Raw genomic sequence first — 115,343 nt, 5'->3', positions numbered from 1 at the left:
TTCATAGTCCCCTTTATTGTAAAGCAGCATTGCAAGATCGTTCAGGCTGAGGGCCGTGTTCGGGTGATCCGGGCCCAAGGCCTTTTCCCAGATCGCCAGAGCCCTATAGTAAAGCAGTTCCGCTCCACCATAGTCACCTTTATTTTTAAGCAGAGTGGCAAGATTGTTCAGGCTGAGGGCTGTGTCAGGGTGTTCTGACCCCACTTCCTTTTCCTGTATTGACAGAGCTTTGCGGAAAAGTGATTCAGCTCCTTCATATCTTGCATTATCTTGCAGGAAAGAGGCAGTCTGATTTATTAAAAGTGCGAAGTCGGCGGCTGCAGGAGAAGTGTTTTCATGATTTTCGATCATCAGATTGTATGACTGGACCATATCGAATCTGCCGGCAAGAGAAGCCCAGTAACCTGTCAATTCGGATCTTCTTCCCTCCAGCAGGAATTTTTTAAACATAGAGAGATCTGTAATACAATCTTTCAGGCCTGACCAGTTCTCAGCCCGGCACAGCTGCCAGGGCAGTTCGTCAAATTTCCTGTCATCCATTCCCGGATTATTCTCGAAATATCCGGCCAGAACCTGATGCAGCTTCTTTCTATCCTGACCCGAAAGATACATTTCTTTTGCGGCCATGCTGAACTGCCTGTGCAGGAAAGTCAGCAGGTATGATCCACCGATCATGCTTTCTAAAAGATAGGGAGCGAGTTCAAAATGAAGCCGTGCCCAGACCACGAACGGGATCTGTTTTTTCTCTATGGACTTTTGCAGTCTTAAATGCAGCTGGCTGTCAAGATAACCATAAAAATCAGGATCAGCAGCCAGAATCTCCAAAAGCTCTTCTTCGGATAATCCATTGCGGCCTGCGGCAAGATAACCAAGTATGCGGGAGACAATCATTTCTCCGCAGTTCTGGGGCAGAGACAGGCGCTTAAACAGGTCTTTGATGATGCCGGCCAGGTCAGCGCTCAACTTTATTTCTTCAGGCTTTGTAAATGATTTCCAGCGTCTGGCTTCCCCAAAGGCAATTTTCAAATAAAGGGGATTGCCGTTCCTTTTGAAATTATCCAGAATCAGGGAGCGCTGTTCTCCCGTCAATTGGCGGCCGGCTTTTTTTAACCAGCAATCCAGCAGAAGCGAGCCTTCACTGGCTGGCATATTTTGCAGTTCTTTGATGTTTTCCTGAGGGATCTTTTTCTTCAGATGCTCCAGGCAACTTTCTGAATCATCCCTGGACTTGTCGTTTGCCGTGATCGCGCCGGCAGATGTCGAGACCACCAACCTGACGTTTTCCGGAATTTCGGGAGGCAACCATCTCAATTCATGGGCATGGTTATCATTCGGCAGTTGATCCAGAGCGTCCAGAAACAGGAGCAGCGGTTTTCTGGCAGTAGCTGATCTCAGTAATTCCAGGAATTTCATTTCCAGGCCGTCATCATCACAAGGGATCGATTTTTCATCAATGCCATAATGATGGGCTATCTGGCGGCAGAGGCTTTCCAGTAATGAGTGAAGAGTCGATGAATCGGGCGTGTTCCCTAAAAACCTATGGATTACAACAAACGTGCTCTGCTCCGTATTTCTACCATATTTTTCAATCGCATCGGAGATCGACTGAGCCAGTAAAGCGGATTTTCCGCTGCCTGCTTGCCCGTAAATCGCCAGGGGTGCCTTTGGCTCTACATCAGGTTTCAGATAATCCGCGATGAACTTCCGGTATTCCCCCCGCCCGGTAAAGTTTTTTGCTATTTTCAAGCGGAAATTTTCATGGTTAATGATTTCTTTGGCGAGCGGGGTAAGTTTGACGTCATGCGCTATTTTATCCAGGATGACGCAGGACAGCGCCTGATAAACATCCCGGCACATTTTATCGATATGGCCGGTCGTCAGCTTGCCTTTTTCCCATCTGGCATCGTATTCAAAGATGTTTTGAGGCAGGGTCTTGTACAACATGTTCTTGAGTGAATCCGACAGGCCATGGGATTCCTGATCAAAGGCACCTCCCGCATCAGTATCAACAAAATCTTTAACTTGTGATTTCTTTGAGCGCAAGTCTATTTTCAGATCATCCAGATTGGATATTTTCCTGAAAAAGCAGAATACATGCTTTTTGGCGTTTTTGCTGTGTTCCAGGGCACCCTTGACAATTTCCTGCGCAACGGCTGAGACATTATAAAACAGGCGTCGATCCCCCTGGAAATCTCCTGTCGCCTGTCTCAAGATATGAGAAAGCCTCTGTTCAACTTTCTCCCAGCATTTCAATTCTGCATATTCGCCTGTCCGCTGCTGCAATACCCATAAGGTTTCAGAATCCTTTTTTTTGGATAAAGCGTTCAGGTCGCGTTTATACCATGAATCAAGCAGTTTCAGGTCTTCGGCCGTGAATTTACCCATTTTTATTTTCACGCGGAGCTTTTCCGAAATTTTATAATATTCACTTTCCGGTATCTCGGCAGGAAGCGGCCGCCAGCCATAGCGGTCACCGAGAAGAATCATGAAATTAGGCCTGGGGGAGACTGCCTGGCAGCGTTTGATTTCGGATAAACAGATCTTCATCGTCTGCTGGTCTATTGCATCTTCTTCCGTAATCAAAAAGCGCAGGTCGACAGCCTGAAAACGATAGCCATGCTGCCGGCAGAGCTTACTCAACTTCGGGAAAACTTTCGCCTGGAGCGCTTCCCTCTCTTCCCTGAGGTCGCTGAAGGTCGAACTGACATAGATCCGGAACACCCGGCTCGAGCGTTCGGTTTCCGTTTTTATCAGAACTTTTATGCCCTGACTTTCCAGTGTTTTAATGCTGTCGCGTGCTTTTTTCGAGACTTCCGGATGCCCTGACCTTTCAAGTTCGAGCAGAAATTCATAGTAATCCAGATCTTCAAGCTCCATGATGACGTAGATCACGGACAGCTGCATCTCTTTCGTTTCAGATTTGACCATCTCAAGCAGCGAGGCATAGATTCCGGCGTTTTTCTCATCTTTCAAAGCCAGGATCGAGTTCGCCCGGGTCCGGTTGTTCTCATCCTTCAAAAGCGGGATTATTTCCTTTAATTTGTCTTTATCATTGATTAACCTGATTGCCTCAACAGCATTTGCCCGGCAGCGTGCATCTTTTGATTTAAGATATTTTACCAGCACCGGAAGTGCCTTCCGATACTGGAGTTTTCCCAGACCGATAATGATAGTGGCGATTGCCTTGTGATCATTTTCTTTTGAAAGATGCTCCAGCAGTATTGCTCCGCCTGAGCCTTTTTCCACTGTATCCACTATCGCTTTCAGCCGCATCCCCGGGTCTGAACTGTTCAATACGGTCTTCAGCCTGTCCCTTGTCTCGGCAGTGTCCTGCGTTTCATGTTCGATCTCTTCCAGGCTTTCCGCTTTTATTTCTGCCTCTTTGCCCAGCTTTTTCAAGATCTCTTCCGCTTTCCCCACTCCTTTCTTTTTAAAGATCAGCAGGGTTTTAAGCGCATTGTTCCTGACAGTCAGATCGCGGTCATTGAATAATGTCAATACAGTTTCCATGTTTTCCTGAGTGGGGAAATACTGCAGCACATAGGCTGCCGAGGCGCGCATCGCGACACCGGGAGAACCGGCCATGGTGCGCAGTATTTTCAGAGTGTTCACTCCGCCGAGTTCCCTTACGAACCGTACCGCGTTGGCTCGGACTCGGTTGTCGGCATCCTCCAGTTTCGAGATCACAAAAGGATAGGCCCGCTCGCTGCCGATCATTTCCAGCGCGTCGATTGCGTTGGCCCTGACTCTGGGAATTTCGTGGGAGAGAAACGGGGCGATAGTTTTAATTTCGCTCTCTGATCCGAATTTGCCGATTGCAATCAGCAGGGCAGCCAGGATGTTGGAATCTTTTTCCCGGTTCAATACAGTGATCAACTCCGGGAGCTTTTCTTTCAAACCAGTATTGACCAGGTGTTGAATGATCGGTACCGCCTGGCTGCTTTCGGTCTTTCCTTCAAAAAAATTCTCGATTTCAGCAGGACTGAAATAGGCGGTTTTCTTTTCGGACAATTTGGGAGTGATTCTGCTTTTCAGAACATTCAAGGCTTTTTTGGCATAAAACCGCACTTCGACCGATTCATCGAAATCAGCTATTTTCTGCAGCGTCAGGAAATTTTCGCGGCTCGGTTTTTTGGCGAGCTGGATGATCGCCTGCTTGCGTTCAGTCTCATCTTCGGATTGCAGCAGTAAACGTATCTGCTCATTGACGGCATGATGTGGATTTTTATCTAATTCAGTCATCTGAGAGGCTCCGTTGAACAACCAACATAATTTCACGCATGATTGATGATACTAAACTATTGAAATGCAGTCAAATCAAAGCAATCAGGGATTTTCCCCCGTTTGTTTCCACCAGCTGTACAGCGCGAAATAATCAGCCGGCACCGGCACTGAATGCATATATCTTCCCATCATACCATGGTAACAGAAGAAGGGCTCTCCCTTCGAGCCTGACAGCCACCGGAGACGGCCAGAGCGTCCACCCTCTTGTATCATAAGCCCAGAGCCGTTCTCCCATCCGGTATTCCCAGATCCTGCTCCCGTCTGAAGCCCGTACTACATAAAGCGAGTTATCCAGTGATGGGAAAACTACAGCCTGCTCCCCCTTGAAATTGATCAAAAGCGGTGAACTTGCATTGTACTTTCCGGTTTGGAATTTCCATAAAACTGTGCCTTCCCTGGCGTCGAGACAATATAGATTGCGGTCAAAATTCGCGACAAAGAGGCGGACAGTTCCACCCAAACCGGTCAATGCTCCCGGGTAAATGCATTGCATTCCCATTTTGCATGTCCAGATTTCCTCCCCGGAATCCGCGTCAAGTGCATAGTAGACCCCGAATAGGTTTCCCGAGTAAAGCCGCCTTTGCGGAGTCGCTGCAACCATTGGCGAAGACGACATATTGACTGCAGTGGTGTGTTTCCAGAGCAGGCTGCCGTTTTCTGCGTCAAAACAATAGATGTTGCCGTCTTCGGAAGTGATGTACAGGCAGCCGCCGTCACCCTTCTTGATAAAGGCCGGCGAATACAGGGGACTTTTCCCGACAGCCTTCATCCAGACCGTGCTCCCGGTTTCAGGGTCCAGGCAGAAAACGACGCCGGCCTGTTCAGGCCTGACCGGCTTGTTGTCCGCATACCAGGCAGAGAGAAAAATGCGTTCCCGCTTTCCCACTGAACCAGAGATCGGGGAAGGGAAGATGCCGTCGAAAGCCGTGAAAGTCCAGGGATAGATCTCTCTGGACCAGATTTTACTGCCTGTACCTGCATCCAGGCAGTAGGCCACCCTGTCAGTGGAAACCACGAATACTCGGGTCCCATTTTGGGAATCGATCAGCAAGGGGGAGGAGTTGATCGGCAGGCCGGTGGAGAAGCGCCAGACCTTTGCGCCAGTCCGGGCGTCAAGGCAATAGAGATTGTGATCATAGCTGCCGCAGAAAAGCAGGGGCCTGCCTGAGACAGTTCCGGCAACCACTGATTCCGACCAGACGCTCATCCTTTTTCTGTATTCCCAGACATGCAGGCCTGGCGAAAAAGTCCAGAGCAGTTCGAGTGTATCAAAATTCAGATTCGTGCAGTTTTCCTTGCCCGGGCCGCCTCCTGCCATGTACCAGGGTGAATCGTCAGCTGGAATTGCGGCTGCCTGAGCGGTACAGGAAAGGAGCAGAAGCGGTATCAGGAGCCATTTAAACATCCGGTTTTCCGTCTCGCCTTCTGTATTCTGCAGTGCAGTTCTTTATGCAGCGTCCGCATGAGATGCAGAGCAGGGGATCGATTTTTCCCTTGAAAAGAGCGCCTGAAGGACATATTTTCCCGCAGGGCATGCCGCAGTCAATGCAATTGCCGTGGATGGAGTACAAAGAAGTTTTACTGCAGAGGGCCAGGAAAAAACCGGTCGGGCAGACATAGCGGCAGTATGGCATGCCGACAGCCAGGGCGGCCAGAATCACCAGGGGCAGTGAAATGATCGAAGAATAGTCGATTTCAGCTCCATACAGGGTGCACCAGACCTCACTGAAATAGATTCCCAGCACGCTGATGAAGAGGTAGACCGCCAGGATCGGATACTTCGCTTTCAACAGGGCAGGTTCCAGATCAGGCCTGAATTGAACCAGCAGCGCTATCCCCACCATGATAAAGCTCAGGATGGCAATCACGAATTCAAAGGCGAACTCATTGGCAGGCCAGACTTCATAGAGAAGCAGAGATGACAGAATCAGAAGCAGGGAAAGATAGATTTTTTTCGTGAAGCTTTGTTTCAGCGGAGAAAAGCGTCCGGATATTTCCTGCAGAAACCCTACCGGGCAGAGAAAACCGCAGAAAATCCGGCCAAACAGGAAAGTCGCGGAGCCCACGACCGCGATCAGCCAGAGCATGGAAAATGAGATCAGGTCGTCCTTGCCGATCTCGGAAAATCCGAAAGCTGCAAGCTTGACGATGCAGAGGCACTTGAAGAGAAAGAATACGAAAATGAAGGCAGTCATGATCCGGCAGAGATTCCGCAGGATTTCGTGGAAACTGGTTTTCCTGGCTAAGAGGAATGCAGCTAGAAGTAAAATTCCGAACACCAGTAAGAGAGGAAAGGCATCGATCCAGCTGCCTTTGATGGGAAGCAGCGGTTCAGACATGAGTTTTTTGATCGGATAGCTGATGTTCATCTGGGATTTTTCTCCGTCACGGCAGCAGCACCGCCTTCTTCCTGGTCTCATAAAGCCATTTCAAAACTATGAAACCCCAGAGGCAGATGATTATGAACAGCACTGAGAGTGGAGCCGCTTCACGCACTCCGAAGCGGGAAAAGTTGTCGTCGATCAGAATCGGGATTGTGGCCGGCCTGTAGGCGACTATCATCAGGCTGCCGGCTTCGGAGATGGCTCTGGAAAAGCAGAGGATGCAGCCGTTGAAGATACCGGCAGAAGCCAGGGGCAGCGAGACGCGGAGAAATGTGGCCAGGGGTTTCGCACCGAGCGAACGGCTGACATTCTCCAGCCTGCGGTCTACTCCAGAGAAGGCATGGATCGCGGAACGCAGCAGGAAAGGACTGCTCACGAACATCTGGCAGGCGATGATCCCGAGATAGCTCCCGGCAAAAGAGAGACCGAAACATCCGGAAAAGAATTCTCCCAGCGGGGTATTCGGCCCCAGCAGCACCAGGATCGCTATCCCCGCTGCAGTCTGGGGAACCATGATCGGCAGGTCGATCAGCGCGTCGATCACAGGTTTACAGCCGAATTCCTTTCTGGCCATGATGTAAGCGAGCGGTATACCGAATAAAAGGATCAGGATCGTGGAGACCGCGCTGGTCAGGCAACTGGTAAACAGGGCCTCTTTCAGTGCCGGAGAAAAGGATGCGACAAGCGTCTGCGCCTGGAACTGAAAGAGCAGGTTGATCAATGGGAAAAGCAGCAGGAGCAGAAGTAAGATTCCGATGCCCAGGAATATCTTCTCCATGGTATTTTCCACTCTGCCGGCAGTTTCCAGGACAATGTAGTAAAGAAATGAAAATAAGATAAAAGCAGGGATCCAGTAAGCTGATACCAGCAGAACCGAGGCCAGGAACAGGAAAAGGTAGCCCAGCTTGCGCTTGTCATGATACAAGCCTGAGAGCATAAATATCGAAAGCACAAAGAACAGCACTCGCCCGGCCAGGACGAAAATCAGCACGAACAGTAGAAGATAAGTGCACAAAAAGATTTCCCAGCTGAAACCGCGCCTTCCACTCTGCAGGGAACCGGAGAGTAAAAAAAAGAGATTGGCGCAGAATACAACCATCACCAGCGGCCAGTCTGTGGCAGTCTTTCCTCCTGGCAAGGGAATTTTTTCGATCACCTGAGGAAAGACAAGCAGGTGGATCAGTATCAGCACGACTAAAGCGGCTGCGATTCTGTCAATACCAGCTGTGCTTTTCAAAGTAAGCGCTCAACTCCTTCTTCAGATTTATTCTTTGAGATTCCCTCCAGACAAGAAATTCCCTGCAGTGCGCATCGTCGAAATTCTCATAAAGACTATTCAGGTGTTTCCGGAATTCAAGCAATGGTTCAGGGAGGTCCTTGAGAAGGGAGAGATTCGCAGCCACTTTTGCAAGCAGCAATTTATCGCCTGTTTCAGCTGCATATTTTGCCCCGTCCAGGGGATTGCAATGATAAAAAAGCAGGAGTTCTGTTTTGAGTTCGGCTGCTGTTGCCAGCGAAATTTCCAGGCTGCCTGCCGCGATCTGGGTTCTAATGGTCTGGATGTTATCAGAGAATGACTTCAGGGCGTTTTCCCAGTCCTTCCGCCCCAGATCTTCAGGCAGCAGGCGCAGCCAGTTTTCGAGCTTAGTCTGAAACAACATCCAGACAGAGGAAAGCTGATCCCAGTTAGTTCTGAAAACTGACGCTTCCGAAGTTCCGGTCTCATATTTGTTCAGCGAGAAGATCACGCTCCAGTATAGTTTGGCTGAAGCCGCCTTCATGTCATTGTTGGTTGAATCCATCACTGTGTAAGCCGGACAGGCTGAAGCAATTCTCAGCAGAAAAACGGCGCACAGCATGAGAATCCGGCTTTTCATGGCAGCAGTTTCCTCAGTTCACGAGGAAGATTTTCGGGGTGCAGCGAGGCTGCTTCCACTGTCTGATAGAAGTTGTCGGAGATTTCCCTGCTTTTCAGCATGAATTCACCGAATTTGAGGGCCAATTGCGGGTGGGGAGCACTTTCAGGGATCGTGAAGGCATAACAGATCTGTTGCCCAGAGACTGTAAATTCCTTCTCCCCGCCTCCGTTTACTTGGAAATCCACGCTGGAATAAAAAGCGGCTTCTGTGGTGGTACCCAGATTGATTTTATCCGGAAGGTCCACAAACTTCAGATTGAACTGCCTGGCGATCGATTCATAGATGAAAACGTAATCCAAAGCATAGCTCTGCAGGAGTGCCACCAGTTCCAGCTCGAACGGCCGCATGTTTGCCGGAGGGCAGTTCGCTTCAAGTGAGGCGGCGATGCTTTTCCCGGCAAGCTTTTCCTGATAGAAAACGTCTGATAGCTTCCAGCAGAAAAGCGTGCGATAGCCGCAGGGATCAAGGTCAGGATCGGCCCGTCCAAGTTTCACGTCCTTGCGGGAGAGGATTTCAAACCAGTTGTCTGAATTAATTTCTTCGCCGTATTTCGAATGTTCCCCATAGGCTATTCCCATTTTATTTCCTGCGAAAACAAGGGACCAGTCAGAAAACTTCGGATAAAGCAGTCTTTCAATTACCTGAGAATCCGAGACTGCGATGATGTCTGCCTGGCGATGCAGCTCAGAGGTTTTACGGCAGGCAGGGATGCTTCCTGAGGCCTCCAGGATGACTTCCACCCCGGGATTAGCGGCTTCGAATCCGGCTTTCAGATCAGACATCAGCCTGGAAAGGCTGCCGGCATGAAAGACAATCACCTGGGGAGAGTCCCCGCAGCCCTTGCAAAGCAGAGTCCCGGCTAAAATCAAGAGGTAAAAAAATCCGGTTGATTTTCTCATTCCGTTTAAAGTTTAACATTATCTTTTACCCGAGACCACAATATTTGGTAAATAGTTATCTTTGGGCTTAGTTGACAGATAGCAGGATCGCGGATAAAATTACTGATAGTTTCCAGATCCAGGAAATGCCGGGATTTTATTTGGCCTTGATTTATTTACATATCAGGGGGACAAATCACTTCTCCTCCGGAAAGGAAAAATATGAAAAGGCTCTTTCTAGCCGCTGTTTTAACTGCCATCTTTCCAGCCTGCGCTGATTTCGGCAGTGTGGATCTGGCTTTGCTGCTCAGGTTTCACCCTTACAACATTTTCTTCTATCTGCCTGAAAACGATGGATTTATAACAGCCAAATTCTTGAAAAACAACGAGTTCAGTATCCAGAATCTTGTTTATCTTCACTCGGATATGGTTACCGACGTAGAGAGGATGGGAGCACAAGCACTTCAGCAGATCAAAGGACTGGAAAAAGAAAACAAGCTGCTGGAATCCAAGAATCTCGAACTTTTCGAAAGATACCGGCGTGATCAAGCTGCCAGCGGCTCAAAAGCCTCAACTGAAACAGAAAAAGGTTATCTTTTGGAAAGGGAGAAAAATCGAGAACAAATCAGTAAAAACATCGGAAAAATCGATACTTTGACTGTAAAACTCGGTTCCTTTTATCTGGCAGGCAAAGATGAGCAGGATAAATTGAGGAAACAGATCAAGGACGATGTATTGGCTGCTCTTACCCGGTTAAAAAAATCCTGTAAACTGGAAAAACTGATATTTTATCCCGGAGCCCCCTCCAGAGCTGAAAACTGCTATAAATTTCCCATCCTGGAGCTCTGCAATCCTGATAAGGATAATTTCAATGATCAGGAACGGGGAAAATTTAACAATTTCATGAAATACGGGTTTTATTTCAGGCAGAATTTTTTAGCAGGCAGGGAAAATTTTATTCTGTGCGGCGGGGCTGATTATACCTGGGAAGCAGTGAGGATACTTTTTGAAAAATACAAGGTTTCCTCGGAATTGCAGGAAATTCTTATCAATACGTTCAAACAGGAGGAATCACGATGAAATACCTTTCCATCATTTTTTTACTGGCTGCCATCTTTGCTGCCTTGACCGAGCCGGTCGGCACTGTCGATCTTAACCTGGCGTTTTATTATCATCCTCAAGTGCTGCTTTATTATTATCCTGAGTTCCACACTTTCATGCGGCCGATCGAGGGCAGACTCACGGATTCGGTGATAGCGGACACTTTAAAAAACCGGAAACTGGAACAGGAGAGAATCAGAGCCAAAAACAAATCGAAACAGGAAGAAATAAAGAAAAAACTCAATGCTCTGGATGAGGAAAAAAACCGGCTCAGCATCAGAATCCTGGGAGAACAGAGCAGTATCTGGGAGCAGCAGCAGAAAGCTGCCAGCTCCAATCCTTCGGAATTAACCAACACCCTGAAACAGCATGAGGAAATGGAACGGGCCTTGAGCCCTTATCAGAAGAAGCTGGATTCCATTGAAATTCAATCTGATGAACTTAAATCCGAGCAGGAAAAATTGATAAACTCCGAATTTCTGGTGGAGTTTTATTCTCCTGCTGAAACTTCCAGGGAGATCGACCAGATAATGGCCGAAATCAAGGATACTCTGAAAAAAGTTGCAGGGAAGAGCGGAATCCAGCTGATTCTGAACAGCAGTTTTTATGATAATGAATTCAGCTCAGAAAAGACCACATCCCCCGGAAACGCGGGTGGGGATTATGACAGGATGAACATGGTCGTGAGCGGAGAACCGAAGACTCATAAAGACGATAAAGCGGGACCTGACGAAGGAGCAAAAATCTTCATCAAGTCTTTCATCTCCGGTTTCAGCGAAAAAAGATTACCCTTCAAAAGAGAGGATTTAAACGAATTCATTCTGGGTGAGAGCCATGATCTTACTGTTGATGTGGTATCCGCGCTCCTTGATAACAGCGAGATCAGCCCTAAATTCAAGGCTGCTGTAATCCAATACCTGAAGGATAGTTTGAAAGCGAAGTGACACTGCCTGACGAAACAATGGCGACTAAGGAAAGTAATATAATAATAATACTAATAAATTGCACGGATACTCTAGAAGATGAAAAATTATCGATAGGGGGAGCGGAGTAATGAAGAAAATCCTTGTATTGTTTCTCCTGTTTCTAATCGTTTATAGCGGATATTGTGCGCCTTCTTATGCCAACAGCGAGATTTATAAAAGGAACGGCCAGGTTTACATTCTGGTCGGAGACGGGCTAAACAAAGGCGTTTACGGGCCTTTCACTGAAAGCTCAGAGACAGTCATCGTGGACAATGGTTCAGACCCCAAGGCCAAGCGTCTTTTCATGCCCGGAGATTCCGGCAAGGCGATCGCTGTCGACATGTTCAACAATGTCTACCTGCTCTGCAACAAGACAACGGATTTCCAGACTCCGCGCGTCACACCCGCTGAGCTGGCTAGGCTTACTGCAGAAGGTTACGATCCTGCAATTCTGATCGGCAGGAACTTTTACCGTTGTGTGATGCAGCCGAACGGAGAGTGGCTGTATGCCGGCTATGGAGTCAACTGGTGGAATCTTGGTGGAGGCAGTGGCACCCACTTCGGCCATTATTACGATAATTATCAGAACAGATGCCTGCGCTGGCCGCAATGCGGATTTTCGACATACGGAGACTTCTGGGGCGGCGCAGTAGCCCCGCCTCTGTTCATTGCCGCCCATACCTATGGCGGGCCTGTTTTCAAGGACGATTTCGGAAATCTGCTGGTGCCTAACGGCTATGGCTTTGATACAAATAACCATGCGATTCTGCCTAATGGTTACCAGACTGCGATGCATGTCCAGCATTATTATGCTGTTTCCTTCATGTGTTCCCAGTTTGCCAGACTCGATAATTATCTGGAACGGGACCTGACCTTCTGGGATGATTATTATAACGACAGTCACCGGCCGATTACTGTTGCAGGAACATGGGACCCATATTCCGGGCAATTCAGCGCATTTGAACAGGTTTTTCACCTGTTTCAATGTAATTACTCTTATGAGGCATTGGGAGCATCCTGCGGCGATTCCCCTCCGGGAGAAAACTATGACAAACAGCCGATCGTCAGCCCCACAGGCCACATGGACATCGCAGTGAGCTGCACAGGCCGCCGGTATTTCTATACCACGATTCCAGACGAAATCCTGAAGATCGGCCAGATGGAAACAGTGGAAACGGATGCCCAGGGAATTGGCTATATGAAGCCTACTGCCATGACTGCCGCTTTCGTCCAGTGCAACCTTCCTGACAGAACGATCTCCATCGGCGCAGCTACCAAGGACCGCAGCTCTGACTGGTTTTATTATTCGGAATCCCCTCAAATGGCTGTCTGCGACCAGTGGGACGGGCTGGGCGGCATCAAATACGAACTATTGCCTGACCTCCGCTCTTTCAATCGCTCCAAGATGATCGGCGGTTACCAGATCGACCCCAGCGGAGGCCTCTCAGGAAGCCCCACTGAGGACAATACGATGAATTTCTCAATTCCTGCCACAATTCCAGGTACAATCGAAACCATCGCAGCCGACGGGAACGGGAATATTTATTATGGAATCAGGACCCAGGAACAGAAACCTGCAGGCTGGAATCCGGACACTGCCTGGCCTCCTGATCAGATCAAGAACTTGCAGGATTACACCTATGTTCCGCTGCCCGGTGATCCTCCCCCCACACCTGCACAGGCAGCTCTGACAAAAAGATGGGTCTCCGTACTGTCTGACGGCTGGTATTACCGTGTATACAGGGTCAAGGAAAACAATATTGCAGACCATTACCTGATGTTCAAGATTTTCATCGGTGGCAATTTATACCTGCGCCAGGATTATGGCTGGATGGCAGGAAACCAGGTGGTCTGGGATCCTCAGTTCAGTCATGGAGCAGTCTTGGACCTGAGTTCAGGGATCGATGTTAGAAAACTGGATTTGGATATTGCTGTGGTCAATATCGCAGGACCTCCGATCGCAGGCGACGACATATCACATGTGGATTTCGCGCTCACTGACGGAAGCATGAATCCGATCCAGCCCAAGGATCCGACCAAACCCAATGACGACTATGTTCCTGAAGACCAATGGTGCGATTATTACATTGAAAACCCGCCTTCCTTCGCAGGCGACCGGCTGAACAAAAACAACAATTACGGAGAACAGACACTCAAGAACCATCAGCCGGTGAATTTCAACGGATTCACAGGCGGCTACCCGATCGGACTGATCGAGGGCACGAATGCAGGGCCTGGTCTGATTTACTATGTGCGGGTGATCGATGTGCTGCAGAGCAACAATGTGCTTTATGAGTTCTGGATGCCAAATGCCACGAGCGGCAACAAAGTCACAGGTGAGAAAGTAGATCCGACTGTCACTCCTGTGATCGACGGCCAGCCCCAGAATGTGCTGACCAATGCCGGCCAGGGCGTGAAGATTGACATCAAGGTAACCAACGAGCCTGACAACTATTTGTATCTGGTCAGCGGCCAGCCCCAGATCGAGCGCAAGGGATTCAAGATTCTCTTCAGGGACCGCGGCATTTACAAAATCCAGGTGATGGGAGTATATCAGCGCTATAATTATGAAACCATGAAATATCCTTCTTTCATTGATGAGCGCGTTTCCCTCGGTTATGCCATGGCCACCTCCTGTTTTTCCACAATTGACTGGAGAAGCGCTGCCTGCTTCCTGCCCGGAGGTTACACTCCGTCAAATCCTCCGGATGCCTGGAAAAAATCCAATATGAACTTCATCGCAGAACACGTGGTGCATGTTGGCAACGAAAATGCGCCTACCCCGGGTTACATCCATCAGGTCAATATCCATGCCCCGCAGCAGGTGGACGAGGATACCGGAGTCCCTATTTACGCCACATTTTATGTGCAGTGGGGCAAGTATTTCCAGTACCATTTAGGAGACGCATCGATCACATCCAAAGTGGACAGTTATGATGGTGTGGGCATCTGGAACTACGACAAGCCATCGCCAGGCGGAGACGGCCGGAAGCCCAACAATTACAAACCTTCTGTGAACACTGACATCAACGACAAGGCTGCCTGTCTGACCGGCAGCCCGGGCGACCTGGTCGCAGGCGGAAGCGCTGACATCAACAGTGACGGAAAATCCACTCTGGAGGACTATCCCTATAATGGGATTGACGTTCCTGTCAGCAACGATAATGGCACCGGAATCTTCGGCACATCTCAGCTCGACCCTGGCGCAGGTAACTCCCATCTAGACAGGAAAAAGGACTGGGGCGAAATCCAATACCACTGGTATGTGGGTGCCTTCATCTTTGATAACAGTTCAGGTACGCCCATCTATCGCTGGACACAGACCATGATCAAAAAAGGAGATTTGTCAGACGACACAGTGGTGGAATACAGGAACAATACAGATGGGCCGCTGGACGAGACAGTGCCCTGGGACACCTGGAATCCTCCGAACTTCGCGGACAGGCAAGTATTCAAAGTCAAGCTGAATCTCACACCCCAGCAGAAGCTGTTTGAATTTGTGATGCCTCTGTCCGGCGCACCTGATTCCAAATTCGCCTGCTATTATCTCTGGCTGGATTTCGATTACCCGTGCGTGAAATGGGAACCCCGCGACCAGGTTCCTGATGTCGTACCTCCAAAGTATAATTACTATGACCTGACTTGCGATACCAAGAGGCATACCAGCTATCATGACATAGACACAGCCTCCCCGAATTCCAAGGATTTCGGGTATCAGATCGAAGTCGTGGATACAGAGGGCCCGGCTCTATATTATTACGTCACTGATGATTACGCGGACGGCGGCACCACAGCCGACCTCTTCCCAAGGGAAATCCAGTATGTGGTCCTGGACAACAATCCCAATGTGGCACTGAAGCCCAATGATTTCAAGCTCAGGGTCCAGATCGAAAACCCGACCGCCAACTCAGGGAACAGGCGTTTCGACCAGCTGCAGGACCGCACAGTGGACTCGGTTTACACTGATTACCAGAGCCAGCTTGATACCAGCGTCCAGATCCCTGAAGGTTCCCTGGTAGACCTGAGCGGTGACAGCAAGATAGATGATGATTTCGCACTTCTGATCGGGTCAGTGGATACCCCTCCTGATGATTCCAGTTACTACCATGTGAGCCAGCCCGGAAAATTGGGCGGACTCATGAGATACATGCATAGATTCCTCTATCTATACAACCCAAAAGACACCGTGGGTCCGCTGCCTGAAAACTATGCCAGTTACCTTTACTGGTATGTCTACGGCACAGACGGCAAGGGCAATTACCTCAATTCCAACGGCACTCCGATCATACCTCCGGAAGCTGCAGGTGAGGCAGTAGATCCGATTGCCCCATGGAAGTATGCTGCCAAGCTGCTGGTACACGACAATGACCCGCCTGAACTGTCATTCACTGTCGTAATTCCCAAACTGAACAGAGTGATCAAGTATCAGGTGGCGGATGACGACAGGGATGACATCTTCCTGGAACCGAAATATGGATTCGGGGATGAAGGCATGGGCGGCACCAGAATCGACGACTCCACCACTCCAGGCCTGACTGCCCTTGTGGATAATACGGAATGGGGCGGGACCGGACTGAATCCGCTTAACAACGGCACCAGCGAGCGCGGAAAAATCCGGATCATAGTCACAGGCGACGGGAAAAATGAGCCCAGGCTGGTTGATGGGAATGACGAGACTGTCGACAAACCCCTGAACATCTTCGATTACTTTATCGACAAGAATGTATATTCTCTCGATGCAATTGATCAGCCGATGCCGGGTAACAACTACATGAAAGCGGAGTTTTTCGATTTCAGTCAGTACATAGGAGACAAGACTCCTGACAAACCGAATGTGCTAGGCATAGACGAGGACATGAGAGTGGCATTCGAAGTCAAGGCCAGGGATAATGTGGACTGCATCGAGAACCAGCCATTCATCTCCCACAACCTGATCGAGGGACACAATGGAGCGTTCCCTGTGACATTCGCCGGTAATGTGAAGATCGAAGTCAAGAAAACACCTGGCGTTACCGATCCGGACGGGGCCTGGATCAATCTCCCGACTGAGAATATCCCGATCATGACAGACAACACAGGCCATAAGCATGCCATCTTCTTCACGCAGTTCAAGGAAAGCACACGCCTTGATTTCGAGCAACTGCCGCTGGAACCTGAACTGCTCAAGATCTCTGTCACAGACAAATCCAACAATACCAGGGCGATCCTGGTGCCTTTCTGGATCCTGGACACCAAACTGATGGACGAACTGCTGAAGAGACAGAAGACCAGAATCGAATACAATCATGAGTGAACCAAAAGGGCACGGGAAACCGTGCCCTTTTTAAGGATTTTCCCCTGACCGTCTCAGCCAGCTGTGATGTTCGAAATAATCAGCCAGCACTTTTTTCAGAACAATTCTGTGATCTTCTTTCCATTCCAGGAAGGATTTCCTGTGCGGCTCATCAAAATTTTTGTACAGTTCCCCGATTTTCTTTTGAAACAACACAAGTTCAGGCGGCAGTTCATCTTTAAACCAGGATACATCCGAAAAAACTATGATCATAGTACCGCGGTCCCCGGTTTTTGCCGCATCCCTGGATGTATCCAGGGGATTGAAATGAAAAAAAAGCAGCAGATCGATCTTGAGTCCAGTCATCTCGCTGAGCGCTGTTTCCCCGCTTCCTGCTGCAATTTCTCCGTGTATTTTTCCGATAATCCGCTGAAATTCTCCCAACGCGGCATTCCAGTCTTTCACGGAAGTTTCATCAGGGATCAGCCTGAGCCAGTTTTCCACTTTGGTCTGGAAAAGGGTCCAGGATACTGAGACATCGCTCCAGCGGGACTTCAGGGACTCAAGCTCGGCTGTGCCGCATTTTTCGAATCCATTGATGCTGGAAATGATCTTGAAAAACGATTTTGCTGAGGCTCGCTTGATGTCGTTGAAGGTCGAGTTTCTGAAATTATAGGCTGAACATGAATTCGAAGTTCCAGAAAAAAGCAGAAAAAAAAACAGGGTCAGAAATATCTTCATCGTCATGTTGGCCTTGTGAAATCAATTATACAGGAAAACACCTCCAAATTACTACTTGATATGGCAGAGGCTAAAATGTCATACTGATAATGATTTCAAGGGGTAATTATGAACCTTTCGGGAAAACGCCTGCTGCTTCTGCTGACTCTGGCTTTTTTCACTCTCTGCCAGGGATGCGGAGAAAAGAAAAAACTGGTTGTCTTTCATGCCAGCAGCCTGACCGCTCTGATGAAGGACATGAAAGCTGAGTTCGAGGCAGGAGAACCGGGTGTGGAGATAGTGCTTGAGCCTTCAGGCAGTTTTGCCGCCTGCCGGAAGATTACTGAACTGAAACGCAGAGCTGACGTCATCGCAGTGGCGGATTATGTGGTGATTGAACGACTGCTGATCCCTGAATTCACAGACTGGTATGCTGATTTTGCAGGAAGCAGGATGACTGTCGCATACGGAGAGCACTCTCAATATGGAACAGAGCTGACAGCTGACAACTGGTATGAAATCCTTGCCAGGCCGGATGTGAAATTCGGGCGTGTCGATCCCAACCTTGAACCTGCTGGATACCGCACCCTGTTCTGCTGGGAGCTTGCAGACATAGTCTATCGGGAGAAACTGGGAGGCAGAAGCATCGCTGTTATGCTTAAAGCCAATTGCCGACCTGACAATGTCTGCCAGACTGAGTCTCAGCTTGTTCCCAGGCTTCAGAACTATTCGCTGGATTATGCCTTCATCTATGAATCATCCGCCAAGAAGTATCATCTCAAGTTCATCCGGCTGCCTGACAGGATCAATATGGGAAGCACTATGGAGGCCCAGTTCTATTCCCAGGTTACCACTGAAGTGACAGGCAGCGGTAAAAATACGGTCTCCCTGACAGGCGGGCCTATCAGGTATGCGTTCACAATTCCGAATGATGCCCCTGACCGCGGAACAGCATTGAAATTTGGAAGGATGCTCCTGTCACGCTCAGACCTGGTTGAGAAGAATTTCTTTGATCCTGCACCTGGCGGATCAAAAAACGTCCCGCTTGAAATCTTAAAATAGAGCCAGATTTATTACTTGAAAAAACCGTACTTCGAACCGCAGGTTTCCTTGCAGGTTCCACAGCTTATGCAGAGCAGGCAGTCTATACCCTGCTCACTGATCGCGCCTGACGGACAGGCTTGCCTGCATGGTTCGTGTATCGGAGGCAGATGGCCCAGCTTAAGCCTGTAGAAAGCGTCTTTTCCGATAAGAGCCAGAAACAGACCTGTCGGGCACATGAATCTGCACCAGGGAGTGGCCACGATAAACGAGGCTGACAGGACAATGCAGAGCGAGATCAGTGAGGAGGTGTCTGCCTCAAAGCCATAGAGCGAGCACCAGGCGTCACTGAAATAAATACCCAAGAGGCTCAGCGCACTATATACGAACATCGGTACATAACGGAAGTTCATCAGAGCCTGCTCCAGGGCCGGGCTGATCAGGAGCAGGAAAAGGCTGATCATCATCAGAAAGGCGAAGACAGCAGTGACATATTCCACTGCAAATTCATTAGCCGGCAAGGTTCTGAGCATGGTGACCAGGGCTGTGCAGAACAATGCTGTTAGGAGGATCAGTTTAGCAGCTTTTCCTTTCACCGGGGAGATTGAATTCACTATTTCCTGCAGAAATCCAAGCGGGCAGACCCAGCCGCAGAAAATGCGTCCCGCAAAAAACGAGAATCCTCCGACTACGGCAAACAGGCTCAGCTGGGAGAATGAAACCAGGTCGTTTTTTCCGATTTCGCCGAGCCCGAACATGAAAAGCCGCATCAGGCAGAGGCATTGATACACGAAAAGGGCAAAAACCAGCAGGGAGATGGTCTGGACGGCCCGCCTCGCCCGCTGCAGCCATGCATTCCGCAGATTTATCATGAATATCATCCCTGCTATCAGAAGCAGGGAGATCAGGGCTAACGGAAAACCGTCGAACCAGCTTCCCATCACCGGCAGAAACGGTTCGTCGAAGAATTTGTTCAAATTTCCTCCAGTAACATCAAGCTTGTTTCAGCCTTCTCTTCTGGTTTTCATAAAGCCACTTCAGGGAAATGAACCCCCAGAAGCAGATGCCCACAAACACTACTGTGATCGGGGCAGCCTCCCGCATGCCGAACTGATTGAATGTGTCATCGATCATGATCGGGATCGTGCTCGGCCTGTAAGCTACGATCATCAGGCTGCCTGCTTCGGAGAGAGCCCTGGAAAAACTCAGGATGCAGCCGTTGAAAATCCCAGGCGCGGCAAGTGGCAGGGTGATCCGGAAAAAAGTCAGGGCTGCAGATGCACCCAGCGAGCGGCTGGCATTTTCGAATTTCGCGTCCACCGCTTCAAAGGCATTGATCGCAGACCGTACCAGAAATGGGAAACTGACAAAGATCTGGCAGCAGATAATGCCGATGGCTGTTCCGGCAAAAGACATTCCGAATTGCTGAGCTAAAAAGTCTCCCAGAGGTGTTTTAGGGCCGACCAGGACCAGAATGGCGATTCCTGCCGCTGTCTGAGGAACCATGATCGGCAGGTCGATCAAAGCATCGACTGCGGCTTTCAGCCTGAAATCGTTCCTGGCCATGATATAGGCAAGCGGGACACCCAGTACTAGAATGATCAGAGTCGAGATCAATGCTGTGACTGCACTCAGTTGCATGGCATTCCATATTTCCGGACTGCAGGCATTGATCAGGGTCTGGGGCTGATACTGGAAAAGCAGGTTAAGCAGCGGGAAAATCACCAGCAGCAGAATCAGTCCGCCCGACAAGGCCAGCACTTTTTCAAACCCGCTGCTCAGGCGTTCCCATAGCCCGCTTAAAACAGCGTAGATGAAAGATAAGAGCAGACATCCTGAAACCCAGTAAGCGCTGAATGCAATGAGAGAAAACAGGAAAATGAAGAGATAAACTGTCCGATTCCTGTTGTGATACATCCCGGAATAGAGAAAGACCCCCATCAGGAACAACAGAAGTCTTCGATTCAGCAGGAAGAGAAAAACCAGCAGGAGCAGGTAGCCGGAAAGATACAGGCTCCAGCGGAAGTCTTCCTGGTTTTCCTGATACTTCAAGCCGCAGAAAACAAACCAGAGATTTCCGAGAAGCAGGAGCAGCATAGTCGGCCAGTCATAACCGGAAATCCCGCTCAGCAGGGGGACGACATTCATTAGCCAGGAAAACACGATAAAATGCAGAACAGTCACAAAAGTGAGCAGCAGAAAAAGATTTTTGACCTTACCAGGCACTGGAGATCTCCTGCATTTCAAACATAACATTGAAGCCTTTAAATTTTAATTATACCATGACAGAGATCTGAAGGATCTGCCATGATCCTGACTGCCCCCGGAATTGGCAGTAAAACATGCCAGATTTAGTTGACAGATCATAGAATCGCGGATAGAATTTAGTCAGTTTTCTGATACATGAAATGCCGAAATTATTGACGCATTTCAGTTTCTGTATCTTTGTCGGCATGAAATGAGCATGACTCAGTCGGAAAGGGAAAATATGAAAAGGCTCTTTTTCGCCGCTGTTTTGGCTGTCATCTTTCCAGCCTGTGCTGATTTCGGCAGTGTGGATCTGGCTTTGCTTTACAGGCTCCACCCTTACACAGTTTTCTTCTATCTGCCTGACACTGACGGGTTCATTTCGCTCAAATCGCTGAAAAACAACGAATTCAGCCAGGCCAGCCTTGCCTATGTCCGCAGGGATTTCATCGCAAATTCCGAGCAGGGAGACAATGAACTGAAAAAAGAGCTTAATACCCTGATCAAGGAGAAACAGGGGATCGAAATTCAGAGATCAGACCTTGTAAATCAATACAGAAAAACTGAAACAGGAAAACCAAGTTCAGAACAAGAGAAAAAATATCTTGCCCTGCAGAGTGTACTTTTGAAGAAACTGATTGAAGTAGGCGGAAAAATCGATAAAATCATGAAGAGTTTTTCAGCATATTCAGCGACGCAGGAAGAGCAGAAAAAAATCAGAAAACAGATCTGGACGGATATTAATGAAGGGATCAGCAAGGTTAAAAAGGCGCATCAGGTCGAGAGGATCATATTTTATCCCGGAAGTATCAATTCTGCCGCTTCTGTGATTTACCATATCAACGATCTGTGCGCCCTGGACAAAGACAGTTTTACTGAACAGGAAAGGCAGAGATTTTCATATTTCATGAGCCAGGGATTTAAATTCAGGTTAAACAGCTTGACTGACAGGGATAAATTCATCGTCTATGGTGGAGCTGATTATTCCCTGGAGATTTTGCAGGGAATTTTTGAAAAATATAAATTCGCTTCTGAACTGCAGGAAATGCTCGTTAATGCCCTTAATAAGGAGGAAGCAAGATGAAATATTCAGTCCTGACATTGTTGATGGTGTGTTCAACCCTGCTCGCTGAACCTGTCGGAACCATCAATCTGAACCTGGCTTTTTATTATCATCCCATGACAATTCTTTATTATTATCCTGAAGCAGGGACTTTTCTGCGTCCGGTAGAGGGAAAACTGACTGTCAGTGCGATTGAAGAAGCCAGGAAAACCCGCAGCGTCGAAAAAGACAGGCTGAAAGCCAGGAATAAGACGCGGAATGAAGAAATTGCCAAGAGGCTGAATGATCTGGCAGCTGAGAAAAACCAGACCTGCAGCAGGATTCTCGGCATGAAAAGCAGCCTCTTTGAAGAGCAGCAGAAAAAAATGACCGGCAAAGTGGACATTGCCAAGCTGAATCTCCAGTTTCACGACGAGGCTGAGCGTGCCATGAAGCCATATCAGGACAAGCTGGATTCACTGGAACTGGAAACTCTGAAACTGAACAGTGAGCAATTGCAGTTAAAGCAGTCGGAATCTTCAGTGGAATTCTACACCACCGGGGAAGCTGCCCAGTTAACTTCCAGGATTCTTGCTGAAATCAAGACTGCCCTGAAAACAGTTGCAGATAAAAAAGGGATCAAGCTGGTCCTGAACAGCGGGGTTTATGAGAATCTGCTCCCATCCGGATCTTCAGATTCCGGTAAACTCACTGCCAATTACGAGCGGGTGAACATGATGTCTGTGGGAGAGCCTAATTTGGCAGAAGGCCAGAAAATGAGCCCTGAAGACAAGATCAAGACCTTTACCATGTCTTATCTTTCGGAACTGATCGCGAAAAAAAGTTCTCCAATGGCCAGGCCCGACTTTTCCGAATTCATACAGAGCGAAAGCCAGGACCTGACTTACGAAGTTGTTGAATCCCTGATCGGAGCGAGTGAAATAAATCCCAAATTCAAGGCTGCAGTCCTGCAGTACCTGAAGGATAATCTCAAGTCCTGACCGGGCAGCAAATGAAACGATTCCAAAAAATCGGAGTAAACATTGATAGTGCACAAAACGGAAAAAAATCTGACTGTAAATAAAATTCAGGGGGGAGCGGAACAATGAGGAAAATCTTTCTGTTGTTGCTCTTAATGGCAGGCAGTGCGGTTTTTGCAGTAGCGACATATTCCAATAAGGATATCTACAAGCGCAACGGCGATGTCTATGTTCTGGTCGGCGATGGAATCAACAAGGGAGTTTACGGTCCTTTCCATGAGAGCACAGAGACCATTATTGTGGACCAGGGAAATGACCCCAAGGCCAAACGGCTCTTCATGCCGGGCGATTCAGGCAAGGCGATCGCTGTCGACATGTTCAGCAACGTATACCTCCTCTGCAACAAGACTACTGCTTTCGGGCCGCCCCGCGTCACCCCTGCGGAGCTGGCCAGGCTGACCGCTGAAGGATTCGATGTCCCCACTCTGGTCAACCGGACTTTTTTCAGGGTAGTGATGGGTATCAACGGGCAATGGATCTATTGCTCTTATCCCAACAACTGGAACAACCATTTCGGACACGGATTCAATGTCCACGGCTGGAGATGGTGGGTAAGCGGGGGACAATGGGGCTCGGCCTTTGATTTCAACACCAATTTCTGGAAAGACGATTTCGGCAATCTCCTGGTGCCCAATGGCTGCGACATAGACACCAACTGCTTTGCCCAGCTCCCCAACGGTTACTTCACTTTCATGCACTGCAACGATAACATTGGCTGGGGCCATTACGGACGTGGCCAGCATTCCCTGATCAAGAATTACGAGGAGCGGGACCTCACTTTCTGGGACGATTATTACAATGACCCTCACAGGCCGATCGCTGTCGCAGGTTCCTGGGATCCTTATTCCAGTCAGTTCAACGCATTCGAGCAGGTTTTCCATCTGTTCCAGTGCAACTATACCTATCAGGCTCTGGGCGCATCCTGCGGAGACTCTCCTCCTGGTGAAAACTATAATGACCAGCCCAACGTTTCTCCCACAGGCAGGATGGACATAGCAGTGAGCTGCACTGGCCGCAGATATTTCTATACCACTGTTCCGGATGAGATCTTGAAAATCGGACAGATGGAAACTGTGGAAACCGATGTAGACGGCCTGTCATACGCGAAGCCTACTGCCATGGACGGCAGCGCTCAGCAGGTGAATCTGCCTGACCATACTTCCTCCATCGGAGCTGCCACCAAGAACAGCCAGGAAGACTGGTTTTATTACTCTGATGCCATAGACATGTGCGTGGCAGACCAGTGGGACGGCCTGGGCGGCATCAAGTACGAACTGCAGCCTGACCTCAGGTCCTTCAATCGAACCGAGATGATCGGACTGACAGCAGGCACTTCAGTGACTTTTTCCATCCCGAACAATGTGCCGGGTACGATCGAAGCCATCGCTGCAGACGGACAGGGCAATGTTTACTATGGGATAAAAACCCAGGAATTGAAACCCCAGGGATGGGATCCCAATACCTTGTGGCCGCCGGACCAGGTCAAAGACATCAATGATTACACATATGTTCCACAGCCTGGCGAACCGCCTCCCACTCCACAGCAGGCCAAGCTGACCAAAAGATGGACTTCCGTCTTTTCCGACGGCTGGTATTACAGTGTCTGGAGGGTCAAGGAAAACAACATCGCAGACCATTACCTGATGTTCAAGATCTTTCTGGGCGGGAACATCTGGAAGCGCCAGGATTATGGCTGGTACGCGGGAAACACTCTGGTCTGGGACCCGTTTTTCAGTTCTCCCGCAGTGCTCGACATGAGCACAAGCATGGTGGATGTGAGAGCAATAGATACAGACATTGCAGTCGTAAACATAGCCGGCCCTCCGATTGCGGGCGATGACATCTCACATGTGGATTTTGTCTGCATGGATCCTGATTCCAACAACACGAATCCATTGCCTCCCAAAGATCCGGCTAAACCCAATGATGACTATCTGAAAGAAGACCTGGCTTATACATTTTACATTGAAAACCCGCCTTCTTTTGCCGGTGACTACCTGAATAAAAACAACAATTACGGCGAATCAACGCTTTCGACACATCAGCCTTTGAGTTCCAACGGATTCACAGGCGGCTACCCGATCGGACTGATCGAGGGCACGAACGCAGGCCCAGGCCTGATCTATTATATCCGGGTGATCGATGTGCTCCAGAGCAGCAATGTACTGTATGAATTCTGGATGCCCAATGCCACTCTCGGCAATAAAATCACAGGCGAAAAAGTCGATCCGTTTGTCAATCCTCCGATCGACGGGCAGCCCCAGAATGTGCTCACCAGTGCCGGACAGGGCGTCAAGATCGACGTCTCAGCTACCAATGAGCCTGACAATTATCTATACATGGTGAATGGTGCGGCTCAGATCGAGCGCAAGGGATTCAAGATTCTCTTCAGAGACCGCGGCATTTACAAAGTCCAGGTTCTGGCCGTATATCAGCGCTACAATTATGAGACAATGAAATTCCCCTCTTTCATCGACCAGCGCAAATCTCTTGGTTACGCCATGGCCACTTCCAGCTCCTGCCCGTTCGAGTGGAGAGACGCGAAATGCTTCCTCCCGGGCGGATATGCGCCATCAACTCCTCCGGCTGCCTGGAAGAATTCAGACATGAATTTCATCGCAGAGCATGTGATACATGTGGGCAATGAAAACGCTCCTACCCCGGGTTACATCCACCAGGTCAACATCCATGCCCCGCAGCAGGTGGACGAGGATACCGGAGTCCCGATTTACGCCACATTCTATGTGCAGTGGGGCAAGTATTACCAGTTCCATCTGCATGATGCCGGATCCACTTCCCTGGTGGACAGTTATGACGGAGTGGGCGTCTGGAACTACAAAGGCGACGGGCTTAAACCCAACAACTACAAACCTTCTCTGGCCACTGACGTCAATGATAAGGCCGCCTGTCTGACAGGCAACCCGGGCGACCTGGTCCCAGGCGGATCAGTTGACATCAACAGCGACCAGAAGACCACTCTGGAGGACTATCCCTATAACGGGATTGATGTTCCTGTCAGCAATGATAACGGGATCGGGATCTTCGGCACATCGCAGCTCGACCCTGGCGCAGGCAACTCCCATCTCGACAGGAAAAAGGACTGGGGCGAGATCAAGTACCAGTGGTGGGTAGGTGCATTCATCTTCGACAACAGCTCAGGCACCCCCATTTACCGCTGGACACAGACCATGTTCGAAAAAGGAGATTTGTCAGACGACACAGTGGTGGAATACAGGAACAACACTGACGGGCCTCTGGATGAGACAGTGGCCTGGGACACCTGGAATCCTCCGAACTTTGCGGACAGGCATGTGTTCAAAGTCAAGCTGAATCTCACGACGCAGCAGAATCTGTATAAATTTGTGATGCCTCTGTCCGGCGCACCTGATCCCAAATTCGCCTGCTATTACCTCTGGCTGGATTTCGATTACCCATGCGTGAAATGGGAACCCCGCGACCAGGTCCCGGACGTAGTGCCCCCAAAGTTTAATTACTATGACCTGACCTGCGATACGCCAAGGCATACCAGCTATCACGATATTGATACCGGGACCCCGGGTTCCAAGGATTTCGGGTATCAGATCGAAGTCGTGGATAAAGAAGGACCTGCGCTTTATTATTACGTCACTGACGATTACGCGGACGGCGGCACCACAGCCGACCTCTTCCCAAGGGAAATCCAGTATGTGGTCCTGGACAACAATCCCAATGTGGCGCTGAAGCCCGATGATTTCAAGCTCAGAGTCCAGATCGAAAACCCGACCGCCAACTCAGGGAACAGGCGTTTCGATCAGCTGCAGGACCGCACTGTGGACTCGGTTTACACTGATTACCAGAGCCAGTTGGACATGAGCGTCCAGATACCCGAAGGTTCTCTGGTAGACCTGAACGTTGACGGCAAGCTGGATGACGATTTTACCCGTATTATCGGCTCAGTGGATAATCCGCCTGATGATTCCAGTTACTACCATGTAAGTCAGCCTGGGAAAACAGGCGGACTTCAGAAATACATGCACAGATTCCTCTTTCTTTACAATCCAAAGAGAACTGTTGGTCCTTTGCCGGAAAACTATGCCAGTTACCTTTACTGGTATGTTTACGGCACAGACGGCAAGGGCAATTATCTCAATTCCAACGGCACTCCGATCATTCCGCCTGAAACTGCAGGCGACGATGCCAATGCCCCCTGGAAATACGCTGCCAAGCTGATGGTGCACGACAATGACCCGCCTGAACTGTCATTCACTGTCGTGATACCCAAACTGAGCAGGGTGATCAAGTATCAGGTGAATGACGATGACAGGGACGACATCTTTCTGGATCCCAGATATGGATTCGTGGACGAGGGCATGAACGGCATTAAAATCGACAATTCCACCACTCCCAGCCTGACTGCCCTTGTGGATAATACGGAATGGGGCGGAACAGGCCTGAATCCGCTCAACAGCGTCACCAGCGAGCGCGGAAAGATCCGGATCATAGTCACAGGCGACGGGAAAAATGAGCCCAGGCTGGTGGAAGGGAATGACGAGACTGTCGATAAGCCACGTGACATCTTCGACTATTTCATCGACAGGAATGTGTATTCCCTCGATGCCGTGGATCAGCCGATGCCAGGCAACAACTACATGAAAGCGGAGTTTTTCGATTTCGGCCAGTACATTGGCGACCTGACTCCGAATAAGCCGAATGTGCTAGGCATTGACGAGGACATGAGAGTGGCTTTTGAAGTCAAAGCCCGCGACAATGTCGATTGTATTGAAAATGCACCTTTCATCTCCCACAACCTGATCGAGGGACACAATGGAGTATTCCCTGTGACTTTCGCCGGTAATGTGAAGATCGAAGTCAAGAAAACGCCTGGCGTTACCGATCCGGACGGGGCCTGGGTCAATCTCCCGACTGAGAATATCCCGATCATGACAGACAACACAGGCCATAAGCATGCCATCTTCTTCACCCAGTTCAAGGAAAGCACACGCCTTGATTTCGAGCAACTGCCGCTTGAACCTGAACTGCTCAAGATCTCTGTCACAGACAAGTCCAACAATACCAGGGCGATCCTGGTGCCTTTCTGGATCCTGGACACCAAACTGATGGACGAACTGCTGAAGAGACAGAAGACCAGAATCGAATACAATCATGAGTGAACCAAAAGGGCACGGGAAACCGTGCCCTTTTTTTGTGGAAACCATACAATAGAAACTGAATTGGTGGATTGAAGTTTGTAGGCTTGAAGAATCTAATGAAATGAAGCTTAAAATCTACTACACAGGCGATCTGCATTGGAATGTCGGCTCCTTTGCATACATCGCTTCTGTATTGAAATCAGAGCGGGAGAAATTCCTGCTGCTGGATGCCGGAGATTCCGTTTCCACCCAAAATCAGGGCCTTGATTCGATCATCTCGATGAATCTATTGAACTACGACGCCATGGTGCTTGGAAACCATGAGCTGGACATTGCGCCTGCCTCTCTTCCTGGATCGCTCAGGGAAGCGCATTTTACCATTTTCAATTCCAACCTCTCGATCGGCTATGACGGCGGTGCAGTATCCAGGATTTTCAATCTGAACGGATTCAGAATCGCGGTGCTGGGAGTCTGTTTTCCAGGCATTCTCAGCGGCCAGCCTGAATACCCTGAATATACATTTTCAGACCCTGAAGCAACACTGACAGCCAATCTTCCAAAACTGAAGGCTGAGTCTGATTTTCTAGTCCTGCTCTCGCACCTCGGTTTCCCGGCTGACCAGCAGGTCGCTGAAGCACATCCTGAAATTGACCTGATCCTCGGCGGGCATACTCATACGGTGATCAAAGATGATTATTATTCAGGCCATACCATGATCTGTCATTCAGGCGGAGAAGGAAAATATCTGGGATGCGTGGAACTGGAGATCAACGGGAGCGGTAAAGCCGCAGCCAGAAAGCACGGATTGATCGAACTGAGCGCTCAGGTGCCTGATCTGGTGTTCAGGGAAAAGCTTGGGCAGGAGAAAATCCGCCTGGGCATCGAAGGAGTTACTGAAGTGCTCGGTGAATCCCTCAGCGATTTCATCACTGAAAAATATTCAGGCGAGACTGCGTTCGGGGATTTCGTGGCAGACCTGATCAGGTTTTCTCTCGCTGCAGACATCGTGTTCCTGAATGCCTCCTGCATCAACCCGATCCTGGGCAGGGGAACAGTCACGCGCGAGCTGCTGGAAAAAATCATTTACTGGGACAATGAGCTTTATTCAGGCACTCTCCCGGGCGACGAGATCTTCCGGCTGTTTTCCAAAATGATCTCCAACTTCGTGGAAGACCCCTATTTTTTCTGCTACTTTTCCGGTGTCAGGATCGAATACACTGACGATCCCATCTGCCGCAGGGTTTTCCAGAATCTGGAGCGGCTGGAAAAAGCAGCCCCTCAGTCAATTTCAATCAAATGCTCTACCGGCGACCCCGCGGTTCTCTGCGACCTCTGCCAGAAAATGGAAAGCCCGGCCTGCCTTAGAAAGGAACCTTATACAAGCTGCTCAGCAGAGAGGATCGCAATTTTCATCGACGGGAACCCGCTGATGGCCGAGAGCTTCTACTCAATTGTCACCACCAGTTTTCTGATCAAGGGCGGGCTTGCTCATAAATATTCCTCTTTCTTTGAAAGCTATCCTTTCCTCAAGGTGGAAACCGGTATGAAAGAGTTGATATTGAAGTATTTTAATCAAAATGGTCATTTGCGCTATGTAAAGGACTACAGGCTGGTAGTGAAGAAGGCGGTACATGAGGAGTATGGCCGCTAGACCAACATATCCCACTCGGTTCTTCGAACCTCGGGTATAGAGTCTGTTAGGAAATTGAACGCAGTGAAATTTCCGTTACAGAATCTTACCAACATACCAATATACCAATATACCAACATGTAAACCTCAAACGGCTTGAAATAAGGACAAAGTACGCTGTGCCCCTGCGAATCCAAAATTCCCCACGGTTTCCGGTAAAAAAAATCTTTGACAGGCACAGACTGGAATACTAAAATAAGGCACAAACCCAAATAGTATTTAAGGATAAAGTTGATTAATCAGAGGAGGTGATGGCGTAGATCACTAGAGGAATTTTACGGAAACCAGGGAGAAATCCCAACCAAAGATTTTTAGGAGGAAACGAGTGAACAAGAAATTAGTAAGTCTGTTTGTAATCACAGGCATCGTAGCAGCCTTTTTGACTATGACCGGCTGCTTCGGCAGCGGCGGCGACGAAGGCGGCATTGCCACCAAGATCCTGAAGGGAATTGCCAACAACTCATACCTTACCTCAGCCGATGTCACCGGGTTCTACTGCTATGTGCAGGACAAGAACGGCCATAAGCAGAACATCGCGTCCGGACTCCCCACTTTCACAGATACCACAACCGGCCGTTATACTGTGAGAGTCATATCTTCCATTGATTATGACAATCTGCCCCATGTTTACTTTATCAAGTACAAACTCCTCGGCATAGACAAGATGATGCTGAACGTGCAGCCTGACGTCAAGGACGGCCAGGACATGTCCATGACCCCTGCCACCACAATCGCATCCATGGCTCTTCTGAACACAGGCGCAGGCATGACAGGAGCTGATTTAAGCACTTGCACCACTGTCGACGGAATGATCAGCGCAATCGCCACCAAACTGGAAGGTTCGAACTTCAATGCCACCACTATTACAGAAGCGGTTGTTTCACAGGCCCAGGCCACTGTGGCTGCCCGTCTCGGCTTTGCAGACTCCAACCTGGACTGCGCTGCATCAGCCAACACAGCTACAGGCCTTGGCAACCTCTGCACATTGGCCAACATGGTCAAGCCGACTCTGATGGACGAAGTAGCCAAGATCGCCATTCCTACCTCGACTTTTACCATGGCTACAATCACCAGCAATGCCACACTAGAAACGACTACAGCCTCCACTACCCTGACCGGCAACACAGCTGTGATTACAGACTCAGACCTGTATCCGCACCTCACAGTCACAGCCATCAACAGCACTTCAATCAACATGGGTGCACCGAGCAGTGGCATAGTCACAGCTACAGGCTTGCCGACCTTCGACATTCCGCACAGTGCATCTGATGTCACCCCTGTCTTCAATGCCACTCTCAATACCACAGGCAATACCAAGGACTTCTCGACCTCGCTCACAGTCGTGCTTTACACTGCCACCAACAGGGCGACTGTCGAACTTTCCACACTCAGTTACAATCACACCACCAATGCTTTCACAGTGCCTGATAACGCAAAAGTCACGATCAGCTATAAGAATGACGGTGCCACCGGTTCCAGCACTTATACCAATGTTAGCTCGAACCTCTTTACAGTCAGCAGCCACACAGTGAGCCTGAATCTGAGTTCCACCATGGCTGCCGCGCTGTTCAACACCATCAATGGCAAGATCACAAACAATGCTACCTATACCTACAACGTGGTCTTCGGAAGCAACATGTATTCCACAGCCAAATACAACACAATCTGCGGATCAATCAAATATGTGCAAAAGAATCTCTCCAGCATCATGATCGAGCAGATGTTCCAGACCCTCAGCCTGAAGCTTGCTAATGGCACCACAGGTTACGATCTGAGCAATGTAATGGTGTTCGGACTCTACACAGATGATTCCTCAGCCTCAGTCACCCCGACCTGGACCAAGACCTCAGGTGTTGGTACAGTCAGCGGCTCCACCTATACCTGGACCACAATCGGTGACGCAGTGCTGACCGCAACCTATGGCGGCCAGACTGCAACAGTCACAGTCGGCATCACAGCCGGACCGAACGCAGTGTCCACCTTTGTGGCCCTGCCCTGGGATTCCGTTGAAATCGACCTGTACTGCAAGACCCCGACAGACCTCAATGGCGGCACCCAGCTGATGGTCAGAAGATCAACCACTTCCGCACCCGCCAGCGCAACTGCCGGCACCTTTGTCTGGTCCAGGGAAGTCGATGCCAATCTCTGGTATGGCTTTACCGCTGAAACAGGCCTCACCGGCGGAACTACATATTACTATTCCGCTTTCGTGATCAATGCGACCGAATCCTCAGCCGCAGCCAGCGCCACAGCGAAACCCAATGCAATCCAGTCTTCCAACAACAGCACCCAGCAGTTCCTGTCAACCACAGGCAGCAGCGGCGCAGCTGGAAACAGGGTTTATGCATTGAGCGTTGCAGCCGGATCCTCAGCCCTGCTCTGCGGCAGGACCACGATCACTGCAGCCGGTGCAGTACCTCTTTTCAACGTGCTGACAGAAGACCCGGCCGGAACTGGCAACGGCGGAGTGAAGACCACTCCCATCAAGTTCTACATTGCCGGTCATCTCTGCACTTCACCTGCATCTTCAGTTGTATTCAACGGCTCCACGCAGCCGCTGCCCGAGACAGTGACATTCACATACTGATCTCCTGAATCGCAAGTCAAAAGGGGCTGTCCAAAAGACAGTCCCTTTTTCTTTTAACTGAATTTAGTTATAATTACTAAAAAAATTCGGAGCTGTTCAAATGAGATTCCTGCTAATCCTGTTCCTGCTTGAATTTTCCGTCTTGATTTTTGCCGATATTCTGCCTGCTCCACCCAAACCTGACGTTTACCCAGAATTCTACCACAGTGAATTGAGCTCCAGGCGTGCGCCGCTGAGAATTCCTGACCATGCCCCGAAAATGGGAGCCTTCACATCCCAGGACCCGCAGACAGGCGAATGCGTGATCCTGGTGGTGCCTTTCGGATTTACGGACAAACCTATGACAGATACAATCAACCAGGATCTGAATCAGAAAGAAACCAGGTTTGTGGCTTACTATGAAGCTGTTTCTCACGGCAAGCTGCAGGTCACATTTGTGAACGCTCCGATAGTTACTTCATCCCACACGTATGACTGGTATGCTGCGGACAGCGTCAGCAATACCGACGATTATAACGGCAATATCTATGAACTGGCCAGAGAGGCTATCGATAAACTCAAGGCACAAAGTTACAGCTTCAATCAAAGTCTGCTGGATAAAAACAATGACGGGATACTGGACCATCTGATGGTCGTGCATTCAGGCAATGCCCAGGAAGCCACCAGGAATGCCGGCGACATCTGGTCCAACCGCTGGGAAATCCAGAATCCAAGCGGGCCGCATGGGGAGATAATTTCTACGGGTTTCAAAGCCCAGAATTACACCATGCAGGCGCAAAGCTCTCCGGTCGGAATCCTCTGCCATGAATTCGGGCATGACCTGGGCCTGCCTGACCTGTATGACACAGCCAACGGAAATTCAGTTGTCGGCAGATGGTGCCTGATGGACGGAGGATCCTGGAACGGAATAAGTACCAATGACGGCAGCAGTCCGGCCTATCTCAGCGCCTGGTGCAGGTATTTCCTGGGCTGGTGCGACCTGACAGACATCAGCGCTTATGCCGGGAATTTCTCGCTGACTCCGATCGAATCAACGACAGATCCTGTGATCAGGGCAGCGATCAATGGAACTGAATATTTCCTGCTGGAAAACAGGCAGCTGACAGGTTTCGACTCAGGCATCCCTGGAAGCGGAGCGCTTGTCTGGCATGTGGACGAGCAGATCCTGACAACGCAGTGGGAGAGCGGGATCAATAACAACTCAAGCCATTACGGCGTCTCTGTCGTGGAAGCTGACTGGACCAGCGGAAGCCACCTTGGAATGGGCGGGGACGAAGGCACTGCAGCCGACGCATTCCCAGGCAGCCTCAATAAAACAGTTTTCAACACTACGCTGCCCAGCTCCGGTGCCAACAGCTCTTCATTCTACGCCCTCACATCATACGTCTCGCTCAGTTCCATCCAGACGAGCGGTTCAAGCATCAATTTCACCAACAATTACAGCGGTCCCAAAGCCATAGCGCGGATCACTCTGAATCCAGCCAGTGCCAGTGTAAATGCCGGTGCATCCTATAGTCTAGGCTTAGTCACAGTGACAGCCAGATATTCAGACACTACCACAGCCAGTGTGACTGGAACCTGGAGCATCAAATCCGGCAGCGGAAGGCTCTCCGGCAGCACTTATACTGCCGCAGCCACCACTGAAACCGCTCTGCTCACCTGTTCCTACAAGGAAGCAGCAAGCGGATACACGAAAACCGCTGATTTCAGCATTGCTGCTGCTCAGGGGAAACAGCTCTCTTCGATCACTCTCAATCCAGCTTCAGTGACCATCGAATTATCCTGCAATCTTAGCAGCATTGAAGTGACAGCCCATTATTCAGACAGTTCCACCGCCAAAGTCACCAGTGTTTCCTGGACTAAAAAAAGCGACGGCAATGCAGTCACAGGCGGCGCTTACACTCCTTCCTCTCCAGGCACGAGCATGCTGGTCTGCTCTTACACCGAATCCTCGCTGACCAAAACAGCGGAACTCACAGTAGTGGCACTGAAGCATCTTACTGCGGTCACACTTTCTGCGACCCAGATCACTGTGGAAACCGCGACTTTTGACCTTGGCGGGATCACAGTCAATGCCCATTATACGGACAGTTCGACCGCGGCAGTGACAGGGACCTGGACCAGAAAAAGTGGAGACGGCAGCGTGAATGGGGCCGTTTACACTGCTCCGCAGCTTGGCGGGAGCGCAGTGCTTCTCTGCTCTTATTCAGAAGGTTCATTTACTGCGACCGCTGAACTCAGCCTGACTGCTCTTTCATCGCTCGTGCCTGTCTCTATGCAGCTGACCCCGGCAGAGCTGACTTTAAATGAATATACTGAATATTCTCTTAAAAACATCTTGGCTGTGGCAGGCTTCAGCAATGGGAGCACTGCAGAAATCATCCCCACCTGGAGCATCCTGACCGGCACTGGAACACTGGAATCCGGCATTTTCACAGCTCCGGCCTGGAGCGGGGAAACTACGCTCTGTGCTGCATTTAACGGGCACGACGCTTCTGTCACTGCAGAACTTGCGGTCTCTACGGTTTTTACAGGCGGGATCATGAGCAGGCAGTTTTCCATCAGAAACGGCTGGAATCTGATTTCCCTCGGCCTTACTCCCTGCAGAGCTTCGATCGAGGTGATCTTTGATCAGACAGCTCAGATGAAATATGTGATGGCTTTTTTCCGGAATCCGCCGGACCAGGGCAATGAAGGATTCAGGACTTACATGAACATCGAAGGCTTGCGGGATTTTTCCACTCTCATCACCCTGGATGGTTATCATGGCTACTGGGTGTACGCGACTTCAGACTGCAGCCTGACCGCAGACGGCACTGCAATTTCAGAGACAGTGGAATTGCAGCTCGGCACAGGCTGGAATCTGATCGGCTACTGGCTCTCAGCTTCAAACAGCCTGCCTACTGTCGAACTGCAGACAAATACTGTGATCGACTGCGTCTTCAATCAGAATCCGATTTCCGGAAAAAGCAGATACATCATGGGATTTTATCGGGATACAGCTGACGGAGGGAATGAAGGTTTCCGCACTTTCATGAATAATTCAGCGCTCACTTTTTCCACTCTGAAAAACCTCGACCCTTTGATGGGATACTGGTTTTACATGGAGAACGCGGGTAAACTGAATTACGGTTACAGGGCGCCATAGATCGTAGGGGCAGAACCCTGTGTCTGGCCTTGGCACCTTCCTGATTAAATTGATCAAAATGATTTAAATAGACTAATATAATCTTTTAAATACCAATTGAATTACCTGTCACCAAATTGAGCAAAAAAAATTGTGCGGCATATAAATTTGCACTGTCCTCCCTGAACATGCAGAAAATTCGTTGGCACTGAAAACCCATGAAAATACTGAGTTTTGGCCCTGCGACAGCAGACTTGACTTCAAGGCCAGGCCTGGATAAAATTCTTTCAAGCAGTAAAGATATTCTCTATAAATTTCAGGAGGAGGAAGAATGAGATCACTTTTTCTGGCAGTCCTTTTGATTGTCGCACTGTTGGTACCGCAGGCGCAGGCCGCCACTTCATGGAACCCGACCGCGGTCATCAGCACACAGGTTGAAACACCACAAATTCCCCACATGGTAATGAAAATGAATTCTTCAGGTGATTCAGCTGTAGCTTATTATGATAATGTCACCAAAAGCCTGATCTGCAGCCATTGGGATAGAACTTCAGAGACATGGATCAACCAGACTCTTGCCTATGTAAGCGGCAGGGATCTCGGACAATATCCCTCAATGGATCTGGACTACAATGGAATGCCATATGTCAGTTACTTAGACGCTACCAGCGGCGATCTCTGGTACAACTATGTTTCAAAGGATACTTATGAAACTCTCGTATTTCACCCTCAGCTTGTCGACAACGGCGGAAACAGTTCTGTGGGAACAGGCAGTTCCATCTGCCTGGCTTATGACATGCAGACCCAGATCACACAGCCTGCAATCTCTTACCTTGATACAACGTTAAACAATGTAAAACTCGCCCGCACCAACGGTACAACCTGGACTGTGGAAGTCCTGCATCAGGCAGGACAAGCTGTACTTGGCCCTAAAACCGTGCTCCATTATGGTGTGCTGCCCGACATCGGTAAAAGCCAGCTGTTCGTGGCATATGTGGAAGACAACAACCTGAAGCTGCAGTATCAGCAGACAGATGAAGCCAAGACCTGGACACAGCCTGAAACTGTCGTGACAGGAGTAGGTCCGAATTTCGACATGGACGTTGATGAAGGGTATGACTATCTCACTCACCAGCACACTCTGCGGCCGACATTTTCTTACTTTTCCAAGGCAAATCATACTTTGATGCTGGTCAAACGGCGCTGCCACGGCGGCTATGATACTGCAGAGGCAATTGACGACAGTTTCAACGCCACAGACATGACAAACAGCGCTGGCAGCTATTACTGCTCATTGTTTTACAGCGGCGACCACCAGTATCTGGCTTACAATAATTTCCCGAATTCGCTGTATATGGCTGTCCACACTTTTTCAGGCTGGACAAAAGAAGTCATAGCCAATACTACCCAGACTTTTGCGCCAAGCATCGGCTTTGATTACAACCACAATCTGGCTAGGCTGGCCTATATGGATGCTGTTTCGACTCAAGTCAAGGTGCTTTCCCAGACTCCGGTGAATATCAGCTATCTGGAAGTAGTGCCTTACCAGGTCAGCCTGGTTCCTCCTAATATGGGTCCTGGACTCACCTATAATCGCGACTCCCTGGAAGTGATAGCGCATCGCGGCACATCACCCAGCGAGACTACGATGGAGATTTATAATCTGACCTGGAAGATCGTAGAGGGCGAAGGCGCTGGAATGGTCCAGAGAATGTCACCTGATCCAATGCACCCGATGCAGCAGGCTACCTGCTATTATCTGCCTTCAGGCATTCCCATCACCCTGAACAACAAGAATGTCTGCCTGCAGGGTGAGTATAATGAGAATGGTTCCTATTTCCATGCATATTTTAGTATTTATCTCGGTGCAGACACTGATCTTTATTATGTATCGCTGGATGAATATTCGACCATGATTCCTGCAGGCACAGGAGCCTTTGACCTGAAGAGCCTGCATGCCACAGGTTACAACAAGCTGTATCAGCCGATGCAGATTTCAGGCGAAATCACCAACTGGCGCATTACTTCAGGTTTAGGCTATGTTGACGCCAACAGGATTTTCCACGCTCCGATTGATCCAGGCTATACCAGCCTGACCGGTACCTGGATGAATCCGATGCACGGCAGCTATGATCTCTATTTTTCAATCTCTTCCTATGCCGATGTGGTAGGCGGGATCTCATACGTGACACCTGATCCGAGCAGCATTTCACTCCGTGCCGGACAGTCGTACGACCTGTCCTACATTACAGTCACTGCTTTTGATGCAAACAACTCCATCACAGAGACCAACGGCTACATTTCAGGCTGGGCCGTATCATACGGCGGCGGCACTGTGAGCGGTTACTGCTATACTGCTCCAGGCTCTGCAGCCAGCGGCAGCCTGACCGCCGATTATTATGACTATGCGAGCATGAACCATTTCCCGGTTTCGCTTCCTTTCACTGTCACAGCAGGCGACCCGAATCTGATTTCTTACATGAGAGCTGAACAGGAATATCTGACTGTCGGGCCCAACACTTCTTTTAACCTGAACACAGTGCATCTCGTAGGCGTAACGATGAGTGGCAGCACGACTGAAGTGACTGGTGTGAATCAGGGCTGGGATATTTACTCCGCCAGTTATGCCCAAGGCTCTATTGAGAACAACATCTACCATACTCCGGCTCAGGGCTATGTCACGCTGCATTGTACATTTCTGTCCAACAGCGTCTATTACGATATTTACATCAGCCTCGATATCCAGAATCCCAATGCAGTCAGCTATGTGTCGGCTGAACCTGCCAACCTTAACCTGAATCCAGGCGATATCTATCCCATGAACCAGGTGAAAGGCAGAGTCCACAGGATGGACGGCAGTTCCTACACAGTGGAAGTGCAGGGCTGGAGCCTCAGTTACGGAAACGGATTCATTGATTATCAGGGATCATACCATGCACCGATGATGGGCGGATATTCTGAATTGTACACTACATGGTGTGAGCCAGGCACTAGCAATTACTTTAACATCTATCTTTATGTGGATACGACAGCCAGTAATTTTAATGCCCTTAATTACGTAACGATCCGCCCTTACAACCTGCAGACTACTCCAGGGCATAATTTTGATTTATCCACTGTCCAGCCGATCGGTGTGAAGATGAACTACGATACAGTCGAGCTGACCGGAGAAATCACGAACTGGACCAAGGATTACGGAGACGGGTGGATCGACAGTTCAGGCGCGACTCCTGTCTACGTCCCCCCGAATTACGGCGGATCAGCCTCGCTCTCAGCCCAGTATGTTGATCCGACCTATGGAACTTTCTATATCTATACCACGATCACTGTTTTTGATGCCAACCAGATCCAGTGGGTGGCTGTTGAGCCATACCAGATCACTGTCCAGTCTTCCGGAACCTTCCCTCTTTCCAGCCTTTATTATTTTGGCTACCGGATGAACCAGGGTACCTGCATGTACGACACAGTCCCGATTACAGATAATTATACAGTAGCCGACTGGACCATCAGCTGCGGGGAAGGCAGCTGGGTCGACCAGACCAGCAAAGTTTTCCATGCTTCTGCTGTCACAGGCTATCAGAGCCTGCAGTCCACCCTTACATACAATAGTCAAACCTTCTCCATTTATGTTTCTGTATATGTCGGGAATCAGAATGACCTTGACAGCGTATATGCTGTGCCTGGCAACCACACCCTGCCGCAGGGAGGCACCTTTGACCTCGCTACAGTGCAGCTGGTAGGCATGACTCGCACAGGCAGCACAGTCGAGATCAATACGCAGATCCATAACTGGTCGCTGCAGTATGGACAGGGCTGGATCGACCAGAACCAGATCTACCACGGGCCGCTGATGGGCGGATTCGGATGCTGCCGCGGTACCTACTATGACCCGCAGACGAGCACGCCATATGACGTTTATGTAAGCTTTGACTTCGGCGAACCCGGACAAAGCGAAACTCTGACCAGCATTTACCTGGAACCTTCGTATAAGGTCGTTACACCACATACCACCCTTACGCTCAGTTCCCCTGATGTGAAGCTGGTAGGCATGCAGATGAACGGCCAGACCCGCGAAATCACCTCTGATCTTCAGTGGTATATTACGGACGGTACAGGCTACCTCACCACCTCTGAAGGCTGGGCATATGTGGCTGATGCTACGGGCTATGCCGACCTGACCGTAAAACATACTGAGGATCAGCAGGATTTCTATGGTTACCTGCACATCGTAGCCGGAGACCCGGATCAGCTGCAGGGCATCTATGTCACACCATACTCGCTCTTCGTGAATGCAGGAGATTCAATCGAGATCGCCAGTCTGATCACAGTGAACGGCTATACCATGACAGGTGAACAACGCAATCTCACGCCTGAACTGATGGTCTGGAACGTGCAAACCTATGGCACTGAATCAGTCGGTACCATCACAAACGGGATTTACACTGCTCCGGATTTCGATACATATGCCTACCTGAACGGCAAATACCCGTCCGGCGGGCAGACCTTTGAAGCCTATCTTGGAATCACGGTAGGCATGAATACCAATTCCAACCTGATGTACATCAGCATTGACCCCTGCTCCACTGGAGTCCCGCCCAACGGTTCTTTCATGCTGGAACCGTTTGTAGTCAAGGCTCATTACATGAACGGAACTGAAACCACCCTGACCCACGACCAGCTTACCTGGAACGTGACTTACGGACAGGGACAGATCCGCAACAACAACGAGTATAAAGCTCCTCCTGCGGAAGGGTATGCCACCATCACCTGCACATACAGTGAGCAAGGTTCTCAGATGATAGCAGACCTTTATGTGAATATCACCAGAGGCAATCTGATCCAGCTCGACAACATCAGCGTCGAACCAGCGATGTCATATGTGCTGCCCGGTTCCACCAATGAAATCGATGCTGAAGACGGGCTGAGAGTGCATGCCCATTACTCAAACGGCAGCGACGAAATCGTCAATCCGTCCGAAGTCACCTGGACAAAGCTCCAGGGTGATGGTTCACTTGACACGGGAAATGTATTCACAGCACCGACTACTCCCCAGATGGTGACCTTGAGAGCCATGTTTACTAAAGACGGAGTGCCGCAGTTTGCTGACGCTATGGTCCAGGTCATGTGCAGTACAGACAATTTCAACCAGATCGGCCAGTTCCATCGCATGGTCGTAGATGGAGACAATGTCGGCAGAATGGTCGGAATCATTTCCTCGATCAGCCTCGATCTGCAGGGATATCCGCATATCGCCTATTACGACCTCACGAACGGTGATCTCAGATATGCATCCTACAACGGGTTCCAGTGGTTCAACCAGCTCGTGGACAGCACTGGTGACAACGGCATGTACCCGTCGCTCAAGCTCGACAGCTTTGACAGGCCGTGCATATCTTACTATGCCAAGGGCACAGGCGACCTGAAATATGCGACCTACGACGGGCTGCAGTGGAGAATCTCCACAGTGGATTCGAGCGGCGATGTCGGACAATTCTGCTCTATGGCCATCGACGGCAACAACAACCCGCGCATTGCCTATTACGACAAAACAAATCAGGACCTGAAGTACGCCATATTCAACGGCACATCATGGAGCAAACAGGTGATCGACGGTACAGGAGAAGTCGGCACAGGAGCATCACTCGCCATTGACAGCAACAATGTGCCGCACATTTCCTATATTGACGCCACGACGCATCACCTGAAATACGCGGAACTGGTCGGCGGAACCTGGGAAACCAGGACTATAGCGGACATGGGGATTGCACCACCCGAGGTCAACACTTCGCTGGCATTGAACCAGAACGGCCAGCCGGCAGTCACCTATTACAACGCAGACGACCAGGATCTCATGATCGCTATCCGCGACAATGATGTCTGGACCCGTGAAGTGGTGGACAACGGATATGATCCGCTCACCGGCTACGAGGGCGATGTAGGTGGCTACAGCAGCCTGGCGTTCGACTCCAACGGACTGCCGCATGTCTCTTATTACGACTATGGCAATGACATTCTAAGGTACGCTTATCAGAGCGCACCCAAGGAAATGGGCGGAGAATGGATCATAGTGCCTGCCGACGATTTCCAGGGCTCAGGCAGAACCAATTCCCTGGTGCTCGACTCGAACAACATCCCGCATATTTCTTACTCTGACAGCATGTACAACAGCCTGAAGTACTGCACTCTAGTAGAGGGCGGCATTGATGTTGAAGGCGTGACAGGTCTGACGATCGAACCTGCTCAGATCACCATCAACGCCAACACCCAGTTCGACCTCTCTGGAATCATGAGTTTCGCCCAGTACAGTTTCGGCAATCCAATGATGGTTTCAGGTTCAATCACCTGGACAGTGAAGACAGGTGGCGGCAGCTTGAGCGGGAGCATCTATCATGCTCCTGGAGCCGGCGGCTCTGCCATGCTGGAAGCGAGCTATACTGAGAACGGCAGAACCGTGACCGCACAGCTCAGTGTGAACGTGGCAGGCGAAGGCGGATTCTCGGTTTTCGAGAAATTCCAGATCAACCCGGCTGCCGAGGTTTACACTGGCGGAGCCATTGTAATCGATTCCAACGACAGACCGCATTTCGCCTATTTCGACTCAAACAGAGGCTCTCTGAAGCACACTGTCTGGACCGGAAGCACCTGGGAAATTGCGGATGAAATCCAGAACGTCTGCGGCATGGGCAAACCTGCTCTGGCGCTTTCCAGCACTGAAATCCACATCGCTTATGCCAATACTGCCATGAGCGGCGTCTTCCCAGTGGGTGGAGGAAGCGGCATCACGCTTGTAACCATCAACAGAGCAGACCATACCAGGAAACCCACTGAAGAGATCGACACAGTGATGACATACACGGTTAAATTGAAGGTCGACAGGAACGGCAGGCTGCACCTTGCCTATATGGATACAGCCAATCAGGACCTCAAGTATGCGATCAAGACTTCCACAGGCTGGAAACCGGTCACTGTCGACAGCAAAGGGGAGGTCGGCGCAGGACTCTCCCTTGCGGTAGACTCGCAGAACAAGCCTCACATCTCCTATATCGACGCCACCAACTGGGATGTGAAATACGCCTGCTTCAACGGTTCCAACTGGCAGATTTCCGCCGTCACAAGCGGCGATGATTATGCCATGGAAACCAGCATCGCAGTCGACTCCCACGACAGCCCTCACATCTCCTGCTACAACAACAACAAGAAAGACCTGATGCACTGGTACAGGGAAAACGGCCTCTGGAAGAGCGAGACTGTCGACGAGCGCGGCGATGTAGGCTCAGACAGCAGAATCGCGATCGACAAGGACGATCAGGTGCACATCTCCTATTACTACCAGAGTGAAGGAGACCTTAAGTACGCATTCAAGAAGAATCTGAGCGGCGGCGCTACCCAGTGGGATCTGCATGTGGTCCAGAGCGAGGGAATGGTAGGTTTCGGCGCGATGATCGCAGTTGACAGCAGCAAAATGCCTCATATTCTATACAATTACTATAATGCGATGACTGTGAACGGCCTGGGCGGCGGCAATCAGCTGATTTACGCCAGAGTCCCAAGCGGCCCAGTCAACCAGAAGATCCTGACTGCCCTGAGACTCGGCAGGACCACCGGAGAAGTTCAGATCAACCAGACTTTCGGAATCGGAAATGTGCGTGTAGTAGCTGCCTATTCCAATGCAACCACCGCTGAAGTGACCTCCAGCGTCAGATGGGTGAAGAAGAGCGGACAGGGCACTCTGGAAACCACGGTCTACCGCGCTCCATCCGAAAACGGTACTGCGATCCTTACTGCCACTTATTCTGACACCACTGAGACCAAAACCGCCGATTTCTACCTGACAATCCTGGGCGGCATCGTCAAAGGGGCAGACACGTATGACTATGATGCGACACACAAGAACGGCGGCAAGGACAACTCTGCAGCAGCAGCCACTGAGATCGTTTCCGGAACTGTGCAGAGACACTCGATCTACCCGGCCGGAGACGTGGACTGGGTGAAATTCACACTGTCTGCGGTTTCGAATGTGGTCCTCCAGACCAGCGGTGAAGTAGGCGGTGATACCTACTTTGAACTATACAGCTCCACAGCCGAAACAAGCCTGATTCAGGAAGCCGACGACGGAGGGACTGGCCGCTACACCAGAATGGTGCTCGACAACCTGGCCCAGGGTACCTATTACCTGAAGATCAGGGACTACTTCTCCAACTCGGAGATCCTGGATTACGGCATCAGGTACACGGCTGCCGCAACTACAGTCGCTACAGGCGAAGTCAATACAGCTCCTGTGGTCAGTGGAATCTCCTATACTGGTACCAAGGAGAACATCACACTTACATACACGCTCAAAGACAACCAGAACAGTACCTGCACTGCTTCATTCGAATACTCGCTCGACGGCTCCAACTGGTCCGGCTGCACTGCTTCCGGAGGCGGAACATCAGAACTCACCTCCTCTGCCAGCGGCGTTTCCCACAGTTTCAGCTGGGCTTCAGCAGATGACTTCCAGATCCTGGCGAGCAATGTGAAAATCAGAATCAGAGCCAATGACGGGAAGCTCTTGAGCTTCTATGCCAATTACACGATCCCGTCCGTCGACAATCAGCCTGTAGTAAACAAGTACAGCCTGGCCGGATCAGTGAAGACGGGCGCTACTGCGATCAATGGTGCAACTGTCACTCTGTGGAAGAAGAGCAACAAGGTGGCTTCGGCAGCTACTGACCAGGCTGGCAACTACTCCTTCCAGGATGTGGCTGCAACCGCCGGCCCCTATACTCTGATCGCATATAAGAGCAAGTATATGCCGACAACCATTACCAGAGAGGTCAGCAGCAATGTCACAGGTGCCGACATTTCGATGAGCCTCGCGCCTACCACCCAGCTTTCCAACACCACCATGGTGGTCTATGGTTCATGCAAGCTCGACCATGACAAAGACGGTGTCCTGGAGAATGCGATCGCCGGCGATTTTGTCGCTGCCTATACACCGGCAGGCGTGCTCTGCGGCGTGTTCACAGTCAAGGATGCAGGTGCGTATGGCGCGATGTCCATTTACGGTGACAGCAACCTGACTACCGACACTGTGGAAGGCGCTGTGGCAGGTGAAAAGATCAGCTTCCGCCTCAACGGAACGCCGGTCTCGCAATCAACCACCTGGATTGCCTCTGATTTCGTGAAGCTCGACCTGGCTGTTACCGGTTCAAACATCGGCAGCTCAGGCAGCAGATCAGTCAACCTCAAGCTGGGCTGGAACCTGATTTCCCTCGGTGTGCAGCCGTCCAACACCAGGATCGAAGACATTTTCGCCAAGATCCCTGAAATGAAGTATGTAATGGGATTCCTGAGGGGTACTGACAGTGACGGCTTCAAGACCTTCATGAACACGGAGTACAAGGAGTTCTCCACTCTGACCGATATGGACGGCTATCATGGCTACTGGGTCTACATGACTGGAGACAGCATCCTTGACGTGCAGGGAACAGCCATCTCCAACAACTCTGATTATGAACTGTACGTCGGCTGGAATCTCGCCGGCTGCTGGATCAACCAGAGCGCGAACCTGCCCACAGCCACGACGCAGACAGGAACCATCATCGACTCAGTCTTCAACACAGCACCTAAGACTGCCGGTGGAACCGCCAAATACATCATGGGATTCTATCGGACAACTGATGACGGCGGACTTGAAGGCTTCAGGACTTTCATGAACAATCAGAATACGATCGGATTCTCCACCCTGAGTACGATGGATCCGAACATGGGCTACTGGTTATACATGAACGATGCAGGGAGCCTGAATTACAGCTACAGAGTCACTCAGTGACAAATTGCGGAGTTAGTGGTATAATCAAACAAAATAACGTAAGGGCGGGTTTTACACCCGCCCTGAACCTGAAAGGAGAACAAGAATGACTAAGAAGATCTTTACAATCCTGGCGCTGATTGCTGTCACAGCTTATGCGCAGGTGACACCTACCATGATGTGCATGAACGCACTCTGCTATGTCTGGATGAACGGTTCCCCGGCACCTGTCGGAACTGTGGTGAAATTTGTGGATAACAGCGGGAAAGCCTGGGGCCAGGCTGACCTGAAGCGCCTGGGCGCAGCTCTGATCCCGGTTTACGGCCAGGATCCCATGACTCCGGCTGCCCCGAAAAAAGGCGATCTGCTCAAAATCTACATTGGAGACGTCGATACAGGTAAAACTCTTGCCTACGAAGGCGAATTCCAGCTCAAGGAAATCAGCTTCGGACTCGGCGAAAACGATAAGACCGTTCCTTATGTGGTTCAGCAGACCATCACAGGCAACAAAGTCCTGGTCGAGTTTTCCGAACCTGTCATTCTGAAGAAGGAAAACGTGAAGAGCACGAGTCCTGTGGTGAAGGTGGAATATGTCGAACAGATCGGGCAGTACTCGATCGAATTCGAACAGATTCAGAAAGGCGAGAGCATCAAGCTTAAGTTAGCAGACCTTTTTGGCAACCCTGCAGAAATAGTAGTGCAATAACCGATCGTTTTTGGAGTTTACAGTCAATGGCAGAGGCCCGCCATTGTACAGGCGCGCATAGCGCACCTCAACAATGACGGGCCTCTGCTTTTTTTTTGTTTCATTTTAGCGAAAAATAGGTATAATTTGATTAAAACTAAGATCGCATGAGAGGGTAAAAATGCTTAGAAATCGTACACAGGCCTTGTTTTTGCTGATTCTCTTTATCGGTTTTTCTGTCCAGGCTGTGGCAGATAGTATTTCGGTCAGTGGTACTGTCACGCCTGGCGGCGGCAAGGTTGCACTCTGGCAAGCCAGCCAGAAAATAGATGAAACCACAGCTGACGGCAGCGGGAACTACAGTTTTTCACTGTCCGGTCCAGGCACCTATGAAGTGATTGCCTATCAGAGCGGATATTACCCTGCCAGGCATCCCCTTATCTGCACAGGAGCAATAGTCGGATTGGACCTGTCCCTGAATTCGGTACCCCAGGTAGCGCTCACAAACAATGTAATGGTGATCTATGGTTCGCTGGAAGTTGACCACGACGCAGATACAACCATGGAAGCGGCTGTTCCAGGCGATGTGATTACTGCCATTGATCCGCAGGGGATAGTCTGCGGGTCTTTCGAAGTGACGACTGCCGGCCGCTATATAATGAACATCTACGGAGATGATGCAGCCACACTTTTGGCGGACGAAGGGGCCGTGAGCGGCGATCTCATCACTTTCCATGTCAACGGCCTGGAAGCCAAACCCTCCACTACCTGGACTACCGGGCAGCCCGTGCAGCTTAACCTGGCGAGCGGCGCTACAGGAAATACTATTTACCTCAAGAATGGCTGGAACCTGATCAGTCTTGGAGTATCACCGATTTCCAACACAATCGAAACGATTTTTGCCAACGTCACAGGCATGAAATATGTGATGGGATTTTTCAGAAGCCCTGCGGATGTGGGAAATGAAGGCTTCAGGACTTTTATGAACACTTCAGCCAAGGAATTTTCCACCCTCCTGACCATGGACGGCTATCACGGATACTGGGTGTACATGACCCAGGATTCCACCCTGGAAATAGCCGGAAGCATGATTCCCGAAGATCATCAGCACACAGTAAGCAATGGCTGGAACCTGCTCGGATACTGGAGCAGGGAAGATGGATTTCTGCCGACTCTTGAGACCCAGGTCGACACAGTGATCGACTCAGTCTTCAATAACCGTGCCATCAGCGGCATCGCCAAATACATCATGGGATTTTACCGGAATCCCGACGACGGCGGGAATGATGGTTTCCGTACTTTCATGAACAACGCGGCCATGTCGTTTTCCACCCTGCAGAAGCTCAACCGAGGCCATGGTTACTGGTTCTACCTGCAGAATGCAGGTGTACTCAAGTACGGAAAGGACACCTACTGGAGCGATAAAGTGCTGGACCACATCGGAATCAGCCCGTCTTTAATCAGTCTGAATAAAGGCAGCAGCTATAATCTGAATAACATTGCAGTCACCGCTTATTTTACAGGTGATGCACAAGCCACTGCTTTTAATCCGACCTGGACTCTCGGAAGCGGCGTAGGGTCAGTCAGCAGCGGCAGCTACACCTCGCAGAATGCGGGTAACGCTGTCCTGACCTGCACCTACACCAGGGATGGAGTGACCAAGACCGCTCAGATACAGGTGACTGTGAGCGAAACTTCAACTCAGTCCTACACCAATCTGACTACCACCACTCAGGCCGTGCGGAATTACATCACTCTCGCTGAAGCCGGTCTCGCGCTGAACAACCTGGCTGTTGCGCTCAGCAATTACCAGTCAGCAGTCAATACTGATCCGACCAATGTGGAAGCCAACTTCGGCCTGGCGCTCGTGAGCATGGTTTACCTGATCGAAAATTCAAATCTCCAGAATATTGCATATTCTATGATGGGAACAACCGATTACAACACTTTCCCCAAGACAGTGAATGAACTCATTTCCATGTCCGGCGGTTCGCATGCTCCCCTCTTTTCACCGCTGGATGTTGTACCCCGCTTCCTGGCCAATCCCCAGCTGGCTACCTCACTTACCACTGTTTCACAGCTTCAGGATGCAATCAAAGGGATCATCAGCGCACTGGAAGCGATCGATGCCAAGCTTGCTAAAGCCCTGCTTGATCCTAATTTCAGCTATTCTGTAGGCTCGGCGATCACAGGAGGGCAGGGCAGTTTTACTCTGGGCAAGGAAATCCCTTGCGGGCTTCTGATTTACACAAGCATGCTCGAATCCATGTTCAGCTTCCTGGTTTCATACAATCTGGACCAGAATCTGAGCATGAGCCAAGAGCAGGGTTACGATCCGTTTGCTGACAGCAGCTATCCGAATTTCGGAAGATTGAAAACTACTGATGGAGCTGCTTACATGCTCAAGGCAGGCCAGAAAATGTCGGATTCAATCCAGTATCTGACCATGCTAGTGGGATATGCTGATACCAACATGGACAGCCTGATCCAGAAATACCGACTGGATGAAGAAAAAATGAATAAAATGAGCACAACCAATCTGATCAGCATGCTCAATGCTTTCCGCGAATCCTTTGACTATGCGGACAAGCCAGTTACAGCAACCATTAATATCGGAACTACTCTGGAGACAAGCTTCAGCCTGAGTTTCTACAGCTTTTTCCACAATCCGGTTGATCTGAGGAATTATTATCTGTCTCTTCACGATGTCTCAGATCCTATGAATCTGCCGAGCGGCGTGGATTATTCCCTGAACGGCCTGTTCAAGCTCAACGGACTGTCTCCGACTGCAGCAAACATCCTCAAATACAACGGAGGCATGGCTTACTTTAACCTGGCTCAACTGCCTTATACATCTTACAGGACAATCACAGTAGACGGATCGATTACAGACTGGAGCGGAGTGACTCCGATTCTTTCCGATCCCCAGGATCTGCCCTCAAGTCTTGCCGGTTGCGACATCAAGGCAGTGTATCTGGCACAGAACGCCAGTTACTACTATTTCGGCTTCGAATTTTACGGTCCGATCAGCTGGGATGATCTAGACGTCAGCTATTCCTATAAGTTCGTGGGCAGCGATGAAGTCGGTGAAGGCTGGTGGTGGAACCCACAACAAAATCCTGATGTGATCGATGATCACCATGGAACCGCGTTCCCTCAAACCACAGCAAGCAGCGGCAGTTTTGTGGAGACCAGGATGGCCAAGGTTTCAGGCAGCAAACAGCTTGAAAGATTCAATATCTACGCTGTGGAAACCAGGAAAAACGTGACTTCTGGCACACCTGCCGGCCATGATTACTGCGAACTGCCAGTCCTGTTCCAGTTCAATGGACATTCCAACTTTTTCGTGGAAGGGCCTTCCCTCAATCCAGACGGTCCGCCTTTCGAATGGACCAATGAGACTTACACTGGAAAAGGCGTAATGTATGATGTTAGCTCTGAAATGCAGGATTTAGGGTTGCTCACCTGCGAAATCGGGATCCAAGTCCAGTATCATGATACTGCCGAAACCTGGATAAACTGCACAGGAGTGCCCGGACATTCTGAAACCTCGATTGTTTATGACATCGGCGATCCGCACAGGATCAGAATGTTTGTCTGGGACTATGCTGCTGACAGGAAGAACAACTATACTTCGATCAGGTTGCGGGGATCGATGATCGACAACTCCGGGAACAAGATTTACGGACAATGGAGTTATCCTGGAGGAGAAGACAACCAGATCACTGGTTCGACTTATAAGGTTTATGGCGGCCAGGCACCTTTATCAGGTACTGATGGATTCCATCCGGAAAACCATGGCTACACTTTTCTTGGCGCAGCCACTGAAACCATGACTTTCAGCGGGAACTACCCTTACTATTGCATTGTGACTGACCCGCAAAATATGGTCCTGGTTGACAGCATTCAGGATTCAAGCGGTAATTATTTCCCCTACAACTGCAGCACTTATGGTTCGGAAAACTGGGACAATACAATGAGTCCGCCAGATGGGAATTATGCCACTATTGGTAATTACGGACAAGGCGGCTACATCTGCGATCAACCGCAGGGATCCACCACATCAATTACAGTCACGGTAGTCCACTGGTAGGCAGCTTATAAACATGCTATCGAGGCAATCCTGTTGTAGAGACGCACCATGGTGCGTCTCTACTTTTTTTTGTCTGTTATCATTGTTTTTCATGCAGTCAGTGTCATTGGCGCTGCCGGTCACAGACCTTTTCCTGGATGGCTATGGATCTGATGCGCTCAGACTTGATCTGGGACCGGACAGTAATCATGATTTCTCACGTCCGTTTTATATTTACCGGAATCAGGAGGCTTTTTTAGCTTCCGCTTTCCGCAATTCCAATGTTTATAAAGGGCGCGGCGTTAAAATCTCAGATCAAACCGATCACAGCATGCTTGTTTACCCGCTCCCGGAAAAATCCTGCCTGATCTTAGAGAATGCCGGGCACGATTCTGAAGGGAAAGATTCTTATCGCACAGGTTCTTTTGATTATGACTTCAACCACGAACAGGAACATGTGATGTTCGGGATCGAAAGATCCGGCCTGGTTGCTGGTGGAGGGTTGTCTGCAGAGGAACATCTAAGGGATGATTATTCGCTGGGTTTCGGGTTTGTGAAAAAAGGTCTGACTCTTGAGAAATTTAAAAGTTGCTGCTCAAATTCCGTAAGCACAGAAAATCTTTATGGCACAGACAACATTTTGCTGGATAATTCTGAGCTTGACCTGAGGGAAGGCCTGAGAGCCGGAATTAAGGCCTCGAAATTTGCATTCGGCACAGAGCGGATGCGGCAGAGCGTTTATCCGGCAGATGTTTTTTCTTTATCAGGCACTTACTCTGCACCTTTCTATTTTGACCGGAAAAAAGTGGATTATTCAGCTGAATTTCAGCTGGATCATAATTACAGGCTGGAATTCCTGCACGGGACAGAGAAAATTCAATCCAAACTTGAATTCTATCATACAGGCTATTTCGGCTGGCTGGGAATGCCTGAAGCCAGGCATGATTACCGCGGGCTTGGAATCAAAAGAGAGCTTGCGAAGAAAAGCTGGAAATTTTCAGGCCTGAATGGGAAATTCCTGGGCAATGGGAGAGGCAGAATCGACAGCTGGCCTTTTTCCTCGGTGAATGATTACTTCCACAGCGCAGGGATAGTATTTTATGACTTCAAAGTGGGGATTCAGAGGCTGAATCTCGGTTTCAGCAGGGAATTCAGCCGGAAACTGAACCTGGACGCAGGGATTCAGCATCTCAACCTGAAACCGTCAGGGGACCTGCGGACATTTTATTCCACTCTGTTCGGTTTTTTCAGGATTCCACTCGATGATTACAGCCTCAAGTACAGCCTGATCCAGGTGCTGATCCCGAGCGCCACGATGGAATACAAGATCCGGCGGAACTGTGCTTTTTCTCTGTCTATGGCACAGTATCTCCCTTACAGGCAGGTGAAGATCGAAGAGCCTGAAGTTCCATCCCAGCCCCAACCCCAGCCTGGCCAGGTGGCAACTCACGAGAAGCGGAAACAGCAGGGCGGGACAGTGATGGAACTGGCTGTCAAATACTGGTTTTAACTGACCTGATCCCATCACTCAAAATGGGGCTGACGGTTATTTCTTTGGCGACCTAAGCGCAGCGTTCGGGAGCAAAAGGAATAACTGTCAGCCCCGAATCCGGAACCCGAATTTGCCAAACTCGAGTAAGCAGCATAATATTTTGATATGAAAAAATTTTTCAGCATAATTTCGATTTTCATTTTATTAAACTTGAGCCAGGCAGGCAGCGGCAGAATACCTTTGAAGCGATTGCAGGCCGCAAAGACCTCAGTTCCTGATCATTCGATTGCAACCGCTCAGAATCGGCAAAAAACCATACCTGCCCTGGCCAGAAGTCTGTCCCCGGGTATGGACTGGGACTGCGAAACCATTGAAAGCGGCAGTTTTGCTGCACTTGTCCTGGATGCATCAGGCAACCCCAGAATCGCTTTTTCTGACTATCTCAATGAATTTGCTCTTAATTATGCCGCTTATCACAACGGCACATGGGAAGTAGCACTTGTGGCGACAGGCACATTGAAGAACACTGCTCTTGCTCTGGATTCGCAAGGAAACCCCGGGATAGCTTATTTCGACTCCAATAAAAACTATCTGAAATACGTCAAATACAACGGGAACTGGGACAACATTGAAACCATTCCTCAATCATCTGTAAACAGCGCTACCAGGATCTGTCTGGATTTTGACGAAAACGACGTGCCGCACATCGCCTTTTACGATCCGATTCAGCATTCGGTTATTTATGCCAACAAAACAGGCGGTTCCTGGAGCAGCATTTATACGGCCACGGGAGCGGATGCTGCAGGCTTGAATTTCTCATTCAGACTGCAATCCGGGACCAAGGCTTATCTCAGTTATTATGACACTCAAAATAAGGATCTCAAACTGGCGGTTTACAATGGTTCCTCCTGGCTGAGTTCCACAATAAGTTCCAGCGATGATGTCGGTGAATTTTCATCCCTGGCCCTGGATTCCCAGCAGAATCCGGCAGTCGTATTTCTGGACAGCACGAATCACTGCCTGAAATACGGGCTTGGACATTTTGAGGATAGCTGGTCCTGGTCGATCGAAGTAGCCAGCACTACCGGCGGACAATTTCCCTCACTGGCGCTAGCTCCAGGAGACATCCCCTGCTTTATTTGTTATACGACCTCACCGGACAACCTGAAGTTTTTCAGAAAGAGCTGTGATACCTGGGAAACACAAGTTCTGGAAAGTCAGCCGCGCACTTATTACGGGGGGGACGGGATCCTGAAAATCGACGGCCTGGGCAATCGGCACATCGTCTATTCTGATTCTGCCGATTCGTTCAACTGCAGCGTGAAATACACTGTATTCACTGAGAAGATAAAGAATACGATTCCCCTGAAAGCCGGCTGGAATCTGATTTCGCTTGGTGTGACACCTGATTCGGATTCCATTGAAACAATTTTCAATTCAATTTCCGGATTGAAATATGTGATGGGTTTTTTCCGAACTCCTGCAGACGACGGTGCTGAAGGTTTCAGAACCTTCATGAACATCGAGAATCTGAGAGATTATTCGACACTGCTCACCATGGATACCTGGCACGGCTACTGGGTCTATCTGATTTCAGACAGCACACTTGAAGTCACCGGGGTTCCTCCAGAGAAATACAGCCAGAGAACTGTTGCTGCTGGCTGGAACCTTTCAGGCTACTGGCTGTCTGCCGGGAACAGCCTTCCTAAATTGATGACAGATAAAAATACCGTGATTGACAGTATTTTTAATTCCAACCCTGACCAGCTTGCCGGATCTGTGAAGTATATCATGGGCTTCTATCGAACCACCGGCGATGGAGGCAGCGAAGGATTCCGGACATTCATGAACAGCACTTCGATCGGTTTTTCCACATTGGGTAAACTTGATCCTGGCCATGGATACTGGATCTATATGGAAAACAACGGGATTCTTAATTACAGCTATCGTTTACCATAGATAAGCCCAATCAGCAAAAACTGCCAAATTGCTCTCCTCCATGCTATAATTGTCTCATTATGCCAAGGCGAAGAAAAGTCCGCAGACTTCGGAGCATGTTCAAAATTGCAGTGATTCTGCTTCTCTGCATCTCAGTTTTTTTCTGGCAGCAGCCTGCCAGGGGAAAAATGACGCCTGAGGAATTCGTTTCCAGGATTGAGGAAAACATGGGAATAGGCGCTTATTATTCACTTTTCAAGACCTGCCGCGAATTCATCGATACCTATCCCGGAAACGACAACCTCTATCTTGCCTACCTCGGTCTCGGCAACTATTACAGCGCTAAAAACAACTCAAAGAACGCAATCGCGAATTTCAGCACAGCCCTTGAATCAAAGAGCATTCAGGTTGAGCGGAAAAGCCAGGTGTATTTCAGGCTGTCACTCGAATACATCAAGCAGAAGGATTACCAGAAAGCACTGGAATTTACGGGCAGGGACCTGCAGATCGTCAAGAACATTGATGATTTATGCTATCTTTACTACCAGAAAGGCGTACTGGAAAACAGACTGAAAAAATTCCAGGACGCTCTGATCAGCCTGCAGCAGTCCCGGAGATTGAGGTCTGACGACGAACGGATGCTCGTTTCCATCATGCTCGAAGAAGGTTACAGCCAGCAGAATCTGCACGCTTATCCGCTCGCAGAACTGATCTACAGGGAGATTATCGACAAATTCGGGAAGTACGAATACGAAACCGGAATTGCAAAGGAATCACTGGAAAAAATCGCCAAGGTCAGGGTACTGGAAAACCAGAATCAGCAGCGGGCCGGTGATTTCGAAAAAATTCTCCAGGAAGAGAGGCTTTTTTTTAATTGATGGATTTACCGATAATAGTTTGAGAACGTTAGGAGAGGTCATGCCTGAGAAGTTGTTGCGTGATTCATATTGTTCACCTGGTCTGGTTGAGGAACTGATCGAGGAACTGAAGGTTTTGCTGAAATCCAATCCTGAAAACCACGAGATGCATCTGACCATTGCCAACTGTTTTTATAATATCCAGAAATACAATCTGGCACTGGAACATTTTCTGGAATCTCTGAAATACAACACCGAATCCACTAAGGCCAGAATCAATCTCGCCAACACCTACCTGGAAATCAACGAGATCAGCAGGGCCAAAGAGATTTTCGAGGAGCTGCTTCAGAAGGGTAAGGATTATCCTGACGTGCATAAGAGCCTGGGGGATATTTTTATCCAACTGGGAGATCTGGAGAGGGCTCTCGCGGAATACGAACAGGCCATCAAACTTAACCCCCGATATTTTGACGCTATTTTCGCTCTGGGAGAATTGTTCTCGAAAGTCGAGGACTACAAGAAAGCCATGACATATTTCAAGGTAGTAGCTGAGTCTTTCCTGAAAAACCGCAGAGAAGAACTTTTCCTCTCCTCAGTTCATTACGATCTCGCCCAGATTTACCGCAATCAGGAATTGGCTAAAGAGGCCATCAGGCATCTCAGGCGTGTTACCGATCTGTTCCCCCACCATGCCGATGCCCATTACCAGCTGGGAAAGCTCTATCACCACCTGGGAATGATCGATCAGGCAATCGATGAGCTGGAAAGCGCGTTGAGGATAAATCCGAATTATCGCGAAGCTCAGAAAGAATACTGGAGCTGCGTGAAAGAGGCCAAGTAAATGCCCCCGAAAAAAAGACTCGGAGACGCCCTGATCGAACAGGGACTGATCACCCAGGAACAGCTTTCAGAGGCCCTCAAGGTCCAGAAAGTGAAAAAGATGCGCCTGGGCCTTGTGCTGTCCGATCTGGGGTTCTGCAGCGAAGAAGACATCCTCACCGTACTGTCCAAACAGCTTGGTGTGCCCAAAGTCAACCTTACCGAATATCAGGTCACTTTGAAGGTTCTGGAGCTTGTGCCTGCCAAGATCGCCCAGAAGCACGAGATAATCCCACTCTTCATTGAAGGCAATCATCTTACTGTAGCCATGTCCGACCCTCTGGACGTATTTGTGATCGACCAGCTCCAGTATATGACCGGTTATACGATCGACATGGTGATTTCCACCCGTGAGCAGATCCTGGGAGCTATCCAGAAATACTATGGCACGGTCAGGGATATGGACGCGGTTGTGGATGAATTCGATACCAAGGATGATGGGAAATCCGCCGAGATGGAAGAAAGCGTCGGAGTCAACGATGTGGAGCAGGACAACCCGATCGTCAAGTTTGTGGAATTGACAATCAAGGAAGCGGTCAAGGAGAAAGCCAGCGACATCCATGTCGAACCCGAGGAAAAAAACCTGCGCATCCGCTATCGTATCGACGGTGTGCTGCAGCAGGTGAAAAATGTTCCCAACAATGTCAAAAACGCCATCCTGTCGCGCATCAAGATCATCTCTGGCATGGACATCGCAGAGAAGCGCCTCCCCCAGGACGGCAGAATGCACCTCAAATTCGAAGGCAAGGAAATCGACATCCGCGTAAGTTCCCTGCCGACCGCGTGGGGGGAAAAGATCGTGATGAGGCTTCTGGATACATCTTCAGTCATGATCGGCATCGACCAGCTGGGATTTCTGGAGGAGCAGCAGAAACAGTTCCAGCGCTGCCTGAAGGAACCAAACGGCATCATCCTGCTCACCGGCCCCACTGGATCAGGAAAGACTTCCACCCTTTATGCGGGACTGAACTATATCAAGTCGCCAAACATCAATATCACCACAGTTGAAAACCCGATCGAATATAAAATTTCGCTGATAAATCAGGTACAGACCAAGACCGAGATCGGGATGACTTTTGCCAATGCCCTGCGCGCCATACTCCGACAGGACCCGAACGTGATCATGATCGGAGAAATCCGCGACGTGGAGACAGCAGAGATTGCGATCGAATCAGCTCTGACCGGACATCTTGTCTTATCCACTCTCCACACCAACGACGCCCCACAGGCGATCGTCCGTCTCAACGAGATGGGAATCGAACCTTATCTGCTCACTCCGACCCTGCTCCTTGTAATCGCCCAGAGACTTGCCCGGCGCATCTGTACCCGCTGCAAGGAAGAATTCGTGCCTGACAAGGAACTTTTACTGGAGATCGGGCTGAAACCTGAAAAGGAATGGAAATTTTTCCGGGGCAAAGGCTGCTCTTACTGTAACAAAACAGGTTACTCCGGGCGCGCCGGTATCCATGAATCGCTGATCCTGAACGACGATATCCGTAAAATGATCATCGCCAAGGAATCGGCCTCTGAGATCAAGAAAGTCGCAGTCCGTTGCGGGATGGACACATTGAGAGTTTCTGCAATCAAGAAGATGCTGATGGGGATCACTACGGCTGAAGAAGTCCTCAGGGTCACCAAGAGGGAATAAAGATGGCAAGGTTCCAGTATAAAGTGAGGGATCCCAGCGGCAAGCTGATTACCGGATTCATGGAAGGAACAGACATGGATTCCGTGGTCAGCAAGCTGATGGAAAAGAAATACCTGGTTGTGGCTGTAGGCGAGGAAAAGGAAAATGTCTGGAAAATGGATTTCGGACAGTTGCTCGCCAGGATCAGAGCCAAGGACTTGGTATTCCTATACATGCAGATGTCCAACCTGATTAATTCCGGCGTGACCCTGCTGGAGAGCCTCGAGGTGCTCGAAGACCAGTCCACAAACCCGAAACTGAAAAAAATTCTGGCTGAGATCCGCAAGGATGTTCTGGCAGGCAAGTCGCTGTCTGAAGCCATGAAAAAGCATCCCAGAGCTTTCCCCAGGCTGTTCATCAGCCTGATCAAGGCCGGTGAGACAGGAGGAATGCTCGACAAAATCCTGGAAAAGATCGCCGCTTTCACTGAAAAGGAACACAGACTGCGCGGACAGATCCAGTCCGCGATCGCCTATCCGATAGTGATGGTGATAGTAGCGGTTTCAGTCGTCATTTTCCTGTTGACTTTCGTGTTCCCGAAGTTCGTGAAGATCTTCGAACGTGCCGGTGCGAATCTGCCTCTGCCGACTGTGATGCTGATCAAAATGTCCGGATATCTTCAAAACCATTGGCAAAGCCTGATTGTGATACTGGTCGTAACTTTCATCGGCTACAAAATCGTCAACCGTACCAAGCCGGGCAACCTTTTCTTCACCCGCCTCAAGATGTTCATGCCCGTGTTCGGCGATCTGATCATCAAGACGTCCATCACCAGATTCTGCCGCACGCTGGGGACGCTTTTAGAAAACGGCGTGCCGATCATGACTGCGCTGGACATTGTCGAAGATACCCTGGACAATGTGATCTTAGCCGGGTATATCCGGAGAGCAGCCCAGGATGTCAAGGAAGGAAACCCGCTGGCCAGTTCGCTTGCGCCCTGTAAAATATTTCCTCCGATGATCATCAAGATGATCCAGGTCGGAGAAAAAACCGGTGGCCTTTCCAAGATGCTGATAAAATCTTCCGATTTCTACGAATCCGAAGTTGAAATGACAGTGGAAACCATGATCTCGCTGCTCGAACCGCTCCTGATCGTGATGATGGGTGGCATGGTCGGTTTCATCGCCCTGGCCATGTTCATGCCGATATTTGATATGACAAAGACGGTGAAATAATGAACATTTCGAAATTCCTGCCTAAAGAACACATAAAAATCGGAATAGAGAGCGATACCAAAGAAGGGATGATTCAGGAACTGATCGATTTTATCTTGCCCAAGACAAATCTCATCCGCAATCAGAAAAAATTGTTCCGTGCCATCCTTGAGCGAGAAAGGAAAGCCTCTACTGGTATCGGAATGGGGATAGCGATTCCACATGGCCGCACTTTCGAAACACGTGATTTTCTGATGGTTCTCGGTATTTCGGCTGAAGGCCGGGATTTTCAGGCACTCGATAACCTTCCAGTCCACCTTATCTTCCTGATGAGTGCTCCCCCGGATAATGACACGAAATATCTCAAGGTGATCAGGGAACTTTCCGCATCGCTGAGAGACGATGCGGTCCGTGAAAGCCTGATCATGGCCGAGAATCCCGATACAGCCTATTTTATTTTAAAGAACACGGGTTAAGATGAAGATCCTGGTTGTAAGCGATACTCACGGCGACATCGCGACTCTGGGAGAGGTCCTGGAGAAGCATCAATCAGAGGTGGAACTTGTGATCCATCTCGGCGATTTTGCCCATGACCTGACTGAGAATTTTTCGCTGCCGATCCCTTCCCATGCCATCCCAGGGAACATGGATGGAGTGAAACGGCAAGCTTCAGACCTGGAACTCGTCATCACCGTCGCTGACAGGAATATTTTATTGACCCATTCAGACCATCTGGATACCCATTTCGGGTTCGCCAGACTTTCAGCGCGGGCAAGGGAGCTGGGAGTCGAAATCTGCCTGTTCGGCCATACTCACAGATATCTGTTCGATGACTCCTCACATCCCGTGTTTTTCAATCCGGGATCATTGGGGAGAGCAGCCATGTGGTCATCCAGGACATACGGTATTCTGGAACTTACACCCCAGGGATTCTATGCGAACAGATTCAGCATCTGAAAGACTATTGCGGGATTTTGTGCTATGAGCCTCTTGCAAAATGTTTTTTTTCACTGTATCTTGGGTTGACATTTTGTTAGAGACTCAAGGGGCACTAATGCCTTTATCTTAAAGAATTACGGACCAATTGAGGGGATATGGGAGGCTCTATGGAAACATTTATCGGACCGGTTGCCGGACAGATCTGGAAATTTCTTCACGAACGGGGCGAGGTCACTTTCAAGCAGCTGGAAGATACGCTGATGGATGATTCTGTTCCCATGAAACGAGTGATCGTGGCCATGGGGCTGGGCTGGCTTGCCAGGGAAGGAAAGTTGAATCTGGTGGAGGAAGGCAAGGGTAAGCGCTACCGCATGAAAATATCTTTACATGAATAAAGTAGAGACTGCAAGTCTATCTTCGTGGCTAACTGGAGTTTTTTAAGTGCCCATAAAAAAGAAAAAGCATATCCTGCTGACCAATGACGACGGTATCGGATCTCCGGGTATCCGCAAGCTGGCGGAAGCTTTGTGCGGGATTTTCCATGTTCATATCGTAGCCCCGATGGACGAAAAAAGCGCCTGTTCCAGGGGAATGACCCTGAATTCCCCGCTGCATGCAGACAGCAAAGATCTTGGAATACCTCATGCCTCCTGCCACGGTGTAGGCGGACTGCCTGTGGACTGCGTTAAACTGGGCATCGATTCCCTGATCCGTGATCCGATCGACCTTGTGATCTCCGGTATCAACAGAGGAATCAACACCGGGATTGACGTGCATTATTCAGGAACAGTCGGCGCAGCCATGGAAGCCTATATGATGGGTTACAATGCCCTGGCTTTTTCCCTGGACACCGAGGACCGCAAGGCGGATTATTCAGTCGCTGTCGACTGGTGCCTCAGAATGCTCGACATCATCAGAGAATGGAAGGTCGAACGCTACATCTACAATATAAACATTCCCTATTGCCCTGATCAGAAGATCAAGGGAGTCCGCCTGACCAGGCTCAACAACTTCACTTACCGGGAGAATTATGAATCCGGGATCGACAAATCAGGACGAAAAATATTTAATTTGAAAGGGGAGAGGGTGAAACTGGACCCTGACCCTAATTCAGACATCATCGCAGTGATGGCCGGATACGTTGCCCTGACTCCGTTAACCTGGGATTTCACGGATTACCGGATGATCGAGAAACTGTCTTCAAACTTCAAGGAATAGTGCTGGTCCGGATAGGAAGCATCATCCGGACAGCTGATGGAGCAATCTCATGATCGAAAAACGCATTCTGGAGCTGGGACTTAAGCTTCCTGAAGCACCCAAACCGATTGCATCATACATACCTGCTGTCAGGACCGCTGACCTGGTTTTTGTTTCCGGACAGCTGCCCATGATTGAGGGAAAATTGGGTTGCCAGGGTAAGATCGGCAGGGATTGTTCGGCAGAAGATGCTTCCCGGGCAGCAGAGATCTGCCTCATGAACGCCCTGGCTGCCGTCAAATCTGTAGTTGCCCTGGAACAGGTGAAGAGAGTGGTGCACTTGTGCGGATATTTCAACTGTATCGATTCCTTCACTGATCACAGCCATCTATTGAATTCGGCTTCAGAACTGCTTGAGAGGATCTTCGGTGAATCGGGCAAGCATAGTCGAGTGGCAGTAGGTGTAGCAAGCCTGCCGAAGAATTCCCCTGTGGAAATTTCAATGATCGTGGAGATACAAAAGATGTAGGGGCAGATCCCTGTGCCTGCCCGTGAAATTATCGTAACTGCGGGTAATAGATCACTTCTTCCTGCAATTCGATCCTGAATTTATCTCTCACCCTTTCTTTCACTATTTGCACCAGTTCCTGAAGCTCTGAAAAAGAGGAGTTGCCTTTATTGACAATGAAATTGGCGTGATAAGGCGAGACTTCAATGCCCCCGACCCTCAGGCCTTTACAACCGGCCTGATCGATAAACCAGGCTGCGGCAGTCCTTCTGTCAGCTCCGGGGAGCAGCACATTCTTGAAGAAGCTGCCTGCGCAGGGTGTTCCCCGGGGCGGGAGCTTGGAATCCCTCTGTGCCAGGATTTCCCCGGTTCTGCTCTTGATGCACCAGGAGGAAGACCTGGAAGGCTTTGAGAGAGCCACGCGGGTGATCACGAGCTTTTTCCGCTTGACTTCGCTTTCCCGGTAGTCAAAATTGAAATCACCCTGTCCGGCCTGGAAGATGCCTTTCTCAGGGCTGTATAGTTCTGCCGTCCTGACGAAGTTCCCGATTGAATCGCCATAAGCTCCGGCATTGCCGGACACCGCTCCGCCTACTGTTCCTGGGATTCCTGAGAGGAACTCATACCCGCCAATGCCGTTTCCAAGGCAGAATTCCAGCAGATTGGAGAGAGACACTGAACTGTCCGCTCTGATGCAGTCGTCTTCTTCGCTGATCAGGCCAGGGCTGCGGTTCACGACTAATGTGCCTTCGATCCTGCAGTCCTGAAAAATCAGGTTGCTGCCGTTACCCAGCAGAAAATAATTTTCCCCTGACCTGGAAAGTTTTTCCACGCAGGCTGCCAGTTCTTCCGGAGATTCCGGGAAAACGACTTTTTCAGCATTCCCGCCGAGTCCGAAGGTGGTAAGCTGAGCGACAGGGTAATTCTGATAAACTTTCATGGCGACATTCTAACAGAGAATTAGTGGTGAGTCACTAGTGATTTTTTCAAGGAAAAATGAGATAATTTTACTGAAAGCATGGCATGATTCTGCCATCAACAACCTGGAAGGTGAAAATGAACGAGAAAAAGGAATTCCTGATCATGATCGTTGACGATAATGAACAGAACAGGCTGGTTTTGCAGAGGGAAGTGCAGAAGGGGCTGCCGCTTGTTTATCCCGGATTGAGTTTCAAGACTCTTTCAGCGGAAAACGGGCAGCTGGCTCTGGATCTGCTTTTGCTGCATGAGTTCGATCTGGTGCTGATGGACGTAGATATGCCGGTGATGGACGGACTGACTGCCACTGAAAAGATCAAGGCTGATCCGAACTTCAAGGCGATTCCTGTTCTCGCTATTACCGCGCAGGCCATGAAAGGGGACGAGGAAAAATGCCGCGCTGCCGGCTGCGATGAGTATATTTCCAAACCGATTGACCGCAAGAGATTGAAGGAATTGATCGGGAAGAGGCTGGGTCTGGTCTGATGGAACTGAAGATTCTCAATACTGCGATTCCCGGTGAGATCGAAACCTCCTCCATGAAAGAGATCGATAAAAAATTGAGGTCAGATCTCAATACCATCCTTCTGACGCTGGAACAAATGACAGAAGGGTATTTCGGCGAATCCGGCGCTTTGGATGAATTTATCAGAAGGGGGTATACCGAGGAGATCGGAACATCCCTGCAGACAGTGATTCCCATGATCCATAAGATGTTCGATCTGATTGAGGAAGGAGCTGTCAAGCGTAACCTCGCGCTGGAACTGCTGCTCAGGCAGGTCGACGAGGAGCGCCGGAAATCCGACAGGTTATTACTCAACATCCTTCCTGAATATGTCGCGGAAGAGCTTAAGGCCACGAACACCACTATTCCCAGATATCACGATCTGGTGACAGTTCTTTTTACAGACATGAAGGGTTTCACGAAAATGGCTGAAAGGATGTCTCCGGAAGAACTGGTGAGGGAACTGGAATCCTGCTTCGAGGAGTTTGACAACATCAGCGCAAGGTACGGATTGGAGCGGATCAAGACCATCGGCGACTCATACATGTGCGCCGGTGGATTGCAGAGCGACGGCCTGGAAAAAGTGAAAAACTGCGTAAGAGCCGGCCTGGAGTTTCAGCAGTTCATGAAATTGGCCAAAGAGGAAAAAACCAGAGCCGGACGTGATTACTGGGAGGCCAGGATCGGCATCCATACCGGACCGGTCGTGGCAGGCGTGATCGGCAAGACGAAATTTGCCTATGACATCTGGGGAGATACGGTCAATATCGCATCCAGGTGCGAAAGTAACGGTTCCCCCGGCAGGGTGAACATTTCCAGAGCCACCCATGACCTTGTCAAAAACACTTTCAACTGCGAATCACGAGGGATTGTTGAGATTAAAAATCGCTCTCCCATTGAAATGTGGTTCGTTTTAAACGAGAAAAAAAAGATATGATCAGGTTATTGATCTGCTCATTGCTTGTCATGACGCTGTCTGTTTACGGTCAGGTCGACCGCAGATCTTCTCCTGATTCCGGGACCTCCCTGGGGAATGAAAACTCTTTCTTTCAAGGATGGACATCTGCTGTGAAGGATCCGGCCGAAGCCGGTCGGATCGCAGCGGAATCATTGCTTAGGGAGCTTGGCGGGAAAAAAACTGCAGTGATCTTTATAGCAGCCACCAATGATTTTTCCGTCAAAAAGCCGATTATCGAAGAAGTTTCAAGGGTTTTTCCAGGTGTGCCTGTCTGGGGTCTTACTACTGGAAAAGGATTTTTCATGAATTCCACTCTGGAGATTTTCAACGATCATTCGGTAGGATTACTGGCTCTCTGCAGCAATGATCACGAATTCATCGCTGCCGGAGCTCCGGCTGTCAGGGGAGATCCCCTGCTGGCTGCTTCGGAGGCTTTCAAACAGCTGCCTGCAGATAAAAAACCGGCGCTGTTTCTGCTCGCCTCGTTTTACAACGAACATGTCAACGAAATCCTGGAATCGATCAAGGACAGATTCGGGCCTGTGCCTGTATTCGGCGGTGACACTCATCTAAACCAGGGGGCCTTATTTTTCAATGGAAACGTGCTGGAAAAAGACGGACTTGCTTTGCTGGCAGTATATACAGACAGGCGGATCGGTCTTAATTTTCAGAGCGGCTTCAGGGTAGCTGGGCCGGAAGGACTGATCACTGCAGCTGATCTGCAGAGAATCCGTGAAATTGACGGCAAACCTGCAGTGGATGTTTACAATCTCTGGACAGATAACCGATTCAGCGAGCGGATCAGGAATGGGGAAGATATTTTCAACAATCTGTTGTATTACCCGCTGGCCAGGGTGAAAAAGGGATCTGACGGGATTGACAGGCATTTTGTTCTGGCCGTAAATCCTGAAAAAGACGGGAGTCTTAATACTTACTCCCCTGTACGGGTCGGTGAACGGCTGGTTCTGATGGCTGTTGATGACCAGGCACTGGTCAAACGGCCTGGAGTAAGCCTGCTCAGCGCCAGGGCCATGATCGGCGGTGACTTTTCCGGCGGACTTTCCTTTTATTGCGCAGGCTCGCAGATACTGCTCGAGCAGAAAAAACAGGTTAATCAGCTCGGCATGGAGTATAAGAAGGCCTTCGGAAAACCATTCCTTGCCTTGTTCACAGAAGGAGAGTATGGCTGCTGCCCTGGCAGCGACTCCTTTCACGCCAACCTGATGCTTGACACCATATTGTTTTCCGGCCCTGGAGAGAAACCAGAACCTGGAATTCCGGCCGGGCCAGCTGAAGCACTGCCAGACAAGCCGGAAGAAAGCGGCATCCCGTGGAGTGCCCTGTTTCTGGAGATTTTCGCGGTTTTAGCAGTCCTTTTTATCATGAAGCGGATGCTTTTGCAATGGAAGACTTTGAGCGGCAAGCTGATCAGTAAGCTGATCGTGCGCCTGTGCATCCTTTTTCTGATCTGTTCCCTGGCTTTCCTCACCGGCTTTGTCAGAGCGAACAGACTGGTTCAGGATCTGGAAAAAAGCTTTGTGGACAGGACAGGAAGGTATCTGATCAGCACTGTCAACAGGACCACAATGCTTTATCTTTTGGCCAGAAATTACGATCAGGTGGCCAGCAGCTGCAGGGACATCGTGAAAAACGACCCCACGATCCTGGAATTCACTTTCTATGATTCTTATGGACAGCTGATTTACCATTACAGCGTTCTGCCTGGGAGGGTAAAGGCAGAGGAGCTGTCATCAATCAAATTACCTGCCTCTGTCAGGCGAAAATACGAACGGCTCAGACAGACAGGAGAAGGCGGACACGTATTTCTGACCCGCAAAGGCTGGTATGAGTTTTACGATTGCCTGTTCACCGAGAAAAAGGAATATCTAGGTACCTTGAAGATCTTCATTGTTGCAGGCAAAGTCAGGGAATTGCTGGACCAGTGGTTCTGGCAGAACATCATTTTGTATTTTCTGGTCACTATCGCAGTAATTTATCTCCTTTTAAAAGGAATCCGGAAATCGATTCTGAATCCGATCAGGGCTTTGTCCGATGGAATTGCCGGCTTGAGCATGCGGGATTATTCCAGAAAGGTCCAGGTCAACACAGGAGACGAGTTTGAACGCCTGGGACAGGCTTTCAACCGCATGATGGAGGAACTGGAGAAATATTCCAACGGCATGGAGGAACAGGTCAGAGCCCGCACGATGGAACTGGCTGCAACCCTGGAAGACCTGCAGCGGGTCAGTAAAATCAAGGACGAATTCTTCGCTTCCATGAGTCACGAATTGCGGACCCCGTTGAATTCGATCATCGGCTTTACCGAGCAGTTTCTGGACGGCCTGGTCGGAGAAACACAACTTGATCAGGAGCAGCGGGAGACTCTGGAGATGATTCTTAGAAGCGGCAGGCACCTGCTCGGTTTGATCAACGATATCCTTGATCTGTCAAAGATCGAAGCAGGCAAATTTCAGCTGACTATCGAAAAAGTCAGGCTGGACGAAACCATCGTCTCAGTCGGCCAGGAAGTCCAGGCCATGCTTGAAACAGTTGAAAAGAAAGGGAAATATCACTTCCTGACTGAAATCGAAGAAAATCTCCCTGAAATCCGGGCTGACGAAAAGCGGGTGCGCCAGATTCTTTTGAATCTTCTAAGCAATGCCATCAAGTATTCCGAACAGGGTGAGATCAAAATCAGGTTATTCCGGAGCGGTTTCCATGGTTCTGCCGACAGGAACGGGCTTTACGCGACCCTGGCTGTTTCCGATCAGGGCGTCGGAATTCCTGAGCAGCAGCTGGACAGGATCTTTGATCAATACATGCAGATCGTTGAATCAAGGACCAAGAAAGTCAAGGGCACAGGCCTCGGGCTGTCCATCACAAAGAAACTTGTGGAAATGCATAAAGGTACGATCCGGGTGGAATCAGTGCATGGCCAGGGAAGCACATTCATTGTGACCCTGCCGATCGGGCAGTAATTACAGTTTATTCAATCCACAAATTTCAGGGTATAGTACGGGAAGAATTTGCCGAGATTGCGCTCCAATAGCGGGTCATAGATTTGCCTGCCCTTCAAGTCTTTGCTGTAGACCGGGATCATGTACTGGAAATAGAAACGGTAAGAGCTTTTCTTTCCAGGCTCGAACTGCACGTCATCGCTATGGCCTGTGCGCAGCTTCCTGCTGATTTCCAGAGACCATTTTCCCACTCCTGATGCTGCTGCCGCACCTGAGAGATCTCCCTGCTTTCCGTTGAACGCCCAGACTGCCCGGAGATCTCCGGCAGAACCTGAGGGTAATTGATCCCTGAACCAGTTCAGCTTTTCCCCCTTGAATTCAGAAGGGATTGTATCTATCGCAGTGTATGGAGGGATGCCGATGTCTGAATCCTCAAGCCCGAAAACCAGGAAGCTCGGATTGAGAAAGAAAGGCAGAGGGCCCAGCAGTTCTCCATGGTGGAACCTCAGCTCACCGGGCGAGACAGAGAACTGGATCCTGACTGAACGGTCGTCCAGGAATCCGCTGCAGGTTCCTGGTGCCCATTCCCACAGATCAAGCAGGCATTTTTTCCGACTGCCGAGACTTTTTTCCAGGCCAGGTCCGGTTTCCCAGAAAAGATCCAGGAAAAGGTTCTTGCGCGGTAAATAATATTTATAATCAGCTTCTTCATAATCTGAAGCTGAATACGACTTTTTATCCCTGTCCCATTCCAGGTTCAGGAGAAAGACTTCCGTAGAAATCCTGTTCTCGAATCTGATTAAAAAATAGACGCTTTCCGAATCGTAACAGGATGCGATCAGAGTGTTTTCAAAAAATGGATTGTCGATGCTGACCGGGCGATTGAAGCAGCTGTCCTGAATCCCGTCCAGCACTGGAGCAGATGTGATCCTGTGGGAAGATACGATTGTGCCTGAATTTACGGGGACAGGGGGGCAAAGGGACAGATTCCGAGGAATTTTCACTGTCTTTGTTTCCGGGGGATAATCAAAGGGCAGTTCCAGCACGGGGAAGAGCCTCTGCAAGATCTGGCCGTGCCGCTCTGAGAGTTCGGATCGCGCTGAATGCGTTGAGTTTCCAGTTTCAGCGGCAGAAAGATGAGTGGCAGTCAGGAAAAAGACCAGCATCCAAAAAGCAGCCATGTTTCCATTTTATCAGAATTTTGGTTATTATCTAACTAATCTATGCGGATAGTTTGTCTGATTTTTATTTTTCTGGCCTCTGCCACTTGCTTTTCAGCCTCAGCTGTGGACGCCACTGAAAAAACCATTGATATCGGGCATTCAGTGACTATGGAATTAGTGCTGATCTCAGCTGGTGAATTCACGATGGGCAGGGTGGAATCCGATTCGGCAGATGCCTGTCCTGCTCACCTGGTCAGGATCACCAGGGATTTCTATCTCGGCAGATATGAAGTCACTCAAAGGCAGTGGGAAGAAGTGACTGGATTCAATCCCAGCTGTTTTTCCGGTCCGAACAGGCCTGTGGAGCAAGTAAGCTGGAACGACTGCCAGGACTTTGTCGGCCGTTTGAACCTGCGCGGGATCGGCAAGTTCCGCCTTCCATCCGAAGCTGAATGGGAATATGCCTGCCGGGCCGGCACAATCACTCATTTTTACTGGGGCGATTCCATTGAAACTGATTATCTCTGGTATGGCGACAACAGCGGAAACATGACACACGATGTCGGGCTGAAGAAGCCGAATCCATGGGGTTTGTTCGATATGCTGGGAAATGTCCGGGAATGGTGCAATGACAGTTATTATGATAAATATTACGGCAGCAGCCCTGTCAATGATCCGCAGTGCACGAACGGAAATCTCAAAGTTCTGCGGGGCGGGTGTTTCTGGAATTATTCATACTTCTGCCATCTGGAAGCCAGGGATAAAAGCCCCAAAGAGCAATGGTATCTTCTGAACGGACTCAGGGTAGTGATGGAGAAGTGAAGAGCCACTTTCAAACTTGTTTGTTAGTGGCTCTCATCCCGAAGCCGGAGGCTTGGGATGATTTTATTAGTCCCACTCCGCGTCCCGAGCTATGCTCAGGACGCTCCGGGGATAAGAAGTTGTAACCAAGAACTTCGCGAAGCTCAGTTCTTGGAACAACTTCTAATACTTTTGCAATTCCTGCGGGACGCTGCATTCCTGAAAATTGAATCCTCTGCCTGGCACGAACTTAAGCCCGGCAAAGCGCTTGTCAGCAGCGTAAAAACCTGATTCCGCGCTGAGAAAGATGATGATCTGACTTTCGGCCAGGATCTTTTGAACCTGACCATATATTTCTTTTCTTTGATCCATGTTCAAAGTTCTCCTGCCTTCAGCCATCAGCCGCGCAATTTCCGGGACTCCGTCAGGCAGGTCGCAGAACTCAGGGTCAGACCCATAAGCTTTCCGCTCCAGAAACACGTTTGTTTCTCCGGTGATTTCTGTTGTGATCCCTGATTTCAGGGTAACTGTAACTCCGATTTTTTCCCAGGAGTCCTTGATTATCGCTGCCTGATTCGAAAGCTCAGCCGGATAATTCAGGCAGATTGAATTGCCTCCGGCTCCGCTGCCGCGGGATTCCAACAGTTTGCGGGCTTTTTCCGGGGAAAATTCCATCGGTTTGACAGCAGGGTTTTCAAAGCGATCCGGCGGGAACGGGCTTGAGATGGGGCGTCCTTCAAAGCGTTCCCTGTCGATGGCTAGTGAGAGAGCATTTCTAAGATTCCGGTCGGTTAAAGGAGTCCCCTTGGAAAATCTGATTGAGATATAGTCTGTGCAAGGTTTTTTTAACACTGTAAATCGGTTCAGAAACTCGCTTGAGCCGGAGTATTTCTGAAACTGATATGGTTCGAGTTCCAGAATGTCGATCTTCCCCTGAAGCAGCAGATTGATGGCATTCCCAGTGTCGGGAATGATCTTGAATACGAGTTTGTCAAGCAACGGTCTGCCGAGAAAATAGCTCTGACTGGCGCTGAGGATCAGTGTGTCATCCTGTGAATAGGAGGTAAAACTGAAAGGGCCGGCTCCGATCGGCTGATAATTAAAGGCTGAATCAGGCAGATTTTCACGAAGCAGCAGGTGTGAAGGAAGAATTGGAACAGTCCAGCTGCAGAGAGCAGGGGCGAAAGGCTCATCATATACGGCTCGGAAACAGTATGCATCCACTACTTCCAGGCTGCAGCGGGAAAAAGCTTCTCGCAGATTGCTGTTGCCGGATCTGATCGCAGCACAGGTGAATTTGATGTCTGCGACAGTGAGTTCGATCGCATCCTGCCACCAGATAATGTTTTTCAGATAAAAAGTGATGATTTTTCCGTCTGTGGAGATTTCCCATTTTCTGGCAATATCACCGGTAAACGAACCATCAGGTTCCTCTTTTACCACACTGGCATATAGCAGAGGGTTAATCAGCTGGGAGGTTTCGTTTTGAGGAAGCAGTGGATTGAAGCTCAGAGGTGAATTTCTGAGCGCTACAACAGCTGAGTCCCCTGACACGGATTTATTTCCGCTGCCCAGGTGTTCTTTGTCCTGAACCGGAGTTATGGTGTTTTTTCCGCAGCCGGAAGTAATGGCGAAAAGCAAAATCAGAAAAATATTTCTCAGCATTAAGTAATTTTACCTGAAAACAAGTCAGTAGGAAATGGGTACTAATCAGTGAGCAGGTTACCGCTCTCTGCATCAACGTGGATCCTGCTTCCATCGCTGGTGATGAAATGATAGCAGGGTCTGCACTCTACTGGGCCGGATTGCCTGAAGGACGGAGAATAATATCCCATTGTAAAGTTGATGAAAGTGATTTGTGCTCCTGCTTTGATCAGGGAGGATATCTGGGGAGCCGCCCTGTTCAGAGCTTCGATTGGATCGAGAATCAACTCTTTCTGAGGCGGAGATTTTTCCAGCTGCCGCCAGAGGACAGTGTAAGAGGCTACTCCAAACCGGTCCACTAGGAGATTTATGCAGTCTCCATTGATTCCTGAAAGTTCTTTGCCGTCTACAACTCTGCCGAAGGAGAGGAAGTAATTAATGGTCACATCCATGCCGGATGAGGTACGGACGATGGGTATGATCTCTTTAAGTTCGGCGTCAGCAGGGAGCCCGCCATTGGCCTCGATGAAATTTACAGCAGTGGCATACGCTTGCCAGAAACCTTTGGAAGTGTTCAGATTTGAAGGGGTCCGGAAAATCCGCAGACCGCCTGCCTGGGAAATTTCGTAATCATAACCAAAGCGGCGGAATGATTTCAAATCAACGTGGCGCTTTACATCGACAGGATTGGCAACTATCGCCGGAAATTCATCGTCAATGGCCTTTTCAACTGCGAAAGCATAGCTGAGATTGTCGCTGAGCTGGATCGGAGTTTCCAATGATCTGGCTTTGAGTCCTGAGACTGAGATTTTGGTTAAACTCTCTGTTCCCTCTCTGAAACAAGTGTTGTCATTGGGATCGTCCTGGTTGAAAAAAGCAAATTTGCTCTGACCTTTGTAATAAGTTTTATTGATCACACCGCTCCAGCGTTTAGCCATTTCCGGATCATAGTTGCAGTTGGCCAGTTTCCAGGAGTCGAAAAAGGCCTGGGCATCGTCTGTGGATTTGCCGTTGATCCCTGAGCAGAACGCCTTGGCGATTTCGTTGTCTGCAGGTTTGTCCCATGAGATCATGTAATAACCGAGTACAGTGAGCAGATTCGAATTGTTTTTCTGGGCGTCTACCCATTTATCTGTGACAGACAGGCAACAGGCAAGCATGATGTGTTTGACTTTGTTGGATTTGCAGTCACTGAATGAATAGGTATCTCCGCTAGGCGGGCAGGCCATGTCGTCTGTGCCGTGTCCTGTGTACATCAGGATGTCTATCGGCGTGGACGGCTCGAATGAAGCTTGGTTGATCGCTGCATCGCGGATGTCGGCTTCCAGAGTATAACCCTGTGCGCTCAAGGCGGCGATGAAATCGTCGGCGTCCGTGTTGTCGAGTGGCTTGTTCGGGGGAGAGTAAGCACCTGCTGCTAGCACTCTCATTTTTTTGACTACAGTCACATCGGATTTGGCGTTCAGCCACCTGGGCTCTGCGTCAGCTCCAGGGTTGGTGGTCAGCTTTGTGAATCCTCCCAGCGTGATGTTGGCTGTATAGATCTCCAGATTACCTTCGTGCTTGGAGGAATAAACCACATTTACCCCGTCAGGGGCCACGTCGAAATCCAGCACACTGGATTTGGTAGTGACCAGCTGCGGCGCATTGCCGTCTGAAGCGACTTCTCCCACATCATAACTTTTCATGACCCCTGGAACTGATTCCACCATGTAATAGACTCTGGTCCCGTCAGCGGAAATTTTAGGGCGGGTGCAGTTCAGGCCGTTTAAAGAAGCTATCTTCTTGGGGTTATTGCCGTCTGCATCTGCAATGTAGATGCACTCCTGTGTCCCGCCCTGCTTGGAATTGAATGCGATCTTAGTTCCGTCAGCCGAAACGCAGGGGTTGAAACTCATTTTGTCTGTGGTGAGTTTGGTATAACCTGTGCCGTCAACTCCAACCACTGCCACATATGTTTCATTGGAATCGTTGGTAACCTGGAAAATTATTTTTTTCCCGTCAGGGAAAAAGCTGGCAAAGTCTTCGCTGTCATGAGTATTGGTGACATTCTTCCAGCCTGTGCCGTCTGTTTTTACAACCACCAGGTCGTAGATTTTGGTAAGCAACCCGCTGGGGCTGGCTGATCCGTTCTGCAGGGAGTAAACCAGCCAATTGCCGTCCGCAGAATAATTAATGTGAATTTCAGTCGTTTTATCATCTGTGACTTTTTTACGTGCAGAGCCGTCAATTCCCATCACATACATGTCACGCTGAGCTGCTTCCAGGGTATCGGTCACAAAGGCAAAGGTTTTTCCAAGAGGAGAGACTGCATGGCTAAAAGTGGGGGCAGCATCGGGTGTGATTCTCTTCTGATTGGCTCCGTTGGAATCCATCATAAAAACACTGGTGTAATTATTTTGATAACTGCTGTACAGGATTTTTAAATCTGAAATTGGAGTGGGGGTAGGAGTCGGTGTTGGAGTAGGAGTGGGGGTCGGTGTTGGAGTAGGTGTAGGAGTAGGAGTCGGTGTCGGTGTTGGAGTAGGTGTAGGAGTAGGAGTCGGTGTTGGAGTAGGAGTGGGGGTCGGAGTAGGATGTGGGGTAGGATTAGGCAATACACCCTGTCCTGGAAGAAAAACTATATCATGTGCAGAAATGTCAGGACAATTCACGATCAGGAAAATCGTCAAAATCAACAGAAATATTTTCATACTTACATTATAGTCTAAAAATGTCTTTTAGGCAAGTGGGGCTTGACATATGTTGACTAAACAGGAAGCTTCATTTTGAAAGAGTTGGTGAAATCTGTTCTTGAGCTTTAGTCATTGAACAGGTTGCCGTTGCATGCGTCGACATGGATCCTGCTTCCATCGCGAGTGATAAAATGATAGCAGGGTCTGCACTGCACTGGACCTGATTTCAGGAAAGACGGTGAATAATATCCCACAGTGAAGTTGATGAAAGTGAGATTCCCCCCGGTTTTGATCAGTGAGGAGATCTGAGAAGCCGCCCTGGTCAGAGCTTCTATGGGATCGAGGAGCCGAAGGTCTTTTTGTGGTGGAGACTGTTCGAGCTGCCGCCAGAGGACAGTGCACGAAGCAATTCCGAACCGGTCCACAAGGAAATTCAGGCAATCTCCGCTGAATCCTGACAACTCCTTGCCGTCGACCACTCTGCCGAAGGAGAGAAAGTAATTGATGGATACATCTGTACCTGAACTGGTACGGACAATAGGAACGATCTCTTTAAGTTCGGCGTCAGGCGGGAGGCCGCCCAGATAGGAATCGATGAAAGTTACAGTGGCGTTATACGCTTCCCTGAAGCCTTTGGAAGTGTTCAGGTTTGAAGGGGTCCGGAAAATCCGCAGACCGCCTGATGGGGAAATTTCACAATCATAGCCTGAGTTCAAGAAAGAATTCAAGTCAAGCTGGCGCTGTATCTCGATCGGATTAGCCATTATCACTGGAAATTCCTCGTCAACAGCCTTTTCCACAGTAAAAGCATAGCTGAGATTCTCTTTAAGAGGGACTGGGACTTCCAGCGGATGTGCTTTAAATCCAGCCGACGAAATTTTGGAAGATTCCATGTTGTCCTCTCTGGAAAACATACTGTTACCAGGGTCACCCATGTCGACTAAATCGAATTTGCTCTGGCTCATGTAATAGGAATTGTTAATGATTCCGCTCCAGCACCTGGCCGTTTCCTGATCATAGGAGCAGTTGGCCAGTTTCCAGGCATCAAAAAAAGCCTGGGCATCATCAGTGGATTTGCCGTTGATGCCAGTGCAGAAGATTTTGATTATGCCGTTATCTGCAGGTTTGTCGAATGAAGCCATGCGGTATCCAAGTATTGTGAGCAGCCTGGAATTATTTCTTTGAGTATTGACCCAGTGGTTTGTCAGCGATTCGCTGCAGGAGAGCAGCAAGTGCCTGACATTATTGCATTTGAAGTCTCTATAAGAAAAAGTGCCGTTCTGGAAGGTCGCCATATCAGCACTGCCACGACCTGTATACATCATAATATCGATCAGAGATGGCGGTTCAAAAGAGGATTTGAGGATCTCTTTGTCCCTGATGTCTGCTTCCAGGTTATAATTCTGGGATTTCAGGATATCGATGAAATCGTCCGCGTCAGTGCAGTCGAGAGATTGAGCCTCTGCAGGATACTGCCCGGCTGCAATCACTCTCATTTTTATCAGCGCTTTGGAATTTTTGTAGGTGATCCACCTGGGTTCTGCATCGGCTCCGTCATTGGTGGTCAGCTTGGTAGGCCCTCCAGCCTGGGAGTTGATCACATAAATCTGAAGGTTCCCCTCATGCTGGGAAGCATAGACCACACTGACGCCGTCTGGTGCAACGTCGAAATCAGTAACATCGGATTTTGTCGTGATCAATGTCTGCGAGCTGCCGTCTGAACCTACCATTCCTATATCGTAAGTTTTCTGCATCCCGGAAACGGTTTCCACCAGAAAATACACTTTTGCTCCATCAGCGGAAATCTTCGGACGCAGGCAGTTTTTCTCTTTTACAGAGGCGATTTTCTTGGGTTTGGTCCCGCTGGCATCTCCAATGTAAATGCTTTGCAGGTCCGCTTCGCGGCTGGAACTGAATACGACCTTGGTGCCGTCCCCGGAAATCGAGGGAGAATAGCTGACTCCGTCTGTGGTGAGTTTGGTATATCCAGTGCCGTCAGCTTTCACTATTCCAATATTTGTGGCTTTTGTACTGTCTGTGACTTCGAAAATTACTTTTGTTCCATCAGGGACAAAGGAAGCATAATCCTCACTGTCAGGAGTATTGGTAATGTTTTTCCATCCTGTGCCATCGATTTTCACTGTCACTATGTCGTAGGCTTTGTCCAACAGCCCGCTGCCTGTACCATTTAACAGAGAATAAACCAGAGAGCTGCCGTCTGCTGAATAACTGATATGCATCTCAGAGATTTTGTCGTCAGTGACTTTTTTACGGCCAGACCCGTCAGTACCCATCACATACAGTTCGCGCTGATTGTCAATATAATCTGTCACAAAGGCAAATTTGTTTCCAACCGGTGAGACTGCATGGCTGAAAGTGGGGGCATTGACTGGTGTGATCCTTTTCTGGTCACTGCCGTTCGCACCCATCATGTAAATGCCGGTATAGTCTCCACGGTAACTGCTGAAAATAATTTTTAATTCCGTAGATGGGGTCGGAGTTGGCGTGGGCGTGGGAGTCGGCGTGGGGGTCGGCGTTGGCGTAGGCGTCGGAGTTGGCGTGGGCGTCGGGGTAGGATGCGGGGTTGGCGTAGGCAATACACCTTGTCCAGGAAGAAAAACTATATCATGAGCAGAAACAATGGAACAATTCATTATCATCAGAACAGCTAAAACCAATTGAATCAATTTCATACATACATTATAGTCCAAATCCGTCTTAAAATCAAGCGCGACTTGACATAATAAGTACCTGTCGGGCTTAGTTGCGGCATAAATCCTGTGCTGAATTTTTATATATAGAATGGTACTTTGAGGACTTGACAAGCATGAAAATTTGAGTAATAATATAAATGAGTGAGCATTCATTCGAAAACAATGGAAGAAAATGTAAAAAACTGCCAGAATCAGGAGGTAGTATGGGAAAAAAAACTAAAGCTGCACTTTTGTTTTTCTGTCTTTATCCGGCAATAGTAGATTTTCTGGCGATCAATCTTTCATTTCAACCGTTTGCGACATATGGAATTGGTAAATTGATCATGATTGCAATTCCATTGATTGTCTGGTACAGATCCGGGGTTTCCTTGAGAGTGCTGCGCTTAAGAATTGGTCTAGCCAGAATTTCTGTTGTCAAGGGACTCCTAACCGGGACTTTGATGTCAGCTTTGATTTATCTTGCATACAATCTTTTTTTCAAGTCAATGGTCAATCCAGGGCCGATCATTGACAGATTGTATGCATTGGATCTAACGGATCATTATATTACAACTGCTTTTTTCCTTTCCTTTTCCAACAGTCTGATGGAAGAATATTACTGGAGGGGTTTTATTCTGGATCAGATGAAAAAAATGATTTCAGGAGTCGTTCCGCTTTGCATCTTGAACGGAATATTTTTCAGCATCCACCATTTTGCGGCTCTGCTCCCGATGTTCAGATTGAATCTGACACTTGCATTTGCTGCTGCAACCGGCGTTGCAGCAGCTGTCTGGAGCTGGCAGAGACTTGCAGGGCAATCCCTGCTGGATTGCTATGTCAGTCACGTACTGGCTGATCTTGCGATCTTTTATGTCGGCTGGGAGGTGATTCAATGAACAGCGAAGAGCTTAAGCTGATTCAGGCAGGACGCAGAAAATTTGCGGCAATGGCTTCCACCTATTTTCTAGGAGTGTTCAACGATAATTTTTTCAAACAGGCAGCGCTGCTGATGGCGATTTCCGCCGGACTGATTGATTTTCAGGGTTATGCCACAGTTATTTTCACTCTGCCTTTTCTGATATTTGCGTCCTATGCAGGCTGGCTGTCAGACAGGTTTTCCAAAAGGTCTGTGATGATAGGCTCCAAAGTGCTTGAACTGATCGCAATGCTTGCAGGTGCTGCAGGAATCTGTACTGGAAGCTGGGTGCTGATTTTCACAATGCTTGGGATTATGGGGATTCAGGCTGCTGTTTTCAGCCCTGCGCTTAACGGATCCATTCCTGAACTATATCCTGCCTGGTATGTGATAAAAGCCAATGCCATCGTGAAGATGATCAGCACCACTGCAATTTTCGGAGGCATCGCCATGGCCGGGCTTGTTCTGAGCCGCAGGGGTGCGGAAGTGAGTTCGATTCCATGGGGACAGTTTCTGGTAGCGCTTTCGGTGGTGTCAGTGTCGATTCTGGGGTTGATTGTCAGCTTCGGTGCTCCCAGCCGGCCAGCTGCGGCACCCGAGAAAAAATTCCCGCGCAGCGGACCGCTGGAAACTTTTCGGACGATTCAGGAAATACAGAAAGACCCTTTGCTCAACATCGCGGTCATGTCCAACATGTTCCTCTGGTTTTGCGGCTCGATGATGACAATGATCGTCAATCCTCTCGGTTTGAAGCAGTATTGCGCCGGAGAAGCAGTCACCAGCTTCATGAATGTGGTTTTCCTGACAGGAATCGCAGCCGGGGGATTCATCAGCAGCCGCCTGGCGGTTGGAGAGCGCTGGTACAGGGTTCTCTCGCCGGCTGCACTGATCATGTCTGTAATGATGGGTTTGATGGTGCTGGTTCCGCACCTGCCGGTCGGCCATGATCTTCAGGTGATGGCGATTTTTATCAATCTGGCCGGTATCGGACTGTGCGGAGGGGTTTTCCTGATCCCCCTGGAAAGCTTTGTCCAGGTGCGTCCGGCTGCGGACAGAAAAGGCTCAGTGATTTCTGCCGCGAATTTCTCGGTTTTTTCTGGCATTCTTGTTTCAGGTCTGGTGGCAAATTTTCTTAACGCATGGCTGCTGCCGACCCAGAGCTTTGCCGTAATGAGCATAATGTCGCTTTCCGTTTCCATCTGGCAGTACTTTGTTCTGAACAAGGGGAGGTTGAAATGATAAAGGTGCAGATCAGATTCAATAAATTGATTGCATTTTTGGCCAGGGCGATTCTCCGCCTGCGATACCAGGTCAGGATCACAGGGCTCAGAAAAATTGAAAGCAGGGGAGTCAGGAGCATACTGCTCCTTCCCAACCATCCAGCCTTGATCGATCCTATCATACTCAATACCTGGTTTTATCCGCATTTCAAGCAGCGCACTCTGGCAGACCACGATCAGATTGACCGTCCCCTGATCAGCTGGCTGGGGAAGCGGTTCGGCGTGATCACGCTGCCTGACATCACAAAGCTTGGCGGTGATTGCGCAGCAGAGATAGATAAAAAGATCAGAGAATGCGGGGAAATCCTCGCAGGCGGCGACAATCTGCTTTTCTATCCGGCCGGAAGACTCGCCCGGGGGAAATACGAGAGTATCGGCGGAAACAGCGCAGTGGAGACGATTCTCAGGCAGCACCCTGATACCAGAGTGGTTCTGGTCAGGACAAGAGGGTTGTGGGGAAGTTCTTTCAGCCGTACTGACGGACATGCACCGTTTGCGGCGGTTGCCCTTTCCAAAGGACTGTCTGCTCTTCTTAAAAGCCTGATTTTCTTTGTGCCTAAGCGGGAAATTACGATCGAATTGATTGAACCCTCTGATTTTCCCGGAAAAACGGACAGGCTGGTGATAAACCGTTATCTGGAAAATTTTTACAACTTCAATCCGGTTCCCAATCTGTATGTTCCTTATACCTGCTGGGAATCGGGTGGAAGAAGGATCAAACCGGAGCCGGTTGAGCAGAAACTCGACGTAGATGTCTCTGAAGTTCCTGATCCTGTCCGGAGCGCCGTGCAGAGCTTTCTCTGCGAACTTACAGGCAGCAGCGGCATCAGTGAAAGCATGTCTCTGGCCGGGGACCTTGGCCTGGACAGCCTGGCCAGAGTGCAGATCGCTTCCTGGGTCGAGGAAACATATGGCTTTCCGCAGGGAAATCCCGATGCCCTGCAATCCGTGGCGGATGTGATGCTGGCTTCATGCGGTCAGGCAGTTTCTGCGAGGCCGGTTGAAATTTCTCCTGTGCCTGGAAGCTGGTTCACGGAAACAGATCAGGCAGTTTCCATTCCTGAGGGGAACACACTGACGGAAGTGTTTCTGAAACAGGCCCGGAAAAACAAGGTTGCCATTGCGGACCAGATGTCAGGCGTTAAATCATACAGGGATCTGGTCGCCGCTGTTTTTCTCCTGAAACCTGAGTTCGAGATGCTGCCAGGGGAGAGGATCGGACTCCTGCTGCCGGCATCCGTTTCAGCGGCCACTGCTTATTTTGCCCTGCTTTTTTCAGGAAAGACCCCGGTGATGATCAACTGGACTGTCGGGCAGCGCAGTCTGACAGAATCTCTGAATAAAACAGGGGTCAGCCGGATAGTCACATCCAGAACCCTGATCGCCAGGCTGAAGAGCCAGGGGAATGACCTTTCATGGCTTCAGGGGCTGGTGTTTCTCGAGGATCTGGCCGAAAAATTCGGATTTTTCGGGAAAATATGGGCGATCATCAGGGCTTTCCACGCACAGTCCCTTGCTAAAGTAAAAGTGTCTGAGACGGCTGTGATACTTTTCACCAGTGGTTCGGAAAATCTGCCCAAGGCAGTACCGCTCACGCACGGGAATCTGCTCGCGAATCTGCGGGACATTTCCGGTGCGATCACCCTTCATCAGAATGACTGCCTGATCGGTTTTCTGCCTCCCTTCCACTCCTTCGGACTAACTGGCACAATCCTCCTGCCCCTCTGCCTTGGCATACGCACTGTCTATCATCCCAATCCCACGGAAGCGTTGACTCTGGCAAGACTGATCGAGTCCTACAGCGTCGGCATCCTGGTCGGGACCCCTACATTTCTGGCTGGGATTCTGCGCATTGCGACAGCTGAGCAGCTTTCCAGCCTGAGGCTCGCCTTTGTCGGGGCTGAGAAATGCCCGGAGCGTGTGTACGAAAAGCTCACTGCCCTGTGCCCCAGGCTCGCGCTGCTTGAAGGATATGGTATCACCGAGTGCTCCCCCGTGATTTCGATCAATGATCAGGAAAAACCAGTACCTTATACCATCGGCCGGGTTCTGCCTTCATTGTCATATGCCATAGTCCATCCTGAAACTCTGGAACAGGTTCAACCGGGCGGAACAGGGATGCTGCTCGTTTCCGGGATCAGTATTTTTTCGGGATATTTCGGTGGAGAATCAGCGTTTGTAAAAGCGCTCGGAAAGACATGGTACAAAACCGGGGATCTGGTGAGTGAAGATCAGGACAGAGTGCTCACTTTCAAAGGAAGGCTCAAGAGATTTGTGAAGCTGGGCGGAGAAATGGTTTCTCTTCCAGCCATCGAATATGTACTGGCGCCGCATTTCACCCGCGAAGAGGACGACGGGCCGGGAATCGCAGTGGAAGCTTCCGGCGATCCGCCTGAGATCGTTCTTTTCACGATCCGCGATACAGACCGTGAAACAGCCAACCGCCTGTTACGAGAAGGCGGGCTTTCCGGCCTGCACAATGTCAGGAGAGTTGTGAAAGTGGACAAAATCCCGGTGCTGGGAACCGGCAAAGCCGATTACCGGGCTTTGCGGGAAATGTTGACGCAGTCCTGAATTTCAGCTGACCGCTGAGGTTGAAAAGTGCTCTTTTTTCAGCTACCATTGGGATATGTTTTCCGAGATTTTCAATGTCAAATTGCTGTTTCTGCTTTTTTTTCTTGCCATCTACTCCTTCTCAGTCTCCATTTTCAACTCTGACCGCCGTTCTACTGTAAACCGGCTTTTCATCATCCTGATGCTGTCCTCGTCCATCAACAACCTGATCGGTTTTCTGGCCGAAATCCTGCAGACTCCCGGCCTCAACTATACTCTCAGCGGGATCGGGAATCTCGGGCAGCTGGCATGCCCGATCCTGTATCTTCATTTTTCCATGGCATTCCCTTCGCCGGACAGCCGAGTGGTCTCTGAAAGGATCAGGACTACCCTGATACCTCTCTGCTACTTTCTGCCGATCTGCTATCTTACCTTTTTCTATTCCTGCTGCAGGACTGAAGTTTTTCACCAGGCAGTCGCAGTGTATCAGCTTATATTCATGTTCAGCGCGCTCTGGGTCCTTGGCAGAAAGCTCGAATTGTCAAAGTTCGAACTCAAGCGTCAGCAGTTGACCTGGGTGATTTTAGCCTTTTCTTTCAATTTCATCCTGATGTCTGTTCTGAATTTTCTGGAGTCCTTCACCAACCTGCAGTTTTACCTGGAAAACCTGGTTTCTCCGGTGCTCCTGTTTTTCCTGCTCTCTCCGCCTATCCTCGAGTTCAACTGGGACAATTTCAATTTTCTGATCAGGCGCAGTTTCACTTATGTGGTAGTGATGGTCCTGCTCCTGGTTTTTTTCCTGTTCATGTATGAGCAGGTAATCGTGCATTTAGGCGAACGGGTTAAATATGGCTATCTGCTGGACATCCTGCTGCTGCTTTCGATCTTCATCGCCTTTCAGCCGTTCCGGAACACGATCTACCAGCTGACCGGAAAATTCTTTTCCAGAGACTGGGCCAGGTATGAAGAAGAGATACTGAGTTTTTCCAAGGAATGTCTGGAAATCCTGGAACCCGAAATGCTGGTGGATCTTCTGCGGGGCAAGCTTGTGCATGTCCTGAAGCCTGAACGGGTGGAAATTGTGCTCGACCCGGACGGAGTGCTGGAAGAAAATAATCCCGGGCTGTATGATTTTCTGATGCGGCACGACTTTATTGATTTGCGCTCTGAAGCAGATCGAAATTCTGCTTTAGGAATTGATTTACCCTACCTGATTCCGCTGAAAAAAGGAGAAACACTGCATGGATACATCGCACTCGGCCTCAAGAAGAACGGGAATTCTTATAACGAACAGGACCTCACTCTTCTCCGGCAGCTCTCTCTTAATACCAACATCGCCCTGCATAATTCGCTGCTTTTTAAAAATCTGGAAGAGACCAACCAGAAACTGATGGCAGCTTCCGGTGAACTTGCAGACAAGGAAAAAAAGCTTCAGGAAGCCGACCGCATGGTAGCCATAGGCCGGATGACCACCCAGATCGCCCATGAAATCAAAAATCCTTTAGGAATCATCAGGCTCTCAGCAGATGAGCTCAATGAGCAGAAACTTCAACCTGAAGCCAAAAAACTGGTTACCTACATCCACCATGAAACAGAAAAACTTACCAAATTCATGAACAACTTGCTTTTTTTCACAGCGGATAAGGTGTTGAATCCACAGAAAATCGAACTGCCCAGTTTTCTGAAGACGCTCTTGGAGCAGATAATGCCTCAGGCCCTGTATCCAGGGATCACTCTTCACCTGGACCTCGCAGACAGTCATATTTTCTTTGATCCTGAAAAACTCAAAACTGTTGTTTCAAACTTGGTTATTAATGCCACTGAAGCCATGTTTTCAAAGGGCAATATCTTTATCCACACCCGCACTGAGCAGGGATTTGTGCTGCTGGAAATATCCAACGACGGACCTGAGATTCCAGCCGGGATCAGGGATCAGATTTTCCGGCCTTTTTTTACCACCAAGATCAAAGGAGGCGGACTGGGGCTTGCCATCGTAAAGCAGATACTTGGAAAGGGAAATGCTCTGATTTCAATTGAGAGTTCTGCAACCCTTACCACATTCTCGCTAAAATTTCCGGGAGGCGAACCATGCCCAAAATCCTGGTGATTGACGATGAACAGGAGATGGTGGACACGCTCGAGATCATTCTCCGGAAAAAGGCGGATGTGGTCAAGCTCACAACAGCCGTGGATCTGGAAAAACAGCTGGCTCTCTGCCACCCGGATCTAGTGATCACTGATCTCAAAATGGAAGGACCGGATGGCCTGGAAGTGCTGAAAATTATCAGAAGTACCCTCCGGATTCCTGTCATCATCATGACTGCATATGCCACGGTTGAGACAGCGATCAAAGCTTTGAAGGATGGTGCAGCCGACTATCTGATCAAACCTTTTTCCAGGCAGCAACTGCTGGATGCCATCGAAAAATGTCTAAAAACTGCAAATCCTGAAACCGCGGCAAGTTATGAGGAAGTGAAGGTAAAATACGGGATGGACTTGATCGGAGTAAGTTCTCAGATGATCCAAGTGTTCGAGAAGATCCTGAAAGTGGCTCCAACCAATTCCAGCGTGCTGATCACAGGGGAATCCGGTGTGGGTAAGAGCCTGGCTGCCAAAAGTATTTTGGATAAAAGTCAGCGCAGGACTAAACCGTTTGTCACAGTCGACATGGGGTCAATCCCGGCAGCACTCTTCGAGTCTGAACTTTTCGGGCATGAGAAAGGATCCTTCACCGGAGCAACGGAACGGAAGATCGGTAAAATTGAGTCAGCAGACGGGGGCACTCTTTTTCTGGATGAAATTGGCGACCTGCCTCTTGAAACGCAGCCGAAAATCATGCGGCTTCTGCAGGAGCGGGTATTCGAGCGTGTCGGTGGAGTTACCCCCATCAGCATAGATGTGAGGATCATCTCAGCCACCAACCGCAATCTCGAGGAACTGATCGAACGGAAAATCTTCCGGCAGGATCTTTATTACCGGCTGAATGTGTTCCCGATCCCGATTCCTCCGCTCCGTGAGCGCAGGCCGGACATCATGCTGCACTGCGAGCATTTTATCCGCAGATTCTGCGAGGAAAATAATGCCGGCCCGAAGTCGTTGAGCCAGAAAGCCATTGATCTGCTGCTGTCCAACGGCTGGCCGGGCAATGTACGCGAACTTTACAATGTGCTGGAACGTGCCCTGATACTCTCGGATGAAATCATCATGCCTGAACACCTCTGGTTGAAAGCTGAAAACGGCGAAATTCCCAGCAGCCTCGACGACCTGGAACGTGAGCATATCCGAAGGGTCATGTCATATACTGAAGGCAATAAACTGAAAGCAGCCGCAATTCTTGGCATTGAGCGTTCCACATTGTATCGTCTGATCAAAAAATACCAGCTGGAATGATGGGACTGAATCACCTCTTTTTTTATAACCCCTGTTCCGGAGGGATCGCCGGTAAGCTTGACCAGATAAATTATCTGGTGAAAGATTTCCAGGCGCAGCTTCTTGAGACAGATCCTGACCCCAGGATTTTTTTTGACAAGTATCAGAAGCTGGTAACCGGCAACACAATTCTGACTGCGATCGGGGGTGACGGCACCCTTAACCTCCTGGTTAACAGTTTTTATCCCTATTGTCGGAATTATTCCCTGATCCCTGTTGGAACCGCCAATGTGGTGGCAGGAGAACTGGGAATCCCCACTGACATCAAAAAGGCTTTTCTGAGCCTGAAAAACCCATCCCCGATCGGGCTGGACCTTGCAAGAGTTAACCAGAGTTATTTCCTGATGAGCCTTGGCATAGGAATGGACGCTGAATCCGTCGGTTCTGTCTCCGTGAGGTTGAAGAAACTTTCCGGCAGGGCCGCCTATCTGCATAGTTTTCTGAAAACTTTTTTGTGTTACAGGGAACCGGTGCTGAGGATCAATACCGGCGGAAAAACTTACCACGCATACAGCCTGATCGTCCAGAATTTCAGGAATTATGCCGGACCGTTTCACTTCAGCAACAAAGTATCTCCTCATGACGGGCTTCTGAATCTGGTGCTTTTTTTGAAACCGCACTGGGGCATATTCAGGCTGTCTCCGCTTTTCCAGATTATCTTCGGACAGTCGAAATGGATCAGGATCATTCCAGTCGTAAATGCCAGAATCGATTCAGATCAACAGGTCCGCACCCAGATTGACGGCGACTCCGGCCCAGTTACTCCTATCGAGGTCGAAGTGATTCCTCAAGCCCTGCATTTTTTCCTGGGAAGCGAGATTCTGCTCGCACGGGAAAAGAAGGGTGTATTCTCTCAACCATGCCTGTTCAGGCCTAGTGAAGTTTGACTTTCCCCTTGATCCGTGTTATAATTAATTAGGCCTTAATCTGAAGAGGTTTTCCCGGATCTCAACCCCGGCGGGAGGAAACATGAATAACTTGAAGTACATTGCCGTGATTGTAGCCATAGTCTCGCTGGCTGCCGCTTCCTATGCCGCCGAGAAGACTTACACCACTTCGATTCAACATTATCTCGCCAAATTCGATCAGAACAAATCCTGGGAAGAGAAAGTGGTGATGCCTTCAGAAATGGCTATGGCCGGTTTCGTTTTCACCAGTTATGAGATGACCCCATTCGATAAAGCCTCAGCTGAAAACTTCAATCTGAGCGACCATATGTTCACCTTTACATATAAAATCAAGAAAGCGCTGGTGGAAGAAGCTGACACCAGGATCGAGATAGTTCTCTATGCTGCCGACGATGTGAAGAAAGACAGCTCTAAGGTGGTTGTCAAGGCTTCCTCCCCGGCTAAAGCCGCAGATCCTCCCAGCCGAGACGTGCTCTATCTGAACTGGGCTCAAACACTCAACCTCAATTCCTCGCTGAGGGTGATTGCGATCCATGTTATCTGGTATGCCTCTGATAACTCCATGATCGGCCGGCTTACCTTCAACAGTGTCAGCGGCAGCTATGCATGCGGGGACATGGCTGTACCTTGGAGCACTACCGGTCAGGGTGTGATGGCGACCTGGAATCTCAACTATGCCCAAGGCTACAGTGCCACGATCACAATCGTATCAGGGAACGCCGGAGCCTATACCAACATTCTCTATTTTTATGCTGATTACTATGATCCATACAATCCATATAATCCATACAATCCTTATCCTTATTACGGTCCAGGGCAGTATCCTGTCTATTTCAACGGTCCGGGTGGCGGATATCAGATCCCCACTGTCCCTGTCCCGCCTTCCGTACCGGCACCGACACCCATTACACCGATAATTCCGTCCAACAATGTGCCTCCGACTACTCCGGTAGGCCCGACTGTGCCCACCACCACCACTGAGCATGTGATCAATCCGTCCGGCCCGCAGATCGGTCCCAGCAACAACAACACGACTCTGCCGCTTCCGCATCACTGAGACAGGTTGTAATTCTTATTCAATAGCAAGTCCTGCTTAGGCAGGACTTTTTTTTGGTTGAACTCTGCGCGTCCTGAGCCGCCAGATCCTTGAAAGCCCCTGATGTTTGCTGTAACATGGATGAAATCAATCTCAAGGAGCGCAGCATGAAGGAAAAGAACGCGAAAAAAAAGCAGGTTACAGATCCCTCTTTGAATGACAGCGGGAAAAAAATTGATCATTTCAGGGAATATTTCTGCAGCATGACAGATGAAGCCATTAAGCACTCCATTATCAATGCCCTTAAATACTGGCTCGGCAAGGATGAATACAGCGCCACGGATTACGACTGGTACATGTCCTGCGCCTATTCGATCCGCAACCGCGTTGTGGAGCGCTGGTCACTCACCCAGAATCATTATTACTATACTGATGCCAAGCGGGTCTACTATCTCTCCCTTGAGTTTCTAATCGGCCAGCTGATGGGAAATAATCTGTACAACCTGGAAGTCTATGACCGCTATGCACAGGCATTGAAAGGACTCGGCTTTGACATCGAGCGCTTGAGGGATCTGGAAAAAGACGCCGGCCTTGGAAACGGCGGCCTGGGACGCCTGGCAGCCTGCTTCATGGATTCCATGGCCACCATGGGGCTCCCTGCATACGGCTACGGCATCCGCTATGAATTCGGAATTTTCCGCCAGCGGATCGTGGACGGCTGGCAGGTGGAAGAGCCGGACGAATGGCTGAAACATGGCAACCCATGGGAAATCGTGCGGCCGGAATACTCACAGACTGTAGAATTCGAAGGCCGGATCGAAAACTATCTGGACGATCAGGGAATGCAGAGGATGCGCTGGGTGGACACCAAAAAAGTGACCGGCCTTCCTTACGACACTCCTGTGATCGGGTATGGTACTGACAATGTGAACACACTCAGGCTCTGGTCCGCCCGCGCACATGAGGAATTCGATTTCCAGCTTTTCAACCACGGAGATTACATAAAGGCAGTAGAAGAGAAAAATATCCAGGAAAATATCAGCAAGGTGCTTTATCCGAACGATGATCTGACACAGGGCAAGGAACTCAGGCTGAAACAGCAGTATTTCTTTGTCTCCTGCACTGTCAAAGACATTATCCGGCGCTACAAGAAAGCCCACCCTGATTTTTCGAATTTTACCGACAAGGTGGCGATCCAGCTGAACGATACGCATCCGACCCTGGCCATCCCCGAGTTGATGAGAATACTTGTGGACATCGAAAAACTTCCCTGGGAAAAAGCCTGGGACATCACGGTAGCTGTTTTCGGATACACCAATCACACCCTGCTTCCGGAAGCCCTGGAAACCTGGAGTGTGGCTCTTTTCAAGAAATTCCTGCCCAGGCATCTGCAGATCCTGTTTGAGATAAACCACAGATTTCTGAAAGAAGTGATGATCAAGTACCCTGGCGACATGGACAAACTGACCAGGATGTCGATTTTTGCGGAAGGCCAGGACCAGAGGGTGCGGATGGCCTATCTCTGCATGGTGGGCAGCCATTCCACGAACGGCGTGTCAGAGCTTCATTCCCGCCTGATCAAGGAAAACCTGGCTCCGGATTTTTATCAGATGTGGCCTGAGCGGTTCAACAACAAGACCAACGGCATCACTCCCAGGCGCTGGCTTTTAAAGTGCAACAGCGCACTGGCCGGCCTCCTGACATCCTGTATCGGTGACGGCTGGGTCACCAATCTGAATGAGCTGAAAAAAATGATTCCGCAAGCCAAGGACAAGACGTTCCGCAGGAAATTTTCGGGCATCAAGCGTCAGAACAAGTTGAATCTGGCTCAATATATCCTGGAAAACAACCAGATCGAGGTCGATCCGGATTCCATCTTTGACGTGCAGGCAAAAAGACTGCATGAATATAAGCGGCAGCTGATGAACATCCTGCACGTGATCCATCTTTACCTCAAGCTTAAGGATGACCCGAGTCTGGACATCCATCCCAGGACATTCATCTATGCCGCCAAAGCTGCTCCAGGGTATTACACTGCCAAGCTGATCATCAAGCTGATCAATAATGTGGCTGACATCATCAACAGCGACCTCTCCATCAAGGGCAAGCTCAAAGTGGTGTTTCTGGCAGACTACCGGGTTTCGCTGGCTGAGGTGATCATACCTGCCGCCGACGTGTCTGAACAGATTTCCACAGCCGGATTGGAAGCTTCAGGCACAGGGAACATGAAATTCGCACTCAACGGAGCCCTGACCATCGGAACGCTGGACGGCGCAAACGTCGAAATCATGGAAGAAGTAGGGGAAGAGAATATTTACATCTTCGGAAAACGCGCTGAGGAAATCGAGGCAATGAAGCGCAACCACAGCTACAACCCGAGAGCCGTATTTGAAGCTGACCAGAATCTCCGCAGGATCTTCAACCTGATTTCCAGCGGATTTTTCTCGCTGGGCCAGAACAACCTGTTCGAACCCCTGATTTCGGCACTTCTCAACGAAGACCGCTATTTCATTCTGGCTGATTTCCAGGATTACTGCCTGACCCAGGAGAAAATCGACCGGGATTACAAGAATCCTGACGTCTGGTTCAGAAAGGCGATCCTCAACACACTCAACATGGCAAAATTCAGCTCAGACCGCACCATCGCCGACTATGCCCGCGAGATCTGGCATGTGAAGGCTGTGAAGTTCGACATGGAGAAGAACGGGAACTGCTTCAAGAAAAAGGAGTCTGAGGAAGAACTGCTGGCTGAGGAGAATTGAAAAGGACTGAAAGCCTGAGCAGTTATTAAAACGCAACCTTTAAACTGCGTTTCTTTCGTCATTCCTGCGGAAGCAGGAATCCATGCCTATTTATGAGTTCTATGGCACTGGAAAAAGAACAATGCATTGGGCAATTTTGGCATGAAGCCGCTCAAAGGCAGAAGCTAAGCCAAGAAAAAGCCGCAGCAGTAAGCTATGCATTAGGCAACGGCAAGGTTCCAAGGCCTTGCCGTTGCTGATTAATTCATACCTGTTGAATGACAGAGCTCGACTCAAACGACAATGATCTTTCTTGTCAACATTGTATTTTACCTGAGCTTTTTTGTAAACATAAAGGTGAAGGAGTAAAATTAAATGCATGATTAACGATAGTTTCGAGAAATAGTAAATGAGCAAGAAATTTAAAAATCAACCATGTGTATACTGCGGGTCATATCCAGATGATTCTAACAATATGACAGCAGATCATGTTTTTGCAAAAAAATGGTTTTCCAATATTGACGAGAGAAATAATCTACCTAAAGTTCCTGCTTGTAGAAAATGCAACAATGAAAAATCCAAGCTTGAGAATTATTGTCTTACAATTTTTCCTTTTGGTGGCCGACAAGAAAATTCTTTGAAAATTTTAGAAGAAGATGGAGCAAAACGTCTTAATAGGAATAAAAAGCTAAAAAAATCACTTGAAGAGGGCTATCAATTTTACTGGGCTGTTGAGAACGGAATTTATTCACAGCACATAGCGATTCCTTTCGTGCAAGAAGAAGGTGAGCAGCTCTTTATATTTATTGTAAAAGGCCTTGTATACTTCCATTGGAATGTTCTACTAAACCCCGTATGTTTCATTGATGTTTGTTTTCCTACAAAACTTGGAGACAATATTTTGGATTCCTTTTTCAAACGGAAAATGACTAACCATCTAAAAATTGATTTGGGGATGCTTTCATATGAGGGAATACAAGATAACGTAAACAATAATGTTTCAGTATGGAAATTTAAAGTGGCCGGGGGATTAGTATTTACCAACAGAAATACCCCAGCACAGATGTCGGACAAAATCTTTGTTTTGACTGGCAGTAAAGAAAGCAAGTTGAATGAAAGAGCTAGTCGTATCGGTAAATTGTTATCAAATTTGGCGGTTGTTCAATGCCCTGGACATTAATCATCACACTCTATTTTTTCGCAGTAGTTTTCATTTTTAGATGGTACCCAAAGAATCATACTCTTGATGATAATATTCAATGGTGCTGGCTGAGGGCTGTTGAATGGGGCAAGTTACCATTGTATGTTTCCCAGCTGATTGTCCCCTTTAGTTTGCTTGATAATAATAGCATTGGAAGTATTCTAATTGGCGTCATTGCATGGAATAACCTTCTCTGGCCATTCGTCAGATACAAAGCTGCTAAACTCTGGCCTGCAATATTCATTGCAGATGCTTGCTCTTCAATAGTATGCTATTCAAAATGGCCCTTAAGCATCGGAATGGCGATTTATTTTTTCAACCATCATCAGAATTCGTATGCAGCATTTTGCTTGTTTTATCCTATTATCGTCATGCTGATGACTTTGATCCCTCCAAGCACTATGGTCGGCTATATTCAGAAGCTGTTTGCTGCAGATCTTGACCGTAAGTATGGGACAAATATTTACAGAAGCTTGGATTTTTATTTAAAAACAACTGCAAATGATGTTCCGGGTTCCAAAACTAAAAATCATATTTTAACTAAGATAGGAAATTACTGTTTAAATCAACCTTTTATAGAGTCGCCTGAATTGATCGAATGCACTCCTGATGATTTAAAATGCACTCCTGAAGATTTAAAAAAATTCAATTTACGCGGGTATAGATCAAATGGACCTTTAACTGAATTCAATGGCATCAAATGGAATACTGCTATCTTCTCAATGTATGACATAATCTATATGATTAAATTGTTTTTAACAATGAATGAATCGGATTTTGAACAGAAAAATGAAGTTTTCAAGATTACTCTAAAATATTTATTTGACGAATTGGGCATCCCTGATGAAATACCATCCCTTCATACAGATCGATATATATGGAAATCATCTGAGGGAACATTAACTTTTGAAAATTTACCTGAAAATAAAAGCATTAATCTGTTTATTGAGACTAAATCAGCTGATAAGCCTGCCAATTGGGACCAAAAGGTTAAGTTCCATTCAGGGAACAACTCTGTAACTACGGAGAAATCTCCAACGGCCAAACAGCCCAACATTATTAACTTGGCAGCTTCAATTGTTGAGGCGTCTTATCAATGTGCACAGGATATAAATAGTATAAGGAATAAAACTTCTTCCAATTCAAAAGACGAATCATCCAAATTACTAGAAATTAGAGATGAGATTTTGTATTGGTTTCTTCATTTAACCATGCGAATTTCATTTGGAAAATATGGTAATGAAAAAAGGATTGAATTGCAGAATACCTTAGCCCCAATACTTTCACTAATGGCATTTTATTTTGATGAAAAAACAGGAACTTCTCGTTACAGTGTCAATGAGTGCAAGGATTATTTTTATAAAGGGATGAATACAGCCGAACTGGATTACTCCAAATGCACAGAATTGATTGTTAAACCGGGTGAAGGAAGAAAATTGTCTGATGGTCTTCATTTCAGATTAGGAATGAATATCTCTCAATTAGCAGATCACGATGCAAACCCGGCTATGATTATGTATGTAGTGAAAGTTACTTCTGATAAATTGAGTGAATTAAAATTAAACGAGTTGATTGATAAGGCAATCAAAGAAGTGTGAATAAAATTTCATGCGAGTTTAAAATTGGTTGAGACTCAAGGATGCTGTATGTCACAGAATAAATTTTAAGGGGATGTGATGAATATAGAATTTCTGAAAACTAACGCATCGCTGTTTAAAAAAGCTGCAGAAAGATGTCAGGAAAAAAGGCCGCTAGCAAATGGTATGTTTGGAATGTTAATGGTCCCTGGTGTCGTTAATTATGCATTTTCTATCGAACTTTATCTCAAGTATTTGCTTGTGAAAAATAATCAATCTTCTAAAGGGCACGAGTTGATCAAACTATTTACCATGCTTGATTCATCGATGAGGCAAGAAATAATAAACCTAACGAAATATTCAAATTCTGACTTCGATGATCTGTTTAGCAAACATTCAAATGGATTTGTCGAATGGCGCTATATACATGAACAAGAAAAAGAAGTTGTTATTAATATTGATTTTATGAGAAGACTGCTTGACAGCATAGAATCAATTGCAAACAGACCATAATCAAAGTAAGGAAAACGAGACCGTATCTCAGCATTAACATTCAGAGAATTAAATCAGCGGGGTTAAGTATAAAAGAGTGGATGATTGAAACGGTTTGCGGGAAATTCGGGTATAATTGAGTCCGGCAATTCGAAGAGACGAAGCTTGGGCATGGAGATATGACTGCTTTATTACGGATGGAATATTTTCAGGAGAAGGAAAATCACCGGGAAAATATTCTGAACTCGACATTTTAGGAGTAAATAACTTATGAAAAAATTGCGGATTTATGTTGATACTTCAGTTGTCGGTGGTTGTTGCGACCAGGAATTTGCAGAATGGTCCAACGGCCTGCTGAGAGACTTTGAAAAAGACCATTTTCAGATGGTTTTATCAGATGTTGTAGCGTCTGAAATTGAGAAAGCGCCACTTGAAGTAATTGAAATGTTCTCATGTTTTCTAAAATGCTCACCTGAGCGCATCGAACTTACTCCAGAAGTACTCGCTCTGTCTGAGGCTTACATTCAAAAAAAAGTGCTTACTGCAAAATTTTCTGCTGATGCTTTGCATATTGCCTTGGCTACGGTTGCTGAAGTTGATGCGCTGGTAAGCTGGAATTTCAAGCACATCGTACACATGGATAAAATCCGTCTTTTCAATGCCGTCAATTTATTGCTTGGTTATAAAAATCTGCAGATATTTTCTCCAAGGGAGGTTACACGCCATGGCTTTTAAAACAGTTGAATTTGTCCGTAAGACAAGAGACAATCATCATGAATTTCTGAAGGGTAAATCTTTTGATGAAATTAAAAAATTCTATTCCGGCAAAGCCAGGGCAGTCACAAGGATAATTGAAGGGAAAGAGCAGATTTCGAAGAAGAAAAAATCAAAAGAATCTCACATCTCAGGGATTTACTGAATTATAAAATGGTTTTCCGGAGCTTTTCGCTGTTAGCTTTCAAGTAATCAATGATATTTTCCATATTTTCCGGAGTCAGGTCCAGAGTCAGGCGGATGCTGTCTGCTTCGAAATATTCTGAATGACTGATCCTGATTGATTGCTTCAGGGACGGATTTCTGCGGAAAAAGTCTTCCACAGCCTGCTGGAATTTATCTTCAGCTGCGGTCATTTCCGGGTAACGCCGCCTGCGCAGCAGTTCGAAAAAACGTTCCCCCAGTTCGCGTTTGTTTTTAGGCATAGCAAAAAAATCGTCTGCCAGCAGTTCGTTTCTGATCGCAGTTTGCGTCTTTTTTTCATGGATTTCGAGGTCTGAAAGCCATTCTGAGATCAGGCGGGACTGGCTCTGCGTGAAATGCATGTTGTCTGGCAATTTACTCTCCCTACAGTTCCTCGACTATTTGCTGTTCGTATAAAAGGAAAATCCTGTAGCCGAGCAGGAAGATCACCACACTGAGAATTCCCGGATACCAGAGATGCCAGAGGTTGTAAGTGCCTCCGTAGAAAATCGCGCGAAAAGCCTCGATGATCGAGGTAATGGGATTTGTCCTGACCAGGAACTGTACCCGTTCCGGTACCCATTCCAGCGGATAGAAGATCGGGGACATATAGAACCAGATCGTGATCAGCACTTCCACAAAATATGCCACATCCCTGAAGAAGACATTGATCAGTGACAGAAGGAATCCGAATCCTAGCGAGAGCAGGAACAGGCAGATGAACAGAAGCGGCAGCAGGGGCAGCAGTTCCCAGGAAACATTGAGCCAGCCTGTCAGGCTGAAACAGAGCAGAAAGACTGCGAACGAGCTGAGGTAGACCAGAAACTGTGATACTATCTCCGCGATCACCAGGGTTTCCCGCGGGAAATAAATTTTCCGCACCAGAGTCGCGCTTTTTAAAATGGAAAAACAGGAATTGATCATGCAGGATGAGAAAAAGAGCCAGGGCAGGTAACCGCAGAAAAGGAAGACCGGAAAACGGGGAAGCGGGACCTTCAGGACATATCCGAACACGAAGGTGAAAATCGTGATCATGGCAAAGGCGTTCAGCATTGTCCAGAAGAATCCGAAAAAGGTGCCGTGATATCTCAATTGAATGTCAATCTTCACCAGATGGCGGAGAAACTGAAGATGCGAAAGTAACAGTTTAATCCGTTGTGCCATGCAGCCTTTCTCCGGAAAGCCTGAGATAGTGGTTGACAGTGTCCACAGCAGGACCTTCAAAGACGAGTTCACCCTTGATCAACAGGATGGCACGCTGGCAGAGTGATTTGATCAGATGCAGATTGTGTGAGACGAAGATCACGCCCAGGCTCTTGGCCATCAGTTCGTTGATTTTTTGAATGCTCTGCTGCTGGAAATCGATGTCCCCGGACTGGTAGATCTCGTCCACCAGCAGAATTTCCGGTTCGATCAGGGAAAGAATCGAAAAACTGAGTCTGGTGTTCATGCCTGAGGAATAGAATTTGATCGGCAGATCGATGAATTCCGAGATCCCTGAAAAGCGGATGATTTCAGGCAGTTTTTCAGCGGTCGTTTTTTCGCTGATGCCGTGAATCGCTGCAAATGTGTAAATGTTTTCCAGGCCTGAGAGGTCAGGGTAAAAACCCAAGCCCAGTTCCAGCAGGGAGAAAATCCTGCCTTCAGTTTCGATGGAGCCTGAACTCGGCGCAAAAATGCCTGAGAGAAGCTTGAGCAGAGTGGTTTTCCCGGCTCCATTCGGCCCGATCACGCCCAGCACTTCCCCCCGTTCCAGGGAAAATGAAACTCCTGACAGAGCCTTGATCAGCCTGGTGTTCTCAGGATATCTCCGGAAAATGTTGCAGAGCCTGCGTTTGAGGCTTTTATCCCGATTCCTGATTCTGAATGTCTTATCGAGTTTATCGACTTGCAAGAGGCTCATCGTGCTTCCATTTTCCAGGTGACTGATTCGGATCTGGCGAGGCCTTTGAAAAAACCGACCAGCGCGGCCAGATTAATCATTATAAAATAAAACGGAAGAAAAAACCATTTGATTTTGATGTCAATGCTGCCGGTATAAGCCTGCTGCAGAAACCTGACAGCCCACTCCATCAGCGGCAGGTCGCAGAGCAGCAGATAGATCAGGCAGAGATTGAAGCTCAACGGGTTTTCCAGAGTGGACAGCAGGAAGCCAAGATGCAGGATCAGGAAGAACACAGCGCACCAGCGCAGAGGTTTCTGCAGGTAAAACTGGAGCAGGCCGGGACAATTTTTGAAATCCCTGAGATATTTAAATAGGAACTGCCAGCCGCCTGCGATCACCCGCACCTTGCGCTGGAATTCCCCCTGGGTGGACTTTGGATTTTCCTCGAAACCCAGAATTTCGGAAATGTAATACCCTCGTTTTCCCCGGCTGTATGATTGAAAAGCCAGATGCAGGTCGTCTGAGATCACGCCCTGCGGAATCTCACTGTATGATCCACGCCGCATTGCGCATAGTCCCCCGATCACTGAAAAAATATGGCCGGTACGGTTCTGGAATTCCCGCAGAATGTTTTCATAATTCCAGTAGAACATTTCGCCTTCAGTGAGCGAGGAATATTTCAGTTTGTCGTATTCCACTCTTCCGAACACAATGCCGATCTCGCCGCTCTGCAGCGGGACCAGCATTTTCCTGATTGCGTCCCTGCGCAGGAGCACTGAAGCGTCCGTAAACAGGAGAATGTCGCAGCCCGCAGCAGCCGCTCCTGCATTCAATGCTGTAGGTTTTCCAGCTCTTTTTTCCAGAAAGATTGTTTTGATGTCAGCACCGAATTCCAGAATTATCTCATTGGTCCGGTCTGTGGAGCCGTCGGATACTACAATCACTTCCAGGAGAGGCCAGTCCAGATCCAAGGTGTTCCTGATCTTTTCCGCGATCTGGTTTTCCTCATTGTGCGCCGGGATGATCACTGAGACTGAGGGGATTGCGCCTGAATCAGTGAAAATCGGTTCTTTCCTGAACAAACTGAGCAGGAAAAGGTATAGGAACGAGCCGAACAGGCTCAGAAAAAACAGTGCGACAGTCAGAACAAACGACAGGTAATAGTCTTCCATCCTGAAAAAAGGGTCACATTTTCCGTTGAAAATGTCAATTCGTTGAATCCTTGTCATTCTCATTTTATTTATCTCCAGTAACTGTTAAAATCTTATGAAGGATGTCTTGAGATTCAGTTAGAAAATAGGTGACGGATGATCAAAAAAGGCCTTGGAATCGCTTCAGGATACAATTCGTTCAAGACAGGGGAAATCGCGGCGAAGAGAGCGCTCTCACAATGTCCGGATCCTGAGATAGCCCTGATTTTCGCCTCCAGCTTTTTCGAACAGGAGCAGGTGCTCTCTGGCGCTAAAAGCATACTGGGTGAGACCAGAATTTTCGGCACTTCCACTTTTTATGAAATCTCCAATCTGGGTCTCAAGGAATCCTCGGTCACAATCCTGCTGTTCTCCGGTGATGAGCTGGAATTTTATCCCTATTCCGAGCCCCACTGCGGAGCGCCGTTTGAGGCAGGGAAGAAAATCGCGGAAATGTTCCGTTCTGACAGTGGGGCGAAGCCGGGGCAGACGATAGCCTGCATCCTGTTCGGAGACCAGAAACACAATCTGGGTACTGACTACCTGGACGGGCTTAGCGCAGGACTCGGTTTTCCGATCCCTGTGATCGGGTCCGGATCTCCCGGAAAACTCTTTGAAAACAACGGCCTGGACGTGGCTCTCGGGCATCAGTATTTCAATGATAGAGTCACTGAAGACAATTTGAGTCTCCTTTTCATCAGAGCAGCCGATTCCAGCAAAACTTCCTTTTCCTTCTCCTTTGAAAGCAGTTTCACTCCGGTCGCGCACTCTGTGATCTGCACAGATACAGAGCGGAACTATGTTCATGCTGTAGACGGAAAACCGCTCAAGGAATATCTGCAAAACTACCTGGGCCTGGAATATAAAGGACTCGTTACTGAAGGAAATTTCCGTTACGCATTCGTGACCAATCTCAAAGACCGGGAAGGTGAAAAAAATCTGGTGATTTCTCCGATCTCGGACGACGGCGGGGATGGCATCCGCTTTTTTCCGGCAGTTGATATGCAGGGAGTGAGCATCCAGCTGATTCATCTGAATCGCGATGAAATGCTTCAGGGAACGAAAAAAGCCGCCCTGGCAGCTCTTGAAAACCTGAACGGGCTGCGGCCGGAACTGGTGTTCGTATTCAGCTGCGGTCTCAGGTACAGACTACTGCTGTCAAGAGTAAACGAAGAAGCAGATATGGTCAGAGAAGTCTTCGGCGACGGGATCCCGGTGATAGGCATGTACTGCGCCGGTGAATATGGGCCTTTATATGGCCAATACAGCGAGATCGTTGATACAGGGAAGCTCCTGAACGGGTCCAGGCAATTCTCAACCTCGATTACGATCATGGTGCTCGGCTCGAAAACTCCGGGTACACCGCGAATCGACTACCACAAGCTTCTGACTCAGTTCAATGAATACGACAAAATGGGCAAATCAGAGAGCGAACGGGATTATATGGAGAAACTCAGGCAGAGGATGGAATTGTCGGAAACCGCTCTCTTTGAGACCGAGAGGATCCTCAAGAAGATCAACCAGTCTCACTATGAACTGGGGCTTGAACTGCAGAGGAAAAATCAGGCGCTGACGATCGCCAACGATAAAAATGAAAAACTGAAGGAGATCATCAGACGCTACACTCCGCACAAAGTGTTCAGAAAAGCCCATCTCTCAGTAGACAAGGGGCTCTACGAAATACCTGATGAAGAACAGCAGTCCACGCTGATGTTTCTTGATATCAAAGGTTTCACGAATTTTGCCGAAGCCCATTCCTCAGAGGAGGTGATCGAAGCGATCAACGGTATTTTTGCCCCTTTCACCAGGATAATCTATGAAAGCGGTGGAGATGTAGACAAGTTCATCGGAGACTGTATTTTTTCTGTTTTTGATTCCGAGAATGCCGCCCTGAAAGCCGCGCTCCAGATCCAGATAAAAATGAAACGGAATTTCACTTCAGCTCCATTCCAGGTCAGGATCGGCATCAATTCCGGCCGGGTGGTTTCGGGTAATGTAGGCAACGAAGAACGCCGCGACAACACAATGATCGGTGATGCGGTGAACCTCGCTGCCAGACTGGAATCCTCCTGCACCCCTGGAAAAATCCTGGTCTCCAAAAAAACATATCTGAAGATTGACCCTGTCCTGCTGGAAAAACTTACTGTCAGCGAGAAAAGCATCAGCGTAAAAGGGAAGAAAAATGAAATTGAGGTGGTTGAAATCACTCCAGATTAAACTTTACCCCCTTCTTCTGCCGATGGGATGATGTACCTGCTATAATTAAGACGAGGGTTAAAAAATGAATAAATTGGTGTTTTTCACGCTGCTGCTTATAACCATCAATGTTTATAGTGCTAAGACAAGCAAAACTCAGACCCTGATTCACCAGTTCGAACTGCTGCCGGGAAATCTTTCTGTGACTCTCATGAAAAACGGAACAGATCTGGTCGTTTCGAAAAACAGCGACAAGCCGATGGCTGTTGCTTCAGCCTTCAAACTTTACATTCTCAAAGCTCTGGAAGCTGAAGTCAAAGCCGGGACACTTTCCTATGATCAGAAAGTCTGCATAGAGAATGAAAAAAAATCGGTATCCTGGGGTTACCTGAAGCAGTGCCCTGAAGGAACGCAGTTTTCGGTACGCCAGCTCTGTGATCTGATGATCGGAAAATCCGACAATACAGCCACAGACCACCTTCTGCACCTGGTGGGCAGGGAAAACATAGAAAAATACGCTCCAGCCAGGATGAGACCGCTGCTCTCCACAGTGGAAATGTTCAAGATAAAATACGGCATCCCCAAGGACCTGCAGGCGAAATACTTAAGCGGCAACCAGGAAGTCAAACGGCAGGTGCTGGCTGAAATCGCTCCGATCAGCCGCAAGAAAATCCGTTTTCCCAATAAACCGACCCTGATCGACAAGGTGGAATGGCACTGCACCACCGCTGAACTGGCCAGGCTGATGTATGATCTCAGGAACGCTTCTGCGGTTTATGTGAATCACGGCAAAGTCGCCTCCAAAGCCTGGAACAAGATCGGTTTCAAGAGCGGTTACGAAGCCGGGGTTGTCAACAACACCTTCCTGCTTCAGAAAGATCAGAATGGAGATATTTACACTCTTTCAGTCACCATGAACAGCGAAAAGAAAAATGTCGACCTGATCCGCTTCAATCAATTGATGAAAAAGTTCGTCAGCCAGTTCGACCAGATCGTGCGTGAGAATCCTGTCCAGAAAAAAGTTGTGAAACCGCTTGCCGCCGCTCAGAGCAAGCCCATAACCAGGCAGGGAACAGCAGTGGCCAAGGCACCTGCACAGGAATCTGCGCTGGCCAAGGTGCCAGCTGCTTCTTCCAGGGATAACGCCACATTCACAATCTATCAGAACTCGATCCCCAAAAAAATTCAGCTCAGACCGAGTTACAATCAATAAGATTTTATCTTCCACTAGTCCTGTTGACAAAATTGTTTCAGGCTGATTAAATAAAAATAAGCTCTTTTTGAAGTTTGGGAGTGGCAGTGGATTTCAGAAAAATATCAGGAAAAATTCAGGAGATCCTGGCAGGAAAAGGCGACAGGAACTGCAAACTTCAGAGTATCTGCGAATTATTAAAACAAGAAGTCAAACACTATAACTGGGTCGGTTTCTACCTGGTTGATCCAAGCAATGAGAGGGAACTTGTGCTGGGCCCGTTTGCCGGAACACCCACTGAACATACCAGGATCCATTTTGGACATGGCATTTGCGGCCAGGCAGCTGAACTGGAAGAAACATTCGTGAGTCAGGACGTGAGCAGGGAAAGTAACTATCTCTCCTGCAGCCTCTCTGTAAAGGCAGAAATTGTACTGCCATTTTTTTCCAGCGGCAGAATCGCCGGGGAACTGGACATCGATTCCCATTATCTCAACTGCTTCAGCGACGATGACCGCAGGTTTCTGGAATCCGTATGCCGGGAAGTGGAAAAGTTGTTTTAAGTGTGAAACAATATCTAAATCAAGATCTATGTTAAGGAGATAATATGCGCGGATATGCTTTGGTCCTGCTTCTCGCGGTTGGGGTTTACTTCCGCTTTTTCGCGGCCGGCGAGACGGAAACTGCCATCAATAAGGAACGCAAGCAGCATCTGAGGGAATGCGTGAAGAACATGGAAGCATATAATGAAATTGCCAGGCACAGCGACAATGCTTCCTCTACGATCAAGGATCTGACCGAATATCTGGACGACAAGCGTGAACTGAAATGTCCGTCACTCGGCGAATACACTGTCCTGCACAGCGGAGTTTCCGAACTCATGTGCTCGATTCACGGAACAGTGAAAACCAGCCATCTTGAAACATTCGAACACGGCCGGGACAATTCTTCCTATATGCTCGGACAGAAGTGTTTCGCTGAACGCAGGAAGTTGATTCCGATCGCTCAGAAATACATCATGGAAAATCATCGCGATCTCTATGAAGTGCATTTTACTGAAATCAAGGAAAAGCTTGGAGCAGATGGCCAGCTCATGCCCCTGATCTGTCCTCAGAGCAAGGAACCTTTTCTGCTGATCTACGATTCCGTACATCAAAATTATCACAATGTCCTCATCCGCTGCCTTACCCATTTCGATGCAACCGGGGATGTGAAGCAGTGGTGGGAACCGGAATGGATCCATAAATTTAAGAACTAGGCTGTTGAAAACCGGTCATCTGCGTTGTCGCGCTCAATCCGTCTCGATCACCGTACGTTTCAGTACGGCTCACTTCGCCGGATTTTGCGCTTCTAGCATTTGACCGGTTTTGAACAGCCTTTTAAATACAACACTCCTTGGGCGAATGCGCCTAGCATCCGAACGGTTTTTTAGAGCCCTTTGCAAAATGAAGAATCCATTTTGTTAAGGGCTCTTAACAGCCTTTAAGCACACTCCGCTCCGAAGGCTCGGTCCGCCTAACATATCAGCATTTTTGAGCAACCTTATATATGACTCTTAGTTCTTGATCACTCCGTCATTCTGGACGATTGAGGAGAGCACGTTCGGGGTCACATCGATCCAGTAGCAGGGGTAAACTATGTGATATCCCTGCTGTTTGGCTTTGGCAATGGCCAGGTCCACAGCCTGCTTCTTATGCTGATTCGCTGCTGCGAAGGCATCCGATGCATTGCTGTAATAAGCGTCGATCAGGAAAGTGTAGCTGAGACTTCCATAGCCTGAGTAATACTGCGGATATGGCTGTCCTGTCACCTGTGGGTCTGAAAGCCAGTCATATTCATAAGTGTGGGTCTGGGGATTGTAGTATCCAGGATTAGGATAGTTGGGGCCGTTCTGCGGATAGGGATAATTATTCTGTCGCGGATAGATCGTGACATTGAGGTAGGCATAGCAGTAAGTTTTCAGCTCGCTCCTGTATTCCACGGTCCAGGTAAGCTGCTTGTCAGGCGGGTTATTGAAGTTGCGCTTGGCGAGTGCGATCCCGTTTTTGACAGCAAGGTCAGCTCCGGTTTTGGCTGCTTCTAAAGCTTCAGCTTCGACAGTGTAGGTCGAGTCTGTAAATTGATCGTACTCAACTTTCCTGGTGGTGGAGCCGATGGTCGGGTGGAAGGTCACGATCGCCTTTGCCACTCCATAGTATTCTTTCGGCGTGGGTGGCGTAACTCTTTTCGCATCTGCCGTCTCTTCGACTACCGGGGCAGACACTGAGTACATCCTGACGTCACAGACCACCAGTCCGGTTTCAGCTGCACTGAAAGTCAGGGCTGCCTGCTTCAGAGTCCTCTGGATCACAGTTTCCATCCATCCGTCGACGTCTGCCAGCGCCTTTTCCTGGTCAGGACAGAGCTTAATCCCGTATTCCGTAACTGTCAGCTTCACATCTTCAGGAAGATTATCGATTGCTGACGGGTCATTTCCGATCGTTTCCCAGGCTGATTTCAGTGCCACTGTGACATCCAGGGCTCCCAGATAGCCTGCCTGGGCTGAAAACGCGGTAGTGATGGCCATGAAAGCCAACACCAGAAAGATTACTTTTTTCATACACTCCTCCAGCTAAAATAATTCCTGATCCCTTTATATCTTTTCAAGGGGAGTGTTTCCAGTTACAATTAACTGCAATTAAGGGAACATTTGAGAGGAAGCTTCAGACAGCCGGTTGAGGTTCCGGTTTAACCGGCTTTTCTTCCTTGAGATAATATGACAGACTGACTATGTCGCGGTCCATCAGGTCTATGCAGCGCTTGAACTTATTGCGGAGAGCTTCGTATTCCCGCGTCACCCGCACCAGCTGGCGCAGGAGGTCGATGATCGCCCTGAACAGGCGGATGATGTCGCCTTCCTCCATCGGGAATGAGGATGTCAATTCTGAGAAATCCCTGCCTGCGCACCACATCTCGATCAGCGGCATGATCTCGTTGTTGATGATCGGAGATGTTTTTTCACCGAGAAAGGACTGTTCCATGGAGCGGATGCGATGTGCGATTTTACGGGCCCGCTGGATCGTCCTGCGCGTCTCTGGGTCCTGGTGCCTGAATTTGGGCAGTTCACCCTTTTTGGGGCGTTCGAAGAGGATGGCACCGAGCAGCATATTGATCAATGGTTCAGGCGAAATTTCGAACACAGCTTCATACAGCAGTTCAGTAATGATCAGTTCATATCCGTAAACAAGAGATCCGGTCTCGCCGCGGGCAGTGATTTTCCCGAGGGAGAGGTAGCCGAGTTCTGAAAGAAGCTTCCGTTTCTTGTGGAATATCTCCACCTGATCGATCTGGCTGATGTTCTTGAGCTGCTTCTCGAAATAACTAAGGTCGCGCAGATCCTGGCGGATTTTTTTGTATGACCCGAGGCAGTCCTGCAGATGCGGGCAGGAAGTGCAGGAGAGTTTGGTGTGGTGGGTCATCTGCTGGTCAAAATGGGCAGCTGCCCAGTCGCGTTCGGAGAGCTTCTTGCGTTTCAGGCGCTTGATTCTGATTTTTTGCACCTGTCTCTCGATTTCCCAGAGATATTTACGCAGATAGTCCACCTGTTCCTTGGACTTAAGGTATTTTCTGATGTTGCCCCAATCCCTGCAGTCGTGGAAAAGATTTTCCCCATGGTTTTTGAGCGACCCCCGGATTTTTCCAACCTGTTCTTCTGTGCGGATGCGCTCATAATTAGACTGGAACTGGTGGAAGCTCATGTTGATGATGTGGATGATTTCATCCTCGCTGTGCTTCTTGATCAGGTTGAGGATAGTGTTGTAGGAGAGCTTGAACTGGGATTCCAGCGGTTCCAGCTGCTCGTCTGTGATGCGCTGAAATTCGCCTGTGTCGAGGTTCTGGGGGATGATGGAGATGTTGACACCGAACTCGTCAATGCCTCTCCGCCCGGCTCTGCCCCCCATCTGGAAGAATTCGCGGGACATCAGGTAGCGGAAACTGAGTCCGTCATATTTTTCCAGCGAATGGAAGACCACGGTCTTGGCCGGCATATTCACACCCAGGGCAAAAGTTTCGGTTACAAACAGGAGCTTGAGGAGTTTTTCAGTGAACAGAACTTCCACTGCTTCCTTCAGAATCGGGAGCAGGCCTGCGTTGTGTACGCCGATCCCCTCCAGCACCAGCTTCTTCATGCGCCTGATGCTGTCCACCTGCAGAAGCTCCGGGTCTCCGATCACAGTGTCGAAAATACGCCCGATCTTCTCGCGTTCTTCAGGTGTGCTGAAGCTGAAGCTGCGGTAAGCTTCCCAGCCGAAATTATAGGTGGCTTCCCTGGAAAAGATGAAAAAGAGGGCCGGCAGCAGTCTGTCCTGCTGCAGTTTCTTGATCAGGTCCCTGTAAAAGGAAAAAGGAAAAGGGTGATAACCCCCCCGTTTCTGGGGTTGCTGCTGCCTGGAAAGGGTTTTTTTAAATTCCACCAGCGGAAACAAACCGTTCTTGTCGTCATAGACATACTGTCTGAGCGGCACAGGGCGCTGATGATAGCTGATCACCTGCACTTCCTGCTTCTTTATATGCGAAATCCAGCCTCCCAGGCTGGCTGCATTGGGGATGGTGGCTGAGAGAGCCAGAAATCTCATTTCCGGGGGGGCGAAGATGATGCTCTCCTCCCAGATCACTCCCCGCTCGATGTCGTTGATATAGTGGATTTCATCGAAAATCACGTACATGACGCCTTCCAGGGCTTCCAGGTCGTTCATCAGCATGTTGCGGAAGATTTCAGTGGTCATGATCAGGACCGGAGCCCGTTCGTTGATGGCTACGTCGCCGGTGAGTATGCCCACCTTCTGTCCCCACGCGCCTTTGAAATCGCGGTATTTCTGATTGCTGAGCGCTTTGATCGGCGCAGTGTAGATGATGCGCTTGTCTTCCTTCAGGAATTTCTCGATCAGGTATTCAGCGATCAGGGTCTTGCCGGCTCCTGTAGGAGCGGAAACCACTACTGATTTTCCATCCTCAATCGCTGCGATGGCATCGATCTGGAACTGGTCCAGCAGAAATTGCTTGTATTGCATCAGTTAGAATTTCTCCACGGAATGACGATTTCTTCATTATAACAGTGGAATCAGGAAAGGTAAAGAGAGCAATGGCCCTGGCAGAAATGAAATCCGGTCCCCCGGATTTTCCGAAGTTTCTGGCAAAACCAGCGAGCTTAGCATAAAATATTGAAAATAAACTGCCAGAGGTATTCAAGTGAGATTCCTTCTGCTAGTCATATTCGCTTTGACACTGCCGCTCTTCTGCTCGGAAAACATCCTCACCAAGATCGATTTCGCGAGTGAAATTTTCTATCCCAAACTGGCTCTTCCTGAAACCAGAAATCCGGAGGAAATATACCAAAGCCTGCTGCAGATTCCCGAGGAAGCTCCCAAAGCCGAATATCTTCTGAAGTTTTTCAAAAAGACAGGCACAGAGGAAATTCATCAGCTGTACGATATATTCCTGCGAAAAATGGAAGCAGGGGAACAGATCAACACTGCCCTGTTTCTGCTTCTGAAATTCGAGCTTCTCCCTTCACGGGACGAGCGCGAGAAAGCTGAGTTTTCCTGGCAGATAGTCAATTACAGCCTGATCAATCAGGACAACCCCTGGGCTCATTTCATCACAGCCTGCCTTCTTTTTTCGCTGCAGGAGGAAGCCGGCCGCCAGAAAGCAGGTCCTGAGCCGGAAGAGCCCAAACCCGCCGGCAAGCTGGACCCTTATGCAGCCATGGAGAAAGCCATCATGCTTTCCAGCTCGCCCCAGGTTCATTATCTGATCGCCCAGATCTTCAGGCAGCTTGCCTACACCAATGTGAATGCCCATAAAATCATCATTCTGGAACTTTCCAAGGCCGAGGCCATCCTCAAGGTGCAGAATACTGAGAGCTTCAAGCTGTTTCTGGGAAAAGAAATCACTCTGCTCAAAGATTTTCTGGAGCTGTACAAGTTCTATCATACTGACCCGCCGTTTTATCTGGAAGAAGCCCTCTACCAGAAAATGATGGAGGCAGACGAAAAAGACGGCGTGGCTTTCAACAACATGGCTGATCTCCTGGTTCGATACAACACAAGGATGGAGGAAGCCCAGACCATGATCGACAAAGCTCTGGCTCTCTGCCCTAGCAACGCCTCCATCATCGAGACCAAGGGATATTTATTCTTCCGTAAATCCATGAACGCCGAAGCTGAAGAATGGCTTCTGAAATCGATCGCACTGGATGATCGCCTGGTCGTGGCTCACGAGCACCTGGCTGAACTTTATTTTTCCTGGAACAAGCTGGATCAGAGCCTTCAGCAATATGAAATACTCTTGAAGCTGAATCCCTCCAACGCAAGATATTACAATGATCTTGGCTACCTGCTCGCAGACAACGGAATCGACCTTAAACGGGCTGTGTCCCTCTGTCAGGAAGCCCTGCAGCTTTCACCGCAGAATGGAGCCTATCTGGACAGCCTGGCCTGGGCCAGTTTTAAGCTGGGAGACATGGAGCAGGCCAGAAAACAGATCGAACAGGCGATGGAACTTGAAAAAGAGGAACCGTATATTTTCTATCACGCAGGAGAGATTTATTTTTCCCTGCAGGATCTGGATCATGCGCTGGAATATTACAGACAGGCTTTGAAATTAAAAAACGACTGGGATGAAGTGATCCGTAAGCTTGGAACGATCATGCTGTTCAAGGATGGGAAAATCACCCGCGAACAGCTTGGGGATTTCATGAAATGATTTACAAGTAAGCCGGACCGAATGTAGAATGTAGTGCAGGAAATACATGACTTCAAATCAAAAGGAGCATCTGATGAGCGGAAACAATGATTTTCTGAAAGGATTCATTCTCGGCCAGATCGTGGGATTCCTGAAGGGCGTGATAGTGGGTTTCCTCTTCTTCAAGCTCGCTATGCCGAAGATTCTGGATTTTCTGGAAGATTATTTTTACGGGGATGATTATTTTGACGATGATTTCGAGGCAGAGAAAAGCGATGAAGTTCCGGTTAACTGAAAAAGTTCTGAAGCTTGAGAGGCTTTAATGTCTAATCTGGACGAAAAGGATCTGAGCGATATCCTGGACCATTTCGAGGAAAAGATCAAAGACGAGGCATCAGAGCCGGATTCTCCCAAATTCGAACTCAATGAAGAAGAATTTGAAAACCTCGGTTCCGGGGAATTTTCAGCTGAATTGAAGAACAAGATTCCTGCTGAGCAGAAACCCGCAGAAGGAGGACTGCAGGAGGTGGATTTTTCCAACCTCAGCGCAGGCGACATGGGTTTTGAGCAGACTGAAGCTGCAGCTGCAGAAGTAGCATCAGTGCCGGAACCGGCGCAGGAGATTGACCTTCCGGTGCTGGAAGAAATCGTCAGCGAAAATGTCCGGCCTGAAGATGCCAAGGTTTCTGAAAACACAGAACCCGGTGAAGCAACAGAACTCGGACTCAGTGCGGATGATTTCACAGCTCCATCACCGCCACTCACTGAAGCGCTTTCCGGATCACAGCCGCAGCCTGTCGCCAAACTGGAAAAGCTGGAAACTTTGTTTGATAAATTCACTTTCCCTGAAGAGGAGAAGAAGCCGGCAGAGCCAATTGTAGATTTGACTCTTTCTATAGAAGACATCAAACCCTCAACCAGTGAGCTTGAAGAGAAGATGCTCGACAATCTAGGCGAATCAAATATATTCGACGAACCGGAGGAAAGTAAGCTGGAGAACCTGAGTGTATCCAGTGTGTTCGATAAACCGGAAGAAAAGAAGCTGGAAGACCTGAGCGTATCCAGCGTATTCGACAGACCAGATGAGATGATGCTGGTGGAAGCCGGAGCTGAATCGCACGACAAACCCGAGGACCTGAAGCTTGAAGATATGACCGCCTCAAATGTTTTCACTGTCTCTGCTGAACTGCAACCTGTGATCGAACCACCTGCCATCACAGATGTTGAGAAGGAGGCGGAACTTGAAAAATTAAATAAGTTCTTCCAGGAGGAAAAGGACGAAGATATTTCCGCTGAAAAAATTCCTGTCCTCAACCTGGATCAAATAGCCAACGAACTGCCGTTGACACCTCCACTCGATAAGGATCTGTCTGATGATGTGCTCTCAGAGATTTCCGCGGCATTCGACACTGAAGTTCCAAAGAAAGTTCCGGAGATTCAGAAGCCGGAAATGGAATCAAGCACATATTCAGCCTTTGCCCAGAACCTTGATCTGCCGGTCAAGTCCATTGAAAAAGCCTTTGGAGGAGATGAAGCTCCTGAAGAGGAAGAAGTCAAAGAATCCCCTCGCGTCCAGGCTGCCAAAAAAGTGCTAAGTAAACTCAAGGACGGTACCAAGAAATCCGTGATTTCCGGACAGAGAAAGCGCGGATTTTCGGATCGCCTGATCATGTATCTGATGATACTTTCACAGCTCGCGGTCTTCCTGTATTTCGGGATGATGTTCATCAAGAACCTGCCCGGAAATTTTGTCCTGATTCCAGTAGTGATGCTGGGAATTTTCCTGATCCAGTTCCTGGCTGCCATACGCCAGAGCTGGTTGCCGACTTCGTTCTACATGCTGTCAGTATTCAATCTCTGTTTTCTGTTCTGGAGGGTTTTCTGGAAGACGGATCTGGAAAAGCTGCAGGCATTCTGGACCGGTTTCCAGCAGTCACGTCTGCTGTTTCTGATGATCGGACTCTGCATGGTCTGGCTGCCGCTCGCCCTGACCGAGATCAACAAGAAGGCCAGATACTTTCTGACCATCGTCGGGTTTTACGGGCTGGTGAGTTTCATCCACATCCTCAAGTATGATCAGCCCTTGGAAGGATTGGTCAATGCCAGAGCCTTCGAACAGATCACTCAGTATTTCTGCAACCCTTTTTTCATACTGGTCAATGTCTACATCCCGATCTGCCTGCTGATCCTGCTCCCGTACACCCTGGTTTCTCTGTTCCGCAGGAATCTGCAGAACTTTTTCAGATCGCTGATCGGGATCCAGCTGGGACTTTTTCTCTTTTTGAACGGAAATCTTTTCTATCACAATAATTTTTATCCGACTCCACTGTCTTTCCTGCTGGCTCCGAAAGCCCCTTCCGAAGGATCTGATCTTAAAACACTGTTCCTGGGCCAGAAACCTGATACACAGGAACTGGCGGATTATTTCAAGACCCTGAACGGGTATCTCACCGGAGAGGTTTCAGTCAGAAAGGGCGGTCTTTCAGTGATCAAGGCATTCAAAAAAGAGCTTCCGCAGGGCAGCACCTTTTTCCCACAGACTGAGAGTTTTATTTATCTGCAGGACGGCAAAGTCTGTCTGAAGGATGACAAAGGCGGAGTTCAGATTCTGGTCAAGGAGAGCGATCCGATCCTGAGCTTCGGGATTTATTCTGCGCGCGAGGGGCATAAAATCATTTATGCTGTTAAAAAAGGCGATAAATCCCTGATTTACGACTATGACATAAGCAGGAGCTCAAAAAACAAGATTGAAGAGCTTGACGGTGCCGTGCTGAGCATCTCTGCCGGCAGGAACGGACGCAATTTCATCTGCCAGAGCGATTCCACCTACCTGTACAGCGGCGGGAAATTCGAGCAGCTGAGATCCGGAGGCAGAGACTATTTCTTCTCCAGGATCAACGATAATGATTGCTTCTATTCCTGCTGGGATGAGACCAATCACAGTAATTCCCTCTGGAAAATGGACATCGTAAAGCAGCAGCCTGAACTCCTGGTTTTCGACAACAAGGATAAAACCTTTCCGACCCAATCCTCTGACGGGAGCTATCTAGCTTTCCTCAAGCAGGGTCAGGGTCCTGAAATCTGGGTCTCAAGTTCCGAAGGTAATGGAAAAGGTCTCATGTTCAAGGGCTTTGAGGCCAAGGAACGTGTGAAAGCGATTTCCTGGAATTACAACGGTACCGGCATGCTGATCTCTACCGATAAAAGCGCGTATCTGCTGCAACTGAATGTGGTCAAGGAAAAATCTGTTCCCGGAACTATGGATGAACGCAGCCGCAGGCTGTCGGATGAATTGACAGCGCTGGGGTTCCGCGAAATTACACTCAAGCAGGGACGGGAGCTGTCGGTTTCCGTGCAGATTCCCAAGAGCAGCCTGCTGCAGTCAGTGGCTAAACTGGAAATGGCGGTTTTCACCTTTCTCCCTGAGTTCAGGGATAAGACGATTCTGCTTGCTCTCCACCAGTTCCAGCAGAGTTCCAGGCTTGACCTGGAGCTGTCAGGTACTCCGATTTTCCGCCAGGTCGATTTAGGGCAATGGCGTGAAGACATTAACTGGAGGTAAGTGTGAAGGATTTCGAAGATGCAAAGATTGTGAATGAGAAACTGGAAGAATTCAAGCAGAAAGGCGGCAGATTCGTCAGGACCAATCTGATCCTGTTGTTTTTGATGATGCTGGTTGTCTATCTGTTGTCCGGATTTTTCGTGGTCGAACAGTATCAGCTCGGAGTTGTGCGCAGATTCGGAAAAATGGTGCGCACAGTGGAACCTGGATTGCGCTATCATCTGCCTTATCCGGTGGAAGTCGTGGACAGGCCTGAAGTAGCCAAGGTCCAGAGAATAGAAATTGGTTTCAAGACCGAGGGCTATGAGGGAACTTCAGGGCGCTATTCCGACAGCCCGGCGGAAGCGGATATGCTTACAGGGGATATCAATATCGTCAAAGCAGATTTCATCGTGCAATACAAGATCAAAGACCCTGTCGCATACCTGTTCAATGTCTACAAGGTGGATGAAACAGTGAAAAAGGCTGCTGAAGCGGCAATGAGGCAGATCGCAGCCAATCATAATGTGGACGATATACTCACCGAAAAAAAAGAGGAAATCCAGGAAGAGACCAGAAAGTTGATGCAGGAATTTCTGGACACCTATGAAGCTGGAACCGATGTCCAGGCAGTCAAGCTGCAGGATGTGGTACCTCCGGATGCTGTGGTTGCAGCATTCAAGGACGTGGCTTCAGCCAAGGAAGACAAGGAGCGCTTCATCAATGAAGCACAGGGATATCAGAATGAACTGCTGCCAAAGGCCGAAGGCGACGCCGCCAAGATGGTCAGGGAAGCTGAAGGATATATGCAGGAAAAAATCAACATCTCCAAAGGCGAAGCTGAGAAGTTCACCAAAGTGAGGGAAGAATACCGCAAGGCGGCTGAAATCACGCGGATCAGGCTGTATCTGGAAACTGCGGAAAAAGTCCTGGCCAGGACCCGCAAGATCATCACCACAGGGCAGGCCAACAATGACCTGATGAAGCTCTTCCATCTCAATGCTCCGCTGGGAGGTGAGAAATGAACAGGATCATCATTTATGGATCGCTGCTTCTGATCCTGGCCTTTCTCAAGGGCAGCATGTACATAGTCGACCAGAGAGAGCAGGTGATTGTGGCGCGGCTGGGAGAAGTGGTGCGGCAATTGAAGAACCCAGGTCTTTATTTCAAAATCCCTTTTATCGACATTACATATTTTTATGACAAACGGCTGCTGGATTATGATTCCTCCCCCAAAGAGGTGATCACCGCAGATAAGAAGACCATGGTGATCGACAATTATGCCAAGTGGAAGATCGAGAATCTCAGCCTTTTTTACCAGTCGATGGGGTCCGAATACCAGGCCCTGCTGCGACTGGACGACATCATCTATTCCACTTTGAGGGAGCGCCTTGGAAATTACAAGCTGGACGAGATCGTTTCACCCAAGCGGGCGTCTATCATGGATGAGGTAGCTAAATTCGCCAACGAAAAAACTCTGGCCCAGTTCGGTGTGAGGATCGTGGACGTGAGGATCAGACGGGCTGAACTTCCCCAGGAAAATGAAAAGTCGATTTTCGAGCGGATGCAGGCCGAGCGGCAGAAGCAGGCCAAGCAATATCGCGCTGAAGGCCAGAAGGCAGCCACCATGATCAGGGCAGAAACCGACAAGCAGGTGCAGATCATTCTGTCCAAGGCCAAGCAGGAAGCTACGAGCCTCAGGGGAACAGGTGAAGCCCAGGCCATGGGAATTTACGCTGAAGCCTTTTCCAAAGATCCGGAATTTTATGGGTTCTACCGGACCATGCAGGCTTACGAGAATTTCTTTTCCACTGATGATGTGATGCTGTTCGGCTCAGACAGCGAGCTCTTCAAGTATCTGAAAGACCTGAACGCAAAATAACGACCTTGAAAGACGTCTTCTTTTCCTTAGAACGGACCGATCATCTTAAAGGCGAAGCCTTCAACCAGGAGCTTTTTTTCCTGCGGATCACCCAGAAGCTCCTCTCCCTTTTTCATTCCGGACTTTCGTCAGACGAACTGCTGAGGAACCTCCAGGATGAATTGAAGACTCGCGGCATCAATACTGCCGGGTATGGGCCTGCCAACGCAGGCCTGGCCTGCATCTCTCTGAGAGAACCGGGGAAGCAGCTCGAATTCTGGAACGAGTCCGGTTCAGGCATCGAAATCAGGCCTGTCCTGCTGACGTTCCAGTTCCTCTCGCTGGCGCGGGAGGCCGAAGAATGCCTGGAGGAACTTCAGGAAAACTTCCGTTACGGGGATTTCGAGAAAATCTTCAACTTTTCCCCAATCATAATCCTGGAACAACTGCTGGACACGGCCTGCGAGTTCATGTCGGAAATGCCTGAAATCAACCAGGGATTTTTTGTCTTTGTCAACTTTTCAGGCGAACCGCTGGTGAAAAACGTGAATTTTCCCGGGATGGCTCAGGAACCCCTGGAAACCTTGGTGGAGCGGATGAAAGGCAGGACCTTTTTCCCCATTGCCAGGGATGAATTTGATGAACTTCTCCCTGCTGATTTTAGTGACAATCAGTTGCTCGGAATAAATCTGAGAAATGTTTCCCCCTTTGTTTTCCAGGGTGTTTTTTCCCTGAACCATGAGATAGCGGGAATCGATTACGAAGTATTGAGATTGAAACGGGAGCTCCTGGAGCTCTGCTTTTCATCTCTTTCCAAGCTTTTGAGCCGCCTGAAGAGAAACGAACTGCTCAAGCTGTTCTATTACATAGCTGATGCCCTGTCATTTTCCAGAAATTTTCAGGATTCCATGCGGCAGGTGGTGGAAGCCTGCAGGGAAAGCCTTTCACTCAAGGAATTCTTTTTTTTATTCCAGCCCGGAGAATATCCCGGACAGTGCTTCGGGCAGAGCCTGATTGATCTTTCGAAACTTGCCGACAACATCGCCTGGGACAGAATGAAAAATGTTTTGACCATGTCTTCGATTATCAGGGATTACACCCCGTTTTCAGAAGAGGAACGTCAGGTGCTGAAAAGGCTTTATTTTTTTCCACTCACACTCAGGGGACAGGTGCAGGGCATTGCAGTGTTTTCCAGGCATCCGGAGCATCTGGGATTTTCGATGGAAGATGTGGAACTTGTGAAAATGGTTTTTCTGATCATTACTCAGAATGTGCTTTTCCATTTTCAATCCGCCCGGATCGGGGAACTCAACCGGCTGGCGTCACTCGGGCAGATGGCAGCCACCATCGCCCATGAAGTCAGAAACCCGCTGGGCGGCATCAGCCTCCTGGCTACCTATCTTGAGGGCAGTCTCTCGGATCCCTCTCAGAAGAAAATGTCAGGCGACATCAAGAATGCCGTCAGAAGCGTGGATACTCTGATCACTGATTTTCTCAATTTTTCCAGGTCCGAGACTCTGAATCTTGGATACTTCGCCTTGCGTGGACTGGTCGAGGAGGTGCTTGGAACACTTCTCCTGGAGTTCAAGCAGAAGGGCATTTCCATCCAGAAACGGTTCGTGGAAATGCCGCAGCTGCAGATTGACGGCGAAAAGGTGAAACAGGTGCTCCTGAACATCCTGCTGAATGCCCTGGAAGCCTGCCCAGCCGGTGGATGCGTGACTGTGGAGACCGGAATCGGAACCGAGGCATTTTTCGAAGTGCGGAATGATGGAGAACAGATTCCAGAGGAACGGCTCTCGAAAATTTTTGAGCCTTTTTTCACTACCAAAACCAGGGGCAGCGGCCTGGGGCTCGCTGTAAGCCGGAAAATCGTCGAACTGCATGCCGGCAGAATCGATGCCAGAAACCTGGGAAATGGCGTAGCCTTCAGGGTATTTCTGCCGCTGGAGAGGAAAAGTAAGCCATAGTGTCAGACAGCCATTAATCTCCTGCTCACGTTGAGAGGTTGATAAGTTTGTAAGTTAGTATGTTTGTAGGTTGGAAGATATTTTATCACGGTCAGCAGAATGGAGGCTTATGAAAAAGACATTGTTGGTGTTGATAATGGTTGCCGTTTCCCTGATGGCAGCGGATTTCGAATTCAAGGATCATGACCTGGCTTCCGCACTGCAGGAAATAGCTGATTCCGGGAATCTTAACCTGATCATCGGGGGGGATGTGCAGGGTAAGGTCAATTTGATCCTGAATCAGAGTGATCCCCTGACTGCCTTGAAACTGCTCTGCATAATCCAGAAATTGCACCTGGCTCAAGTCGGTAAGGTCTATACAGTAACGACGATCCCGCTTGATTATTATTCCAGGAACCTGAAACTGACATATGCTGAACCTGGTTCAGTGGCCCTGGTGATCGAGAAAAGCTTTCCTGAAGTATCTGCAACTGTAATCGACCAGGGCAGTCTCTGGGTGCGTGTGCCTGCAGCTCAGCTCTGGGATGAGATCGAGAGTCTTGCCAGGTCCCTGGATAAAGCTCCAAAGTCAGTGCTGATCAGATTGATCATGAATCAGCGGATTACAGGTGGCGGCCGCACAAGCGCGGAACGCGCAGAACTGTCTCTGATGGTTTTGGAGGACAATCTAGGCTCGATCTCGATCGGCAGGGATGAATTCGTTGAATTCTGGCCTTTCATTGTCTCAGAGTGGCGCGGCTATGCCATGCAGGTGCGTTGCGGCAGAATCCACGACGATTCTGTGATCGTGAATTTCAACTGGATGATGGGAGCCGAAGAGAGCAAGAATATGGGAAATACGGAGATCATCCTGAAAAAGGGCCAGGAAACGCTGATCGGAGAGCTGGTGGCTGTGCAGGAGTCTTCAGGCCATTCGATTGTGCTGATCCCACCAAATGGTGAATTCAAAGGCTTTAAACGCTGTTCGGAATCGACCGTGAAATTATACGCCAGGGCTGATTTCGAATGAGCATGAGGCGATTATGAAGCTTGTTTTTCTGCTCTTGATTCTCTCCCTTCCTGTTTTTGCTGTTCCCATGCCGGATTTTGAAGGACTGCTGCACGATTACAGAGATTATCATCTGACACTCGGATATTTCTCGGAACAGGCGCACACAGCCGAAGTCCATACCAACCGGGCTTACCAGGAAATATATATTACAGGTCATTACCTTCATCAGCGTGAGACTTCCATCTCACTGAAAATCAAGGATACGATCATCTCATCTCCTGAGGTGACAATCCTGTTTTTCAAAGAGATGCTCGGAAAAGAAGGAGCCGGTGAAAATTATCTGATCTTTCGGAAATTCATTGATCTCAACCTCCTGGTACTCAAATCCATGTCTTCAGAATCAGCTGGGGAAATCATGGAAATTCTGAAAAAAAACGGCAATTTCAAAGGAAGCAGGATTGCTTTCCTCCAGGTGGACAGGATCATCAAGGAAACAGAAGGCAATTTTACAGAGGAGCAGGCTCCTGCCGGGAAACTGCCTGGAAAATACTGTGAAGTAAAATATGTCAAGGGAAAGACGCCATTTCTTGTCCAGTACGACGATTTCCTGAAAAGCGGGGAAATCATCCTGACATTTGATGATGGACCTACTCCTGTAGGAAATTACACTGCTGATATCTGCAAGACATTGAAAGAAAATTCGTTTCCCTCGATTTTTTTTGTCCTGGGAGTGCATCTGGAGAGACAGACTGGCCTGAATCTGCTTCTGTCCGAAAAGGATACAGGGGCAGTAGCCGGCGTTCACGGTTACTGGCATGCCACGCCTGACGACAGGCCTCTTACAGCCTATGACTGGGCAACGATCAAAGATCAGCTCTCCAAGACCATGTCGCAGATCGAAGGGAACGGGCAGAATCCTGTATTTTTCCGGCCTCCTTACGGCATTGTCAGAGATACAGACCTGAACAGCATCAGAAGCGAATTGGACCTGATCCCTGTCGGCTGGACCATAGACAGCCAGGACTGGTCCATCAAGTCTCCGAAGGAACTTTTTGCGAACATCACAAAGCAGATCACAAAACGGAAAAAGGGGATACTGCTGATGCACGACATACATCCACAGAGCAGGGAAGTGCTGTCCAGCCTCTGCAAATGGCTCAAAGCCAACAATTACTCCGTTGTTTCCCCGCAGAAGCTTGTGGACGCCTTTTCCACGCATGACGATGAAAGCTTATGAGCAAACTGTTTTTCCTCATCAGGATATTGACCCGGATAGTGTTACAGCAACACTCCTGTGACTGCATCTACATGGAAAATCGCGCCTGAGGCTGTATAAAAATGATAGCAGGGTTTCATTTCCACTGAGGCTTTCTCGTCGAAATCAGGGGAGTAATAACCCAGTGTCCAGGCGAAAATATTGCTTGAGTCTTTCTTCATGATATCTGCTTTGGCGTTTTCCAGGGCCTGCTGCGGAGGCAAGAGCTTCTGTATCCCGCGGCTTCCGCTGGATTCGATCTTCCTCCAGATCTTCATGCAGGACTCTACGCCTTCACTGCCTACGAGGATCCCGATGCCGTCCCCGCGCTTGCCGAGCACTTCGCAGCCGTCCACAACTCTCGTGAAGCAGACGTAATAATCGATGATCTCAGTATTCCCGCTCCTGTCTGTGCGATAGACTGGAGTGATTTTCCGCAGAACCGCGT

General features: G+C 49.0%; 74 protein-coding genes (1 of these 74 running past the window's edge). 53 read left to right on the top strand and 21 right to left on the bottom strand.

The genetic code is table 11. From position 1 onward, the window contains the following. From PHW04_01450 to wtpA, 6 genes are all read right to left on the bottom strand, one after another. Positions 1-4,242, bottom strand: the 5' portion of a protein-coding gene (locus tag PHW04_01450; protein MDD2714537.1) for a tetratricopeptide repeat protein. 510 nt of this gene lie to the left of the window's left edge; the window shows 4,242 of its 4,752 coding nt (coding positions 1-4,242); its start codon is at positions 4,240-4,242; its stop codon lies beyond the left edge, outside the window. Positions 4,243-4,375: 133 nt separating this feature from the next. After that, positions 4,376-5,689, bottom strand: coding sequence for a PQQ-like beta-propeller repeat protein (locus PHW04_01445; protein ID MDD2714536.1), 1,314 nt, complete (start codon positions 5,687-5,689; stop codon positions 4,376-4,378). Continuing rightward, positions 5,682-6,704: a 4Fe-4S binding protein gene (locus PHW04_01440; protein ID MDD2714535.1), complete on the bottom strand. Its 1,023-nt coding sequence runs from the start codon at positions 6,702-6,704 to the stop codon at positions 5,682-5,684. The genes PHW04_01445 and PHW04_01440 overlap by 8 nt, the downstream gene beginning before the upstream one ends. Further along, positions 6,670-7,905, bottom strand: coding sequence for an ABC transporter permease (locus PHW04_01435; protein ID MDD2714534.1), 1,236 nt, complete (start codon positions 7,903-7,905; stop codon positions 6,670-6,672). The genes PHW04_01440 and PHW04_01435 overlap by 35 nt, the downstream gene beginning before the upstream one ends. Beyond that, complete coding sequence (locus PHW04_01430; protein MDD2714533.1) at positions 7,883-8,545, bottom strand: hypothetical protein; 663 nt, start codon at positions 8,543-8,545, stop codon at positions 7,883-7,885. The genes PHW04_01435 and PHW04_01430 overlap by 23 nt, the downstream gene beginning before the upstream one ends. Further along, complete coding sequence (gene wtpA, locus PHW04_01425) at positions 8,542-9,486, bottom strand: tungstate ABC transporter substrate-binding protein WtpA (protein MDD2714532.1); 945 nt, start codon at positions 9,484-9,486, stop codon at positions 8,542-8,544. The genes PHW04_01430 and wtpA overlap by 4 nt, the downstream gene beginning before the upstream one ends. Positions 9,487-9,687: 201 nt before the next feature. Between wtpA and PHW04_01420 the strand changes: the two genes are divergently transcribed. The 3 genes from PHW04_01420 to PHW04_01410 all read left to right on the top strand — a co-directional run bounded on the left by PHW04_01420 (position 9,688) and on the right by PHW04_01410 (position 16,824). After that, on the top strand, positions 9,688-10,545 hold the full coding sequence (locus tag PHW04_01420) for a hypothetical protein (GenBank protein MDD2714531.1): 858 nt from the start codon (positions 9,688-9,690) through the stop codon (positions 10,543-10,545). Beyond that, positions 10,542-11,510 carry a hypothetical protein gene (locus PHW04_01415; protein MDD2714530.1) on the top strand — a complete coding sequence of 323 codons (969 nt, stop codon included), beginning with the start codon at positions 10,542-10,544 and terminating at the stop codon, positions 11,508-11,510. Before PHW04_01420 ends, PHW04_01415 begins: the two co-directional genes overlap by 4 nt. 109 nt (positions 11,511-11,619) lie before the next feature. Further along, positions 11,620-16,824 (top strand): hypothetical protein, encoded by a 5,205-nt coding sequence (locus tag PHW04_01410; GenBank protein MDD2714529.1) that lies wholly within the window; start codon positions 11,620-11,622, stop codon positions 16,822-16,824. A gap of 30 nt (positions 16,825-16,854) precedes the next feature. Here the strand turns inward: PHW04_01410 and PHW04_01405 are convergent, their stop codons facing one another. Continuing rightward, positions 16,855-17,544, bottom strand: a complete 690-nt coding sequence (locus PHW04_01405; protein MDD2714528.1) for a hypothetical protein — start codon at positions 17,542-17,544, stop codon at positions 16,855-16,857. 108 nt (positions 17,545-17,652) lie between these two features. On the opposite strand from PHW04_01405, the gene PHW04_01400 reads away from it, so the two are divergent. After that, entirely contained in the window at positions 17,653-18,585 is a 933-nt protein-coding gene (locus PHW04_01400) for a substrate-binding domain-containing protein (protein ID MDD2714527.1), read from the top strand. An 11-nt stretch (positions 18,586-18,596) separates the two neighbouring features. Here PHW04_01400 and PHW04_01395 read toward each other — a convergent pair whose 3' ends face one another. Both PHW04_01395 and PHW04_01390 read right to left on the bottom strand, forming a co-directional pair. After that, a complete protein-coding gene (locus PHW04_01395) occupies positions 18,597-19,541 on the bottom strand; it encodes a 4Fe-4S binding protein (GenBank protein MDD2714526.1) in 945 nt (314 codons plus the stop codon). Between the two features lie 16 nt (positions 19,542-19,557). Next, a complete protein-coding gene (locus PHW04_01390; GenBank protein MDD2714525.1) occupies positions 19,558-20,790 on the bottom strand; it encodes an ABC transporter permease in 1,233 nt (410 codons plus the stop codon). A gap of 262 nt (positions 20,791-21,052) precedes the next feature. Between PHW04_01390 and PHW04_01385 the strand changes: the two genes are divergently transcribed. The 20 genes from PHW04_01385 (at position 21,053) to PHW04_01290 (ending at position 60,648) form a co-directional block, all read left to right on the top strand. Beyond that, on the top strand, positions 21,053-21,895 hold the full coding sequence (locus tag PHW04_01385; protein ID MDD2714524.1) for a hypothetical protein: 843 nt from the start codon (positions 21,053-21,055) through the stop codon (positions 21,893-21,895). Then, positions 21,892-22,854, top strand: coding sequence for a hypothetical protein (locus tag PHW04_01380; GenBank protein ID MDD2714523.1), 963 nt, complete (start codon positions 21,892-21,894; stop codon positions 22,852-22,854). The genes PHW04_01385 and PHW04_01380 overlap by 4 nt, the downstream gene beginning before the upstream one ends. A gap of 104 nt (positions 22,855-22,958) precedes the next feature. After that, positions 22,959-28,043 (top strand): hypothetical protein, encoded by a 5,085-nt coding sequence (locus tag PHW04_01375; GenBank protein ID MDD2714522.1) that lies wholly within the window; start codon positions 22,959-22,961, stop codon positions 28,041-28,043. A gap of 100 nt (positions 28,044-28,143) precedes the next feature. Further along, the gene (locus PHW04_01370; protein ID MDD2714521.1) at positions 28,144-29,673 is read left to right on the top strand and encodes a 5'-nucleotidase C-terminal domain-containing protein; all 1,530 of its coding nucleotides are present in this window, start codon (positions 28,144-28,146) and stop codon (positions 29,671-29,673) included. A gap of 364 nt (positions 29,674-30,037) precedes the next feature. After that, on the top strand, positions 30,038-32,299 hold the full coding sequence (locus PHW04_01365) for a hypothetical protein (protein MDD2714520.1): 2,262 nt from the start codon (positions 30,038-30,040) through the stop codon (positions 32,297-32,299). A gap of 100 nt (positions 32,300-32,399) precedes the next feature. Continuing rightward, positions 32,400-35,447: a M6 family metalloprotease domain-containing protein gene (locus PHW04_01360; GenBank protein MDD2714519.1), complete on the top strand. Its 3,048-nt coding sequence runs from the start codon at positions 32,400-32,402 to the stop codon at positions 35,445-35,447. A gap of 310 nt (positions 35,448-35,757) precedes the next feature. Further along, positions 35,758-45,240: a hypothetical protein gene (locus PHW04_01355; GenBank protein ID MDD2714518.1), complete on the top strand. Its 9,483-nt coding sequence runs from the start codon at positions 35,758-35,760 to the stop codon at positions 45,238-45,240. A gap of 85 nt (positions 45,241-45,325) precedes the next feature. Beyond that, positions 45,326-45,925: a hypothetical protein gene (locus PHW04_01350; protein MDD2714517.1), complete on the top strand. Its 600-nt coding sequence runs from the start codon at positions 45,326-45,328 to the stop codon at positions 45,923-45,925. Between the two features lie 160 nt (positions 45,926-46,085). Continuing rightward, positions 46,086-49,997: a carboxypeptidase-like regulatory domain-containing protein gene (locus PHW04_01345; GenBank protein MDD2714516.1), complete on the top strand. Its 3,912-nt coding sequence runs from the start codon at positions 46,086-46,088 to the stop codon at positions 49,995-49,997. A gap of 91 nt (positions 49,998-50,088) precedes the next feature. Then, positions 50,089-51,486 (top strand): hypothetical protein, encoded by a 1,398-nt coding sequence (locus tag PHW04_01340; GenBank protein ID MDD2714515.1) that lies wholly within the window; start codon positions 50,089-50,091, stop codon positions 51,484-51,486. Positions 51,487-51,633: 147 nt separating this feature from the next. Beyond that, a complete protein-coding gene (locus tag PHW04_01335) occupies positions 51,634-53,427 on the top strand; it encodes a hypothetical protein (protein ID MDD2714514.1) in 1,794 nt (597 codons plus the stop codon). 59 nt (positions 53,428-53,486) lie between these two features. Then, positions 53,487-54,284, top strand: a complete 798-nt coding sequence (locus PHW04_01330) for a hypothetical protein (protein ID MDD2714513.1) — start codon at positions 53,487-53,489, stop codon at positions 54,282-54,284. 40 nt (positions 54,285-54,324) lie between these two features. Beyond that, on the top strand, positions 54,325-55,104 hold the full coding sequence (locus PHW04_01325) for a tetratricopeptide repeat protein (GenBank protein ID MDD2714512.1): 780 nt from the start codon (positions 54,325-54,327) through the stop codon (positions 55,102-55,104). Further along, positions 55,105-56,790, top strand: a complete 1,686-nt coding sequence (locus PHW04_01320; GenBank protein ID MDD2714511.1) for an ATPase, T2SS/T4P/T4SS family — start codon at positions 55,105-55,107, stop codon at positions 56,788-56,790. A gap of 2 nt (positions 56,791-56,792) precedes the next feature. Next, the gene (locus tag PHW04_01315) at positions 56,793-58,004 is read left to right on the top strand and encodes a type II secretion system F family protein (GenBank protein MDD2714510.1); all 1,212 of its coding nucleotides are present in this window, start codon (positions 56,793-56,795) and stop codon (positions 58,002-58,004) included. Further along, the gene (locus tag PHW04_01310; protein MDD2714509.1) at positions 58,004-58,459 is read left to right on the top strand and encodes a PTS sugar transporter subunit IIA; all 456 of its coding nucleotides are present in this window, start codon (positions 58,004-58,006) and stop codon (positions 58,457-58,459) included. The genes PHW04_01315 and PHW04_01310 overlap by 1 nt, the downstream gene beginning before the upstream one ends. 1 nt (position 58,460) lies before the next feature. Continuing rightward, positions 58,461-58,940, top strand: coding sequence for a metallophosphoesterase family protein (locus PHW04_01305; GenBank protein ID MDD2714508.1), 480 nt, complete (start codon positions 58,461-58,463; stop codon positions 58,938-58,940). A gap of 149 nt (positions 58,941-59,089) precedes the next feature. Then, positions 59,090-59,317 carry a winged helix-turn-helix domain-containing protein gene (locus PHW04_01300; GenBank protein ID MDD2714507.1) on the top strand — a complete coding sequence of 76 codons (228 nt, stop codon included), beginning with the start codon at positions 59,090-59,092 and terminating at the stop codon, positions 59,315-59,317. A gap of 46 nt (positions 59,318-59,363) precedes the next feature. Next, a complete protein-coding gene (surE, locus tag PHW04_01295; GenBank protein MDD2714506.1) occupies positions 59,364-60,140 on the top strand; it encodes a 5'/3'-nucleotidase SurE in 777 nt (258 codons plus the stop codon). A 49-nt stretch (positions 60,141-60,189) separates the two neighbouring features. After that, a complete protein-coding gene (locus PHW04_01290; protein ID MDD2714505.1) occupies positions 60,190-60,648 on the top strand; it encodes a RidA family protein in 459 nt (152 codons plus the stop codon). Between the two features lie 28 nt (positions 60,649-60,676). On the opposite strand, the gene murB is transcribed toward PHW04_01290, so the two are convergent. Beyond that, positions 60,677-61,567, bottom strand: coding sequence for a UDP-N-acetylmuramate dehydrogenase (gene murB / locus PHW04_01285; protein ID MDD2714504.1), 891 nt, complete (start codon positions 61,565-61,567; stop codon positions 60,677-60,679). Between the two features lie 116 nt (positions 61,568-61,683). Between murB and PHW04_01280 the strand changes: the two genes are divergently transcribed. From PHW04_01280 to PHW04_01270, 3 genes are read left to right on the top strand one after another with little or no spacing between them, the layout of a single operon-like run. Continuing rightward, the gene (locus PHW04_01280) at positions 61,684-62,091 is read left to right on the top strand and encodes a response regulator (GenBank protein ID MDD2714503.1); all 408 of its coding nucleotides are present in this window, start codon (positions 61,684-61,686) and stop codon (positions 62,089-62,091) included. Next, on the top strand, positions 62,091-63,047 hold the full coding sequence (locus PHW04_01275; GenBank protein MDD2714502.1) for an adenylate/guanylate cyclase domain-containing protein: 957 nt from the start codon (positions 62,091-62,093) through the stop codon (positions 63,045-63,047). Before PHW04_01280 ends, PHW04_01275 begins: the two co-directional genes overlap by 1 nt. Continuing rightward, entirely contained in the window at positions 63,044-66,046 is a 3,003-nt protein-coding gene (locus tag PHW04_01270; GenBank protein MDD2714501.1) for an ATP-binding protein, read from the top strand. The genes PHW04_01275 and PHW04_01270 overlap by 4 nt, the downstream gene beginning before the upstream one ends. Before the next feature lie 11 nt (positions 66,047-66,057). On the opposite strand, the gene PHW04_01265 is transcribed toward PHW04_01270, so the two are convergent. Continuing rightward, positions 66,058-67,206 (bottom strand): hypothetical protein, encoded by a 1,149-nt coding sequence (locus PHW04_01265; protein ID MDD2714500.1) that lies wholly within the window; start codon positions 67,204-67,206, stop codon positions 66,058-66,060. A gap of 42 nt (positions 67,207-67,248) precedes the next feature. Between PHW04_01265 and PHW04_01260 the strand changes: the two genes are divergently transcribed. Continuing rightward, complete coding sequence (locus PHW04_01260; protein MDD2714499.1) at positions 67,249-68,010, top strand: formylglycine-generating enzyme family protein; 762 nt, start codon at positions 67,249-67,251, stop codon at positions 68,008-68,010. A 162-nt stretch (positions 68,011-68,172) separates the two neighbouring features. Here PHW04_01260 and PHW04_01255 read toward each other — a convergent pair whose 3' ends face one another. The 3 genes from PHW04_01255 to PHW04_01245 all read right to left on the bottom strand — a co-directional run bounded on the left by PHW04_01255 (position 68,173) and on the right by PHW04_01245 (position 75,001). Further along, positions 68,173-69,654 carry an ABC transporter substrate-binding protein gene (locus PHW04_01255; protein ID MDD2714498.1) on the bottom strand — a complete coding sequence of 494 codons (1,482 nt, stop codon included), beginning with the start codon at positions 69,652-69,654 and terminating at the stop codon, positions 68,173-68,175. 41 nt (positions 69,655-69,695) lie between these two features. Continuing rightward, positions 69,696-72,326: a DUF5050 domain-containing protein gene (locus tag PHW04_01250; protein ID MDD2714497.1), complete on the bottom strand. Its 2,631-nt coding sequence runs from the start codon at positions 72,324-72,326 to the stop codon at positions 69,696-69,698. 107 nt (positions 72,327-72,433) lie between these two features. Next, positions 72,434-75,001, bottom strand: coding sequence for a DUF5050 domain-containing protein (locus PHW04_01245; protein MDD2714496.1), 2,568 nt, complete (start codon positions 74,999-75,001; stop codon positions 72,434-72,436). Positions 75,002-75,225: 224 nt separating this feature from the next. Here PHW04_01245 and PHW04_01240 point away from each other — a divergent pair, with 224 nt between their 5' ends. From PHW04_01240 to PHW04_01180, 13 genes are all read left to right on the top strand, one after another. Beyond that, positions 75,226-75,897: a CPBP family glutamic-type intramembrane protease gene (locus PHW04_01240; protein ID MDD2714495.1), complete on the top strand. Its 672-nt coding sequence runs from the start codon at positions 75,226-75,228 to the stop codon at positions 75,895-75,897. Further along, entirely contained in the window at positions 75,894-77,156 is a 1,263-nt protein-coding gene (locus PHW04_01235; protein ID MDD2714494.1) for an MFS transporter, read from the top strand. The genes PHW04_01240 and PHW04_01235 overlap by 4 nt, the downstream gene beginning before the upstream one ends. Further along, the gene (locus PHW04_01230) at positions 77,153-79,771 is read left to right on the top strand and encodes an AMP-binding protein (GenBank protein MDD2714493.1); all 2,619 of its coding nucleotides are present in this window, start codon (positions 77,153-77,155) and stop codon (positions 79,769-79,771) included. Before PHW04_01235 ends, PHW04_01230 begins: the two co-directional genes overlap by 4 nt. Before the next feature lie 55 nt (positions 79,772-79,826). Next, a complete protein-coding gene (locus PHW04_01225) occupies positions 79,827-81,857 on the top strand; it encodes a HAMP domain-containing sensor histidine kinase (protein ID MDD2714492.1) in 2,031 nt (676 codons plus the stop codon). Continuing rightward, positions 81,839-83,140, top strand: coding sequence for a sigma-54 dependent transcriptional regulator (locus PHW04_01220; protein MDD2714491.1), 1,302 nt, complete (start codon positions 81,839-81,841; stop codon positions 83,138-83,140). Before PHW04_01225 ends, PHW04_01220 begins: the two co-directional genes overlap by 19 nt. Beyond that, the gene (locus tag PHW04_01215; GenBank protein MDD2714490.1) at positions 83,140-84,066 is read left to right on the top strand and encodes a diacylglycerol kinase family protein; all 927 of its coding nucleotides are present in this window, start codon (positions 83,140-83,142) and stop codon (positions 84,064-84,066) included. Before PHW04_01220 ends, PHW04_01215 begins: the two co-directional genes overlap by 1 nt. A gap of 82 nt (positions 84,067-84,148) precedes the next feature. Further along, on the top strand, positions 84,149-85,144 hold the full coding sequence (locus PHW04_01210) for a hypothetical protein (GenBank protein ID MDD2714489.1): 996 nt from the start codon (positions 84,149-84,151) through the stop codon (positions 85,142-85,144). Positions 85,145-85,260: 116 nt separating this feature from the next. Continuing rightward, complete coding sequence (locus PHW04_01205) at positions 85,261-87,885, top strand: glycogen/starch/alpha-glucan phosphorylase (GenBank protein ID MDD2714488.1); 2,625 nt, start codon at positions 85,261-85,263, stop codon at positions 87,883-87,885. 388 nt (positions 87,886-88,273) lie between these two features. Continuing rightward, positions 88,274-89,044, top strand: coding sequence for an HNH endonuclease (locus tag PHW04_01200; protein ID MDD2714487.1), 771 nt, complete (start codon positions 88,274-88,276; stop codon positions 89,042-89,044). Next, entirely contained in the window at positions 89,029-90,663 is a 1,635-nt protein-coding gene (locus tag PHW04_01195) for a hypothetical protein (GenBank protein ID MDD2714486.1), read from the top strand. Before PHW04_01200 ends, PHW04_01195 begins: the two co-directional genes overlap by 16 nt. Before the next feature lie 78 nt (positions 90,664-90,741). Further along, positions 90,742-91,155, top strand: coding sequence for a HEPN domain-containing protein (locus tag PHW04_01190; GenBank protein MDD2714485.1), 414 nt, complete (start codon positions 90,742-90,744; stop codon positions 91,153-91,155). A gap of 249 nt (positions 91,156-91,404) precedes the next feature. Beyond that, positions 91,405-91,869, top strand: a complete 465-nt coding sequence (locus PHW04_01185; protein MDD2714484.1) for a hypothetical protein — start codon at positions 91,405-91,407, stop codon at positions 91,867-91,869. Continuing rightward, a complete protein-coding gene (locus PHW04_01180) occupies positions 91,859-92,053 on the top strand; it encodes a hypothetical protein (protein MDD2714483.1) in 195 nt (64 codons plus the stop codon). The genes PHW04_01185 and PHW04_01180 overlap by 11 nt, the downstream gene beginning before the upstream one ends. A gap of 1 nt (position 92,054) precedes the next feature. Here PHW04_01180 and PHW04_01175 read toward each other — a convergent pair whose 3' ends face one another. The 4 genes from PHW04_01175 to PHW04_01160 are packed head-to-tail and all read right to left on the bottom strand — an operon-like array spanning position 92,055 to position 95,211. After that, the gene (locus PHW04_01175; GenBank protein MDD2714482.1) at positions 92,055-92,465 is read right to left on the bottom strand and encodes a hypothetical protein; all 411 of its coding nucleotides are present in this window, start codon (positions 92,463-92,465) and stop codon (positions 92,055-92,057) included. A 10-nt stretch (positions 92,466-92,475) separates the two neighbouring features. Beyond that, positions 92,476-93,255: an ABC transporter permease gene (locus PHW04_01170; GenBank protein MDD2714481.1), complete on the bottom strand. Its 780-nt coding sequence runs from the start codon at positions 93,253-93,255 to the stop codon at positions 92,476-92,478. Continuing rightward, positions 93,239-93,994, bottom strand: coding sequence for an ATP-binding cassette domain-containing protein (locus PHW04_01165; GenBank protein ID MDD2714480.1), 756 nt, complete (start codon positions 93,992-93,994; stop codon positions 93,239-93,241). The genes PHW04_01170 and PHW04_01165 overlap by 17 nt, the downstream gene beginning before the upstream one ends. Then, the gene (locus PHW04_01160) at positions 93,991-95,211 is read right to left on the bottom strand and encodes a glycosyltransferase (GenBank protein MDD2714479.1); all 1,221 of its coding nucleotides are present in this window, start codon (positions 95,209-95,211) and stop codon (positions 93,991-93,993) included. Before PHW04_01160 ends, PHW04_01165 begins: the two co-directional genes overlap by 4 nt. Positions 95,212-95,283: 72 nt before the next feature. On the opposite strand from PHW04_01160, the gene PHW04_01155 reads away from it, so the two are divergent. The 4 genes from PHW04_01155 to PHW04_01140 all read left to right on the top strand — a co-directional run bounded on the left by PHW04_01155 (position 95,284) and on the right by PHW04_01140 (position 99,812). Continuing rightward, positions 95,284-97,383 carry an adenylate/guanylate cyclase domain-containing protein gene (locus PHW04_01155; protein MDD2714478.1) on the top strand — a complete coding sequence of 700 codons (2,100 nt, stop codon included), beginning with the start codon at positions 95,284-95,286 and terminating at the stop codon, positions 97,381-97,383. Between the two features lie 64 nt (positions 97,384-97,447). Then, on the top strand, positions 97,448-98,575 hold the full coding sequence (locus PHW04_01150) for a serine hydrolase (GenBank protein ID MDD2714477.1): 1,128 nt from the start codon (positions 97,448-97,450) through the stop codon (positions 98,573-98,575). 86 nt (positions 98,576-98,661) lie between these two features. Beyond that, positions 98,662-99,117 carry a GAF domain-containing protein gene (locus PHW04_01145; GenBank protein MDD2714476.1) on the top strand — a complete coding sequence of 152 codons (456 nt, stop codon included), beginning with the start codon at positions 98,662-98,664 and terminating at the stop codon, positions 99,115-99,117. A gap of 44 nt (positions 99,118-99,161) precedes the next feature. Then, positions 99,162-99,812 carry a hypothetical protein gene (locus tag PHW04_01140; protein ID MDD2714475.1) on the top strand — a complete coding sequence of 217 codons (651 nt, stop codon included), beginning with the start codon at positions 99,162-99,164 and terminating at the stop codon, positions 99,810-99,812. Positions 99,813-100,109: 297 nt separating this feature from the next. On the opposite strand, the gene PHW04_01135 is transcribed toward PHW04_01140, so the two are convergent. Continuing rightward, complete coding sequence (locus PHW04_01135) at positions 100,110-101,153, bottom strand: hypothetical protein (GenBank protein ID MDD2714474.1); 1,044 nt, start codon at positions 101,151-101,153, stop codon at positions 100,110-100,112. Positions 101,154-101,256: 103 nt separating this feature from the next. Continuing rightward, positions 101,257-103,605, bottom strand: a complete 2,349-nt coding sequence (locus PHW04_01130; GenBank protein MDD2714473.1) for a DEAD/DEAH box helicase — start codon at positions 103,603-103,605, stop codon at positions 101,257-101,259. A 178-nt stretch (positions 103,606-103,783) separates the two neighbouring features. Here PHW04_01130 and PHW04_01125 point away from each other — a divergent pair, with 178 nt between their 5' ends. The 8 genes from PHW04_01125 to PHW04_01090 all read left to right on the top strand — a co-directional run bounded on the left by PHW04_01125 (position 103,784) and on the right by PHW04_01090 (position 114,877). Next, positions 103,784-105,298 carry a tetratricopeptide repeat protein gene (locus tag PHW04_01125; protein MDD2714472.1) on the top strand — a complete coding sequence of 505 codons (1,515 nt, stop codon included), beginning with the start codon at positions 103,784-103,786 and terminating at the stop codon, positions 105,296-105,298. A gap of 73 nt (positions 105,299-105,371) precedes the next feature. After that, on the top strand, positions 105,372-105,572 hold the full coding sequence (locus PHW04_01120) for a hypothetical protein (GenBank protein MDD2714471.1): 201 nt from the start codon (positions 105,372-105,374) through the stop codon (positions 105,570-105,572). Between the two features lie 27 nt (positions 105,573-105,599). Further along, positions 105,600-108,839 (top strand): hypothetical protein, encoded by a 3,240-nt coding sequence (locus PHW04_01115; protein ID MDD2714470.1) that lies wholly within the window; start codon positions 105,600-105,602, stop codon positions 108,837-108,839. Between the two features lie 2 nt (positions 108,840-108,841). Continuing rightward, positions 108,842-109,843 (top strand): FtsH protease activity modulator HflK, encoded by a 1,002-nt coding sequence (gene hflK / locus PHW04_01110; protein ID MDD2714469.1) that lies wholly within the window; start codon positions 108,842-108,844, stop codon positions 109,841-109,843. Continuing rightward, positions 109,840-110,700: a protease modulator HflC gene (gene hflC / locus PHW04_01105; protein MDD2714468.1), complete on the top strand. Its 861-nt coding sequence runs from the start codon at positions 109,840-109,842 to the stop codon at positions 110,698-110,700. Before hflK ends, hflC begins: the two co-directional genes overlap by 4 nt. Positions 110,701-110,705: 5 nt before the next feature. Beyond that, positions 110,706-112,649, top strand: coding sequence for an ATP-binding protein (locus PHW04_01100; GenBank protein ID MDD2714467.1), 1,944 nt, complete (start codon positions 110,706-110,708; stop codon positions 112,647-112,649). 109 nt (positions 112,650-112,758) lie between these two features. Beyond that, positions 112,759-113,658, top strand: coding sequence for a hypothetical protein (locus tag PHW04_01095; GenBank protein ID MDD2714466.1), 900 nt, complete (start codon positions 112,759-112,761; stop codon positions 113,656-113,658). Between the two features lie 13 nt (positions 113,659-113,671). Next, complete coding sequence (locus tag PHW04_01090; GenBank protein MDD2714465.1) at positions 113,672-114,877, top strand: polysaccharide deacetylase family protein; 1,206 nt, start codon at positions 113,672-113,674, stop codon at positions 114,875-114,877. A gap of 41 nt (positions 114,878-114,918) precedes the next feature. Here PHW04_01090 and PHW04_01085 read toward each other — a convergent pair. Then, on the bottom strand, positions 114,919-115,343 hold a 425-nt coding region (locus PHW04_01085), incomplete at its 5' end, for a hypothetical protein (protein MDD2714464.1).

Source organism: Candidatus Wallbacteria bacterium, assembly GCA_028687545.1.
Classification (GTDB): Bacteria; Muiribacteriota; JAQTZZ01; order JAQTZZ01; family JAQTZZ01; genus JAQTZZ01.
This window is presented reverse-complemented; position numbering and strand designations above follow the sequence as displayed.

What these genes read in the sequence shown, in the direction of transcription:
- PHW04_01445 (MDD2714536.1), bottom strand. Translation starts at nt 5,689, where the DNA reads ATGTTTAAATGGCTCCTGATACCGCTTCTGCTCCTTTCCTGTACCGCT.
- PHW04_01440 (MDD2714535.1), bottom strand. Translation starts at nt 6,704, where the DNA reads ATGAGACCAGGAAGAAGGCGGTGCTGCTGCCGTGACGGAGAAAAATCC.
- PHW04_01430 (MDD2714533.1), bottom strand. Translation starts at nt 8,545, where the DNA reads ATGAAAAGCCGGATTCTCATGCTGTGCGCCGTTTTTCTGCTGAGAATT.
- wtpA (MDD2714532.1), bottom strand. Translation starts at nt 9,486, where the DNA reads ATGAGAAAATCAACCGGATTTTTTTACCTCTTGATTTTAGCCGGGACT.
- PHW04_01420 (MDD2714531.1), top strand. Translation starts at nt 9,688, where the DNA reads ATGAAAAGGCTCTTTCTAGCCGCTGTTTTAACTGCCATCTTTCCAGCC.
- PHW04_01415 (MDD2714530.1), top strand. Translation starts at nt 10,542, where the DNA reads ATGAAATACCTTTCCATCATTTTTTTACTGGCTGCCATCTTTGCTGCC.
- PHW04_01410 (MDD2714529.1), top strand. Translation starts at nt 11,620, where the DNA reads ATGAAGAAAATCCTTGTATTGTTTCTCCTGTTTCTAATCGTTTATAGC.
- PHW04_01405 (MDD2714528.1), bottom strand. Translation starts at nt 17,544, where the DNA reads ATGAAGATATTTCTGACCCTGTTTTTTTTTCTGCTTTTTTCTGGAACT.
- PHW04_01400 (MDD2714527.1), top strand. Translation starts at nt 17,653, where the DNA reads ATGAACCTTTCGGGAAAACGCCTGCTGCTTCTGCTGACTCTGGCTTTT.
- PHW04_01385 (MDD2714524.1), top strand. Translation starts at nt 21,053, where the DNA reads ATGAAAAGGCTCTTTTTCGCCGCTGTTTTGGCTGTCATCTTTCCAGCC.
- PHW04_01380 (MDD2714523.1), top strand. Translation starts at nt 21,892, where the DNA reads ATGAAATATTCAGTCCTGACATTGTTGATGGTGTGTTCAACCCTGCTC.
- PHW04_01375 (MDD2714522.1), top strand. Translation starts at nt 22,959, where the DNA reads ATGAGGAAAATCTTTCTGTTGTTGCTCTTAATGGCAGGCAGTGCGGTT.
- PHW04_01370 (MDD2714521.1), top strand. Translation starts at nt 28,144, where the DNA reads ATGAAGCTTAAAATCTACTACACAGGCGATCTGCATTGGAATGTCGGC.
- PHW04_01360 (MDD2714519.1), top strand. Translation starts at nt 32,400, where the DNA reads ATGAGATTCCTGCTAATCCTGTTCCTGCTTGAATTTTCCGTCTTGATT.
- PHW04_01355 (MDD2714518.1), top strand. Translation starts at nt 35,758, where the DNA reads ATGAGATCACTTTTTCTGGCAGTCCTTTTGATTGTCGCACTGTTGGTA.
- PHW04_01350 (MDD2714517.1), top strand. Translation starts at nt 45,326, where the DNA reads ATGACTAAGAAGATCTTTACAATCCTGGCGCTGATTGCTGTCACAGCT.
- PHW04_01345 (MDD2714516.1), top strand. Translation starts at nt 46,086, where the DNA reads ATGCTTAGAAATCGTACACAGGCCTTGTTTTTGCTGATTCTCTTTATC.
- PHW04_01340 (MDD2714515.1), top strand. Translation starts at nt 50,089, where the DNA reads ATGCAGTCAGTGTCATTGGCGCTGCCGGTCACAGACCTTTTCCTGGAT.
- PHW04_01335 (MDD2714514.1), top strand. Translation starts at nt 51,634, where the DNA reads ATGAAAAAATTTTTCAGCATAATTTCGATTTTCATTTTATTAAACTTG.
- PHW04_01330 (MDD2714513.1), top strand. Translation starts at nt 53,487, where the DNA reads ATGCCAAGGCGAAGAAAAGTCCGCAGACTTCGGAGCATGTTCAAAATT.
- PHW04_01325 (MDD2714512.1), top strand. Translation starts at nt 54,325, where the DNA reads ATGCCTGAGAAGTTGTTGCGTGATTCATATTGTTCACCTGGTCTGGTT.
- PHW04_01320 (MDD2714511.1), top strand. Translation starts at nt 55,105, where the DNA reads ATGCCCCCGAAAAAAAGACTCGGAGACGCCCTGATCGAACAGGGACTG.
- PHW04_01315 (MDD2714510.1), top strand. Translation starts at nt 56,793, where the DNA reads ATGGCAAGGTTCCAGTATAAAGTGAGGGATCCCAGCGGCAAGCTGATT.
- PHW04_01310 (MDD2714509.1), top strand. Translation starts at nt 58,004, where the DNA reads ATGAACATTTCGAAATTCCTGCCTAAAGAACACATAAAAATCGGAATA.
- PHW04_01305 (MDD2714508.1), top strand. Translation starts at nt 58,461, where the DNA reads ATGAAGATCCTGGTTGTAAGCGATACTCACGGCGACATCGCGACTCTG.
- PHW04_01300 (MDD2714507.1), top strand. Translation starts at nt 59,090, where the DNA reads ATGGAAACATTTATCGGACCGGTTGCCGGACAGATCTGGAAATTTCTT.
- PHW04_01290 (MDD2714505.1), top strand. Translation starts at nt 60,190, where the DNA reads ATGATCGAAAAACGCATTCTGGAGCTGGGACTTAAGCTTCCTGAAGCA.
- murB (MDD2714504.1), bottom strand. Translation starts at nt 61,567, where the DNA reads ATGAAAGTTTATCAGAATTACCCTGTCGCTCAGCTTACCACCTTCGGA.
- PHW04_01280 (MDD2714503.1), top strand. Translation starts at nt 61,684, where the DNA reads ATGAACGAGAAAAAGGAATTCCTGATCATGATCGTTGACGATAATGAA.
- PHW04_01275 (MDD2714502.1), top strand. Translation starts at nt 62,091, where the DNA reads ATGGAACTGAAGATTCTCAATACTGCGATTCCCGGTGAGATCGAAACC.
- PHW04_01270 (MDD2714501.1), top strand. Translation starts at nt 63,044, where the DNA reads ATGATCAGGTTATTGATCTGCTCATTGCTTGTCATGACGCTGTCTGTT.
- PHW04_01265 (MDD2714500.1), bottom strand. Translation starts at nt 67,206, where the DNA reads ATGGCTGCTTTTTGGATGCTGGTCTTTTTCCTGACTGCCACTCATCTT.
- PHW04_01260 (MDD2714499.1), top strand. Translation starts at nt 67,249, where the DNA reads ATGCGGATAGTTTGTCTGATTTTTATTTTTCTGGCCTCTGCCACTTGC.
- PHW04_01255 (MDD2714498.1), bottom strand. Translation starts at nt 69,654, where the DNA reads ATGCTGAGAAATATTTTTCTGATTTTGCTTTTCGCCATTACTTCCGGC.
- PHW04_01250 (MDD2714497.1), bottom strand. Translation starts at nt 72,326, where the DNA reads ATGAAAATATTTCTGTTGATTTTGACGATTTTCCTGATCGTGAATTGT.
- PHW04_01245 (MDD2714496.1), bottom strand. Translation starts at nt 75,001, where the DNA reads ATGAAATTGATTCAATTGGTTTTAGCTGTTCTGATGATAATGAATTGT.
- PHW04_01240 (MDD2714495.1), top strand. Translation starts at nt 75,226, where the DNA reads ATGGGAAAAAAAACTAAAGCTGCACTTTTGTTTTTCTGTCTTTATCCG.
- PHW04_01235 (MDD2714494.1), top strand. Translation starts at nt 75,894, where the DNA reads ATGAACAGCGAAGAGCTTAAGCTGATTCAGGCAGGACGCAGAAAATTT.
- PHW04_01230 (MDD2714493.1), top strand. Translation starts at nt 77,153, where the DNA reads ATGATAAAGGTGCAGATCAGATTCAATAAATTGATTGCATTTTTGGCC.
- PHW04_01225 (MDD2714492.1), top strand. Translation starts at nt 79,827, where the DNA reads ATGTTTTCCGAGATTTTCAATGTCAAATTGCTGTTTCTGCTTTTTTTT.
- PHW04_01220 (MDD2714491.1), top strand. Translation starts at nt 81,839, where the DNA reads ATGCCCAAAATCCTGGTGATTGACGATGAACAGGAGATGGTGGACACG.
- PHW04_01215 (MDD2714490.1), top strand. Translation starts at nt 83,140, where the DNA reads ATGGGACTGAATCACCTCTTTTTTTATAACCCCTGTTCCGGAGGGATC.
- PHW04_01210 (MDD2714489.1), top strand. Translation starts at nt 84,149, where the DNA reads ATGAATAACTTGAAGTACATTGCCGTGATTGTAGCCATAGTCTCGCTG.
- PHW04_01205 (MDD2714488.1), top strand. Translation starts at nt 85,261, where the DNA reads ATGGATGAAATCAATCTCAAGGAGCGCAGCATGAAGGAAAAGAACGCG.
- PHW04_01200 (MDD2714487.1), top strand. Translation starts at nt 88,274, where the DNA reads ATGAGCAAGAAATTTAAAAATCAACCATGTGTATACTGCGGGTCATAT.
- PHW04_01195 (MDD2714486.1), top strand. Translation starts at nt 89,029, where the DNA reads ATGCCCTGGACATTAATCATCACACTCTATTTTTTCGCAGTAGTTTTC.
- PHW04_01190 (MDD2714485.1), top strand. Translation starts at nt 90,742, where the DNA reads ATGAATATAGAATTTCTGAAAACTAACGCATCGCTGTTTAAAAAAGCT.
- PHW04_01185 (MDD2714484.1), top strand. Translation starts at nt 91,405, where the DNA reads ATGAAAAAATTGCGGATTTATGTTGATACTTCAGTTGTCGGTGGTTGT.
- PHW04_01180 (MDD2714483.1), top strand. Translation starts at nt 91,859, where the DNA reads ATGGCTTTTAAAACAGTTGAATTTGTCCGTAAGACAAGAGACAATCAT.
- PHW04_01170 (MDD2714481.1), bottom strand. Translation starts at nt 93,255, where the DNA reads ATGGCACAACGGATTAAACTGTTACTTTCGCATCTTCAGTTTCTCCGC.
- PHW04_01165 (MDD2714480.1), bottom strand. Translation starts at nt 93,994, where the DNA reads ATGAGCCTCTTGCAAGTCGATAAACTCGATAAGACATTCAGAATCAGG.
- PHW04_01160 (MDD2714479.1), bottom strand. Translation starts at nt 95,211, where the DNA reads ATGAGAATGACAAGGATTCAACGAATTGACATTTTCAACGGAAAATGT.
- PHW04_01155 (MDD2714478.1), top strand. Translation starts at nt 95,284, where the DNA reads ATGATCAAAAAAGGCCTTGGAATCGCTTCAGGATACAATTCGTTCAAG.
- PHW04_01150 (MDD2714477.1), top strand. Translation starts at nt 97,448, where the DNA reads ATGAATAAATTGGTGTTTTTCACGCTGCTGCTTATAACCATCAATGTT.
- PHW04_01140 (MDD2714475.1), top strand. Translation starts at nt 99,162, where the DNA reads ATGCGCGGATATGCTTTGGTCCTGCTTCTCGCGGTTGGGGTTTACTTC.
- PHW04_01135 (MDD2714474.1), bottom strand. Translation starts at nt 101,153, where the DNA reads ATGAAAAAAGTAATCTTTCTGGTGTTGGCTTTCATGGCCATCACTACC.
- PHW04_01130 (MDD2714473.1), bottom strand. Translation starts at nt 103,605, where the DNA reads ATGCAATACAAGCAATTTCTGCTGGACCAGTTCCAGATCGATGCCATC.
- PHW04_01120 (MDD2714471.1), top strand. Translation starts at nt 105,372, where the DNA reads ATGAGCGGAAACAATGATTTTCTGAAAGGATTCATTCTCGGCCAGATC.
- PHW04_01115 (MDD2714470.1), top strand. Translation starts at nt 105,600, where the DNA reads ATGTCTAATCTGGACGAAAAGGATCTGAGCGATATCCTGGACCATTTC.
- hflC (MDD2714468.1), top strand. Translation starts at nt 109,840, where the DNA reads ATGAACAGGATCATCATTTATGGATCGCTGCTTCTGATCCTGGCCTTT.
- PHW04_01095 (MDD2714466.1), top strand. Translation starts at nt 112,759, where the DNA reads ATGAAAAAGACATTGTTGGTGTTGATAATGGTTGCCGTTTCCCTGATG.
- PHW04_01090 (MDD2714465.1), top strand. Translation starts at nt 113,672, where the DNA reads ATGAAGCTTGTTTTTCTGCTCTTGATTCTCTCCCTTCCTGTTTTTGCT.